This window comes from Parasediminibacterium schistidii, from assembly GCF_046546515.1.
In the GTDB taxonomy this organism is placed as follows: domain Bacteria; phylum Bacteroidota; class Bacteroidia; order Chitinophagales; family Chitinophagaceae; genus Parasediminibacterium.
In genome coordinates, this window is the sequence record NZ_JBKHKJ010000021.1 from 1 (window position 1) to 97111 (window position 97111).

General features: G+C 41.3%; 84 protein-coding genes. 29 read left to right on the forward strand and 55 right to left on the reverse strand.

Going from position 1 to position 97111, the window contains the following annotated elements:
• The first annotated feature begins 235 nt into the window (after nucleotides 1–235).
• Complete coding sequence (locus ACHFIY_RS12575; RefSeq protein WP_410846451.1) at nucleotides 236–967, forward strand: hypothetical protein; 732 nt, start codon at nucleotides 236–238, stop codon at nucleotides 965–967.
• A gap of 154 nt (nucleotides 968–1121) precedes the next feature.
• Here ACHFIY_RS12575 and ACHFIY_RS12580 read toward each other — a convergent pair whose 3' ends face one another.
• From ACHFIY_RS12580 to ACHFIY_RS12590, 3 genes are read right to left on the reverse strand one after another with little or no spacing between them, the layout of a single operon-like run.
• Nucleotides 1122–1490: a hypothetical protein gene (locus ACHFIY_RS12580; RefSeq protein ID WP_410846452.1), complete on the reverse strand. Its 369-nt coding sequence runs from the start codon at nucleotides 1488–1490 to the stop codon at nucleotides 1122–1124.
• A 49-nt stretch (nucleotides 1491–1539) separates the two neighbouring features.
• Nucleotides 1540–2040: an endonuclease V gene (locus ACHFIY_RS12585; protein WP_410846453.1), complete on the reverse strand. Its 501-nt coding sequence runs from the start codon at nucleotides 2038–2040 to the stop codon at nucleotides 1540–1542.
• A gap of 15 nt (nucleotides 2041–2055) precedes the next feature.
• Nucleotides 2056–2430, reverse strand: a complete 375-nt coding sequence (locus ACHFIY_RS12590) for a hypothetical protein (protein WP_410846454.1) — start codon at nucleotides 2428–2430, stop codon at nucleotides 2056–2058.
• A 189-nt stretch (nucleotides 2431–2619) separates the two neighbouring features.
• Here ACHFIY_RS12590 and ACHFIY_RS12595 point away from each other — a divergent pair, with 189 nt between their 5' ends.
• The gene (locus ACHFIY_RS12595) at nucleotides 2620–4311 is read left to right on the forward strand and encodes a S8 family peptidase (protein ID WP_410846455.1); all 1692 of its coding nucleotides are present in this window, start codon (nucleotides 2620–2622) and stop codon (nucleotides 4309–4311) included.
• Nucleotides 4311–4823 carry a DinB family protein gene (locus ACHFIY_RS12600; protein ID WP_410846456.1) on the forward strand — a complete coding sequence of 171 codons (513 nt, stop codon included), beginning with the start codon at nucleotides 4311–4313 and terminating at the stop codon, nucleotides 4821–4823. Before ACHFIY_RS12595 ends, ACHFIY_RS12600 begins: the two co-directional genes overlap by 1 nt.
• A gap of 57 nt (nucleotides 4824–4880) precedes the next feature.
• Here the strand turns inward: ACHFIY_RS12600 and ACHFIY_RS12605 are convergent, their stop codons facing one another.
• From ACHFIY_RS12605 to ACHFIY_RS12625, 5 genes are all read right to left on the reverse strand, one after another.
• Nucleotides 4881–5216 (reverse strand): HepT-like ribonuclease domain-containing protein, encoded by a 336-nt coding sequence (locus tag ACHFIY_RS12605; RefSeq protein WP_410846457.1) that lies wholly within the window; start codon nucleotides 5214–5216, stop codon nucleotides 4881–4883.
• Nucleotides 5209–5502, reverse strand: a complete 294-nt coding sequence (locus ACHFIY_RS12610; protein ID WP_410846458.1) for a nucleotidyltransferase family protein — start codon at nucleotides 5500–5502, stop codon at nucleotides 5209–5211. The genes ACHFIY_RS12605 and ACHFIY_RS12610 overlap by 8 nt, the downstream gene beginning before the upstream one ends.
• Before the next feature lie 104 nt (nucleotides 5503–5606).
• The gene (locus tag ACHFIY_RS12615) at nucleotides 5607–6443 is read right to left on the reverse strand and encodes a DUF4197 domain-containing protein (RefSeq protein WP_410846459.1); all 837 of its coding nucleotides are present in this window, start codon (nucleotides 6441–6443) and stop codon (nucleotides 5607–5609) included.
• 99 nt (nucleotides 6444–6542) lie between these two features.
• Complete coding sequence (locus ACHFIY_RS12620; RefSeq protein ID WP_410846460.1) at nucleotides 6543–8039, reverse strand: OmpA family protein; 1497 nt, start codon at nucleotides 8037–8039, stop codon at nucleotides 6543–6545.
• Between the two features lie 375 nt (nucleotides 8040–8414).
• The gene (locus ACHFIY_RS12625; protein WP_410846461.1) at nucleotides 8415–9227 is read right to left on the reverse strand and encodes a 2,3,4,5-tetrahydropyridine-2,6-dicarboxylate N-succinyltransferase; all 813 of its coding nucleotides are present in this window, start codon (nucleotides 9225–9227) and stop codon (nucleotides 8415–8417) included.
• Between the two features lie 150 nt (nucleotides 9228–9377).
• On the opposite strand from ACHFIY_RS12625, the gene ACHFIY_RS12630 reads away from it, so the two are divergent.
• A complete protein-coding gene (locus ACHFIY_RS12630) occupies nucleotides 9378–9950 on the forward strand; it encodes an L-threonylcarbamoyladenylate synthase (RefSeq protein ID WP_410846462.1) in 573 nt (190 codons plus the stop codon).
• 199 nt (nucleotides 9951–10149) lie between these two features.
• On the opposite strand, the gene ACHFIY_RS12635 is transcribed toward ACHFIY_RS12630, so the two are convergent.
• From ACHFIY_RS12635 to ACHFIY_RS12650, 4 genes are all read right to left on the reverse strand, one after another.
• Nucleotides 10150–11595, reverse strand: a complete 1446-nt coding sequence (locus ACHFIY_RS12635) for a hypothetical protein (RefSeq protein ID WP_410846463.1) — start codon at nucleotides 11593–11595, stop codon at nucleotides 10150–10152.
• Nucleotides 11596–11848: 253 nt separating this feature from the next.
• Complete coding sequence (locus ACHFIY_RS12640) at nucleotides 11849–12850, reverse strand: bifunctional heptose 7-phosphate kinase/heptose 1-phosphate adenyltransferase (RefSeq protein WP_410846464.1); 1002 nt, start codon at nucleotides 12848–12850, stop codon at nucleotides 11849–11851.
• A 2-nt stretch (nucleotides 12851–12852) separates the two neighbouring features.
• Entirely contained in the window at nucleotides 12853–14313 is a 1461-nt protein-coding gene (locus ACHFIY_RS12645) for an APC family permease (protein WP_410846465.1), read from the reverse strand.
• A 160-nt stretch (nucleotides 14314–14473) separates the two neighbouring features.
• Entirely contained in the window at nucleotides 14474–15061 is a 588-nt protein-coding gene (locus ACHFIY_RS12650) for an OmpH/Skp family outer membrane protein (protein ID WP_410846466.1), read from the reverse strand.
• Between the two features lie 191 nt (nucleotides 15062–15252).
• On the opposite strand from ACHFIY_RS12650, the gene ACHFIY_RS12655 reads away from it, so the two are divergent.
• Nucleotides 15253–15819 carry a DUF1543 domain-containing protein gene (locus ACHFIY_RS12655; RefSeq protein ID WP_410846467.1) on the forward strand — a complete coding sequence of 189 codons (567 nt, stop codon included), beginning with the start codon at nucleotides 15253–15255 and terminating at the stop codon, nucleotides 15817–15819.
• Between the two features lie 47 nt (nucleotides 15820–15866).
• Here the strand turns inward: ACHFIY_RS12655 and nth are convergent, their stop codons facing one another.
• The 7 genes from nth to ACHFIY_RS12690 form a co-directional block, all read right to left on the reverse strand.
• On the reverse strand, nucleotides 15867–16535 hold the full coding sequence (gene nth / locus ACHFIY_RS12660; protein WP_410846468.1) for an endonuclease III: 669 nt from the start codon (nucleotides 16533–16535) through the stop codon (nucleotides 15867–15869).
• Between the two features lie 154 nt (nucleotides 16536–16689).
• Nucleotides 16690–17313, reverse strand: coding sequence for a SprT-like domain-containing protein (locus tag ACHFIY_RS12665; RefSeq protein ID WP_410846469.1), 624 nt, complete (start codon nucleotides 17311–17313; stop codon nucleotides 16690–16692).
• Nucleotides 17313–17705 (reverse strand): hypothetical protein, encoded by a 393-nt coding sequence (locus tag ACHFIY_RS12670; RefSeq protein ID WP_410846470.1) that lies wholly within the window; start codon nucleotides 17703–17705, stop codon nucleotides 17313–17315. Before ACHFIY_RS12670 ends, ACHFIY_RS12665 begins: the two co-directional genes overlap by 1 nt.
• A 17-nt stretch (nucleotides 17706–17722) precedes the next feature.
• On the reverse strand, nucleotides 17723–17920 hold the full coding sequence (locus ACHFIY_RS12675) for a hypothetical protein (protein ID WP_410846471.1): 198 nt from the start codon (nucleotides 17918–17920) through the stop codon (nucleotides 17723–17725).
• A gap of 99 nt (nucleotides 17921–18019) precedes the next feature.
• Entirely contained in the window at nucleotides 18020–18415 is a 396-nt protein-coding gene (locus ACHFIY_RS12680) for a hypothetical protein (RefSeq protein ID WP_410846472.1), read from the reverse strand.
• 42 nt (nucleotides 18416–18457) lie between these two features.
• Entirely contained in the window at nucleotides 18458–21919 is a 3462-nt protein-coding gene (locus ACHFIY_RS12685) for a leucine--tRNA ligase (protein WP_410846473.1), read from the reverse strand.
• A gap of 146 nt (nucleotides 21920–22065) precedes the next feature.
• Nucleotides 22066–22680: a MiaE family protein gene (locus tag ACHFIY_RS12690; RefSeq protein ID WP_410846474.1), complete on the reverse strand. Its 615-nt coding sequence runs from the start codon at nucleotides 22678–22680 to the stop codon at nucleotides 22066–22068.
• Between the two features lie 64 nt (nucleotides 22681–22744).
• On the opposite strand from ACHFIY_RS12690, the gene ACHFIY_RS12695 reads away from it, so the two are divergent.
• Nucleotides 22745–23839, forward strand: a complete 1095-nt coding sequence (locus tag ACHFIY_RS12695; RefSeq protein WP_410846475.1) for an aminotransferase class I/II-fold pyridoxal phosphate-dependent enzyme — start codon at nucleotides 22745–22747, stop codon at nucleotides 23837–23839.
• A 48-nt stretch (nucleotides 23840–23887) separates the two neighbouring features.
• Here the strand turns inward: ACHFIY_RS12695 and ACHFIY_RS12700 are convergent, their stop codons facing one another.
• Both ACHFIY_RS12700 and ychF read right to left on the reverse strand, forming a co-directional pair.
• The gene (locus ACHFIY_RS12700) at nucleotides 23888–24331 is read right to left on the reverse strand and encodes a hypothetical protein (RefSeq protein WP_410846476.1); all 444 of its coding nucleotides are present in this window, start codon (nucleotides 24329–24331) and stop codon (nucleotides 23888–23890) included.
• Between the two features lie 582 nt (nucleotides 24332–24913).
• Nucleotides 24914–26017, reverse strand: coding sequence for a redox-regulated ATPase YchF (ychF, locus tag ACHFIY_RS12705; protein WP_410846477.1), 1104 nt, complete (start codon nucleotides 26015–26017; stop codon nucleotides 24914–24916).
• A gap of 351 nt (nucleotides 26018–26368) precedes the next feature.
• Here ychF and hxpB point away from each other — a divergent pair, with 351 nt between their 5' ends.
• From hxpB to rlmN, 6 genes are all read left to right on the forward strand, one after another.
• Nucleotides 26369–27031 (forward strand): hexitol phosphatase HxpB, encoded by a 663-nt coding sequence (gene hxpB, locus ACHFIY_RS12710; protein ID WP_410846478.1) that lies wholly within the window; start codon nucleotides 26369–26371, stop codon nucleotides 27029–27031.
• A 1064-nt stretch (nucleotides 27032–28095) separates the two neighbouring features.
• The gene (locus ACHFIY_RS12715; RefSeq protein WP_410846479.1) at nucleotides 28096–29031 is read left to right on the forward strand and encodes an ABC transporter ATP-binding protein; all 936 of its coding nucleotides are present in this window, start codon (nucleotides 28096–28098) and stop codon (nucleotides 29029–29031) included.
• Entirely contained in the window at nucleotides 29009–29884 is an 876-nt protein-coding gene (locus tag ACHFIY_RS12720; RefSeq protein WP_410846480.1) for an ABC transporter permease, read from the forward strand. Before ACHFIY_RS12715 ends, ACHFIY_RS12720 begins: the two co-directional genes overlap by 23 nt.
• Nucleotides 29885–29980: 96 nt before the next feature.
• Nucleotides 29981–30670 (forward strand): LolA family protein, encoded by a 690-nt coding sequence (locus tag ACHFIY_RS12725; RefSeq protein ID WP_410846481.1) that lies wholly within the window; start codon nucleotides 29981–29983, stop codon nucleotides 30668–30670.
• Between the two features lie 326 nt (nucleotides 30671–30996).
• Nucleotides 30997–31887 carry a hypothetical protein gene (locus ACHFIY_RS12730; RefSeq protein ID WP_410846482.1) on the forward strand — a complete coding sequence of 297 codons (891 nt, stop codon included), beginning with the start codon at nucleotides 30997–30999 and terminating at the stop codon, nucleotides 31885–31887.
• Between the two features lie 197 nt (nucleotides 31888–32084).
• The gene (gene rlmN, locus ACHFIY_RS12735; protein WP_410846483.1) at nucleotides 32085–33122 is read left to right on the forward strand and encodes a dual-specificity RNA methyltransferase RlmN; all 1038 of its coding nucleotides are present in this window, start codon (nucleotides 32085–32087) and stop codon (nucleotides 33120–33122) included.
• A 445-nt stretch (nucleotides 33123–33567) separates the two neighbouring features.
• Here the strand turns inward: rlmN and ACHFIY_RS12740 are convergent, their stop codons facing one another.
• The 8 genes from ACHFIY_RS12740 to ACHFIY_RS12775 form a co-directional block, all read right to left on the reverse strand.
• Nucleotides 33568–33960 (reverse strand): DUF8785 domain-containing protein, encoded by a 393-nt coding sequence (locus tag ACHFIY_RS12740; protein WP_410846484.1) that lies wholly within the window; start codon nucleotides 33958–33960, stop codon nucleotides 33568–33570.
• A 126-nt stretch (nucleotides 33961–34086) separates the two neighbouring features.
• Nucleotides 34087–34530 carry a carboxymuconolactone decarboxylase family protein gene (locus ACHFIY_RS12745; RefSeq protein ID WP_410846485.1) on the reverse strand — a complete coding sequence of 148 codons (444 nt, stop codon included), beginning with the start codon at nucleotides 34528–34530 and terminating at the stop codon, nucleotides 34087–34089.
• A gap of 53 nt (nucleotides 34531–34583) precedes the next feature.
• The gene (locus ACHFIY_RS12750; protein ID WP_410846486.1) at nucleotides 34584–35180 is read right to left on the reverse strand and encodes a Crp/Fnr family transcriptional regulator; all 597 of its coding nucleotides are present in this window, start codon (nucleotides 35178–35180) and stop codon (nucleotides 34584–34586) included.
• 145 nt (nucleotides 35181–35325) lie between these two features.
• On the reverse strand, nucleotides 35326–36696 hold the full coding sequence (locus ACHFIY_RS12755; protein ID WP_410846487.1) for a M20/M25/M40 family metallo-hydrolase: 1371 nt from the start codon (nucleotides 36694–36696) through the stop codon (nucleotides 35326–35328).
• 252 nt (nucleotides 36697–36948) lie between these two features.
• Nucleotides 36949–37266, reverse strand: a complete 318-nt coding sequence (locus ACHFIY_RS12760; RefSeq protein ID WP_410846488.1) for a hypothetical protein — start codon at nucleotides 37264–37266, stop codon at nucleotides 36949–36951.
• A gap of 411 nt (nucleotides 37267–37677) precedes the next feature.
• Nucleotides 37678–40467 carry an outer membrane beta-barrel protein gene (locus ACHFIY_RS12765; RefSeq protein ID WP_410846489.1) on the reverse strand — a complete coding sequence of 930 codons (2790 nt, stop codon included), beginning with the start codon at nucleotides 40465–40467 and terminating at the stop codon, nucleotides 37678–37680.
• A 312-nt stretch (nucleotides 40468–40779) separates the two neighbouring features.
• Nucleotides 40780–41661 carry a cysteine synthase CysM gene (gene cysM / locus ACHFIY_RS12770; protein ID WP_410846490.1) on the reverse strand — a complete coding sequence of 294 codons (882 nt, stop codon included), beginning with the start codon at nucleotides 41659–41661 and terminating at the stop codon, nucleotides 40780–40782.
• Nucleotides 41662–41996: 335 nt separating this feature from the next.
• Nucleotides 41997–42863, reverse strand: coding sequence for a cyanophycinase (locus ACHFIY_RS12775; protein WP_410846491.1), 867 nt, complete (start codon nucleotides 42861–42863; stop codon nucleotides 41997–41999).
• Between the two features lie 358 nt (nucleotides 42864–43221).
• Between ACHFIY_RS12775 and ACHFIY_RS12780 the strand changes: the two genes are divergently transcribed.
• From ACHFIY_RS12780 to ACHFIY_RS12790, 3 genes are all read left to right on the forward strand, one after another.
• Nucleotides 43222–45675 carry a TonB-dependent receptor domain-containing protein gene (locus ACHFIY_RS12780; RefSeq protein WP_410846492.1) on the forward strand — a complete coding sequence of 818 codons (2454 nt, stop codon included), beginning with the start codon at nucleotides 43222–43224 and terminating at the stop codon, nucleotides 45673–45675.
• A 213-nt stretch (nucleotides 45676–45888) separates the two neighbouring features.
• On the forward strand, nucleotides 45889–46110 hold the full coding sequence (locus ACHFIY_RS12785; protein ID WP_410846493.1) for a DUF433 domain-containing protein: 222 nt from the start codon (nucleotides 45889–45891) through the stop codon (nucleotides 46108–46110).
• Nucleotides 46111–46121: 11 nt separating this feature from the next.
• Complete coding sequence (locus ACHFIY_RS12790) at nucleotides 46122–46541, forward strand: aspartyl protease family protein (RefSeq protein ID WP_410846494.1); 420 nt, start codon at nucleotides 46122–46124, stop codon at nucleotides 46539–46541.
• Nucleotides 46542–46623: 82 nt separating this feature from the next.
• On the opposite strand, the gene dnaJ is transcribed toward ACHFIY_RS12790, so the two are convergent.
• The gene (gene dnaJ / locus ACHFIY_RS12795; protein ID WP_410846495.1) at nucleotides 46624–47769 is read right to left on the reverse strand and encodes a molecular chaperone DnaJ; all 1146 of its coding nucleotides are present in this window, start codon (nucleotides 47767–47769) and stop codon (nucleotides 46624–46626) included.
• Nucleotides 47770–48059: 290 nt separating this feature from the next.
• Nucleotides 48060–48623, reverse strand: a complete 564-nt coding sequence (locus tag ACHFIY_RS12800; RefSeq protein ID WP_410846496.1) for a nucleotide exchange factor GrpE — start codon at nucleotides 48621–48623, stop codon at nucleotides 48060–48062.
• A gap of 497 nt (nucleotides 48624–49120) precedes the next feature.
• Between ACHFIY_RS12800 and ftsY the strand changes: the two genes are divergently transcribed.
• Nucleotides 49121–50077, forward strand: coding sequence for a signal recognition particle-docking protein FtsY (gene ftsY, locus ACHFIY_RS12805; RefSeq protein WP_410846497.1), 957 nt, complete (start codon nucleotides 49121–49123; stop codon nucleotides 50075–50077).
• A gap of 85 nt (nucleotides 50078–50162) precedes the next feature.
• Here ftsY and ACHFIY_RS12810 read toward each other — a convergent pair whose 3' ends face one another.
• Complete coding sequence (locus ACHFIY_RS12810; RefSeq protein ID WP_410846498.1) at nucleotides 50163–50573, reverse strand: hypothetical protein; 411 nt, start codon at nucleotides 50571–50573, stop codon at nucleotides 50163–50165.
• Between the two features lie 34 nt (nucleotides 50574–50607).
• The gene (gene pyrE / locus ACHFIY_RS12815; RefSeq protein WP_410846499.1) at nucleotides 50608–51237 is read right to left on the reverse strand and encodes an orotate phosphoribosyltransferase; all 630 of its coding nucleotides are present in this window, start codon (nucleotides 51235–51237) and stop codon (nucleotides 50608–50610) included.
• 80 nt (nucleotides 51238–51317) lie between these two features.
• On the opposite strand from pyrE, the gene ACHFIY_RS12820 reads away from it, so the two are divergent.
• Nucleotides 51318–51761 (forward strand): NUDIX hydrolase, encoded by a 444-nt coding sequence (locus tag ACHFIY_RS12820; protein ID WP_410846500.1) that lies wholly within the window; start codon nucleotides 51318–51320, stop codon nucleotides 51759–51761.
• A gap of 183 nt (nucleotides 51762–51944) precedes the next feature.
• Here ACHFIY_RS12820 and ACHFIY_RS12825 read toward each other — a convergent pair whose 3' ends face one another.
• From ACHFIY_RS12825 to ACHFIY_RS12895, 15 genes are all read right to left on the reverse strand, one after another.
• Nucleotides 51945–52670, reverse strand: a complete 726-nt coding sequence (locus ACHFIY_RS12825) for a superoxide dismutase (protein WP_410846501.1) — start codon at nucleotides 52668–52670, stop codon at nucleotides 51945–51947.
• Entirely contained in the window at nucleotides 52667–53833 is a 1167-nt protein-coding gene (locus tag ACHFIY_RS12830; protein WP_410846502.1) for a chromate transporter, read from the reverse strand. The genes ACHFIY_RS12825 and ACHFIY_RS12830 overlap by 4 nt, the downstream gene beginning before the upstream one ends.
• Before the next feature lie 10 nt (nucleotides 53834–53843).
• On the reverse strand, nucleotides 53844–54335 hold the full coding sequence (locus ACHFIY_RS12835; RefSeq protein WP_410846503.1) for a hypothetical protein: 492 nt from the start codon (nucleotides 54333–54335) through the stop codon (nucleotides 53844–53846).
• A gap of 64 nt (nucleotides 54336–54399) precedes the next feature.
• Entirely contained in the window at nucleotides 54400–55263 is an 864-nt protein-coding gene (locus tag ACHFIY_RS12840; protein WP_410846504.1) for a chromate resistance protein ChrB domain-containing protein, read from the reverse strand.
• Nucleotides 55264–55355: 92 nt separating this feature from the next.
• Nucleotides 55356–56354, reverse strand: coding sequence for a DNA polymerase III subunit delta (holA, locus tag ACHFIY_RS12845; protein ID WP_410846505.1), 999 nt, complete (start codon nucleotides 56352–56354; stop codon nucleotides 55356–55358).
• 1141 nt (nucleotides 56355–57495) lie between these two features.
• Entirely contained in the window at nucleotides 57496–57756 is a 261-nt protein-coding gene (locus ACHFIY_RS12850; RefSeq protein ID WP_410846506.1) for a hypothetical protein, read from the reverse strand.
• A gap of 21 nt (nucleotides 57757–57777) precedes the next feature.
• Entirely contained in the window at nucleotides 57778–61065 is a 3288-nt protein-coding gene (locus tag ACHFIY_RS12855; RefSeq protein WP_410846507.1) for a T9SS type A sorting domain-containing protein, read from the reverse strand.
• 37 nt (nucleotides 61066–61102) lie between these two features.
• The gene (locus tag ACHFIY_RS12860) at nucleotides 61103–63112 is read right to left on the reverse strand and encodes a T9SS type A sorting domain-containing protein (protein WP_410846508.1); all 2010 of its coding nucleotides are present in this window, start codon (nucleotides 63110–63112) and stop codon (nucleotides 61103–61105) included.
• A 430-nt stretch (nucleotides 63113–63542) separates the two neighbouring features.
• The gene (locus tag ACHFIY_RS12865) at nucleotides 63543–64691 is read right to left on the reverse strand and encodes a cytochrome-c peroxidase (protein WP_410846509.1); all 1149 of its coding nucleotides are present in this window, start codon (nucleotides 64689–64691) and stop codon (nucleotides 63543–63545) included.
• A gap of 223 nt (nucleotides 64692–64914) precedes the next feature.
• Nucleotides 64915–65496: a hypothetical protein gene (locus ACHFIY_RS12870; protein WP_410846510.1), complete on the reverse strand. Its 582-nt coding sequence runs from the start codon at nucleotides 65494–65496 to the stop codon at nucleotides 64915–64917.
• Between the two features lie 17 nt (nucleotides 65497–65513).
• Nucleotides 65514–66917, reverse strand: a complete 1404-nt coding sequence (locus tag ACHFIY_RS12875; RefSeq protein ID WP_410846511.1) for a RagB/SusD family nutrient uptake outer membrane protein — start codon at nucleotides 66915–66917, stop codon at nucleotides 65514–65516.
• A 91-nt stretch (nucleotides 66918–67008) separates the two neighbouring features.
• Nucleotides 67009–70449 carry a SusC/RagA family TonB-linked outer membrane protein gene (locus ACHFIY_RS12880; protein WP_410846512.1) on the reverse strand — a complete coding sequence of 1147 codons (3441 nt, stop codon included), beginning with the start codon at nucleotides 70447–70449 and terminating at the stop codon, nucleotides 67009–67011.
• 336 nt (nucleotides 70450–70785) lie between these two features.
• Nucleotides 70786–71973, reverse strand: coding sequence for a FecR family protein (locus tag ACHFIY_RS12885; protein WP_410846513.1), 1188 nt, complete (start codon nucleotides 71971–71973; stop codon nucleotides 70786–70788).
• Between the two features lie 83 nt (nucleotides 71974–72056).
• Nucleotides 72057–72686 carry an RNA polymerase sigma factor gene (locus ACHFIY_RS12890; RefSeq protein ID WP_410846514.1) on the reverse strand — a complete coding sequence of 210 codons (630 nt, stop codon included), beginning with the start codon at nucleotides 72684–72686 and terminating at the stop codon, nucleotides 72057–72059.
• A 363-nt stretch (nucleotides 72687–73049) separates the two neighbouring features.
• A complete protein-coding gene (locus ACHFIY_RS12895; protein ID WP_410846515.1) occupies nucleotides 73050–74021 on the reverse strand; it encodes a hypothetical protein in 972 nt (323 codons plus the stop codon).
• Between the two features lie 42 nt (nucleotides 74022–74063).
• On the opposite strand from ACHFIY_RS12895, the gene ACHFIY_RS12900 reads away from it, so the two are divergent.
• Nucleotides 74064–74777 carry a ribonuclease H-like domain-containing protein gene (locus ACHFIY_RS12900; RefSeq protein WP_410846516.1) on the forward strand — a complete coding sequence of 238 codons (714 nt, stop codon included), beginning with the start codon at nucleotides 74064–74066 and terminating at the stop codon, nucleotides 74775–74777.
• A 118-nt stretch (nucleotides 74778–74895) separates the two neighbouring features.
• Here the strand turns inward: ACHFIY_RS12900 and ACHFIY_RS12905 are convergent, their stop codons facing one another.
• Complete coding sequence (locus ACHFIY_RS12905) at nucleotides 74896–75249, reverse strand: type II toxin-antitoxin system RelE/ParE family toxin (RefSeq protein WP_410846517.1); 354 nt, start codon at nucleotides 75247–75249, stop codon at nucleotides 74896–74898.
• Complete coding sequence (locus tag ACHFIY_RS12910) at nucleotides 75192–75443, reverse strand: hypothetical protein (RefSeq protein ID WP_410846518.1); 252 nt, start codon at nucleotides 75441–75443, stop codon at nucleotides 75192–75194. Before ACHFIY_RS12910 ends, ACHFIY_RS12905 begins: the two co-directional genes overlap by 58 nt.
• 169 nt (nucleotides 75444–75612) lie before the next feature.
• Here ACHFIY_RS12910 and ACHFIY_RS12915 point away from each other — a divergent pair, with 169 nt between their 5' ends.
• Both ACHFIY_RS12915 and ACHFIY_RS12920 read left to right on the forward strand, forming a co-directional pair.
• The gene (locus ACHFIY_RS12915) at nucleotides 75613–77436 is read left to right on the forward strand and encodes an ABC transporter ATP-binding protein (protein ID WP_410846519.1); all 1824 of its coding nucleotides are present in this window, start codon (nucleotides 75613–75615) and stop codon (nucleotides 77434–77436) included.
• A gap of 172 nt (nucleotides 77437–77608) precedes the next feature.
• On the forward strand, nucleotides 77609–78244 hold the full coding sequence (locus ACHFIY_RS12920; RefSeq protein ID WP_410846520.1) for an LON peptidase substrate-binding domain-containing protein: 636 nt from the start codon (nucleotides 77609–77611) through the stop codon (nucleotides 78242–78244).
• On the opposite strand, the gene ACHFIY_RS12925 is transcribed toward ACHFIY_RS12920, so the two are convergent.
• Complete coding sequence (locus ACHFIY_RS12925) at nucleotides 78241–78933, reverse strand: Uma2 family endonuclease (RefSeq protein ID WP_410846521.1); 693 nt, start codon at nucleotides 78931–78933, stop codon at nucleotides 78241–78243. The two genes, ACHFIY_RS12920 and ACHFIY_RS12925, sit on opposite strands and share 4 nt — an antisense overlap.
• 56 nt (nucleotides 78934–78989) lie before the next feature.
• Between ACHFIY_RS12925 and ACHFIY_RS12930 the strand changes: the two genes are divergently transcribed.
• The 3 genes from ACHFIY_RS12930 to murI all read left to right on the forward strand — a co-directional run bounded on the left by ACHFIY_RS12930 (nucleotide 78990) and on the right by murI (nucleotide 81369).
• A complete protein-coding gene (locus tag ACHFIY_RS12930; protein ID WP_410846522.1) occupies nucleotides 78990–79724 on the forward strand; it encodes a type III pantothenate kinase in 735 nt (244 codons plus the stop codon).
• Between the two features lie 123 nt (nucleotides 79725–79847).
• Nucleotides 79848–80405, forward strand: a complete 558-nt coding sequence (gene lptC, locus ACHFIY_RS12935) for an LPS export ABC transporter periplasmic protein LptC (RefSeq protein WP_410846523.1) — start codon at nucleotides 79848–79850, stop codon at nucleotides 80403–80405.
• A 148-nt stretch (nucleotides 80406–80553) separates the two neighbouring features.
• Complete coding sequence (murI, locus tag ACHFIY_RS12940) at nucleotides 80554–81369, forward strand: glutamate racemase (RefSeq protein WP_410846524.1); 816 nt, start codon at nucleotides 80554–80556, stop codon at nucleotides 81367–81369.
• Nucleotides 81370–81443: 74 nt separating this feature from the next.
• On the opposite strand, the gene ACHFIY_RS12945 is transcribed toward murI, so the two are convergent.
• Nucleotides 81444–84269 (reverse strand): outer membrane beta-barrel protein, encoded by a 2826-nt coding sequence (locus ACHFIY_RS12945; RefSeq protein WP_410846525.1) that lies wholly within the window; start codon nucleotides 84267–84269, stop codon nucleotides 81444–81446.
• Nucleotides 84270–85848: 1579 nt separating this feature from the next.
• Here ACHFIY_RS12945 and ACHFIY_RS12950 point away from each other — a divergent pair.
• The 3 genes from ACHFIY_RS12950 to ACHFIY_RS12960 all read left to right on the forward strand — a co-directional run bounded on the left by ACHFIY_RS12950 (nucleotide 85849) and on the right by ACHFIY_RS12960 (nucleotide 89350).
• Nucleotides 85849–86670 carry an inositol monophosphatase family protein gene (locus ACHFIY_RS12950; protein ID WP_410846526.1) on the forward strand — a complete coding sequence of 274 codons (822 nt, stop codon included), beginning with the start codon at nucleotides 85849–85851 and terminating at the stop codon, nucleotides 86668–86670.
• 137 nt (nucleotides 86671–86807) lie between these two features.
• A complete protein-coding gene (gene thiL / locus ACHFIY_RS12955) occupies nucleotides 86808–87845 on the forward strand; it encodes a thiamine-phosphate kinase (protein WP_410846527.1) in 1038 nt (345 codons plus the stop codon).
• Between the two features lie 185 nt (nucleotides 87846–88030).
• Complete coding sequence (locus ACHFIY_RS12960; RefSeq protein WP_410846528.1) at nucleotides 88031–89350, forward strand: PQQ-dependent sugar dehydrogenase; 1320 nt, start codon at nucleotides 88031–88033, stop codon at nucleotides 89348–89350.
• A 64-nt stretch (nucleotides 89351–89414) separates the two neighbouring features.
• Here the strand turns inward: ACHFIY_RS12960 and ACHFIY_RS12965 are convergent, their stop codons facing one another.
• Entirely contained in the window at nucleotides 89415–92420 is a 3006-nt protein-coding gene (locus tag ACHFIY_RS12965; protein ID WP_410846529.1) for a TonB-dependent receptor, read from the reverse strand.
• Between the two features lie 579 nt (nucleotides 92421–92999).
• Here ACHFIY_RS12965 and cysS point away from each other — a divergent pair.
• Genes cysS through ACHFIY_RS12980 form a run of 3 tightly spaced genes read left to right on the forward strand, consistent with a single transcriptional unit; the run spans nucleotide 93000 to nucleotide 95238 of the window.
• A complete protein-coding gene (gene cysS, locus ACHFIY_RS12970) occupies nucleotides 93000–94523 on the forward strand; it encodes a cysteine--tRNA ligase (RefSeq protein WP_410846533.1) in 1524 nt (507 codons plus the stop codon).
• A 20-nt stretch (nucleotides 94524–94543) separates the two neighbouring features.
• Nucleotides 94544–94972, forward strand: coding sequence for a DUF433 domain-containing protein (locus ACHFIY_RS12975; RefSeq protein ID WP_410846534.1), 429 nt, complete (start codon nucleotides 94544–94546; stop codon nucleotides 94970–94972).
• Between the two features lie 44 nt (nucleotides 94973–95016).
• The gene (locus ACHFIY_RS12980; protein ID WP_410846530.1) at nucleotides 95017–95238 is read left to right on the forward strand and encodes a DUF5615 family PIN-like protein; all 222 of its coding nucleotides are present in this window, start codon (nucleotides 95017–95019) and stop codon (nucleotides 95236–95238) included.
• Nucleotides 95239–95426: 188 nt separating this feature from the next.
• Here ACHFIY_RS12980 and ACHFIY_RS12985 read toward each other — a convergent pair whose 3' ends face one another.
• Entirely contained in the window at nucleotides 95427–96488 is a 1062-nt protein-coding gene (locus ACHFIY_RS12985) for a PA0069 family radical SAM protein (RefSeq protein WP_410846531.1), read from the reverse strand.
• A gap of 52 nt (nucleotides 96489–96540) precedes the next feature.
• Nucleotides 96541–97011: a 2'-5' RNA ligase family protein gene (locus ACHFIY_RS12990; protein ID WP_489685647.1), complete on the reverse strand. Its 471-nt coding sequence runs from the start codon at nucleotides 97009–97011 to the stop codon at nucleotides 96541–96543.
• Between the last annotated feature and the right edge of the window lie 100 nt (nucleotides 97012–97111).

Consider the following 97111-nt stretch of genomic DNA (forward strand, 5'->3'; position numbering starts at 1 on the left):
TGTAAGATTTCTAATTGATATAAAGTCTACTTTTTGGAGGCATTGCCACTAGTTGTTTGTAAACTTCTTTTTCTTAGTATTTCTTCGCGTTTTTGTGCCTTTGTGGCTAAAAAAGCATATTAAATGTGGTGAGTAGTAACAATGAGTTGACTGATTGTAATTAAAAACCCTGTTCTAATAAAGGTTCAATTACTTTTGACTGGCTCAAATACAATTGGGGCAAAATAATATAGGAATGAATCAAATAAAGTTTACCGCAGACGAAAGGAAATTGCTCGAGGAAGTTTTACAAAAACGCTTGGACACATACGCACTTGAACCAACACCGCAAAAAACCAACAGATCTAAAGTGCCAATACAAGGCAAAACCCGGTACAAGGAAGCAATTATCTCTGTGCTTGATAAAATTTTAAAAGATGACGCTATTACTTTGAACAGGGTTGAAAAAATAATATGCAGGAGCTGCATAAAGGAATACCATGATGGCTTGCATCCCCAGCTTTATTTGCCTACGGTAATTGCTTGGTTAACCATTACTGACCATCAAATACAACTGGTACGCCAGCTTGATATGTGCAGCGATATTTTGGTTAAGTGCAGCATACCAGACAAGAGCAAACCTTTTATTAAGTTCCACAATGGCTACCGATTAGGCAACCAACTGGCAAAAATTGAAAAAATAAAACAATGCGACAAAATCCTTTTGTCAAAAGCAGGGCTAAACGATATTTATAAAATAGCATTCGTTTATCAAGACAATGCGTATTTAACCTTAAACCTAAAAGAAAACCTGTCATTAGCAGAAAATGAGTTTGTGCAGTTGGATGGCCAATCCCTAGAAAAACTGGCTGCCAGCAAGTTTACCATGCTCACAACAAAAGACATAGCCAAAACAATGCTGGCACTATGCGAACCCTACCACTACCCCGAAAATGTTTTGGAAAGTGTGGGCATATTGCTGGATTAGTAGTTTTTTTTGGGGAGGGTATGCTTTATAAAAGTAATAATTCTATACATTGCCTTTTTCAACTAGCGTATATGTGTCTTATTTTGTTGCTAAAAGCAACAGCATAGGGCTACGAGGTTATAAGCCTCGTAAAACAAGGGACTTTTCGCCACAATTATGCCAGTAACTTGAAATTACTCCAACCAACTAGCAATATTTTTATGTCTTCATAAGGAAAGATATCAGTACTGGTAACATAGCCTGTACTATTTTTATTAAAAAATATCAAACCTGCAGGCACTAATTCTGTATCATAATTATCAATACTATACATAGTCGTATCCAAATTTTCAAAATCAAATTGCCTATTGATACATTTATCAATATCTGCTATAAAATCAATAACATCATCTGGATGTGAATTCCCCCATTTACTAATAAAGCCAGATAAATAATGTGTACCGTGAACTTCTTTTATCCCACTTGGCTTTTTTATAAAACTGATACAATATTTGTTCATGGTTTGTAATAACTCTTGATTCATAAAAAATGACTTATTTGAATCTCTAATTTCTATTTCCGTTTGTATAATCCTACACCTCCTTCGTTACCCTATCCAATTCCTTTAAAACAGTAGGTATCCTAAAACTGCCTTTCATATTGCGAACCAAATTGGCAGCTTCGCTTACATCCATCCCAATGGCAGATACAAACAAAGGGTTTTTGCTTTCTCCCCGTGTAATTGGCAACACAGTTCCCTTATTGCTGAAAAAAGATGTTTTGGCTACGCCGATTATCGGTATTGTTTTGCCCAAAGCCTCCCACAAATGGCCGCCTAGCCCATAGTTTTTATCATTGTCAATAAACACATACCCATCTATAATAATAGCTTCCAATTGACTCAACTCCACGTTCTCCATTATTTTCATGATGCAAGGAAGTTCCCTTTTGTAAAATTTCCCGGAAACATAGGGTTCAACATTTTCTATCCATTCCACAATAATCGAAGCAGGCTGTTCATCCTCCCAATTAAAAAGTACACCTACAGCTTTTGCAGTATCGTCTCTGTAATAAATATCTAAGGCTAGTAGCATGTTTAAAATTTATTGTTAGTCCAGCAAGTTGTATTTAGCCACTAATTCTGAATATGTAGTATCTGAAACAACACGGATATGCGATGTTACATTTCCATTAATATCATATTCTGTTGTATCCATTGAAAAGTGTATCCCTATCGTCAAACATTCACTTTTAAGTTCTCCTGTAGGGTAATATTCATTATCCCAACCAATATGTTCACCATTTTTATATTCATCCTCAAACTGTATATCTTTTGTATCTGGGAAATAATCAATAATCGCATATCCAGTAAATAATTGATCTTGGTAACCCATAATCAAATTACCACCTCCTCCGGAAGCATGGCTAATAATTTCTAAATCATTATAAGGCACCCTTATTTTATGCGGTTGTTTTAAACTCATGATCATTTATTTTCTGTCATTAGTATCAATATTCAGGTTCTAAGATACAGCAATCTCGCAATTTCACCCATATCTAAAAGGTTTATATATCAGGAAATTTACCACCGCATCAAAAAGTTTTTGTAAAAAAACCATCAAGCAAGTGTTTGCAAGCCGCTTTTACGCATTTTTGCATATATAACAAATAACATGAGAATATTAGTGTGGATAGTACTTGCCTTTGGCATTTCAGCTTCGTTTGCCCAAACTACACCCAATCAAGACAGCCTGAAAGGCTGGTACCTGAAAGACAAAGCAACAGAAGGCTTTGCAGGCATTAGCCTGAACAAAGCCTACCAGTTTTTGCAAGGCAGGAAAAGCACGCCCATCATAGTGGCGGTAATAGATTCTGGCATAGATACACTGCACGAAGACCTGAAACCCATTTTATGGACAAACCCCAAGGAAATACCGGGCAATGGCATAGACGATGATGGCAATGGCTATGTGGATGATGTGCATGGCTGGAATTTTTTGGGCGGCAAAGACGGAACTGAGGCAGAAAAAGCATCTTCTGAAAAGGCAAGGGTCTATCACGGCTTCAAAAACCTTTACCTCGGCAAAAATATTGACACCAACAAACTGAGCAAAGACGAGCTTTGGCAATACAAAATGTGGAAGCGGTCTGCCGCGCAAATAGAACCAAACCCCGAAACGGCTGATGAAATAAAAGGGCTAACTAGGTACATGCAAAAAATGGACGAATGCGATTCTATCATTACCAAGGAAACGGGCATGCGTGATTTTAGTGCCGATGAGCTAGAAAAACTATCCCTTACCAGCATCGAAGGCAAGCAAGCCAAGATGATACATTTGAATTTGCTGAAAATGCTAAGTTCGGGGGCTGATGCCAAAACCAGCCTTATTAAGCAGTTGCTAAATGAGCAGTTGAGCCATTTGCAGGACGAGGTGCAGGAAAAAACAACCGCACCAGTGGATGTACACGCCACGATAATTAAAGACAACTACAAGGACTTTAACGACAGGTATTATGGCAACACCAATATCATGGGCAAAGGCAGCATGCACGGCACGCATGTGAGCGGCATTATTGCGGCTGCCCGCAACAACGGCGTGGGCATGGACGGTATTGCAGACAATGTGAAAATAATGATGATCAGGGCAGTGCCAGATGGCGATGAGTATGATAAAGACATTGCCCTAGCCATCAGGTATGCGGTGGACAATGGCGCCAAGGTAATAAACATGAGTTTTGGCAAAAGCTACTCTCCCCAAAAGAAATGGGTGGACGAAGCCTTCCAATACGCAGCATCGAAAGACGTGCTGCTGGTACACGCAGCAGGCAACGATGGAAAAAACATAGACAGCACAGAAAACTACCCGAGTGCCGACTTTTTATCTGGCGGCCACGCCAGCAACGTAATAACCGTTGGTGCAAGCAGCGATGCTGCCCTTACGGGTAGCTATGTGGCAGGCTTTAGCAATTATGGCAAAAATGGCACGGATGTTTTTGCTCCGGGCGTTCAGATATACAGCAGCTTGCCAGGTGGCAATGCTTATGGCTTTTTAGATGGTACCAGCATGGCAACCCCAGTTGTGGCTGGCTTAGCAGCGTTGGTACGGTCCTACTTCCCAAAACTGTCTGCGGTGCAAACCAAAGAGGCTATTGAGCTATCGATTAGTAAACTAGACAGTACTGCAAGCGTTTATATGCCCGGCACACAAATGCTTGTAAACATGAGTGCCTTGTGCCATAGTGGAGGCTTGATCAATGCCTATGGTGCCGTAACAGAAGCAGACATATTGAGCAAAGGCCCAGGGAAAGACAAAAAGGTTAAATTGCCCAAAACCACTTTTAAAAATACTAAAGTAAAAGCATAATGGCAAGGCCAACAGGGGGTACATACCACCCAATATACCAGCAGCCCTATATTGATGCTGCCCAAGGGGAGACAATTGGCGAGTTAATAGCTAGTTATAGCCAAAGGCTTATTGCATTTATCAATGCCATACCCGAAGCAAAGGCAAATTACAGCTATGCTGAAAGCAAATGGACAGTGAAACAAGTATTGCAGCATATAATAGACACGGAGCGGATATTTACATACCGTGCATTGTGCATCAGCCGTGGCGAAACAACCAACCTGCCGGGTTTTGATGAAAACAGCTATGCAGCGAATGCCCCTGCCCAGCATAGGACATTGGCAAGTTTAAAAGAAGAATTTGCCTTGGTAAGAAAATCTACCGATATGCTGTTTGCTTCTTTTACAGAGAAGCAATTGCAGCGGGTAGGCACTACCAACAACTATATGGTTAGCGTGAATGCACTGTGCTTTATTGTTTTTGGGCATAACCTGCACCATGAAAAAGTGTTGAGGGAAAGGTATTTATAAAATATTAAATCAAAAAAGAAAGGGCATCTTGTAAGTTAATTTCTCCTTTATGTCTATTCAGAAGTTCAAGTTGTTTAATTTCTCTATTAAATCATCTAGAAATAAATTCCTAATTTGCCAAACAATAGCATAATCAATTCCAAAATAGTCATGAACAATTCTATTTCTAAATCCTCTTATTCGATGCCAATCAATTTCTGCATGTTTATCCTTAAAACTTTCAGGTAAACGATTGGCTGCCTCGCCTATTATTTCAAAATTTCTAATAACAGCATCTACGGTTTTACTATCATTGATAAAGTCTTCAAAAGAAAGGTTTTGGGTATAATCAAGGATTTTGTTGCTACTGTCAATAATATCTTCGACAAGTAACGATGCATTTCGGCTAGACATATATTATTTCCGATTCAAACTGGTTAAAATATTGGTGTTTCACCCCATTTTTAGATACCAAATCCACGTTTTTTTTTAGTTTCAGTTCAATAAAGTTAGCTAGGTCTATAAATTCAATTCCAATAGGTTGGCTAAAATCAACAATAATGTCGATATCGCTAGAGGAAGCATTAAAATCCTCACGGACAATAGACCCAAACAAACCAATTGAACTAATATGATATTTAGCTATCAATTCTGGTTTGATTTGTTCAAGAATTTGTTTTATTTTATTCAAGTTTGTCATGCTGCAAAAATAACGAAAGTTTTAGTTTCGTTAAAACAACTCATTTTTTAGTATAAAAAAAAGCCCCAGCAAAATGCCGAGGCTTAAATTTTCCAACCAACAATCTATTTTCCACCGAATACTTTCTTCAACAAATCTGTTGTCTGGGCAACAGGGTCTTTGCGGATTTTTTGTTCTTCTTGGCCTACCGATGTAAACATGCCTGCCAAAGCCCTATCAGTAACATAGGCAACTAGGTCTGTATTTATTTTCTTTACAAACGGTATTTTGTTGTAGTAGCTAGTTAGCGTAGTCCAATAGCTAGTAGCATCTACTTTATCCAACGAGGTTTGTATAACCGGGGAAAAAGCAGCTGTTAACTGGCTAGTGGTTTTTCCTTTTAGATATTCAGTGGCCGATGTGTCGCTGCCTTTCAATATGCCAACTGCATCTGTAATGGTTATGCCTTTAATGGCATTTACAAAAATAGGTGCTGCGCTTTTAGAAGCATCTTCCGCTGCCCGGTTCATGCTCAGGATGGCATCGTCAACTTGTTTGCCCATGCCATATTCACGGAGCGTATTCTCAAGTTTTTGTGCTTCAGGTGGCATTAATATTTTCAACGCTGCATTGCCAAAAAAACCGTTTACCGAGCTTAATTTTGATGCCGCATTTTGAACGCCTACTTGCAATGCTTCTTTCAAGCCGCTGCTAATGTCTAAAGTAGAAAGGGATTTTGAGCCACCAGTAATGCCTGAAAGCAACCCACTTAAACCGCCACCGCTGCTCTGGGTAGTAGTTGTAGTAGTAGTTGTAGTGCTGGAGGAAGCACCAACAACACTACTATCTTTAGCAGGTGTTGCCGTTTTCGGTACAACTTTTTTCTTTTTTTTCGCTTTTTGTGCATCAGCGTTACCTACGGTTATTACCATCAAAGCCGCCGCAATTAAAATTTTGTACATTTTATATTTTTTAATAGAAGCCGAAAAATAAGGATGCATCGGCAACTAGAAAAGTTAAAGGATGAAAAAGTAATTTACTATCTGGTGAACTGTAAAATTTTACTTCAAGAACAACTCAAGCTCTACCCTCCTGTTCAATGCCCTGCCCACAGCAGTAGAGTTGGTAGCTACCGGCCTCGTTTTGCCATAGCCTATGGCATCTAGCCTGCTGGCAGATATACCTTTTTCAGATAAGTACCTTTTTACGGCATCTACCCTCGCTTGCGACAATTCCATATTGTAGCTATCGCCACCTACATTGTCAGTATGCCCGCTTACCCTAAGGTCATAATCTGGGTATTGGTTAATAATGTCAACCACTTCGTTCAGCATTGGGTAAGACTCAGGCTTAATTATGGCCTTGGCCGTTTCAAAATAAATGCCCCGGGTAGCAAATTTCAAACGTTTTTTTACCTCTGCAGAAATTTCTGGGCAGCCCCTGTTCGATTTTGGCCCCGGTGTGTTCGGGCACCTATCAATCCTGTCTGGCACACCATCGCCGTCTGTATCTGTGTTGTCTTCTGTTGATGCTGGAGGGCAACCAGTTGCGTCTACCACGGAACCCCTTGGAGAATTAGGGCATTTGTCACGGGAGTCTGGAACGCCATCCCCATCAGAATCTGGGTCGTAATTATTGTTTCTGTTGCTATTGTTATCTGGGCAGCCATGATTACTTACCAAACCTGGTACATCTGGGCAGGCATCGTCTATATCAGCCACAAAATCGTGATCCCTATCTGGGCAGCCATCCAGTATTTTAGATCCAGCCACCCGAGGGCACCTGTCTAGGTAATCTGGCACGCCATCATTGTCCCAATCTTGTGGGCAACCACGAGAGTCAACTGCAACGCCCCTTGGCGTTCCCGGGCATTGATCTTTTCTGTCCCGTACACCATCGCCGTCGGAATCAGGCGATTTGTTAATGCCAAATACTAGGCCTGCACTATGCTGGACATAAATATCGTTTGCCCAAATATCGTTTCCGCCTTTTGTTATACCGTCCCACCCATCATACAAGGGCATATATACTTTGCTAGCTATCTCAAAACTTACTGTTTCATTGATACGGAAAGTAAGCCCAAGGCCTGCCAATAAATTAGCCTTTACTCCTTCTGCAATACCAGCCACAGAAGTACCGTTTATAAATTGGTGCGACTTTAAATAAGTGCCTCCAGCACCCAGCAGCAAAAAAGGGGCAACGCCTGCATCTTCCCTTAGCTGGTAGCCATTGTCAAATTTATATTTTAGCTGGAAATCGAGGGAGAGGAACTGTGCATCCACGCCCGCAGTCTTGGCATCGTTTTGATACTGTACCCAATCGTAAGAAAGGGTTTCCATGAAATTGAAAAAAGGGCTGCCATATTGCTGTAACGAAATAGCAATACCTGGCTTGTAAGACTTATAGCGAAAAAGCCCAAAATGATTGCCGTTAAGGTCTCCTGTATAATCGTTCACTGTACCAGAAAAGCCAATATAACTTGACTGTCCTGAAGATGCAACTACGCAAAGTGCAAAAACAAATGAAAGAACATATTTCATGATATTTGTATAACCCATAGAATAAAATTTTTGCACCTCCTGTTGCAAACATCCTTAGCAACAGGAGGTGCATGATTATAATTTATAGAAAGGGCAAGCAATAAAACATATTTCTAGCATTAAAAAAGCCATGCTTATTCTTGTTTATTGTTTTTCCCATCCATATAACGTATAAATGCTATCATTTATTCTATAAACCGAAAAAAAAATATAAAAAAAGTAGGAAATTTCGCAATATGCAGCTTTTTTTCATAAAAATAGCTAAAAAAAGTAAGCTAAGACACTTTAGCGGTACCCGACTTGTTACTCCCTCTTTCTCATGTTCACCTTACGATTCTTTACTAACGAATAACTTCCGCTTAATTTCCTTTTACTTGCGACCAACTCCCGCCCCTACACGCTCACATTAAAATCCCGCAACGCATCGTTCAAGCTGGTTTTTAAATCGGTGCTTGGCTTGCGGGTGCCGATAATTAAGGCACAGTTTACATAGTATTCGCCAGCAGGGAATTTTTTGGCATAAGTGCCAGGTATCACCACGCTACGGGCAGGCACACGGCCTTTGTATTCAATAGGCTCCGCCCCGCTTACATCAATGATTTTGGTAGATTGTGTTAATACTACGTTTGCCCCTAGCACCGCTTCTTTTTCTACAATAACGCCTTCTACCACAATGCTGCGGCTGCCCAAAAAGCAACCATCCTCTATAATTACTGGGCTTGCTTGCAAGGGCTCCAATACACCGCCAATGCCTACGCCACCGCTGAGATGCACATGCTTGCCTATCTGTGCGCAACTGCCTACCGTAGCCCAAGTATCTACCATTGTGCCTTCATCCACATAAGCACCTATGTTTACGTAGCTAGGCATCAATACCACATTCTTTGCCAAAAAAGCACCATAACGTGCAACGGCATGTGGCACGGCACGAACGCCTTGCGAAGCATAATCTTTTTTCAGCAGCATTTTATCGTAAAACTCGAAAGGAGGCAATGAGTAAGTTTGCATTTGTTGAATGCCAAAGTACAACAAGATGGCTTGCTTTACCCATTCGTTTACCACCCATCCTTCGGCTGTTGGCGAAGCAGTGCGCAATTGGCCCTTGTCTATCAATGCTATTACATCCCTGATGACATCTTTGTTCTCGCTGTGTTTCAGCAAGTCCCTGTCGTTCCAAATTTCTAGTATCCTTTCTTTCAAATCCATTTTTAAATCATTTTTGGCAAAAGTAAGCAGAAGAGAATTATGAGTTATAAATTATGAGTTATGAGTTAAAATCAAAAGACGTTTAAATTTATAATTCATATCTCATAATTCATAATTAACTAATCTATTTTTGCAGTTAGAAAGTAAAAAATGGAATTATTTTTAGATGATATAAGCCATTGCCTGAAAGTATTGGAAGAAGGCGGATTGATACTGTATCCAACAGATACCGTGTGGGGTATTGGCTGCGATGCCACCAACGAGGCAGCCGTGGCTAAAATTTACGCCCTGAAACAAAGAGTCGATACAAAAAAAATGATTGTGCTGGTAGCAAGTGAGCGGAACATACTGCACTATGTAACCAGCCCAGACTTGGAAGTGTTTAATTATTTGGCTAGTGCAACAAAGCCGACCACTGTTATATATGATGGCGTGATAGGCATGGCTGAAAATATTTTGGGCGAAGACCGCAGCGTGGCTATCCGTATTTGTGGGGAAACTTTTTGTAAGCACTTACTCAAGCGTTTCCAAAAACCGATAGTAAGCACATCGGCAAATATCAGCGGGCAAGCCACGCCTTCTTTTTTCCCAGAAATTGACAAAGCCATTATAGATGGGGTAGATTATGTAGTGAAATACAGGCAGGATGACAATACCCCTAGAACCCCATCGGCAGTAGTGAAATGGGAAAAAAACGGCAACCTCACCGTGATACGGGCTTAGGGCTAGAGGGTAGTGTTGTCTATTTGTTACGACTAATCAACTCATATTGCCACAAAGGCACGACTGCCAAAGAAGCACTAAGGGTTTAAGGGAAAGAAGAAAATGTAAGGCGTGCAATCTTTTTTTCTTAGTGATGCTCCGTGGTTTCGTGCATTTAGCAATCTGCTTCTCCAATAATGTTGATGCTTACACCCTGTATTTATTTGGCTTCCACCTCATTTGCCCTAAGCTGGTCAATCAATTTGAATGAATTTAACATGAGCTTAAATTGAACTTCAGGGAGAAGCCAATTATGCATATTGGCTTCGCAAACCATGGTATATTGAGAAATAGCTGCTGCTAAATTATTTTCTTCGATATTAACCAGTATTTTAGTGAGCCAAAATGTATGGTACTCCCATTTGCTAAATGTTTTTACCAATGGAAATGCAGCTAACAGGTTTTGAGCCTTTAAAACATAAGCTATGCTAGGGTCTGGGTTGCCTTGAAAATAGGTGCATAGGGCTAGGTACAGCTTTGCTATAGGATATTGCATAGCCATTTTTTTTATAGTGGGTTTCACTAGTTGCTCTAGCTTATCCATCTTCATAGCAACAGACTTTGAATATAAGTAAGTAATAACAATTGGGTTATCCATATAAAGGTTAGCCATGTTTAAGTGCAAATCATGCACCTGCCTCTCCAATTCATCCTTGTCTAGCAAATGCTTTTGTGCAAGAATAAATTTGTCCATTGTTGCTGCCGCAGCAGCAACACCTGCCTCAATTTGCCCGTTTACCCATGAAGGCACATCTAGGGACGAGTCGAACAAAGAAAATTCTTTTGACAATAATGCGCCAAATTCAGCGGGCATTTCTCCCCAAATCCCCCTCAGTATACGCAAAGCAGCCTCTAGCCTAAGGCTGGTTTGCTCCAGTAGGGAACGGGCTTTTATTTTTTCTTCATCTAAAAAATCTTCATATACAATAAACCTCACGGTGCTTTCATTAATATCCCCATCCTCAAATTCCTCTATCCTTTTTGTTTTGGCAAGATCTTCAGGATTAGCAAATTCCATTTCGTATTCGTCATCATCGTCATTGTAGTCATGCTCTTCTTCGTAGTTCTCCATGCCTATCGTGTACCTAAAATTGCCTTCACCCGCATTTTTTAATAGTTTGTCATAGGCATACTTGTATTTTAAGCTAGTGCCAGGGGCTATCATCAAATGTGGGTTGCCTTTTTCATCGCCTACTGGTATATCTAGCAGGGGTATGTTGTCGTTGTCGTTGTCTTCCTCTAGTATAAAACGGGTAATGGCAAAATCCGGGTGTGGGGGAATGTCAAAGTCAAGTGCAAAATCGTGGCCTGCATAGATAATATTGTGTGCTAGGTTATAGTCTATTTCCATAGTAAAGTTCTTGAAAGGCGTTCCTTTAAAGAATTCACTCTCGTCAACATTAAAAGAATAACTGGTGTCTTTTATGCCTAGGCACAGCAAGTCAACCAAGTACAAGCCCGCAGTTACGTTGCCGTTTATATGCCGCCTCGTTACAATTATGCTGGCGATGCGTGCCGATGCCCAGTCTCTATTGATGATACATTTGTAAATGGGCAGTTTCCTTGCTTTTGTTTCTATGTATTTTTTAGGCGATAATTCTTGCATGTTGCGTTTTTTTTTAGAATATGTGTTACTACTCAAGTAATTTTTCGCCACTAAGTCACGAAAACACAAAGAGACACAAAGGAAATAAAGAAGAAGAAAAGAAAAAAAGAACCTCCTTTATGTTATATAATACCCATTAACCTTCTTTTTCTTTGTGCTGCTTCGTGTATTGGTGCCTTTGTGGCATAAAAAGATAGCCAATACAATGGCTGTAAAATAAATTACTGGGGTTTGAAACTATCGCAAATAGTTACTAAGATATGTGCAATAATGCCTTGCATTCATTGAATAGCTTTTGCTTGTCAATGGCCACAGTGCCTACCTCCTCGCAAACAAGGCCGCCGGCTATATTGGCTATTTCTGCTGCCAAATGAATGTCTTTTGTGGTTGCATATACCAACGATGCCACAGCTATTACGGTATCGCCAGCCCCGCTTACATCGGCAATGGTGCGTATGTGCGTAGGAATGATGGCCGACTGGCTATTTAATTGATAGAATACCCCTTTTTCTGACAAGGTAATAAGGGAAACTTGGTGTTGCAATTGCTGGTTTAGTTGCCAATGGATATTGCTAAGCGTATCAGGGTTAATTTCTTCTATTAATAAATTAAGCCCTTCTTTTACTTCTTTCAGGTTGGGCTTAAAAATTTCAACACCTTTATAAGCGAAGAAATTTTTGCGCTTGGGATCTACAGATGCAATGATGCTATGTTGCTTGCACAAGGCAATCGCTTCTGTAATAACTCTTTCTGTTAATACGCCTTTGTTGTAATCTTCAAAAACTAAAACATCGGGCTTGTGGGTGGAAATGCAATTTACCAATTGCTGCAACAACAAATCCTCTTCTTCCAGAGAAATATCCTTGGTTATTTCCGTGTCTAGCCGCATCATTTGCTGGTTACTGCTAATGATGCGTGTTTTGTTGGTGGTTATCCTTTTGGCCGATGTGGTGAGGTATGTGGTATCAATGCCTTGCTGGCTGTACAAAGCAGTTAGTTGTTCCCCATCGTTGTCAGCGCCAATAATAGAAACAACAAAGGTAGCAGCACCAAGGGCAACAGTGTTCAAGGCAACATTTCCCGCCCCGCCAATACGCTGTTCCTTGCTGCTCACAGCAACAATAGGGACAGGCGCCTCCGGCGATATACGCTCCACCTTGCCAAACAAATATGTGTCCAGCATTACATCGCCAATAACGGCTACTTTAATGTTGCCGAAGGCACTAAACAATTGCTCAAAGTTCTCAAAATTCATTGCTACGCTTGCTGTTTGTTATTTGCGGCTGCAATATAATACAACGGTATGCCTATAAGCGTAATAATTAAGCCCGGCCATGTATATTCTGGTTTGTAGATGATTAATAAAATACAAAAACTAATGCCCATTACTATGTACAAAGCTGGCAAAAATGGATAGCCGAATGCTTTGTATGGCCTATCGGCATCGGGGCGTTTTTTTCTTAGGATAAAAATACCAGCGATAGTCAGCACATAAAATATCACGACTATAAACGATACCATGTCTAGCAAATCGCCATATTTACCGCTTAAGCAAAGCAGGGCAGCTACAATGCACTGTGCCCACAATGCCCATGCTGGCACGGCATTTTTATTGAGCGTGCCTGCTTTTTTAAAGAACAAGCCATCTTTGGCCATGGTATAATAAACCCTTGCACCAGCCAATATCAACCCATTGTTGCACCCAAAGGTAGAAATCATAATAAGTACCGCTATTAAAATAGTGCCAATGTTGCCAAAAATAGCATTAGCTGCTGCCACTGCTACCCTGTCTTTTTCCACATGCGCCAGCACGTCTAAAGGTAAAACAGCGATATAAACTAAGTTGGCAGCCACATAAATAAGGGTTACAATCAATGTACCTAAAAACAAGCTAAGCCCAATGTTTTTTTGTGGGTTTTTTATTTCCCCGGCTATAAAGGTTACGTTGTTCCAAGCATCGCTGCTGAAAACAGAGCCTACCATGGCTGATGCAATGCCACCCATTAGCGCGGCACCTGCTATGGGCGCTACGCTAAAACCAGATACAGGGTTGCAGCTATCTATCATGGTTGCCTTGGTTGCTGCCCAAGTATTTGCCCAGTTTGCGTGCCAAACAGCGGGATTAAAAGCAATGAAACCGGCAATAATCAACCCAAAAAGGGCGACAAGCTTGGTACTGGTAAATATGTTTTGTATCCATTTGCCGCCTTTTACCCCCCTAGTATTGGTGTAGGTGAGCAACACGATCAATATAATTGAAACCACTTGTGCCGCACTAATAGAGAATAAGGTAGTGCCGCCGCAACTGTTTACCCCGGTTGCTATTTTTATCAATTTATGGTCTTCGCTTAGGGTAGGTATTAAATAAGCGGCAAATTTGGAAAATGCTACTCCTACTGCTGCAATGGTACCTGTTTGTATCACCGAGAAAAAACTCCAGCCATACAAAAAGCCAACCAATGGGTTGTAACTCTCTTTTAGGTACACATACTGGCCACCAGCTTTTGGGAACATAGCACTTAGCTCGCCATAGCTTAATGCTGCGGTAAGTGTCATAAACCCTGTAATAAGCCAAACGGCTATTAGCCACCCTGCACTGCCCACATCCCTAGCAATACCAGCACTTACTATAAATATACCCGACCCAATCATGCTTCCAGCAACAATCATGGTGGCATCTGCCAGCCCAAGCGTAGGTTTAAAGTTGGTAGTACTCATACGTTTCTTTACAATTAGAAAAATAGCAGGTAGCCATAACGGCAAAAAGTAAATATAGGATTATTCTTTTATTGCCACTAATGCACGAATAGGCACTAATAAAATTATTAGTGCCTTTTCGTGCATTAGTGGCAATTTTCTTGAAATTCTTATCTTATTTTTATTTTGTTTTATACAAAGCGTTTAGCCCTTTTATTAAATCGTTGGTAATGTTGTAGGCAGAGTCTTTATAATAAATCAGGTCTGCATTGCTAGCAATGATAAAAGAATATGTTTTGTTTTTGTTGTAATCTTTCAAGTAGTCTTCAATCTTCTTTTTTACGTCTTGCAGTTTTTTAAAGCTTTCGTCCTGCATTTCTTGGCTCTTAGCTTGTTCTTCCTGCGTGTATTCCCTTTCGCGCTGGGCAATGTCTTGCTGCGCTTGTGCCATTTCTGTTTGGCTCATGCTTTGCCCCTTGGCTTGGTATTCTTTTACCTTGGCTATATAGGCATTTTTCTTAGTGGCCAGATCGCTGCGTTTTTGTTGCTCGGAATTGCCTAGGTCTTTGGCTACTTGCTTGTAATACTCAAAATTGCTTTGTAGCGAGTCCATTTCAAAGTAAGCTACTTTAAAACTACCTGGCTGTGCATTAGTGGGCAATGCGGCACTGCCATGCCCAGTACATTGTTTAGAAGAAAAATGCAAATAGAACAATATAGCCACAGCGACTGCCAAAAAAATATTTAACCCAAGTGTAAAATTTTTCATGTATTTCTTGATTTGGCGTTAAAAGTACAGGCAAAAAAGCAACTAGCGATAATTGGCAGGGCATAAAGCCGATTATTTTAGCAAAGAACTAAGAGAAATAAGGATAAGTGGCTGAAAGTAGCGTTGTAATAATTTAAAAAGAAGCATATACAACACAGCAATAACCTTATTTTGCAACAAACCACCAATATATGCAGGAATTAAAGCTTTTTATGGTATTACTGGGTTGCCGTTTAAAAAACAGGCATACAGAGCAGCACGATATGTTTTTTGGCGTTGCTACGTCTATACAGGCATTAGTACCTGATATTAACCACTTTTGGCCAGAGGCTAAGGGTAGGCTGCACATTGATGCGTGGCGGGAAGTAACGAATGTGGACGGGTACGGAATAAAGATTGTGTTGGACAATGAAATGCCCATGACAAATGAAGAAACACTAAAGCTGTTTTTCCTAAACCTAGGTGGGTACAAGCCACAAGAGTTTGAAGAATACCATTACAAGATGCTTGCCGTGGGGAAAAGTATAACTGAGCCTATACGGCAGGCCAAGCAAACAGCTTTTTACAAGCACTTTGATATAGCAGGCGCACCATCGCATATTGACGATAAATATGGCATAGACGTGGACGATGCTTACGAGGTAAAAGACATTTTGCCTGCGGAAACCAAAAGCAAATACAGCATCCTTATTGAGCCTGCTACCAAAAACCAACCTGATGAAATGCACCTAGGGTATTTTCCATTGGATAAACTGTGAAGAAAAGTTGCCACAAAGACACAAACTTACATTTGGATAGTACGAAATTATGCCCGAGTTAAGTTCTTCTTTTCTTTTTTCTCAAGTGCTTGGTAATATTTGCAAATTGTTTTTAAGCCACATTCCTTGCATTTTGGGTTGCGGGCAGTGCAGGTGTACCGACCAAACAAAATAAGCCAATGGTGCGCTTTGTGCACCATATTGGTAGGTATGTATTTTATGAGTTGTTTTTCGGCAGCCAATGGGGTAGTTGCATTGGTTGTTAGCCCTAGCCTTGCACTAACCCTGAACACATGCGTGTCAACAGCCATGTTGGGTTGCTGGTCTATCACGCTTGTAACTACATTGGCCGTTTTGCGGCCAACTCCTGGTAGTTGCACCAATTCATCAACAGTCATAGGCACTTCCCCGTTAAATTTGTCTATCAGCAAATTGGCCATCCCAATGAGGTGCTTTGTTTTGTTATTGGGGTAAGATATGCTTTTGATTAATGGAAAAAGTTCGTCGAAGCTAGTGGCCGCTAATTCTTTTGGGGTGGGGTATTTGCTGAAAATGGCAGGCGTGGTAAGATTTACCCTTACGTCTGTGCATTGGGCAGACAATATTACAGATACCAATAATTGATAGGGACTGTCATATATCAATTCTGTTTCTGCATTGGGTATTTCTTCTGCCAAATAGCCTAAAACAATTTGGTAGCGTTCTTTTTTTGTCATGGGGGCAAAGATAAGAAGTAGTAAGTGGTAAGTTATAAGCAGTAGGTAATAAGTAGTAAGCGAAAAAAAATCTTTTCTTTTTACAAACAAATTTGCCACTAATTGCTAATTGCACTAATATGCTGCTCCCAACTTACGACTTACCACTTATGACTCATTCCATTAATTTCACTTCTGCCAGCCCGCTGAAAGAATAATGCCTTCCTGTTTCCATTTCTATGCATTCGTAGCGTTTCCTACGCTTGCCTATTTTTTTGAAAAGCCTTCCGTTTTCTGTTATAAAATTTGCCCCGTTGGGTACTTTGTCAATTATTACAAAGCCAGGGCGTTGCTGTGTATTGTAATTGCGCAGTACCATCAGCAATGCCGTTTCGCCACTAGCGGTTGCAGCCGGGTTTTTGATAGATTGCTGCAATGCTTTCTCTACATCTGGTGGGAATATTTTTTTTGCCACAAAATCTTGGAGCAATAGGCTATAATGGTTTTTCCATTCAGTACCGTGGGGATCTACTTTGTTTTGGTATTGTTCAAAAGTAAATAAATGTGCCAACTCATGCAGGAAGGTAATCAGGAATTCGTATTTGTTCAGGTTGCCGTTGATGCTTATTTTATGGTTGCCCCACCCTGCTGCATGGCGGTAATCGCCCAGCACACTCCTTCTTTTCCGGGTAACGGTAAGGTGTATTTTGTAGTGGTGTACATAATGTACCACAGGTTCAAAAGCATTGTCGGGCAAATAAGCCGCCAATGCGTGCATGGGGTGTTCTGTTGCCGCCATCAATCTTTTTTATTCAATAATAAAGCTGCTCTTACGTCCAAGACTGTGTATATGACATATAATAACATGATGGTAAAAATAGCAAAAATACTTTTGTTGTTGCCAGCCATTAACAAATAAACAACCATGGCAATACCAAGTGCAAAAAGTTTTATGGCGGTGCCGCCTAGCACGCTCCTGCTAAATACATGTGGGTTGGGGTTTTTAATTGCTTGGATATGCATCCACGCAGTGAAGGCAGACAAGGTATAAAGCAGCCAGTTGCCAAGGATAACCACGCGGTGGCTGATGCCTAATTTGTCAAAAAAACCAGCTGCAAGCTGAAATACTAAAGTGATAAGTACAAAAACAAGAAGGGAAGGCAAAAGCAGTTTACCGTAAGGATGTTTCATATTTGATTTTAGGGGATTTACTTTGAAGTGTCTTTTACTATTTTAATAATAACTACTACTAAAAAAAGGAAGGGAAGCAGCCACACCAGCAAGGGGAAAGATTGTATATAATGCTTGTCAATCCATAAACCCACAAAAACCATCAAGCCAAGGCCAGCAAACAGTTGCGTAGCCAGCCCGGCATATTTCCACAAAAGGTTTTTGTTTTCTTGCAACTTTTAATTATTTTAAATTTTGAATTTTAGATATTAAATTAGGGTTAACTAGAAGTAAGTAAATAATTTAAAATTTAAAATACATCATTCAAAATAATCCTAGTCGTTGCTTACATCTGTCTTAGGTATTTTAATGACAATGGTATCCAAACTGCTAGGGCTGTTGCCGTTGAGTACTTTTTTTATGCCATCTAAATACTGGTCTTTATAATGAACGGCTTGCTCCAGCGAGTCGGTGCGTATTTTCAACAGTTTAAATGCTGTTTCACTATTGCGGCTGCCATAGCCGGGTATATAATATTTCATTGGGGTAAAAACAATTAGCGCCACGGTAAGGCTTACCAATATTAAAAAAGTGGCACTCATTACAATATAAACAGACAGCCTGTCTAGCTTGAATGTAACCAACTCCTGGTATGTATCGTCGTTCATTACCACCAGCCGATAGCGGTTTCGCAGGCGCTTGAATGTTTCTGATGTATTGAGTATTGACATAACGTAGCAAAAATAAACTTTATCTGCTCAACTGGAAAGTATTTATATCACCACATTAATCATCCTATTCTTTACAAACACTATTTTTTTTGGGTCTTTGCCTTCTAGCCATTTTTGCACCACTTCATTTTCCAGAACGATGGCTTTTACGCCTTCTTCTTCTACGTCTAAGCCTATGTTGATATTGGCACGTACCTTACCGTTGATGCTTACCGGGTAGTCCTTGGTGCTTTCGGTTACATATTTCGCTTCGAATTTGGGGAATGGGGCATCTATCACCAATGTTTCATTACCCAATGAATGCCACAATTCTTCTGCTATATGCGGGGCATAAGGGGTAAGCAGGATGAGTACTTGCTCCAGTATGGCTTTTTTGTGGCATTTGGTATCGGCCAAATCATTTACGCAGACCATAAAGGCACTCACGGCCGTGTTGAAGCTGAACCTTTCGGTATCGTCTTCTATCTTTTTGATGGTGCGGTGGAGTATTTTCAGTTCCTCGGGGGTAGGGGCATTTTCGTTCCAAACCTGCCCTTTCAGTTCATCATAAAACAAACGCCATAGCTTTTTCAGGAAGCGGTGTACGCCTTCTATGCCTTTGGTATCCCAAGGTTTGCTTTGTTCTATGGGGCCGAGGAACATTTCGTACATGCGGAAAGTGTCTGCACCAAATTTTACAACTAAGTCGTCTGGGTTGACGGTGTTGTATTTAGACTTAGACATTTTCTCCACCTCAATGTCACAAATAAATACAGATTTACCTGTATATTTTTCTTCGGCAGAAACAATGCACCCATCTTCCATAATAAAATAGTCTTTTGCAGGTCTATTTTTATTAATCCCGTTAATAAATACGTTGATATTTAATTCTACACCATCTACAATATTTACATCAACGCGAGAACGATTTATAGTAAATGATTGATTACTATCTAAGTTATGCTTAATTAGAAGTTCGGATACTTTTTCTTTTAATTGAGGGGTTAATGTATTCCATCCTAATGATAAATTAATACTGGGTATTAAGGTATCGGCAGGCCATACTATATTTTCAAAAGATATCCAATAAAAGAACCTACTACTTCCCGTAATCATCCCCTGATTCAATAACCTTCTAAAAGGTTCATCAAAACTAAGATGGCCTAGGTCGTGCAGGGCTTTTGTCCACATGCGGCTGTAGAGGAGGTGGCCAACTGCGTGTTCTGTGCCGCCGATGTATAGGTCTACCTGGTTCCAGTAGTCAGTGGCTTTTCGACTGGCAAATTCGGTGGTGTTCTCATTGTCCATGTAGCGGAGGAAGTACCAGCTACTGCCGGCATAGCCGGGCATGGTGTTGGTTTCGAGGGAGACCTCACCAGCAGAGACCTCACCCCAACCCCTCTCCGAAGGAGAGGGGCAAGCATCCGTAGCGGAGTATTGGGTAACCCAGTCTTTTATATTGGCAAGCGGCCCCTCGCCTTCTGGGCCAGGGGAATAGCTATCTACTTTTGGCAGTTCTAAAGGTAGTTCACTTTCGGGTAGTGGGTAAGCAATCCCATTTTTCCATACAATGGGGAATGGTTCGCCCCAGTAGCGTTGGCGGCTAAAGGCAGCATCCCGCATACGGTAGTTGATTTTGCGTTTGCCAATACCCATTTCTTCCAGCTTGGTTACGACAATGTCTATGGCATCCCGAAGTACGATGCCATTCAGGAAGCCGCTATTACTTAGGACGGCATCTTTGGTGGCATTGGGTTCTGTGCCGTTGAAAGCATTGCCAATGATATTGGTAATGGGGATGTTGAAATGGTTGGCAAACTTAAAGTCACGCTCATCGCCGCAAGGCACAGCCATGATGGCTCCTGTGCCGTAGCCAGCTAGTACGTATTCACTGATCCAGATAGGTATCTCTCTGCCGTCGAATGAATTGATGGCATACGCACCTGTGAAGCAGCCTGTAATCTTTTTCTCTGCCTGACGTTCCCGCTCGCTGCGGCTTTTAACGTAAGTGATGTAGGTATCTACTGCTTCCTGCTGTGCAGGGGAAGTGATTTGTGCTACCAGTTCATGCTCGGGGGCAATTACCATAAAATCAACCCCAAAGATGGTGTCTGGGCGGGTGGTGTAGACTTTTAGAGAGACCTCTGCTGGAGAGACCTCACCCCAACCCCTCTCCAAAGGAGAGGGGCAAGCATCCGTAGCGACGTTTGGAACTTCGTTTTTATTTTCAGGTAGGGCTTCGCCTAATTTTTCAATAACTGATGGTAATTGATTTAGTATTTCTTCGTTGGTAAAGCGAAGCATAGTATAGCCATGTTCTGCTAACCATCCAGCCCTTGCTTCATCAAATTTTTGTTGTTCTATTTCGTCATGATAACCGCCATCAATTTCTACAATCATTTTCTGCTCAAGGCAAACAAAATCAGGGATATAACCAGCAATGGGGTGTTGCCTCCTGAACTTAAAGCCATTTATTTTCCTGTTCCTTACCTCGTTCCACAATATAGCTTCTGCTTCTGTTGCATTTTTTCTATTTTCCTTAGAAAAAGAAGAGAGGAATTTCCATTGCTCTACTGTGTTGGTAAAATAACCAAGGGTAGATAATGCAGGTTCTTGCCCCTCTCCTTTGGAGAGGGGTTGGGGTGAGGTCTTTACAACAAAATCTATCTCCGCCCCTGTGCTTTTGCCAATCCAGTTGGTTTGCATTTCTTTCATGGCATCGCTCCATTCTAGTTTTTCGAGGTCTTTTAGCAGCCTGTCTGCATATTCTGTGATGCGGAGGTACCATTGGCGGAGTTTCTTTTTTACCACGGGGTGGCCGCCGCGCTCGCTAACGCCGTTTACAACTTCGTCATTGGCAAGCACAGTGCCGAGGGCTTCGCACCAGTTTACTTCGCCAATGCCACAATAGGCAAGGCGGCAATCCATCAGTATATCTTGCTGCTCCTTTTCGCTAAAGGCTTTCCATGTTTCGGCGGTGAAGGGGGCAATGTGTGCTTTTTGACCGTCTATTGACTTGGAGCCTTCGGCTTCAAAGGCTTTAATTAATTCCGTGATAGGCACTGCTTTTTGCAGGCTATGGTCGTAATAGCTATTAAACAGTTGCAGGAAAATCCATTGTGTCCACTTGTAATATTTAGGGTCGCTGGTCATTACCTCTCTGTCCCAGTCGTAGCAGAAGCCTATTTTGTCCAACTGCTTGCGGAAGTTGGCAATGTTTTGTTCAGTAGAAATAGCAGGGTGCACACCATGTTCTATGGCGTATTGTTCTGCGGGTAGTCCGAAGGCATCGTAGCCCATAGGGTGCAGCACATTAAAGCCTTTCAGGCGTTTGTAGCGGCTATAGATGTCGCTGGCAATATAGCCTAATGGGTGGCCCACATGTAGCCCCGCACCGCTTGGGTAAGGGAACATATCCAATACATAATATTTGGGTTTATCGCTGGTATTACTCACTTTATAAGCCTTGGAATCGTTCCACTGCCGCTGCCATTTTTCTTCTATTGCCCTGAAATTATATTCCATATTTTGTATTTTGTCTGAACCTTTGATTTGTGGGATTTTTTTGATTAAAATGATTCCCCACATTGTATAAAAAAAACTTTCTTGCCTGCCAAAATTATCCTATTTCTTCTCGGTATCCTTTTTTAAAACATACACAACCCAGCTCATCAATGTATCCTATCGCCCCTTACTACCAAGTTAGGAACTATTTCCGCCTCGTAAGCCAGCCATTCTTTCCAGCGGATGCGTACTTTTTCCTTGTCGAAATAGGTTTCTGCCAAGTCTATGAACAAGGTGTAATGCCCTGCCTCGCTTTCCATGAAACGACGATAGAAATTACGCATATATTCATCTTCCAAGCCCTCGCTTAGCCGCTTAAACCGCTCGCAACTACGGGCTTCTACCAAAGCCATGGTTAGCAACTGATCCAGCATACGTTCTTCCTCCCTGCCACCCTTCTTTTGAAAAGCAATTAGCTGGTTTACATATTCGTCCTTGCGTTGCTTGCCAAGGGCAAGGTTGCGCTTTTTCAGTTCATTCAATACCAGCCTGAAATGCCCCCATTCCTCAGTTACGATAGGCGCAAGTTCAAATACTAGCTTTTCAAAATCGGAATACCGCTGAATTAATGAAATACAGGTCAATGCAGCTTTTTGCTCGCAATAAGCATGGTCGGTAAGTATAGCACCTAGGTCCATGGCTGCCAAATCGACCCAGCGTGGGTCGGTAGGCAGTTGCAGGCCTAAAATATTTTTAGTAGCATTTGATAACATTTCATTCATGGTAACAAGTAAAAATTGGTGGCCAAAGCTAATGCCTAATCATCAATTCCTTTAGCTTTGGGTAATGTATAACGATGATTTCTTGCAAAACCGCCTATTGGAACGCAAACAACAGGATGCATTCCGGGTGTTGCAATTGCCCACTGGCGAGGTTGATTTTTGCAGCAACGATTATTTAGGGTTGGCGACGGTTGATCGTTCACCGTTAACTGTCAACGGTCAACGGTCAACTGGTAGTGCAGGTTCCCGCCTTTTAGCTGGCAATTACCAACTAGTGGAAGAAACAGAAACCTTGATAGCCGATTTTCACAATGCAGATTCGGCACTTATATTTAATTCCGGCTACGATGCCAACCTTGGCTTGCTAAGTTGCGTGCCGCAAAAGGGCGATACCATCATCTACGATTTCCTCAGCCATGCTTCTATAAGGGACGGCATACGCCTTTCGCAGGCACAGTCTTTCGCTTTCCTCCACAATGATATGAACGACTTAGAACGTAGGCTGAAACAAGCAACTGGTACTATTTTCGTGGTAACAGAATCTGTTTTTAGCATGGATGGCGACTACTGCCCTTTACAGGAAATAGTGGCTTTGTGCCAACGCTACCAAGCCCACCTGATTATTGACGAAGCACATGCAACCGGGGTGGTTGGCATCAAAGGCGAGGGGCTGGTGCAAAGCCTACAATTAGAAAACCAAGTTTTTGCCCGTGTACATACTTTTGGCAAAGCCTGTGGCTGCCATGGGGCTGTGGTGCTGGGTTCTATAGATTTAAGGAATTACCTGATTAATTTTGCCCGTAGTTTTATTTATTCCACAGCTTTACCGCCCCATGCGGTGGCTGTGATAAAGAAAAGCTATGAAACATTCCCTTTTATGGAGGCCGAAAGAGAGCATTTGAGTAAATTAATCAACCTGTTCCAATCTGCTACTATCCATTACCCAAAGTTGGTTTCAACAACACCTATACAAGTAGTTATAGTAGCTGGCAACAAAGAAGTAAAACAAGTAGCGCAACTATTGCAACAAAACAACCTGGATGTACGCCCTATCCTGTACCCTACCGTGCCAAAAGGGAAAGAAAGGCTACGCATAGTGCTGCATAGCTTTAATAGCAAAGAGGAAGTGCAGTTGTTGGTGGGGTTGCTGGGCGGGTAAAAAAGAAAGAGCACACTTGCGAGGGTAGGGCAACCGCAAGGGTTGCTCCTACGATGATTGGACTTCTTTGGCTTTTTTGGTAAGGAATTCCATGATGCGGTTACTGACAGGTTTTGCTAAAGGCATATCGACTTCCATGATGTAGTTTGTAAGTTCTTCAACCACCATGTAGTAGTAACCAATATGTATTTTCTTGTTCATTTTTTCGATGCTGCTGGCCATTTTGTGGATGTTGCCCATCTCGGCAGTTGTAAGCTGCCTATTTTCGGCTAGTGCAAGGTTTTGTATCTCGGTAATCATATTGTAGAAATTGCCAACGATTTGGTTTACTGAAGTTTGCTTTGCTGATCGGAGCAATGGCCAGTTGTCTTGTTTTGACCAACGGGAGATAGTGTTTGGTGAAATTTTAAATACATCAGCTACCTGTTCTTGGGTGAGGGAGGAATTGATAAAAAGTGTTGCTGCGCGGCCTCGTTCGAGTGCTTTTTTCATGTTTATTTTTTTGTTTGAAAATTTTAAGTCTTATACTTTATTGTAACTCATTGAAATAGAGCGTTATTTTGTCTTTACAGATGGGATTTTCATGAAGTTTTATGGTGATTTATTGTGGATGTAATAACTATTTATTGTGGATCAATGGTGATTTATTGTGTACCAATGTTGATTTATTGTGGATGAATGTTGATTGTTTACCCATCATCCGCTAAAGGGGTATAGGCGTGAGCCCAAGAGCGGAAATAGGGAAAATTGCACCTCTTTGGGTACATTAGCGTAAACACAATGGTTGCCATAATGTGGCTTGTATTCTTTTCTTTTTTAATTGTTATCATTTTGGTGTAAAGTTGGTTTTTATGAAAGGAAAATGCCAAAGAGAAATCCTATATGGGGGCATTTTGGGATACTCATGGGGGCATATTTCCCCCATATAGGATTTTGATTAGTGAAATTTATAATTACTCTTTTTTAGATGTAAGGGAGTAATAGGAAGCAAAAACTTGAAAAGTGCCAAAATCGAAATGAGGCATAAAATTTTCACTTTATACCTCATTTCGATTTTTATTAAAAATAAGCGTTCTACACATTAAACCTAAAGTGCATCACATCCCCATCCTTCACAATGTATTCCTTGCCTTCTATGCGTAGCTTGCCATTGTCGCGGCAAGCGGCTTCGCTTTCATATTTTACAAAGTCATCATAGGCAATCACTTCTGCCTTGATAAACCCTTTTTCAAAATCGGTATGTATCACGCTGGCAGCCTGTGGGGCTTTCCAGCCATGGTGAATAGTCCATGCCCTTACTTCCTGCACGCCAGCTGTAAAATAGGTATCCAATCCAAGTAGGTTGTAGGCAAAACGGATTAATCGGTTCAAGGCAGGCTGTGTCATTTTGTATTCCTCCATGAACATTTGCTTATCGTCCTCGTTTTCCAGTTCGGCAATTTGGGCTTCAATGCTATTGTTCATCACTATCACTTCTGCGTCTTCTTCTTTCACGGCTGCTTTTAGGGCTTCGGAATATTTGTTGCCCGTATGCATACTTGCTTCATCGACATTGGCAACATATAAAACAGGCTTATCGGTCAGTAAAAACAAATCGGCCACGGCTAATTTTTCGTCTTTGCTCAAGCCCAGTGTGCGGATGCTTTTGCCTTGAAACAAGCATTCTTTGCAGCGGGTTAATATATCAAATTCGGCTTTTGCCTTGGCATCATTGCCTACACGGGCCATTTTTTCTGATTTCTGCCATTTTTTTTCTACACTGTCCAAGTCTTTCAATTGAAGCTCTGTATCAATGATTTCCTTGTCGCTGATAGGGTTGATAGCACCTTCTTCCCTCAATACATTTTCATCTTCAAAACAACGAATAACGTGTATAATAGCATCCACCTCACGGATATTTCCAAGGAATTTATTGCCCAAACCTTCACCCTTGCTGGCACCTTTTACAAGGCCGGCAATATCCACAATTTCTAACTGTGTAGGGACAATGCGGTTGGGCTTTACCAGTTCAGCTAATTTGGCCAAGCGTTCGTCTGGCACATCTACTAACCCAACGTTTGGCTCTATGGTACAAAAGCGGTAGTTGCTAGCCTGTGCCTTGGCACTATTGCTCACCGCATTAAACAATGTTGATTTTCCTACATTTGGCAACCCTACTATCCCTGCTTGCAAACTCATTACTATTTGTTTTATGAGCTGCAAATGTAACGTTGCAGTGTTTATAAGCTAAAAAAATAGATTTAGGAGTAATAGCAAAGTTTTATTGTTGCTACTCAGGTGCAAGTTTGGTTAATTTGCCACGAAGGCACGAAGACACAAAGAGCAACAAAGTTTTAAAGGAAGATGAAGAAGAAAAGAAAAAATAGGAAAAAAGAAGAAAAATTATATCATCAATACCTTTTAACCTTCTTTTTCTTCGTGCATCTTCGTGTTTTTGTGCCTTTGTGGCAAAAACACAAAGCCAATGTGTGGCGATTAATAACAAAGTTTCTTCCTGTAATAAATGATAGATAAATTACCTTGCGCCCCATGGCAATAGAAAGCGTGATTTTTGATATAGACGGGTTGTTGATAGACAGCGAGCCTTTGTGGACAGAGGCAGCTGCAGAGGTTTTTAAAGAGTATAACTTTAGCATTACGGAGAAGCAATACCTTACTAGCACCGGGCTGCGCACAAAAGAGTTTGTAGATTGGTGGTTTAGCTATTTCAACATTGACGCACAGGAAGCCCCAATTGCCGAGCAAAAAATAATCAATACTGTTTTAAGAAAAATAGAACAAAGTGGCAATACCCTGCCTGGCGTGCATTATATTTTAAATCTTTTCCATGACAAAGGGTTGAAAATAGGCTTGGCGACTTCATCGCCCCAAGAACTAATTGACTTAGTACTGGCAAAAACGGGTATTGCACCCTACATATCGGCAACTGCTTCTGCCCGATTCCTACCTTATGGCAAACCGCACCCTCAGGTATATTTGGATTGTGCCGAAAAATTAGGCACAGCCCCTACTTCCTGCTTATGCTTTGAGGACTCTTTTAACGGCATGATTTCGGCAAAAGCCGCCCGCATGAAATGCGTAGTGGTGCCTCACCATGCTCAGCTAAAAGAAGAAAGGTGGGGGGCGGCTGATTTAAAATTATCGTCCCTTCAAAACTTTGGCGAGCTGCACTTTGGTTTATTGTCTGTGTAGTTGATGACTATCAGTAGCACAATGGGTGCATAAAGGTTCTTTTGCTAGGCTGATGGTTGCTAATCTATAAAAGGTTGGCAACTATACAATAAGTATTTGTTTAAATATTTAAAAAGGCCGCTCCAATTTTCTAAAAACAGTCTTTGTTAAGGTTTTTGGTTGCTTACTCCACTATTATTTTTTGTGTGCGTTAGCGTGGAGCGGCGTGATACCATAGAGATTTAAAAACGGGTTTTGAATTTTCAACTTCTTCTCTACTAGCAATACGTGTTGCATGTATTCAGTATATAGTAGGCTGCAACCAGCATCTAATGCTGCCGATACTATGATGGTATCAAAAATTTGCAGATTATACTTTTTAATTAAACTAAATGCCTTTTTGTAAGGTAACTCGGCTTGTATTTACCAAATGACAACTATCAAGTATTTCTCCAATTATTATTTCAACCCGGATTTTGCAGTTGAAATCTATTGCAAGCCCCAAATACTTCAAACACAAGCATTTGCTTGATTTTTTGGCCTTGCCATAGAACACTATGTTTTCGACCAAAAATTCAGCTCAAATACTTGTCTTTATTGCATTTGAACCTTTCATAACGAAGTCAACTGCAAAATCCGGGTTAAAATAGTTTCAGTTTTGCCAATTTTCGGTTTTTTTCCTATTTGCGATTTTTTGAAAAATCGTCCCCTCGCCTCTAAATCATTGATTATGAACAATAACGGCAAATTTTTAATGCTTATTTTGTGCTTATTTTCTGCGTATTTTTTGAGTGATTTATGCTTATTTTGTGCGTGATTTATGCGTAATTCACAGCCATAAATACGAGACCAAATTTTATGACTACAACTATCTTAATATTAGTAAAAAAAGAACTATATTTAGGATGCCAAGACACTAGTTTTGTGAGTAGTTTGTATCAAGTGTATTTCAAAACAAAGATAAGGTTTTTATAGATTGAGGGGTATCAGGACAAGGCGAAAAAGTTTTATGCTCCCCTTCCTGCCCTCCCCAAACTATTTCAACACATCTAACAACTAACTTCGCCGCCAATTGTAATATCTATATGCAGTCTGTAATAAAGGTCTCACAGCTTACCAAGCAATTCAAAAACCTCACTGCCGTTAGCGATTTGTCTTTTTCGGTAAACCAAGGCGATGTATATGGCTTCCTTGGGCAGAACGGAGCGGGCAAAAGCACCACCATCCGTATGCTGCTCACGCTGATAGCACCCACCAGCGGCGAGATAGAGCTATTTGGCATGAACATTAAAACCCACCGCTCCGAGATACTAAGGCAGGTAGGGGCAGTGGTAGAAAAGCCCGATGTTTACAAATACCTGTCAGCCTATGAGAATGTATCGCTATTTGCCAAGCTAAGCGGCATAAAAGCAACCGAGAAACTAGTCATGGATCAGTTAGAAATGGTGGGGCTTGCAAGCAGGGCTAAGGACACAGTAAAAACATTCTCCCAAGGCATGAAGCAACGGCTAGGCATTGCCATAGCTTTGGTACATAACCCCCAGTTAATAGTGCTAGACGAACCCACCAATGGCCTTGACCCACAAGGCATTGCTGATATACGCAACCTGATTTTGCATTTAAGCAAAGAAATGGGCAAGACAATTGTAGTGTCTTCGCACTTATTGAGTGAAATTGAACAAGTGGCTAGCCGCTTGCTCATCATTGACAAAGGCAAAAAACTGGTGGAAGGCAATGCTCATGAACTATTTGACCCAGCACAGACCATCGTGGAAATAGAAACGGTAAACAATGCCTTTGCCCTGGCACAATTGCAGCAAAGCAGTTGGCAAAGCTGCCTGCAACCACAAAGAGGCAGTAATCTGCTATTGAAATTGCATAAAGAAGACCTGCCAGCATTCCACAAAAGCCTTGTAGAAATGGGGGTGGGGGTAATTTCGTTCCAGCCGAGGCATAGTTTAGAAGATTATTTTTTACAAATCACTAGCAACAACCAGCATGTACCAGCTTTTACAAATTGAGTTATATAAAATATTCCGCCGGCCAAGGACATATATTGCCTTTGCCGCCATCTCGGCATTGATTGGCATTATCCAACTGGGGCTAAAGATGAATGGCGAAGAATACATAGGTTTTATGATGGCCAATGTAGGCCAGAGTTTTACTTTTGACGGCAAACTGCTGAATGGGTATTTGGTGTGCTATATTCTGCTGCAACTGCTATTGGTGCATGTGCCGTTGCTGATAGCCCTAGTAGCCGCCGACATGATTAGCGGCGAGGCCAATATGGGTACACTTCGATTGATGCTTACCAAACCCATTAGTCGCACGCAGTTTTTGCTGGCCAAGTTCACGGCATCGGCTATTTATACGTTCATGCTGTTGGTTTGGATAGCTTTGCTGGCTTTGTTTTTCAGTATGTTTTTGTTTGGAACTGACGATATGGTGATACAAAAAACCAATTATTTAGTGCAGTTGCCCGTGGGTGATGTTTTCTGGCGCTATGTAGGTGCGTTTGGGTTTGCATTACTATCTATGCTTACGGTAACTGCGTTGGGCTTTTTTCTATCGCTATTTGCTGAAAACTCCATTGGACCTATTGTAGCTACCATGAGCGTGATTATCTTTTTTACCATATTGAGCACCATGAGCATCCCATTGTTCCAAAAAATACAGCCATTCCTTTTTACCACCCATATGGTAAACTGGAAGGAGTTTTTTGACCCGCAGGTAAATTCGGAGAACACTGTGCTTGTTGGCACTGTGCAGCGGCCGGGGCGTATCATTACATCTACACTGATGCTTGCAGGGCATATTGTGGGGTTTGTGGTGGCAACAATAGTGATATTTAAAAAGAAAGATATTCTTACTTAATTATGAGTTATGAATTATAAATTATGCGTGTTTTGCAATAATTTTTTAATTCATAACCCATCATTGAAAATTCATAATTCTTAATCAATAGTTATAATGAAGGTTCTTGCAATTTTAATAGCTTTTCTAGGTGTTCATTCTTCAGTTTTCAGCCAGGACATGATGCCATTGGTAAACAAAGTAAAAGCCAAGCTGGATAAAGTGAATGACTATGTAGCCGAGGGCAACATGAAAACCGACGTGGCGTTTATAAAAGCACCTGTTGGCAAAGTGAAAGTGTATTTTAAAAAGCCAAACCGTTTTAAGCTAAAGCGAGACGGGGGCATATCTATCCTGCCAAAAGGTGGGGTAACGGTAAACATGAGTACGCTGATAGCTGGCAATGAATTTGTTGCCCTAGCCGTGGGCGATAATGTAGTGAATGGCACTAAGGTAAAAGTAGTGAAATTAGTACCTACCAGCGATAACAGCGATGTAGTTCTTTCTACTTTGTATATAGACGAAGCAAACTTGCTGATACTAAAAGCGGCCACCACAACCAAGGAAAATGGCTCTTTCGAAATAGAAATGACCTATGGCAAATACATGGCTTATGCGTTACCCGATAAGCTTAATTTTAGCTTCAATACCAAAGACTATAAAATGCCCAAGGGCATAGCTCTAGAATTTGACGATGAGGAAAAACAAACCGAGGCAGAAAAAATAAAACGCCGCAAAGGCAGGGTACAGATTAATTATACCAAATACACCATCAATGAAGGGGTAGCGGATAGTGTTTTTAAATAATTGTTGCCTAAACTTGGATTTCTAGGATTGAAAGATTATTGGATTTTATCTGGTTGAAATGGATGTGCATATAATTTTTTCTTCCTCCGACAAACCGCATAAGATTGGAAAAAATTATGCAGCTAAATGGATTATTAGATTTCCTGAAGTTTAAATTAATCCTAAAATACACTAATCCTAAAAATCCAAATTCAGACTATCCTTTTTACCTTAAAAACTCAACACTTCACCGAGGCTTTTTTGGTAAAATAATACCAACTTTGCATTTGTATTTGTTTACCCAAACTAAATACCATTTTTAACATCTTAACCAAAGAAAGGCTACCATGAAAAAAGGAAAACAACCACTCGAATTGTATGGACTATTATTTATTGCCATTGCATTGCTGCTGCCTTCCTGTAGGTTTCAAAGGGCTAGGCGCTATGTTAATGCCAGCCAAGCAGCCAACATTGTATACTTAACAAAAAAAGGCGATGCTAAAATTACTGGCTATTACTCCGGCGATGGTAGCAAGAAAAATGATGGGTGTAATATACAGGGTGCCTTTGCGCTTACTAACCATGTTGCCATAATGGGTTCATTTACGTTTAAAAGAGAAAGTAATTACTACCATTACGACACAGTGCTTTTTCATAGGAATGACTCGGCTTCAATTGTACAAACAAACTTATTCGACAGTTCCTTGCTTAAATACCATAGGAAAACATTTGAGGCAGGTATTGGGTATTTCACCCAACTAAACCGCCTCCGTGCAAGAGGAAAGATTATGTTCAATGCCTATGTAGGAGTGGCACTCGGCAATTCCACCTTAGACGATAGTGGGCTCGACTCCAACAGCAAGCCCTATAGCAGGTATTATAATTTTAACAACACCAAGTGGTTTGCGCAATTTGGCTTCAATTTTATGCCATCGCCCTATTTCTATGCATCGGTTGGTGGAAAATTGTCTTTGTTTCATTTTGGTACGCCTTCAACTTCTTACACGGCTGCAGAGATGAATTATTTTTATCTTGATAAAGTCAAAAAGCAAAACTTTTTTTTATGGGAGCCTTACGCAAATTTGCAGTTTGGTTTGCCGGGCTGCCCTTGGCTAAAAGTAGATGCCCAACTATCGCTCACGCCCAATTTTGGTAACGATTATCCAAAAGTACACACATTCAATGGCTCCATTGGCCTTACAATGGAAGTACCAAACGCTTTTCCTAAACATAAATAGGATATGTTGCCACAAAGGCTAAAAGCTGTACTAAGAAGAAAAGAAAGACAATCCTCTACCTTTTTCCATTAATTCTTCATTGCTATCCTTCTTTTCTTCTTTCCTTAAAAAACTTCGTGCTTCTTTGTGCCTTTGAGTCTTCGTGGCTATACTTCTTCGTGGCAACCTATCCCACTTTTTTCAATTACCTTTGCCGCATGTCAACGTTACGCAACATCCGCCACCTTCCGCTAAAAGAACTAGAAACCTATTTCGCTTCCATAGGCGAGCAAAAATTCCGTGTGAAACAAGTGCACGAATGGTTGTGGCAAAAACATGCCCATAGTTTTGACGACATGAGCAATATCAGCAAGGGCTTGCGGGCAAAGCTGGCATCAGAATTTACGCTTCCTGCCTTGTGCGTGGATGCTGCCCAATATAGCGAGGACGGCACTGTAAAAAGCCGCTTCAAAACCTTCGATGGACATTTTGTAGAAGGCGTATTGATACCTACCGAAGAAAGGAAAACAGCTTGTGTATCTTCCCAAATAGGTTGTAGTCTTAGCTGTAAGTTCTGTGCTACTGGATATATGGAACGCAAACGAAACCTCACTTTTGATGAGATTTACGACCAAGTTGTACTCATCAACCAGCAAAGCGAAGCCAAGTTCCAGCAAAAACTTTCCAATATCGTGTTCATGGGCATGGGTGAGCCCTTGCTGAATTACAACAATGTACTTGCCGCAATAGAAAGGATTACTGCCGAGGATGGCCTTTTTATGAGCCCTAAGCGTATCACTGTTTCTACTGCTGGCGTAGCCAAGCAAATAAAACATTTGGGTGATGATAAAGTACGCTTTAAACTGGCGGTTTCTTTACATGCCCCTACAGATAAAAAAAGGAACGAAATAATGCCTATCAACGAAAGCAATAATATTGCTGTGTTGATAGAAGCCCTTAATTACTTCTACAAGCAAACGGGCAACGAGATAACCTTTGAATATATCTTGTTCAAAGGCTTTAACGATAGCCCTAAAGATGCTGAGGACTTGATAAAAATATGCCGGCAAGTGCCTGCTGACCTTGTAAACATCATTGAATACAACACCATTGATGCCTTTAAATTCTACAAGCCAGATGAAAGGGTAGTAGATGAGTTTATGACTATACTGGACAAAAACCGGGTAAATGCCCGATTGCGCAAGAGCAGGGGTAAAGATATTGATGCGGCTTGTGGGCAATTGGCGAATAAGTAGTGGAGTTGTAGATAAAAACTTGTTTTCATTTTTTCCTTAGTTTTAAACTCAGATTTTGCAGTTGAAATCTATTGCAAGCCCCAACTACTTCAAACACAAGCATTTGCTTGATTTTTGGCCTTGCCATAGTTCACTATGTTTTAGACCAAAAATTCGGCTCAAATACTTGTCTTTATTGCATTTGAGCCTTTGATAACGAAGTCAAATGCAAAATCCGGGTTTAAGGTAGCTATTCAGAACCAAGGGGGCTTTTTCAGACAGTTTTCAGATGCTCCATGGGGTTTTAACCCCGTGCAAACAATGGGTTGAAACCCATAGGAAAGTGAACAAAGACGTGCAAGCCTATTCTGAACAGCCTACCTGACAGACCTGAATGGGGAAAGTTATTTCGGAAATGTTACTTACTGTTTTTAAGGCAAAAAAACAGCAATGCTTGCCCCTATTTCTATTTTGGGCTTACTCCCATTTGCCCGTTGGCCTCTTTTATATAATAAATACTATCTACTACATACACTGTGTTGCCACGCCATGGCAGCACGCCAAAATAGCGCTGGTAATGCAACTCCACATCTTTGCCCGCATTTTCTATTAATTGGTTGGCTATCTTTTCATTTGCCACGCTAAACTCAAATTCATTGCTTTGCACGTTGGCCTTGAAGCCGCTTTGTATCAATATGCCTTCGTAGGTTTTAAATACATACCCTTTTCGTTGGAAAGTATTCAACTGGCCCGCTTTTGCGCCTTCGGCAAAAACAAAGTAAAACCTTGCATAAAAAGCAATGGCTCCTGCCACTATAATTACAGCAAGTATTGTCCAAAGTATTTTTTTTCCTGTCATAATTTTTTCTTTGTTAATACAAAGTAATGCTTTTAAAATAACTTTCCCCTTTCCTACGAAGCGGCACGCCTTCCAGTTAGCCCAATAAAATGAACCTAAGTGGGGGAAGTTATTTTTACAACATCATTAATCAATAGCAGGCTGCATGTGGGTTGCAATTCCAATCCTGTTCCATGCATTGATTGTTATAATAGCCATAATAATTTCTGCCACCCTTGTTTCCCCGAATAAACGGATAGCATCGAGGTAAGTTTCATTTGAAACCCCACTTTTGCTAATCAGGGTTACTTCTTCGGTTAAGGCAAGGATGCTCCGTTCTTCCTCTTTAAAAAAGTTGGTTTCGCGCCAAGCACTAAGCAAATAAATACGCTGTTCAGTTTCGCCATATTTACGTGCATCCTTGGTATGCAGGTTAATACAATAAGCACAGCCATTTATTTGCGAAGCCCTTATTTTAATAAGCTCTTTCTGGATATTGGTCAATTGGGTGGTTTGCAGGTATTTGTCTAGGTTCACCAGTGCTTTAATTGCTTCAGGCGCTACTTGGGGGATGCTGATTCTCTTTTCCATAATTGTATTTTTTTATTGAACAGCAAACCTATGGCACTCATTTTAGGGAAATCTTAAACTGGTTTAGGAAATAGTGACTGGCTTTGTTTTTTGCGCATTTCACTCAGGTATTCAGGTGTAAAATTGAGGTAAGAAGCTAGCATATATTGAGGGATACGCTGTACAAACTCCGGGAAATGGGAAATAAAATGCTGGTAGCCTTCTTCCTTGGAAAAACCATACAAATATTTTATCCGGAGTTGGGATGCTGCTAGTGCTTTTTGCAGCACCACCCTGAAATAGCGTTCCAGTTGTGGCAATTCCCTTAATAGGTTTTCCTGTGCCAAGTAGTCCAAAGCCACAACTTCTGTATTTTCTACCGCCTGAATATAAAAAGGTGAAGGCTTTTGGTTGCCAAAGCTCATATAGTCTGCTACCCACCAGTTTTCTATGGCAAACTGGGTTATTTGCTCCACGCCTTTTTCATTTATAAAAAACAACCGTAAACACCCTTCCTGTACAAAAAAAGCTGATTTGCAAACCTGGCCTTCTTTTAGTAAAAACCCTTTCTTTTTTACTGTTATTGGTTTTAGGCAAGAGGCAATTGTATCCACATCGCTTTCGCTAATATCGGCAAACCGCTTCATGTGCTGTATAATTGGGTTGTGCATCTTGAATGTTTAATGCGCTAATTCAAATCCACTAATTTATAAAACAGCCAAGAGCCGTTAGAGATATTTCCTATTTCTTTTACTTCTTCTTATCCCAAAACGCTTTGTGCTTCTTTGTTTTTTCGTGCCTTCGTGGCAAAAAACACTACAAGCCGTAATTATCTACAAGGTATATCAATGCAGCCATGTTAACCGCTCCTAGCAATAATTCCCGCCTGTTTACATTTTCAAAAACATCGCTGCGGGCATGGTGCACATCAAAATAACGCTGGCTATCTGGGATAAGCTCGGCTACTGGGGTTTTAAAAGCGGCTTTTAAAGCCTCGGTATCTTCCCCACCGCCGCCAACGGTAAAGGAACTCCCGCCATAAGGTTCAAAAAGTGTTTTCCAAGCATTTAGCTTGCCCCATGCCTGTGCTGGCACGCCAAAGCTAAAACCCCTAGGTGTAAAGCCGCCCGCATCGCTTTCCAAGGCAAAAATGTGCTGCTCGTTTTTTTCCTTGGCTGCTTCGGCGTATTTTTCTGCCCCCTTGCTGCCATTTTCCTCATTGGCAAACAATACAAAACGGATGGTATGCTTGGGGTGATAACCAACAGCTTTAAGCACCCGCAGCACTTCCATGGTATGCACCACGCCTGCCCCATCGTCGTGTGCGCCCTCGTTCACATCCCAACTATCTAAATGCCCACCAACCGTTATTATTTCATTTGGCAAGTCCATGCCCGTAATCTCGGCAATTACGTTGTAAGCCGTAGTATCTGGCAGAAAATGGCCATGCGTAACCATTTTGATGGTTACAGTTGATGCAGCACATTGCTGCCATAACCTATCTGCATCTTGCAAGCCTATGGCCGCTGCTGGTATCTTGGGGAACGAGTCGTTGTATTCTTGCGCGCCCGTGTGTGGGTTATTGTCGGTAGACTCGCTCATGGAGCGTACAATCATGCCTACTGCACCATATTTGGCGGCACGGCTTGCGCCTGTCCATCGGTATTTCCCTGCATCAGCATAGGAAAGAAACGTGGCTATATTGGTAGGGTTGAAGGGGTAATTATAAAAAACAATTTTGCCCTTTACTTTGTCTTTTAGCTGCTCCAATTGGGCAAAGTCTTTCACGGCCAACACTTCTGCCGTTACGCCCTTAGATCCACTGCCTATTGTATTGCCCAAAGCCAGTGCATCCAGCGTAGTTGGTGAGGGTTTGCCATTGATGGCCGTTATGGCCACTTTGTCGTTTTGCCCACGCACCCAGTGCGGCACTTTGCATTCCTGCAGGTACACTTTGTCTGCCCCAATGCTGTCCATGGCTTTTTTGCCCCATGCAATTGCTTTTGCAAACTGTGGAGAACCGGCAAGCCTGCCGCCAACGCTTTTGGTCAATTGGCGCAGCCATTCGTAAGCCTTGCCATTGCGCATGGTTTCGTCGCTTATGTGCTTGATGAGAATGGAATCAGTATTGGTTTGTGCCATGGCCAGCATCGGCAAAAAGGCTATTAGAGGTAACATTTTTTTCATGGGATAAAGATAAAAGTAAAAAGCAATTGAATGTTTTTTTTGCCCCATAGGCAAGGATTTTAGCCACTAAGGCTAAAAGTAGCACGAAAGGAAGAAATGAAAGAACCAGTGTTTTTTTTTGTTGATAAGCAATAGCATAGGGCTACGAGGCTACAAGCCGAGAGAGGGGGTAATTACGGTGTTTCAAACATAAAAATAGGGGCGCAAAATTTTGCGTCCCTATTTTTGATACATTCTTTAAAAACTATTTGCTTAAAATATTAAAATCAACAATAAGATAATAATGATAATTGCCCCTACGGAAAGATAGATACCGCCGCTCATTACTTTCAAGCGGTGCTTAATCGTTTTTACTTCCACGCGCAAACCTTTCTTCTCAGACGAGTTAAGGTTCGTCCTGTCCATTGTGTATATTTCATTTAGCCTGTTGGTCAAGGTTTTTGCTTCCAATGAGTCATCATATGCGGATGACGTCGGAGGCATGTTGGTAATGTTTGCGGCTTTTGTTTGGAAAGGGTGCATTAAAAATGACACACACAATACCATTGCGAGTAGAATGTTTTTTTTCATGTTGTTTTTTTTTATTTTTTGCGTTTTGAAAAAATTATCAATCAATGATTTTTGATTGCAATAACAATTTCGTTAACATAATGCCAATATTAGTGCCAAGTAAAATTTGGTTACGTTGTACATCAAAACACCACAGCTTGAAGCAGTTCTTCGGGATAAAACAATAATAATGTATAAAATTTTACCCATATTTAGATGGTTGACAAGCTAATATACAGGTTAGGCCTAATTAGTTGGGAGCAATTTATAACGCATTAGTCAAGAACATTGAGAGAAATCTATAGGATTTTAGTTTGTATTTTTTTGTATTATTTAAATACCAGTATTGCCTGTCATCCAATAACTTTTTCAAATTCTTTTTTCTTTGTGCCACTTTGTATTTTGTGCCTTCGTGGCTATTCTTTTTTTCTTTTAGTTCCTAAACTTGCCACCGCCTTGTTTGCCCGGGTTGTTGCCGTTGCCATCACCCATTATGTTTTTAAAAGCTGCATCTAGTTGCTTCTGCTGGCCTGCAAACTTGCGCAGGTTGTAGGTAAAGGTTACCATGAAAAACCTTTGTAGTACATTGTTTTGCACGTCTTGTATATAATTGTTCGTAGTATTCCTGCTTACGCTTACGTTTTGGTTCAGCAGGTCAAATACGCTGAATTTTATTTCACCCTGTTTATTACTAAATAGTTGCTTGGCTAAGCTTGCATTCCATAGCGGTAAGCTGGCATTGTAGCCCTGTGCAAGACCACTATTAAAAGTGTAGTCAAACGTGCTGCCCAGTACCCAGCCACCATTGAAAGTATAAGTAGGCTCGACAGAAAAAGATTCCACATAATAGTTTTTGTTGTTTTCCGACTTGATGGAATAGCGGGCTAAATTATATGTATAGCCTGTGTTTAGGTTTAAATCCAGCTTTTCATCCAGGTTCATCGTCCAGTTGATGGCTTCGCCTACAGAAGAATTGTTTGTATAGTTGATGGCATTGTTTATCAGGCTCACGTCCCTGCTTAGCCCGCCATTGGTAATAAAATTCAAGTTGCTTTTGGGCTTGTTCACCTGAAAACCATAGTTGAAATTGCCACGGATATAAAATGTGCCATTTTGGTTTTGGCAAGTGGTGGTTTGGTAGCCATTCGCCAATTGGGTAGTGCTGTTTACTACTTTGTTGGTAGTGATGCCTGCATTTAAAAACCCGGAAATATTTCGGAAGGTAATTTGGTTTACGGAAGTATATAAAAACCGGAAATTATGAGAGAACTCTTGCCCTAAATTGGGGTTGCCCGTTACAATGTTTGCTTGGTTGCCATTATTAGGAACTGGCTGCAACTGTGCAATGCTTGGCTGGTTGCTACGGCCACTATAATTAATGCGTAGTACCTGTTTCCTGCTAAAATTGTAGGTATAGCTGGCAGTTGGGTATATATTGGTAAAATTCCTATTGAAATGGCTGTCTTTACTAGGGTTATCGCTTTTCAGGTTGGTGTACTGTACGCCGTTGCCAATACTAAAATTGGCTTTTTCGGTTTTAATGCGGTAGGCTATGCTGACCCTGTTTGAACTGCTGTAGTTCTCAAAATAATTGGTAAGGCTATCTACCAAAAAGTTGTAGCTTTTTGCAACACTATCATATGAATATGTTTTTCTGTCAGACGTGTTGGTGTTGCTGTTGTACCCATAGCTTAGTTCCACCACATGGTTTAACATAATTGGGAAGGTGTAGGAAAAATTGCCGTTGAAACTATGGCTATTGCCAATATTCCCATTTGTTTGGTTGGCCAGTTTTACGGAATCTAAAGGCACATAATAGTGCGTCAAAGCATAGTTTGTGCCGCTATTGTTGCTGTTATTCAGGCTTTCGGTTAGGCTGATAGAAAAAGTATTACCCGGCTTTTTAAATCGGTGCCTAAAAGTGCCATTGATGCTACCACTAACACTAGTGCCGTTGCTGCTGGTGCGCTGGTTAAGGTCGTTTTGGTTGATGGCATTTTCATTGTACACAACGCTTTTAGAAGTATTGGCTATAGTTTGGTTAGTGCCATTGCTGTTTTGAAACGAAATATCTGGCCGTACAATCAACGTATTCATCGTATCGAACTTTTGTTCCAGGTTCAGGTTGATACGGTGGTTCAGCGTTGTCCTATTGTTGCTGGTGGCAGAATTGGTAAAGTTAGAAGTGTCGTTATTAGGTATAAACTTTTCCGTAAAACTCCTCGAATCCCTATTGGTAGATAGGTTATTGAAAAAATAACTGCCCGAAAAATCTGCTTTTTTTGCCCATAAGTCTGTAAAGTTCAGCCCTAGTGCTTCGGTAGTGGTAATACCCGCCCTGCTGCGGCCACTGCCGCCGCCATCTTGCGCCGTGAAGCCTTGTACGTTAATGTCGTTTGCTTGTGCCAGTACCGTTATTTTTTGGTCATTCTTAAACCTGCTGAAATTGGCATTTTCCTCATACCGCCCTTGGTCGCCCGCCGCTGCTATTGCCCTGCCAAAATAACCTTTTTTCCTGTTCTTCTTGGTGGTGATGTTGATGGTTTTAATACGGGTACCATCGTCAAAGCCACTAAAAGCACTCTGGTCGCTCATGGCATCGTATACTTGTATTTTGTCTATAATATCAGGAGGTAGGTTTTTGGTGGCCATTTTAGGGTCGTTGCCAAAAAAGCGTTTGCCATCCACAAAAATGCGCTGCACTTGCTCTCCCTGGGCGTTGATATTGCCATCCTTGTCCACCAATACCCCTGGCAATTTTTTCAATAAATCTTCCACTACTGCATTGGGCTTTGTTTTAAAGCTGCCAGCATTGTATTCCACAGTGTCGTTTTTAATGGTAATGGGGTTGTTCTGAAATACGATTACTTCCGTGAGCATGTTGGATTGTACAGCTAGGTAAATTTTGCCCATGTCTAGTGTTGGTTTCTGTTTGCTAAGCGTAATCTTTTTGGTCAATGGCTGGTAGCCTTGGAAATTGATTTGCACCATGTAGCTGCCCAACGAAATATTGTTTATTTCAAATACGCCCCCTTCCTTGCTTAGCCCAAACACCTCCAAAGTAGAATCAGTAGCATCCAGAACAGTAATGGATGCGTCTTTCAAGGATTGTTTGCCAACGCTATCTATTAACTTTCCTGTGATAGAACCGGTAATGATAGTTTGGGCATGAATGGTATTGGCTAATAAAAGTATAGTAAGCAGAAGATACAATTTAGTCATAAAGCAGCCTAGAAAAGATTAATAATTAGCCATGGGCTATTCCCCCATTCAGCATCACCAAGACTTGTTTTTTGCCGTGAGGTTTAAAAATATACCACTGATTAAATGATTTGCATGATTTGTTACTACTCAAGAGCATGTTTGGTTAATCTGCCACGAAGGCACGAAGACACAAAGAAGCACAAAGTTTTAAACCAATAAAAAGAAAAGAAAAAAGAACAAACATTATGCAATTAATACATTTTACCCTTCTTTTTCTTAGTGCTACTTCGATTCTTAGAGTGATTGTGGCAATATAGCAAGCATTAATGCCTAATCAAACAAATCAGAAGATAAGTACCTATCTCCCCTGTCGCAGATGATGCACACAATTAGGCCGCTGGTTAATGTTTTGCTTAATTCCACGGCTGCATGAACAGCACCGCCACTGCTCATGCCACTAAAAATGCCTTCTTCCTTGGCAAGGCGTTTTGCCATTATGCGGGCGTCTGTTTCGCTTAATTCTATTGTTTGGTCAACCCTTGCCCGGTCGAATATTTTGGGCAGGTATGCTTCTGGCCATTTGCGTATGCCGGGTATGCGGGAGCCGTCAGATGGCTGGCAGCCTAATATCTGCACTTCTTCGTTTTGCTCTTTTAAATAGGCTGAAACCCCCATGATGGTACCTGTAGTACCCATGGAAGAAACAAAATGGGTGATTTTGCCCGCTGTGTCCCTCCATATTTCGGGCCCAGTTGTCTTGTAGTGCATTGCAGGGTTGTCTGGGTTGGCAAACTGGTTCAGCATTACATAGCCGCCTTGCCCCACTTTTGCATTGGCATAATCTATTGCCCCTTCCATCGATTGCTCTTTTGGTGTCAATACTACTTTGGCACCAAATGCCTGCATGGTTAGCACACGCTCACGTGTGGCGTCCTCTGGCATTACCAATTCTATTTCCACGCCAAACAAGCTGGCAATCATGGCTAAAGCAATACCAGTATTGCCGCTAGTGGCTTCAATTAGTTTAATGCCTTTTTTTATCTCGCCACGGTCTATTGCACCTTTTATCATACCCAATGCGGCACGATCTTTCACGCTGCCGCCGGGGTTATTGCCTTCTAGTTTGGCAAATATTTGCACGTTTTTATTTACCGTTACATGCTTTAGTTCTACCATTGGCGTGTTGCCAACCAAGTCTAAAATTCCCGACATAAAGTAGTTGCTTATCAATTTTATAATAGAACAGCCCAGTTGCAAAACTGTTTGATATTGCTGTATGAATAAGCGAAGATATTGGTTCGTATTTACTACTATGGTAAAATAGTGGGGTAGCTAAATATACAGTGTATTATTTTTAAGTTTTTGGTTATATGTTAAGTAGCTGGATATTTAGTAAAACAAGAAAAATAGCTATTTCCTTATAAACAAACTGCCTATTATCAGCAATACCAAGATTACCCAAAAAAAAAACATCCATTTAATAAGGTTTTTTTAATTGGGCTATTTCTAGTTCTGTTTTCCAATTAATCCTTAGTATATCAACTCCCTTAAACAGCCGCAAGCACTGTTTGCAAAAACTGCCGCTCCTCTACCAAAAAGCCATTGCCCCTTGTGCAAAAATGTACTTTCAGGTTCTCTAGGCTAATGGGGTTGCCCTCGGGTATGTCTGCTATATTGGTAAAATTAATATTATGCCCATCTACTATTATCACTAACCCGCTGCCTATGGCTTCCATGCGGTTGCCTTCTGTTACTATCATGCCCGTATCTTCCCCTAAGCCAATGCCAATACAAGATGGGTTGGCTGCCACTGCTTGGGCCAAGCGTGCAAACCGGCTACGCTTTTCAAAATGGCTATCGAAAATAACCGTTTTCATAAAGCTAAGCCCAGTGGTTAGTTTCACTTCACCTTTTAGGTGTGCCCTGCTTGCATCCCCATCATATATCATGGTGTTGCTCATAGCCATTGCGCCCGCACTAGTGCCAGCAATTACAAAAACTTCGTTTTGATAACGGTTGGAAATGGTTTTTAAAAAAGCTGTGCCGCCAAATACAGTAGTCAGGCGGTACTGGTTGCCGCCGCTAAACATCACCCCATCACATGCGGCAATTCTCTGCAGGTAGTCTTCCCTTCCTGCATCTTCCCTGTTCCGGATGTGCATTAAGCCCACATTGGTACAGCCAATTTTACCAAAAGCATCTAGATAGTTTTCACCCACCTCATACGGGATGGTAGATGCCGTAGTTACAATTTCTATGCGTGCATTGATGCCCCCTGTTTCTTCCACAATGCGGCGCAAGATACCTAGCTCTAAAAAGTTGAGGGTATAACGGGCAATTTCACCTTTTTCCAAATCGGTGCCTTTGTCTTCTGCACCGCCAATAGCTATTAATTTACCTTTAGGTGTACTCATGCCGTGTATTGCTGGTTCATTTAATATGAACAAAAATAAGCGAATGGAAGTTATGAATGCGGGAGGCATTGAATATTAGTAAAAACATAAAAAATCGTGGATAATGTGCCATAGGCACGACATACCGCTTCATAATCCTGTATACTTAGGCCTTGGAGCAATACAAAAATTTCTTTTCTTTCTTTTTTTCTTAGTGCTACTTAGAGCCTTCGTGTCTTTGTGGCAATATAAGTGCGAGTAGTGACAGCCTTGCCTATCAAAAAGCAATACCGCCTTTAACATATTATTTGCAGTGGCTTTTTAAGACTATTGTAACATTTGTATCTTTCACCCGTACTAATGACATTAAAACAATTACATGAAGAAACAATTTTACTTATTTACCCTATTATTTTCCCTATTTGCATTTAAAAGTTTTTCCCAAAACAAAAATAGCATCACTGGTTTTGTTCAAGACAATGGCGGCAAGCCGTTGGCGGCTGTAACTATTTCTTTATTAAAAGCAAAAGATAGCAGCCTTATAAAAGCAGGCATTTCTGATAAAGACGGCAGTTTTGAACTATCCACCAACAGGGAAGGCAGTTTTTTGCTAAGTTATACCATAGTTGGTTTTGAAAAGAAGTTTTCGCCTGTTTTTGAACTTGGCAACGGTAAAACAACCTATGCCGCCCCAAAAATTTCATTGGCAATAGCACAAGGCAAATTGCAAGAAGTAACCGTAAGTGCCGCTCGCAAGCCTTTGATAGAAGTTAAAGCCGACAAGATGGTGTTTAATGTAGAAAACAGCATCAACGCTACTGGCAGCGATGCAATGGAGTTGCTGCAAAAAAGCCCCGGCGTGCAGGTAGATAATAACGACAACATAAGCATGAAAGGCAAAACAGGCGTTAGAGTTTATGTAGATGGAAAAATGCTGCAATTAGATTCTAAAGACCTTGCCGCCTACCTCAAAAGCATTAACAGCAACGATATAGAAGCCATAGAAATGATTAGCAACCCAAGTGCCAAGTACGATGCAAGTGGCAACGCGGGCATTATCAATATCCGCCTGAAAAAGAATAAAAAATATGGCACGAATGGCACTGCCACCCTTGGCTTTGTACAGGGCGTAACACCTAAAGGCAATGGATCGCTAAACCTAAACTACCGCGACAAAAAAATAAACCTGTTTAGCAATGTAAGCGGCAACATAGGGGACCACCAAAACACTATGAACCTGTATAGAACGCAAAAAGACAGCATATACGACCAGCACAGCACCAACGTGAATGATGGCAAAAGCATTAATGCCAAAGCTGGGGCAGATTTTTTCATCAACAGCAAAAACACTTTTGGGGTAATGGCACGCATTGGGTATGACGATAATGTGTGGACTAGCAACAGCCATACTGATATATGTACACATGTAAACAGTCCAGACAGTTTTGTAAAAACATTAGCGGCAACAAACCGGCTACCCAGCAAACGGACGAATGTAAACACAAACATCAACTACCGCTTTGCCGACACAAGCGGCACAGAGGTAAATGCCGATGCAGACTATGGCTTTTTTAGCGGCAGGGGCAATAGCTACCAGCCCAATACTTATATAGACAGGAAAAACATATTCACCAGATATATTTATGCAAACAACACGCCTACAGACATTGACATATACACGGCTAAAGTAGATGTGGAAATGAATAGGTGGAAAGGCAAGCTGGGCTTTGGTGCTAAGTTTTCTTATGTGAAAACAAAAAATACTTTTGATTTTTTTAATGTCGATCCCCTGACAAATGCCCAATCAAAAGCGTTGGACCGTAGCAATAATTTTACGTATAAAGAGAATGTAAACGCAGGCTATATAAACTATCAACGCCAGATAAATGCAAAATTCAGCATACAAACTGGCTTAAGGATAGAAAATACCAACAGTGTAGGAGATTTAACAAGGGCTGATGGTACAGTACAAACTGATGGATATGTGCCTCGTAATTATACGAACCTTTTTCCAAGCGCCGCTATTACATGGAATGTAAACAAGAAAAATACCCTGAATCTAACGTATAGTAGAAGGATAGATAGGCCTACCTATCAGGATTTGAACCCTTTCGAAAATAAGCTGGACGAATTAACGTACGAAAAAGGCAATGCTAAACTAAAGCCTCAGTACACTGATAATATTGAGCTTACGCATACGTTTATGGGTTTCCTAAACACAACGACAGGATATAGCCACGTAAGTGATTATGCCACACAAATAACTGACACTGTTGGCAACGCTACCTATGTAGAGCAACAAAACCTTGCCACCCAGCAAATAATCAGCTTTAGCATAGGTAGCCCATTGCCCATAAAAAAATGGTGGAATGGCTATGTAAACTTTTGGTACAACTACCAGATTTTTGATGGGCATATAAACGACAAGCCTGTACACCAAGAAATACCGATGTACGGTGCTTACTTGCAAAACACGTTTAAGCTAGGGCATGATTACACCGCTGAGATGAGCGGATGGTTTAATGGGCCTAGCATTTGGGGGGCAACATGGAGAACGAAACCACAAGGGGGCATTGATGTAGGGATACAGAAACAATTGCTTGATAAAAAAGCCTCTATTAAGCTAAGTGCCACAGACATACTGCACACGGCACCGTGGAAAGCGAACAGCAACTTTGGTGGCATGGTAATAAACGGCGGCGGCGCATGGGAAAGCACCACGGTACGCCTAAACTTTACCTACCGCTTTGGCAGCAACCAAATAAAAGCATCAAGGGAGCGGAAAACTGGCTTGGAAAGCGAGAGCCAACGCATAAAAGGAGGGGGCAACTAGCCATAAAGAGCATTTCCTGAAAAGCCTGATATATGTTTAACCCCTGTGCCATTATTGGTTACGGGGGTATTTTTTTTGTTATATAGATGCCTTAACAGGATTGCATTCTTTTTTCAGAAGGATAACTAATAATGGAAAAAACAGCCACTAGATTGCTATCAATTTGACAGAAAAACAAGTAACTTTGAATACTACAATAAAGACAATACAAACATGGAAATGCAAGTGATAAATATTGATTTAGAAATATTAGGCGGAACACCCGTTTTTTTAGGTACAAGAGTTCCAATAAAAAATTGGTTTGATTATTTGGAGACTTGGGACTCTTTTGAAACTTTTCTTGAAGATTTTGAGGGTGTTAGCAAAAGCCAAGTGATTAGTATTCTTGAAATGTCGCAGCAATTAATATCAACTTCAACCATAACAAGCAACTAAAAATATATTTTATGGGATTAGTTTATGCAGATATAACCCTAATTAATGGCGAAGATAAAATATTAGCTAAACGGCATATTATTGGGGAAGAAGAAGTAAAACAAATGACCGTGAATATGCTTGCAGATTCTGGGGCATACATGATGGCTATTAATGAAAATATACAAGAGCAGTTGCAGCTTCCTGTAATAGAAAAACGGAAAGCCCAAATGGCAAATGGAAGTATAGAGGAGTATGACTTAGTTGGGCCTATTGAAGTGAGGTTTAAAAACAGGCGTTGTGTGGTTGATGCTATGGTTTTGCCTGGCGACAATGAGCCTTTGCTAGGTGCGATACCGATGGAAGACATGGATATATTAATCCATCCTTTGCGGCAGGAATTAATCGTAAACCCAGAACACCCATATTTTGCCCAAATGAAAATGAAATAATTTCAAAAACATACTTATTTCTTTAAAACCAAAGGCTGCAACTCTAAAAGAGCAGCCTTTGGTGTGCTAAAAAATATGTAAATTAATTAAACGCTTCTTTTACCCGTTCAAAAAAGCTTTTGTTGTTTTTGTCGGGCCGTGGTTTAAAATTATTGCTTTTGCTTAGTTTTTCCAACAGGCTTTTTTCCTCGCTGTTCAGGTCTTGTGGCGTCCACACGTTAACATATACCAATTGGTCGCCCCTTGAATAGCCTTGCACCTCTGGGAAGCCTTTTCCTTTCAGGCGGAATATTTTGCCGCTTTGCGTGCCTGCTGGTATTTTTATTTTCGCCCTGCCGTCAATAGTTGGTACTTCTATATTGGTACCAAAAGCTGCATCCGGGAAAGATATATACAAATCGTAGGCTATGTTCAGCCCATCCCTGTGCAATTCTGCATGTTGTTCTTCCTCTATTTGTATAATCAAGTCGCCATTTGCCCCCCCCCTTTCACCTGCATTGCCCTTGCCGCTCATGCTTAGCTGCATACCTTCCTGCACACCCGCAGGTATGTCTATGCTGATGGTTTCTTCGCCATATACCCTTCCTTCGCCCCTGCAAGCCCCACATTTTGCAGTTATGGTTTGCCCTTCTCCATTACAGGTAGGGCATGCTGTTACTGTTTGCATTTGGCCTAGAAAAGTGTTGCTTACCCTTGTTACCTGACCGCTACCGTGGCATGTATGGCAGGTTTGCACGCTATTTTTATCTTTGGCCCCACTGCCGCTACAAGTAGTGCATACAACATTTTTTTTAACTTTTACGTTCTTGCTTACCCCATTAGCTATCTCCTCGAAAGTGAGTTTCATTTTTATACGGAGGTTGCTACCACGCTGGCCTCTAGGCCTGCCGCCACCGCCCCTGCTTCTGCCGCCACCACCAAAAATACTATCTCCAAAAATATCTCCAAACTGGCTGAAAATATCATCCATATTGGTAGCACCACGGCCGCCTCCACCCATTCCTGGGCCAAAAGCTTGATGGCCAAAACGATCGTACTTTGCTTTTTTATCTGCATCGCTTAATACCTCGTATGCTTCTGCGGCTTCTTTAAATTTATCTTCTGCCGCTTTGTCGCCGGGGTTCCTGTCTGGGTGGAACTGCATGGCTACTTTGCGGTAGGCTTTCTTTATCTCGTCTGCCGATGCGCTTTTCGATACGCCTAATATTTCGTAATAATCTCTTTTCATAATGCCTAAAAGCCTTTATGGCCACAGGTATTTTAATTTTAAAAAATCATCGGCTATACAATAGCGATGGATGTTGTTGTTTTTTGCCACAAAGACACGAAAGCACAAAGCTGCACAAAGAAAAAAAGTGAGCTAATTGCAACAAAAGACTAATGTTTAAAAAAAACTTTATAAAGAACTTATATTCCAAAAAACAGGTGGCGAAACCATTTTAATTAAAGCTTTTCTTATTAAAGGCTTTAAACTTTGATTCATGCCAATCATTTAATTATCGTTTTAAACCTAGCCACTCATTTACCTACCACCACTTTTGCAAAACGTACAATCTTATCGTTCAGGTAGTAGCCTTTCATTACCTCGTCTAATACCTTGCCTTGCATGGCTTGGGTAGGTGCTGGTATTTCAGTAATGGCTTCGTGCTTTTCCACATCAAAATCGGTATTGATGCTTTCCATTGCTTTTACGCCCTTGGCTTGCAAGGTGCTGCGTATTTTATTGAACACCAATTGGATGCCTTCCTTCTGCAAGGCAATGTCTGTGCTTGTGGCCAATTGCTTTTCAGCGCGGTCGCAATCGTCCAATACATCAAGCAGGCTTACTACTATATCTTTTCCTGCTGTCTGCATCAACTCTAAACGTTCTTTAGCAGTCCTCCTGCGGAAGTTGTCAAATTCTGCCATTAAACGCAGGTATTTATCTTTTTGCTCTGTTAGTTCGGCTTGCGCTTTTTCTAATTCGCTGTCTTGAGCCAAAGAGTCGTTTAAATTTGTGGAATTGGCTGCACTTTCGTCAGCATTACTATCCATGCTTATGTCAATAATGTCGTTTTGCTCCAATATTTCTTTTTCTTGCATAATTTTTTCGCTTGTTCGTATGAAACTGCAATTTTTCTGCCAATACTAAAAATGAGAAATTTTGGCAGTTCCATCATAATATCTTAGCTAAATAATGGTTTCAAAATAACGTTCCCCAAAATAATTAATACCTTTTTCATGGCTAAAGCCTGATAGATAGGGTGTTCAGAATAGGGAATAGGCCTTAGTAAAGTTTTAAGCGAAGATTTAACCACAAAGCGCACAAAGTTTTTCGCAAAGAAACACAAAGAATTTTAGCTTTTAGGTAAAACGTTTCACTTTAAGGGCACAAATAACGGTGCAGTTTGACTACTAACTATTAAATTTACCCATGCGTAAGTAGCTGCAAACTTTACTAAAATACCCCCTTATTTCTGAACAGCCTACCTGATAGATACACACTTGTGTCCCCAGCCCATGCCTTACAACTTACTACTTATGACTTTTTGTAGTAGCTTTACCGCTATCTTTTTTTGATTCATAAAATCAATATTGCTATGAGTTTTTTTGGGAAATTGTTTGGTAAAAAAGAAAAAGAAACGCTTGACGAAGGACTCAATAAAACCAAGGAAGGTTTTATGGCCAAGATAACCAAGGCAATTGCTGGCAAAAGCACTGTGGACGAAGATGTTTTGGACAACCTAGAGGAGGCATTGGTAAGTGCCGACGTGGGCATAGAAACCACCATAGAAATCATTAAACGCATAGAAGAAAGGGTACAGCAGGATAAATACCTAGGAACATCGGAGCTAAACAGCATATTACAGCAAGAAATAGAAGCTGTGCTTGTAGATGCAAGCGATAGTTGTTACAAAAACTTTGAAATACCAGCAGACACAAAGCCTTATGTAATTTTGGTAGTAGGCGTAAATGGCGTAGGCAAAACCACCACCATTGGCAAATTAGCCCACAATTATAAAAAAGCTGGCTACAATGTATTGCTGGGTGCAGCGGATACTTTCAGGGCAGCAGCAGTGGATCAGCTTACAATATGGAGCGAGCGGGTGGGCGTACCTATTGTAAAAAAACCGATGGGCAGCGACCCGAGTGCTGTTGCCTTCGATACCATGCAAACCGCCGTTGCCAAAGGCAGCGACGTGGTGATAATAGACACCGCAGGTCGCCTGCACAACAAAGCCCACCTAATGGATGAGCTATCTAAAATAAAAAGAGTGATTAAAAAAGTAATACCCAATGCACCGCACGAGGTAATGCTGGTTTTAGATGGCTCCACAGGGCAAAATGCGTTGGAACAAGCAAAACAATTTACGGCTACTACAGATGTTAACAGCCTCACCATTACCAAACTAGACGGAACAGCAAAAGGCGGCGTAGTACTAGCAATAGCCCATCAATTTAAAATACCCGTGAAATTTATTGGCGTAGGAGAAAAAATAGACGACCTGATTGTTTTTGACAAGCACGAGTTTGTAGATAGTTTGTTTAAGATTTAAGTCGTAAATCATAAGTGGTAAGTCATAAGTCATTAATCATCAATACCTCTTTCAAATTTACACACACTTACTTACGACTTATTACTTACATCGGCTCCAGATGGCAGGGCTTATTTTTCTTTGGGCCGCCACCTTCGGCTACTGTTTTACAAGCCAGGGGCAGCTTTTTGTAAACTGTTGGTTCGGCTTTGGTAGTATCTGCATCAAAACCTGCATTATTCATTGCCAGGCGTATATCATCCACAGATACCCTGTCTGGCAAATATTGCACCCTTATTTCCCCTCCCAAAAGGTTAAATACCCATTTCAACATCCCATTTTCCATGTTTACGTGGTTTTCCTTTATCAAGTAGCTTTCCAGCCTTTCCTTGCATTCCCAGCAACGCAGGTTGTCGGACTTTATGGTTACCCATTTTGGACCAGCGGCCATTACCTGCGCTTGAAGCTTTGAAAAAGCTAAGGCGGTGAATAAAATGACAAAAAATGCTTTTTTCATATTTTTCAATTCAACATTTAAAATTCAAAACAACTTAGCTTCCCCATTCAGCAGGGCTTTTGCTCCATTCTAATAGCAATGCTTCTGTTTCTTTTGTGATTGTTCCTTTTTCTACTCCTAGGCCTATTAAGGTACTGTAATCGCTCAAAGCAATAAAAGAAACCTCTGCTTTTGCAAAAGCTTCTTTTGCCACTTCAAAGCCATAATTAAAAATAGAAACCAGTGCTACTACTTCCAGCCCAGCGGCTTTTAGCACTTCCACTACTTGTAGGCTGCTTTTGCCTGTAGAAACCAAGTCTTCTATTACTACTATCTTCTGCCCAGCCATGTAATGGCCTTCTATCTGGTTGCCCAGCCCATGCTCCTTTGGCTTTGGCCGCACATATATATACGGCAGTTTTAGTTGGTCTGCCGCCATTACGCCCCAAGCTATGCCGGCCGTGGCCACGCCTGCAATAGCATCTGCATCCGGGTATTCGGAAAATATAACGTTGCACAATTCGCTTTTGATAAAATCCCTTACGAAGGGAAAAGAAAGCACTTTTCGGTTATCGCAATAGATAGGGCTTTTCCATCCGCTAGCCCATGTAAAAGGTTTTTCGGGGCTGAGTTTTACAGCGTTTACCTGCAATAATTTTTCGGCTATGGCTTTTTTATTTGTCATTTTACGAAAGTAAAGCCTATTTTGTGATTATATATTGATATTTTAAAAAATTGGAATCATTTTTGTTTAATTTTAAGAATATGAGTAAACCTATAATAATTGCAGCTGGTGGCCTCGTTTGGAACGAGCAAAATGAGCTTTTGATGATTTACAGGATGGACAAGTGGGACTTGCCAAAAGGCAAGTTGGACGAAGGTGAAACAATTGAGGAATGTGCCTTGAGGGAAGTACATGAAGAAACTGGCTTGCAGCAAGTAGTGCTTGGCGAGTTTATTGGCATAACACAGCACGAATATTACGACAAATACTTACATACAGATGCCATAAAAGAAAGCCACTGGTATTCTATGAAAACAGTTGGCGACCAGTCTTTTATACCACAAACAGAAGAAGATATTACCGATATAAAATGGGTGAAGCCATCTGCAATCCATAAGTTTTTGCAAAATAGCTACCAGAATATCGAGATTATCATCAAGCAATACTTTAGCAGGACATCTGAGTTGGAATTGGCAGGACTTTAGTTTAATTGATAATTAATAATTTACAATTGATAATTAAGTTATAATCCTTAATTGCAAACCCCTTTGTGATGCAGGTGCAAGCGTGCCGCTTGTGCCTTGCAGGCAATCTTTTAACTAATTACACACCATAGGCGTGGAGCAGCCCTCAATTATTTGGTACAATGTACAAGATCAGCTTTGTACTTATTTGGTCAACTTCAAAGCTGTGTCTAGCCTTTGTGCTGCGTTGTCCCAATTGATAATATTGAACAAAGCATCCACAAAATCAGTCCTTTTGTTTTTATATTTTAAGTAATAGGCATGTTCCCAAACATCAATAACCAACAAAGGGATTGCCCCCCATTGTGTTAGCTTTTCGTGGTTCTCGCATTGTAAAACAACTAAGCTATCTGTGTACGGTTGATAGGCAACTATTCCCCAGCCGTTTCCATCCACGTTTTTAGAAGTTTCTGCTATCAATCCTTTCAGTTTGTCGTAACTGCCAAAATTCTTTTCAATCCTTCTTTGTAGTTCACCTGTTGGGGAAGTTTTTTTATTGGTAAGGTTTGTCCAAAAGATAGAATGTAAAACGTGTGAGGAAAAGTGATAAGACAGTTTCTTTGTCCAAAAGTCAACTGTTTCTAAGTTGTTCTCATCTAGTGCTTTTTTAATCATCCCCAAATCTTTGTTTGCTGCTTTTACGGCCCCTCCATGATGGAAAGCATAATGTAGGTGCATGGTTTCTGCATCCATATAAGGCTCTAAAAAGTATTCACTGTAAGGTAATGCTTGTTGAATGTAATTGCCATTGGCATCTACCAACTTATCGATGTCGTTATTGACTAAGTTTTGTGAGAACGCATTTGTAGTGGTAAGCATTGATGCTGCGCCTAACAACGTGCCTGATTTTAAAAAGCTTGCCCTGTTCATAAAATTAATTTAATGATGATGCCTAGCATTGCTGCAACTGCAATAATATGGGGTTCTTGTATTTTTTTGATGTAAAGTAAAGCAAGAATACTAGTAACGGCTATCAAAGCCGTTGGGATATCAATAATACTTCTTGTGGCAATAACAACAACTGCACCTACCAAAGCCCCAACTACTGCGGCAGTAATACCGCTAACAAAAGCTTTTATAGACTCATTCTTTGCTATTTTTTTAAAATAAGGTGCTTGGATTACGGTAAGCAAGTAACAAGGTAAAAAGGTAGCCATTGCAGCCACAGATGCACCAGGAAAACCTGCAACCAAATAACCAATAAACCCAACTGTGATAACAACAGGCCCTGGAGTAATCATAGCCACTGCCACAGCATCTACAAATTGTTGTTCTGAAAGCCAATGATTTTCTGTTACAACCCCTGCATGCAAAAAAGGCACAATAGCCAACCCACTTCCAAAAACAAATGTACCCGCCTTTGCAAAGAAGATGGCAATTTTTATTAGTTTCTCATTTTCATAATCCCAAAAGCCAATTTGCAAAAGCACAAAAGTATTTGCAGTAGTTTTTGACAACCATTTGGGCGGTGCTTTCACATACATATATATAAGCCCTGCGGCTATAAACAACAGTACCTGTTCTTGTTTTGTAAAGAACGTGAGGGCGGCGGCAATAATAAAAAACAACCAAAGCAACCAGTTTTGTTTAAAGGATTCTATATTGAACTTGCCAATAGATTTAATGGTAAGTTTATAAGAACTGTTGGCTATAATGCCTATAACTGCAGCACCTACGCCATAAAAAACTGCTTGCATCCATGCAATGCCGCCATACAATTTGTACGCCATGCCCAGCAAGACCACCATTATAAAAGACGGCACAACAAACGCAATACCCACCAAAGTAGCCCCTAGGATGCGATAATGAACAAAGCCAAGGTAAATGCACAATTGGGCAGCCAATGGCCCTGGGGCTAATTGTGCCAAAGCCAACCCTTGCTTAAAATCTTCATCTGCTATCCACTTCCTTGTTTCTACCAAATCTTTGTGCATATAGCCCACCAAAGCCACTGGGCCGCCAAAACCAATAGACCCAAGCCTCAGGAAATATAAAACGAGTTGCTGTAAAGAATAGGTTGGTTGGTTGGTCATAAAGTGTTTTTTAAAATACAATACCAAATTGCACTGCCAAAGTAAGGGATGTTGGCTGGTTATTGCCAAAACGAACAGGCATGGGGAGAGAAAGATAGTAACTGCAATTGTTGGCTTTAATAATTGTTTTGTTAATGATAGGTGTAAGGCCATACCTGCCTGAAGTTTCAAATGCAGCCCTGCCAATAAAAGTAAACCCATCACCAAGCGAAACAAGCACACCAGGATGAATCAATAGATTGCTCATTTTGCTGATGGTTTTGTCAGACTTTACATAGGGTATCATTTCTAATGAATAGCCAATCTTTTTTGTTTTCCAAACATTGATGCCCGTAGGAAATCCTACGAGATAATAGTCTTTGAAGTTATAAACGGGCTTATCGCTACTGATGGTAACAATAGGATGCACCACACCAAAGAAAGTGGTTGTTTTAGGGTAAGTGGTTTGTGAAAACAAGGATATACTTAACAAAACGAATCCTAAAAGTAATAAAATACGCATAAGGTCAATATATTTTAGTGATTAATTCCAAAACTATTGGTACCATGCACTAATAAATAGAACGTTATTTACGTTTTGTATCTGCGTTACTTTTTTTTATTTCTTTTCTAAAATCAGATGGATTTTTACCCGTGTGTTTCTTGAAGATGCGTGTAAAATGGCTTTGGTCTGAAAAGCCCGTTAGGTAAGCTATTTCAGTAAGCGAATAGTTAGGGTTTTTTATCAATTCAATTGCTTTGTCTATACGGAGCTTGCGGACGTAATCGCCAAAATTCAAGTCTTCAAAATACTTGGAGAACGCTCGCGATATATAAGCTGGGTTCAACTCAAGGCTTTCTGAAATCTTTTTTAGGTCAAATGTAAATTGTGTGTCTATCTGGTCTTGCAGGATTTCTTTTAATTCTTCTACCCAATTGGGTATTTTCTTATTGTCTTTTTCTTGTACTATTTTACTGTAAACATCGTGCAAAAGATTTTCAAAAGGGCTATTCAGTAAATGCTTTTGATTGCGCAAATGGGTAGCCCAACTATACAAGGCGTCGTAAATAACCATTCCTGTTTCTAGCAACTCGTAGTCATCTTTTATATTAAAAGATAGCCCTGCCGAAATTGCCCAAAGCCCCGATGCTTCTCTTGCAAGGCCGTGCTTGTCAGTATCTGCGCCTCGAACAATGTTTGCAATAACAAGTATGGCTGGGTCATCTATTTTATATTTTTTTACAATGTAATCAAAAGTGCATTGGCTGCCATAATGTGTAAATTCCACATAGGGGATATCAAAAGGCGTAGCCTCCAATTCTTTTGATTTCTCCATTACCTGATGGAATGGCACATATATAAACTCGGCTTCTTTGTCAATAAATTTCTTTATCAACCAAGGGCAAGCAAGCCTATCTATCTTGGGGCGTTCACGTGTTATCCATTTCATTTTTTCTTAAAATCTATTAAATCAAAGGCATTACTAGCGAGTAAAGAAAAACCAGACCACTCATAATTCATAACTTATAACTCATAATTAATTTATGCCATCATTTTCACTATCAATTCTTTCATTAAATCTGCATCTTCTGTGCCAGTATCGTTGATACCAATGCCACGAAGATTATATTCATGCAGCAATAGCAATATTGCTTCTACGCCCTGCTGTTTATAATTGCGGGCAGCTTCCTGGTAGCTTTTTACAAAAAAGGGCGATACGCCCAATAAAGAAGCTACCTCTTTTTCATCGTTGCTTTGGATACCAAATGCCATATATACTTTGCTAAAAAAATTGTACAAGGCGGGCAACACCATTTGTATGGGTGCCGATTTTGGGTTGGCAGCAAAATACTGGTTGATTCGGATGGCCTTTGGCAGGTTCTTTTTAGCCAATGCTTCCTGTAGTTCAAACACATTGAATTCTTTGCTTACGCCAATGTATTTTTCAATATCATCCTCGGTAATTGTTTTCCTGCTGCCAAGGTTCACGGCCAGTTTTTCAATCTCGTTCTGCATACGGCTTAGGTCGTTGCCAATATGATCCACCAACAGCAGCAATGCTTTTTGATCAATGCCTAGCCCGTGCATTTGTATCATTTGCCCTGCCCAACCAGGCAATTGACTGTCGTATAGTTTTTTAGTGGAAAGCAATTCTCCTTTTGCTTTTACCGTCTTGGCAAATTTTGTACGGGCATCTAGTTTTTTCTCTTTATAGCTTATTACAAATATAGTAGAACCCAAAGGGCTATTGATATAGCTTTCCAGTCGCTCTATGTCTTTCATGTGCTGTGCTTCTTTCAGCACCACTACCTGCCTTTCGGCAAACATGGGGTAACGCTTGCAAGAGTTTAGCACATCGGCCCAGTTGGCATCCTTGCCATAATAAACAGTGAGGTTAAACCCTGCTTCTGCCTCGCTCAATATCTTATGCTCGGCATAAGCTACTATTTCATCAATAAAATAAGGCTCCTCCCCTTCTAGCCAATAAACAGGCTTGAAATTTTTCTTCTTAAAATCCGCAATAATATGCTCTGCTGACATGGCTGCAAATGTAAGGCTAATTCTTTTTTTTGAGGCACTGATGAACGTCAAGGGTGCATTTCAAATCTTCGCTTTTTATTTATCAGGAACATAGATAAATGATGGTAATAGCCCCACAAACCCTTCAACCTCACCCCAGCCAGACCTCACCCCAACCCTCTCCAAAGGGAGTGGGGGAAAGAACAAGGAAAGAGGGGAAATTGAAGATCTAAACGAAGATTTGAACTGGTTTATTTTTTGTTTTTCGGTGGTTTAATTTTTTTTGCTATCTTCTTTTTTGCCTGTAACTCATTGATATTCAGTTATTTGTATTTTTTTTGCCTCATTTTTTATGATAATAAAAGTGAATTTTATGATAGTTTATTGATAATAGAATGATAGTTTTATGTTAGGAAACTAATAGTTTATTGATAAGAAACCTATAAGATTTTGATGGTGGATTATCATTTTCCCAAGACAACTAATATCCGATGCAGGAGGAAAGGCCAAGATGCCCCTAGTTGCTCCTTTAACCCGGATTTTGCAGTTGAAATCTATTGCAAGACTCAACTTCTTCAAACACAAGCATTTGCTTGATTTTTTGGCCTTGCCATAGTACACTATGTTTTCGACCAAAAATTCGGCTCAAATACTTGTATTTATTGCATTTGAGCCTTTCATAACGAAGTCAACTGCATAATCCGGGTTTAATGCAAAATTGGTATGAATAGATATATAGCCCAAAATAAAAATCCTATATGGGGGAAATATGCCCCCATAAGCGTCCCAAAATGCCCCCATAGTGGGGTAGCGTATATACACAAATATCATTGAAGGAGATGTTGCCCTCTAACATATAAACCTCACCCCCCCACCCCCCCTCCAAAGGCGAGGGGGAGCCAACCCTTGACAAAATGCAAGAGGTTTTATGATAAATTTACCTTGCAGCTATCTATTTTGGTTAAACTAAAAAGGCTAAAAAGATGTGTGTATACCCTAGCATAGTGGGGGAAAACCTGAATTGCTATAACAATTGTAAACCCACAAGCACCTCAAAAAAAGAATAAGCCAAATGCAAGGAAGGGGGCAGTCAATAAAAAAAAGGAGCAGCAGCTAATAAAAGCTACCACCCCTTTTTTTATTTTGATTAATACTTATACTGCTAACTAGCAAGCACCAGCTTCTTTTGTTTAATGGCTGCATAGCCAACCCCAGCAACCAGCAGCATCACGCTCATGTTCCTGTCAAGGGGTACAACTGGCCCGTCTGGTGTTCCTTCGCCACCGCCTCCGCCTGTAGTACCGGGGCCACCGGGTGTGTCAGCTGGTGTCTGTGCCTTTGCTGCAGTATGCAGTATTATAGCCAATGCAAAGCATAAGGTTATTTTTCCTACTTGTTTTACTATTTTTTTATATGCTTGCATATTGCTTGTTTTAAAATTATTTTACTGTACCGTTACACTTGCTTGATAAACAACTTTTTTATCATTAGACGAACCAATGGTTACATTGTACACACCATTTGCTAGCTTACTAATACTCAAAGCATGTGCCACACTGCCAGCATTGTGGTTTATTGTTTCATTATGCACTTTCTGCCCAAGGCTGTTGTAGATGCTTACGCTGTACTTGCCAGCACTTACACCTTCCAGTTTCACGTTTAGTGTTTTGCCAACTAGTGGGTTAGGGTAAAGCGTTGTACGTTGTACGTTATACGTTGTAAGTGTTGCAATATTGCTGTAATTGATTGAACCATCTGCACTTGTGGCCTTGATGCGGTAGTAGCTGGTGGCAGCAGGTGCATTGTCTATATAGCTATAACTTGCTGTTGCTGTGTTCTTCGCTGCTACAGTGCCAATGCTGGTGTATGTAGTGCCATCGGTTGATTTTTCTACCGTGTAGCTAGCTACTTTGTTTTCGCCCACTGTGTTCCAGCTTATTGTTGCCGCGCCATCTTTCAATATTGCTGAAGCTGTAATGCTGCTCACACTCAGAATGGTTGGTTTGAAAACTATAGTAAACCTGTCTTGATAAGATGCAGCAATGCTACTATCCGCAGCAAAAGCAATGGTATTGATACCCTTTGCAAGCGGGGTGTTTGTTTTAGTGTAGCTGTCGTACAGGTAAGCCAACAAGCCGCTTGGGGCTTCGTAAGCCGAGCCATCTAACTGCAATTGGTAACTATCTGTAGCCAGTTTTTGCAGGAACAAACTAATCACATCACTTTTGGTGGCTGGCTTGCGGGCATCAATCAATAATACAGCAGTGCCTTCCTTCAAAGTAAGTATGTCTGTGGTACTACCGCCAATAAAAGGGGCATCCTCGCTGCCAAAACTGTTGCTGAAGGCATCGCTGAACTCAACTGTGGCGATACCCATTTTTTTGTAGCTGCCTACCGCCTCTTTCCTCCACAAAGAAATCGGCAATGCCGTGGTGGTAGATGTACCAAACACCGCTGTTTTGGTGCTACTTGCAGCCTTGGCACTTTCGGTAAACTTTACAACCGGACTTGTTGCCGTTGTTACCACAAAAATTGCCTGCCCGGGCTGTATATAATGAACTGAGCTGTTGTCATAAGCCACATAGCTGCCTGTTGCCCCGATGGTAGGGTCGAGGTAATAGTAATAAGTAGAGATATTGCTGGAACTGGCTTGCAGCGTAGTCCATGAAACAGGGCAGATGTATGGGTTGGCCACAAAGCTATACCCATCACTGTATGTAGTGGTAGTAACACCGTTTATGGTTGTGGAGCCTGCAGTACCTGGGTTGGGATTCAATGAGATAGTACCATCGCCAAAGCTACTAAAGGTAGTGCCAGTGTTGTTGGTAACGCCACTGGTAGTGTATTTCACGTCGCCATAAATAATTTTTCCTGTGGCGCGCAGGGTGGTAGCATTGTACATCAACAAACCTAATGGGGTATTATCAATAGCTTGGCCATAGAGGCTAAACGACCTGTCGCCCCTAATCAGTAGCCTGTAGCCCTTGTATGGGTTGAGTATGCCAAGCGTGTTGGCTATAGCCCCCCAACTGCCACCAGTAAAGGTATAGGCTGTTTTTGCAGCGTTTTTGCTAACGTCGAAGCCAGTGGTAACATCCACGCTATTAGGCGTGCTGGTAGTGCCCGCAGTAGGCGTGCCGCCAGTTATGAAAATGCCATAGCCTGTTTTGGGGTTGGTGTTGCCAGTAGTGGCCCCTTCTTGCCAGTTGGACTTAATAGTACCGGTTGTACTGTAAACGCCTGGGGCTATGTCGCGGTAGCTACGGTAGCCCTTGGGTATAAACCTTTCTACAATTACATCGCCGCTAATGGCCCCACCCACTTGGTCAACTACCGCAGAGTTGGCAATAGAAGTAGATTTTAAGGTAAGGAAGCCGCCAGTAGAAAGCGTACCCGCACTAACTGACAACACGCCTGTAAGGCTTTGCATACCGCTTGAAATAGTAGCTCCACTGCTGTTGTTTAGGGTTAGGTTGGCAAGAGTGCCTGTGCCAGTGATGGCTTGGGCAGCACTACCATTAAGCGTAACTGTGCCTGCCCCGCTTATGGTACCATTGTTGGTAAACGCACCGGGTAATTTAAGCCCTTTGCCACTTGGGATTACTAACGTGCCAGTTGCCAGTACTTTAAAAGCCCTGTTTGCCGCAGTGCCAGTACCTCCAGTAGTGGCATCAAAATCGTTGTTCAAGGTAAGCGTGGAACCGCCATTTACATTGATGGTTGTGGTGTAGCCACTATTGCCAAATGAATTAACCGTGAAGGTGCCTGTATTGGTAAATGATTGTGCTGTACCTGCAAAATTAAACACCACCCCACCAGTGTTGGTGCCACTTGCGCTTCCAACCGCCAATGTGCCAGGGCTTGAAATAGTAATATTTTTTTTGATGTTGAAAGTGGAAACCGATGAGCCACTAGAAAGCCCGTTAATGGTTAATGTTCCATTCAATATGGTTAAATTATCTATATTACAAACACCACCTGCACTTTGGAATGGCACTGACGCAGTGGTATTGTATTCAAAATCAGCATAGGTTTTGTTGAGGCCAGTAGGGCCCGTGGACCCTGTATTGTATTGGAAAGAAAATTTACTACCTGTGTTGAATGTGCATATTGCATTCGTGCCAAAAGGGGTACTTCCGCCAAAAAATACAAAAACCGAACCCGAGGCAAACACCACGCTGCCATCGGTGCCAGATGCGCCAAAAGGGTTGGAGCTTGAAACTGAAGTGGTATTACAAAAACTTCCGCTATTAAAGGTAATGCCACCCACATCGGGGGAAGTTAATTTATGGGTTTGGCCAGTGCTTGCACCTGCGCTCAAGTTTACCGTTCCACTTATGGATCCTTTATAGCCAGTAACCACTGTGAGGGTGATGCCCACAGAATTAATCGTTGACTGTAAGGTGAGCGATTTGCCCGCTGCGACTGTAAATACAGTGGAGCCAGCCGTAAAAGTATTACTACCTACATTTAGTGTCCTTGCTAAAGCGGTTTTAAAGGTAACATTCTCTGCAATAGTCAATTTTCCAATAACGAGGCCTGTGGTAAAATCAAGCGTAACAGATGCGCCTGCCGTTCTAAATACCACTGAGTCAGCCGAAGTAGGCACGACACCACCTAGCCAGCTAGAGGTTGCAGTCCAATTGGCATCTGCTGCACCCTGCCAGATAACAGTTCCTGCATGTGCCGCCAGCGAGGCGGATAACAGCAGTAATAAAAAAATTTTCTTCATGTGATTACATTTAAAATTGTGGGATAAATAAAAGTGATTATTGTTTGATGACGAATGTGCTACTGAGTATTTTGCCATCCGCAGAGAACACTTTTAGTAAATAAGTGCCTGCTGAAAGGTTGTTTGTGGCAATTGCTTTTTGTGCAGCCATTCCTTCTACCACTACTTGCTGCTTGTAAGCTTTACCATCTACGCCAATGATACTAATGTTGTAAACTCCTTTGGGACAATTTGTAAACGACACGGTAAGGTGGTTGGCTACTGGGTTGGGGTAAGCTGTGACTGCAACTTTTAAGCTAGTTGCCACAAGGGCTTTTGCCACGCTGGAATATTGGGCATCGGTGCTGTTGCCAATAGATTGCACACGGTAGAAATTAGCCCCAATGTATAGGTTATTGTCAGTAAATGAATAAAAGCCGCTGCCAATAGCTTTTACCTTGCCAATGGCAATGAAGGATAACCCATCGCTACTTTTTTCTACTATATAGCTGTTTACATTTACTTCATTAGCTGTTTGCCATTTAACTGAAACCGTATTATTTACTGAAACAGCAGTAATGCCTACAAACGAAACAGGCAGCAATAAGCCCCCTGCTGGCAATAATTTGCTTGCATATATTTCTGATCCCCCGTTGCGGGTATCTTTCCAGGCAACAATTACATTGTTGGCCTCTACCAGCAAGGCGTTTGGCGTTTGCTGGTTACCTGTGGCATTGCAAACTACATTGCCATCTGCTGCCCAGCCAGTTGCTACTGTGCCAGTGCTTGTAAGCCTTTGCGCATATATATCTGTATTGGTGGAGGTTAGCCTGCTGTCATCCCAAATAATATATGCCCCGTTGCTGCTGTCTGCCAATACTTTTATGCCGGTTGTTACGGCACTTTGTGGCTGCAAGCCAGTTGCCTGGCAAACAGGCACGCCACCCACTACTGCGGTAGTCCATTGTGGCGTTCCATTATTATCAATGCTTTGGGCAAAAATATTACGGTCGCTTACGCCCTTCCGTTGGTCGCTCCATACAATTATATAGCCCCCTGTACCCCCTTTTACAATATATGGGTTGCTTTGGTTGCCTGTAAAGTTGCAAACCAGTACACCATCGGTTGCCCACTGGGCGGCTCCCGAAGAATTTAGCCGCTGGGCATATATATTACCATCTGCCACCGCAGCCCTTTGGTCGCTCCAAGTAACAATAATCCCCCCCGTGCCATCGGCAATTATTTGTGGGGTAAGCTGCTGGTTAACTGCCGAGCAAACAGGCGCACCCGCAGTTGCCCAAAGAATAGCCCCACTGTTGCTGATGCGCTGCGCATAAATGTCAGCATTGGTATTGCCCTGCCTAGGATCCTGCCACACCACAAAAGCACCTTTGCTGCCATCAGGCAGCAACACAGGCGATGTTTGCGATCCTGTTTGGCTTCCATGAAGGCTTATATCTGCAGGCCAAAGGGTAGCCCCGTTGGCAATGTTTATTTTTTGGGCGTACAAATCGCTCGTCCCAGCCCTGTTGTCTCCAAAAACAACTAGCATTTCTGTGCTGCTTAGTAGCAGCGGCGTAGCACCTAGTTTGTTAGATACTTTATTATCTGCTACCGAAAGCCTTACACCATCTTTTGCCCATAGTAGCTTGCCATTGGCATCTACCCGCTGCCCATATACTTCTATGTTGCTATTACCGGGTACAACATGCCTAAAATCTTGCCAAACCAATATGGCACCTCCAGCACTGTCTGCAACAATAACTAGGTTAGACTTAGAAGATATGCTATCGCCCGTAACGTCCGTTACCAACACTTCGCTGGTAAACTTTACTGTGCCATCTGTAAGGATGCGCTGCACATAAATGCTTTTGGAGGCCGAGTCCCTAAAATCTATCCATGCCAAGAACATCCCGCCATTGCCATCGCTTGCAGCTACATTGTTTATTTTGGCCGTAGTTGGCGAATTGCCGCAAATTAGGTTATTGGTAGCCGTGGAATTGGTCCATTGGGCACTGACCCCAATACCAGCCATTAACAACAATACCAAGAGTAATTTTCCTTTCATGCTTTTTTGTTTTATTGTTTGTGAAAAAAAATTTAATTAATTATCCATTCTCTGCAAATCTGCCCGTTATCCATCACCTATACTACCGCTAACCGAAAACAACTTTGCCCATTCGGGAAACATTCAGAAATGCCTGTTGTCGGGCACATAAAACTTTTCCACTTTTGCTTGTAAGATTTTTATAGTAATAATTTGTGCTAAATAACCGACCGATATGTCGTGCCTACGGCACTTTATCCATTCATTTTTTATGTTTCTACCAATATGCCATGCCTACGGTATTTTTTACGACATTTTTACGATGGGCTACACCCATCGCTAACATATAACGCCCTTTCAGGGCTATGTTTTGTTCGTTAAATATTACCCCTTTTAAAATAAAGCCTATCTTACCTACTTGCTATTTTATTGACGACTGACGACTGACCACTCACATCGGGAACTCCTCCGGTATCTTTACCCTTGGTGGCTGGTTGGTGATGCTTTGCAAAAAGGCCAACAACTGCTTTTGCTCAGTTTGGGTGAGGTTCAACTTATGGACAAGGGGCGATGTCTTGGGCAACAAGCTATCCCTAGGCGTACCGAGGTATTTCTTGGGGATAACAGTGGGGTTGCCCTGATTGTAGGTGCTTACAATATCTTTCAACTCTGTAAAGTTGCCATGATGAAACCAAGGGCCGGTTATGCCCACTTCTCTCAGAGAAGGGGTTTTAAATGCCCCAATATCTTTTTTGTTCTTGGTAACATTGTACCTGCCAAGATCCTCATTGACCGTGCCAAAAAGCGTTTGACCATCATTGTGGAACTGGTTGTCGCTGAAAAGGGGACCATTGTGGCAGTTGATACACTTTGCTTTTGTGCGGAACAGGTGCAGGCCTACCACTTCATCATCTGTCAAAGCCTCTTTGTTCCCTTTTACAAAAACATCAAACCTGCTTTTCCTGCTGATTATTGTCCTTTCAAAAGTGGCAATGGCTTTCAATATCCTGTCTAGGTTAACGGTGTCGTCCCCAAAAGCCTCCTTGAACATGGGTTTGTAACCAGCAAAACCTTTTATTCTCTCGGCCATTTCATCTTGATCCATGTTCATTTCCACATGGTCCGCCACGGGGAACCGCGCTTGATCCTCTAGGCTTTTTGCCCTGCCATCCCAAAACAATTTTTGATAAAACCCGATATTGAAAAGTGTCATCACATTGCGTTTGCCCAGCTTTCTATCGTGGCCAAAAGCTACCCTTTTGCCATCGCCCCAGCCCAGTTGGGGGTCGTGGCAGGAGGCACAAGCTATTTGGTTGGAAACAGACAACCGGGGATCGTAGAACAATAACTTGCCCAGTTTTACTTTTTCGGCGTTTGTGGGGTTATTGGCAGGATAAGGAACAGTACCCAGCCTGCCAATTTCTTGGAAGCCAACCACATTGCTGTCTATCTCTGCCTTTGGCCACTTGGTGCTGTCGCCATTGCCATAGATAGCACGAAGCGCTGCAACGTCATAATCGTCATTATTGCTTTTGAAAGATGAGACAGCTACTATACCCAGCACTGCCAGCGCCCCCATTACTAAGTTTATTTTCTTCATATAAAATTATTTGCCCCCGTCCTCCCCTAAAGGGGTGAAATACCCCTATCCCCTAAAGGCGGATTGGAAAGAGCGTTTTTTAAATTTCAATTTTTTACTTCGACGGGTTTTTCCCATTCTCCACTTTTTCTATCCCGATGGGCTACACCCATCGCTAACATATACCGCCCTTTCAGGGCTATTTTCTACTAACACCAACCATTGACTTACGCCTTACGACTAATCACGAAGTAAACCGGTACTTCCTTTTCACATCCTTTGCTCCGCCAATACTGGTTTCGTCGAAAGAAACTTCTATTTCAAAAATCCCAGTGTCGGTATTGTAAGTGCCAGATTGCGTGCTTGGGGATATATAAATAATAAACTTTGTCTTGTCCCTTCGGGTGATGGTTACACCTTGTGGCAGCACCACTACTGTACCCGTTCCAGTAGAGTCTGCACTTTTAGGGATAAATTGAAAGCATTTGGGGATAATGACATTGTAAGTGCCCGAATCTTGGCTGATGCCTTGCTTTGTGTAAATACTATTCATGCCCAACGCATTCGTGCCTTTTCCTGGCACATTGGGATTCATGAAACCAATTTTATCGGGTTCGGCTGTGGAGGTAAAAGAGAAGCTAATAAATTTCATCCACTTACCTGTTGAATCGATATACAATTCAGGATGTGGCGAGTAATATTGTTGGTCTTGAGCCCATGTTTTTCCTAACAAGTTTTTGGCATAAGTAGGCTGAACATCGTATTCTTTTTTGCAGCCGCAAAAAATTACTGTAACCAATAACAACATTAATATCTTATAATTCATATATAATTATTTATTATTTAAAAAATAACCCTTGGGTATGCATAACGCCAATTAGGGTAAGTAAAACTTGCACTGGCGCTGGTGCAGTCTATCCTAACCAAATTCCTTTTCATTCGGCTAATGTCGAAAAACAAGTGGCCTTCGTAGCACAGTTCCCGCCTGCGTTCAGTAAAAATTTCATCCAGCATGGCCTGCTTGGTGGTGGCAGTAAAAAAAGGTGCAGCAGGGTTTGCCCGCTTGCGTATTACATCCAGCAGGGTTGCTGCAGTTGATAGTCCATTTGCGGGGTCTATTTGCACGGCAGCTTCCGCAGCAATAAAATACAGTTCCGAAGCCCTTATTACTTTTATGTTATTAGAACTGTCGAAAGTGCCATAATATTTCTTGCAGAAAGAATAAGTCTTGCTATCAAACACAGTATCTTGATACAAATAATCATGTCCCCTTACATCGGCTGGGTCATATAGCGATAGTAAATCGTTGGTAGCTGCAAATTGCAGGTACAAAGACTTTGGGGCAAACACATTGAAATAATCCCCATAGGAGCCACCTGTGCCAGAGCCAAAAGCTAGTTCAAAAATGCTTTCGCTACTAATGTTCTTTTTGCTCCAAGATGCATTGTAGTTGCTATTAGTGATTAGTGGGTATTTTTTTGAATTAATTAATGCCATGCTAAGTGAGTAGGCTTTTGCATAATCACCTTTGTATAGGCAAACCCTTGCCAGCAAGGCATTTACTGCATCGGGATTCATCCAAGTGCGAGGGCTGCCCGTATTGTATATATCCGTGCTGTTGGCGTAGCGGGCAAGGGCACTGTCAAAATCGTTGATTATTTGTGCATACACTTGCTTCACGGTAGCTGTGTCGTTCAAGGGCGGCAGGCCAAATGTATTTTTGTTTTTGATTACTAAGCCTAAGTGGCTGGCATCGGGCGTATAAGCATAGTTTTGACAAAATACCCTCGATAAATCAAAATAGGCCAGTGCCCTGATGGCATAAGCATCTGCCAGCATCCTGTTTTTCTGGGCAGGAGTGGCATCGGTGGCATATTGTACATTTTCAAGTGCGTTGTTGGTGCTGTAAATAAGCGAATAAGCTTCACTATAAAAACCATCCATATCGCTTGTACCACCCTGGCCAATAAAGTTGTATACATTTGATAACACTGGTTTTTTGGTGTAAGCATATTTTATATTGCCCCCTGTCAATTCAGGGTAGGCATAAAAATCCCTCAGGTAATAGTCCGATGCCTTTAACTTATCGTAGCAGCCCACCATGGCAGTCCTTGCCCCTTCAAAATTGTTGAACACATCAGCCAGCGATGCAACATTGCCCGGCGGTGTTTGCAAAAATTTCCTGCATCCCCCACCCGCCATTGCAATGGCTATTAACAAAGTGATAATGTATAATTTATGTTTCATGATAATAATTGATAATTGATAGCGGATAATTGATAGCTGATAATTGATAATTCCTATTTTGTCAGTTATCAATTATTAATTGTCAATTAAATCACATTCCCATCTTCACCCCCCAAGTAAATGTTTGTGCTTCGGGGAAACTAAATTTGTATTCCCTTATTCCATTTCGGCCCGCAGGCGATTTTTCCTTGTACCAATAATATAAATTGGTGGCGTTGCCATACACCGTGCAGCTTACCCCTTTTAGCTTCCTTACCATGCTTTGCGGCAGGGAATAGGAAAGCGATAGGTTGCTAATTTTTATATACGTATCATCATATACATACCTAGAGGAGTTGCTCACAATCGGGTTACCTAAGCCATTGATACCAGAGGATAACCTAGGTATATTGGCTATGTCGCCCGGTTTCTGCCACCTGTCCAGCAAATTCACGCTTTGGTTTCTGTTTTGCAGGTTGCGCCCATTATTTTCGTTATTGTAATCTATCAACGCTTTTGCCCCGAATGAGTAAATCATGTTCAGGGTTAGTGACACCCCTTCGTAGCTAAAAGAATTGATAAAGCCACCCTGTGCTTTTGGCAACCTGTCACCAAGTGAATAGGCATTGGCCAATGTCCTGTCCAAGTCGGTTGACAATACAACTTTTCCTTCGCTCTTGTCATAAAACTGTTCATAACCCGTTGCTGGGTCTACCCCGGCAAACCGAAAGCCCCAGATTGCAGATGTGCTTACACCTGTCTTCAATACGGAAGCCGCACTATTTTGAGAAGCATAGCGGGTTACGTTGCTAAATACCCTTGTTACTACGTTTTTGTTGTAACCCACGTTCAGTGTACTTGTCCACTTGAATTTCCCCGTGAATATCTGGGCAATAAACCCTGCATCCCAGCCCCTGTTGCGCATGTCGGCCACATTGGCCAGCTCGCTGTTAAAGCCATTTTCAGGTGGTATGCTGATGGAGTTGATGGCATTTTTGAGGTTATTTTCATATATGTCTAACGAAAAGGTAAACCGCTTTAGGAACCCAATGTCTATCCCTGTGTTTTGCTTGTAGCCAGCCTCCCAAGTAAGGTCGGGGTTTGGCGCCGTGCTAATGTAGGAAGTAACCATATCGTTGTAGCCCTTCCCGTTAAAAGTGTAAATACCCCTGGCTTCATAGCTGCCTATGCGGCTATTGCCCGTTTTACCATAGCTCTCACGCACCCGCAGCATGTCTAGCCAATTGTATCGATTAAACCACTTTTCTTTGCTTAACAGCCAGCCTACGCCCACGCCAGAATTGATGGTTTGGTTAACATCGTTCCCAAAAATACTGGCTGCATCTAGCCTAGTGCTGAGGCTAACAAAATATTTGCCATCGTAGTTGTAAAGCAACTGGCTAAAATAAGAATAGGTATTGGCTTTGTTTTTAGACGAAGCTGGGATCCCAGATTTTGCCGTGCTTAGTTCTATCAGCCTAGTATAAGTAAAGCCAGATCCAGAACCGCCTAACAACTTGGTGTCCTCGCTCTTGGCTTCAAACCCAGCCGTTAAATCGAAATTGTGTATTTTTTTATAAGTGGGCGACCAGTTTACTTGGTCAGTATTAATCCAGCTAAAATTAGTGCGGTCAGTAATTTGTGCAGACCCATTTTTACTGGCACCCGTGGCATTGCCAGCACTTGAGAATTGGCTTTGCCTGTTTAGCAAGGCATCAACGCCCCAAAGGGTACTGAAATGCAAGTTTTTAAACGGGGAATACTCTAGGCGTGTGTTGCCATTTAGGGAGCCGCCCGTAGCATAGTCCTTGTTTTGGGCTATTACTGCTATTGGGTTTGCTACCCCTAGGTTAGCAAAGGAGAAAAAAGTGCCGTCAGCATTATAAACAGGCGCATTTGGCGTTATGGGTACTAGCCCGTATACGTTCACGCCATTTTTATGCGTGAGCGAGGGGGCAAGGGTAATCCCCAAGGAAAATTTTTTGCTTATGGCATGATCTAACCGGAAACGGACATAAATTTTTTCATAATCGTTCCCTTTTTGGATGGCTTGCTGTTTTTTATAAGAGCTAGAAACCCTGAACTGTGTAACATCGTTGCCGCCAGCCAAGTCTAGGTCTACAGCATCGTAAGTGCTATACCTATTGGCTAGTTCAAACCATGGCGTATTGATATCGCTGGCACCCGCCAACAGTTCTGCATCGGCAGGGGTTTTCCTATCGTTTATCAGTTCTTCCCTTAACAAATCGTGGTATTGCTTGCCATCTAGCCATTTTATTTTATTAATGCTTTGTGCCCATCCATTGCTATAATGCACGTTCAGTTTTGTTTTACCAGCCTTTCCTTTTTTTGTAGTGATAATTACCACGCCATTGCTAGCATTAGAACCATAAATGGAAGCAGCGGCTGCATCTTTTAATATAGAAATGCTTTCAATGTCATTGGGATTAATGCCAGCCAAAGGGTTCAGTAATTGCTCGTTGTTGATAAACATTAGCGGCTCGTCTGTACGTCTCTGCTCCATAATGGGTACGCCATCCACCACAAACAAAGGCTGCGAGGATGTGGTAAGTGTAGTCCTGTTAGCACCATACAAGTTCGTTAGGGAATTTTGCCCCCGTATATTGATGGTTACTGGCGTACCTAAATCGGTATTTGTTACTACCTGCACGCCTGCCGCCATGCCTTCCAGCATTTTGTCGAAACTTTCAATAGGCCTGTCTGTTTGCAACTGCTTTGATGAAACGGTTACAATGCTGCCCGTTACTTCTTCTTTGCGCTTGGGCTTGCTATAACTATTGGTAACCACCACATCTGTTAGGGCCTGTATATTTTTGGCTAGGGTAATGTCTATGTTTTTATGCCCGCTGATGCGATATTCGTATTTGTTGTACCCAACATAAGAAAACACTAAGAAGCCCTGCGACATTTCCTGCGGCGTAAGGCTAAGGGTGAACTCGCCTGCTGCATTGGTTATGGCTGCTTTTTTGCTATTGCCTTTTAGTATGATGTATGCCCCTTGCAAAGGGTCGCCATTTTCGCCAAACACATGGCCTTTTATTTCCACAGTAGGCGGGGCAAACAACTGGGCAGAAATATTTTCGAGGAAAGAAGGCTTTTTGCTTAGCACAATAGTTTTGTTTTCAATGGCATAAACAAAAGGCTGGCCTTTAACCAATATGTCCATTACCTGCTCTACCGATGCAGCTTTTATGTCTAGGCTCACGAGTTTTGCATCCTGCAACAGGGCATAATCGTAAAACAAAAGGTAGCCGCTCTGTGCCTTTATGCTGGACAATACTTTTTCTACCGGCAAGTTTTTACCAGAAAAAGTAATTTTTTGGGAGAATGCTTTTGCAGATACCTGTAGTGTAGAAACCAATAATAATAAGGTTACCATCTTCATAATCAAGGCACATTTTGTGGCGAGCCCTCCTATAGCAGGCATATAATTGCTTTTTCCGCTTGTTGGTGCAACCCTGAGGTTGCTTAGAAAAAACTTTGTACACCCTTTTATAAAGGATAAGATGCCATTGGAAACAATTAATTCCATAAATTTGAAACACTTGGGTTTAATGATAGATAAATGCCTTTACTCGGTTTTTGTTATTGTTTCCCATTCCGCCGGGGGCAGCTGCAATTTGCTCCCGGTTTTTTTGTGTTTTCAACACATTCTTTTTTTTACCACATAGACACATAGGCACATAGTAGGGAAAGAAAAAAGAGGGAACATAGAAGCCGCCTCTACCATATACCTTTTTACACATAAGCTATTTTCATCTTTCTATTATTCACCTATTCATCTAAGGTGGAGGACAAACCATGATACTATGTTGCCCTTCTTTCTTACCCAATCTCCTATGAGCCTATGTTTCTATGTGGTGAAAATTCATTCAAGCACTATCACTTTTTTACCCTCTATCTTAAAGTGTATGCCGCTCAATTCCAATATTTTTAGTGCCTGTGCTAGGCTAGAAGCCCTATTCATTTCGCCTACAAAAAGGCTGGTGGGCAGTTTTCCTTCGAAGCTTACCTCCACGTCGTACCAACGGGCTATTTGCCGCATGATGGTTTGCACGCCTGCTTTGTCAAAAAAGAAATACCCGTTTTTCCAGGCCAGTTCCTGATCCATATTGGCATCTGCTACAGTGAAATTATTTTGCTGCAAACTCGCCACTTTACTAGGCACTAGCAATTGGGTGGCACTGCCATTGGTAAGTTTTACCGACCCCTCGGCTAAAGTTGTTTTAATAGCCGCCTCATCATTGTAAGCCATCACGTTAAAGTGCGTGCCCAGCACCCGCACATCCATTTCTTTTACATGCACAATAAATGGCTTTTCCGCATTTTTGGCCACTTCAAAATAGGCTTCGCCCGTAAGGGTTACCTCACGGCTATTGCCGCTAAAGGCAATTGGGAACCGTAGGGAACTTTCTGCATTCAGCCACACTTTGCTGCCATCGGGCAGGGCAAGCTGGTACTGGCCGCCACGGGGCGTGGCCACTGAATTGTAAATAACCCCAAAATCGGTATTGCTAGCACTGCCATTATATGTTAGTTCATGCCCTTGCTTGTTGATGCTTACACCTGCTTGTTTTTTTATAGTGCCGTTGCCGGTTTCGTCCAAAGCAACCTTGCTGCCATCGCCCAAAGTCAAAATAGCTTTGTTGCTGCCGGGGGCTACGTCGTTTTTATACCTTTTTTCTATAGATGCTAACGGGGGTGCTGAAAAAAAAGTTGACTTAAATACATAAGCCCCACCAATAAACAATATAAAAATAGCGGCTACAGAAAGCCAGCGGCGCGTAGTGTAGTATTTCCCAATGTGTTGAGGGGCAGGGTTGGCGGCGGCTAAATCCGCTAAGTCTAGCCTTGCCTCTATTTTATGGGTTAGTTGTCGAAAATTGTCGTTTGGGTCAGGCTGATTGCGGAGGCTTTGGTAATAAATGTCCAATATTTCACTTACTTCCACATAAGTAGCAGATGCCATCCATGCCTCAAAAGCCTGCACGGTAGCTTCGCTACAATCATCCTTCACCAACAAGGGTATCAATGCCTTTACTTCCGCAACATCCATGATTATTGTCTTTGGAAATAATAGACAATTGCCGGGAAAGAAAAGACACCCCCTATCTTATATTTTTTTAAAAATTATATATATTATAGCTTCCATTTGGCATAAAACAATGCAACAATTAGCCACTCGGCATTATCATGCAGATATTGTTTAATATATTCCTTGGCAGTATATAATTGCTGTTTTACCCTCGATTTGGATATGGCTAGCTGCCCTGCAATTTCATCTAGCGAAAGCCCTCCCTGCGTGCTGAGTAAAAAAACCTCCCTGCGTTTCTCGGGCAAATTGTTGATGGCTTTCAGGGCAGTGGCGTGGTATTCGGCATATTGCAGGTGCTTTTCGGTGTTGGTATGCGCACTGTCCTGCGTATGCCCAAAATTTTGGTGCAGCCTTTTTTTAAAGTCTTGGTGCTTTATCAGGTTCAGCAATTTGTTTTTGGCTATTTTGTAAACATATTTCTCAAAAGAATTAACGGCCACCAATGTTTCCTTTTTTTCCCATATAATTAAAAAAACTTCTTGCAGTATCTCCTCCGTTGTTTCGTGCGACTGCCTGGTGAACCTATAAATATATTTGTATAGTATGGGGAGGTAGTGGCTATATAGTGTGGTATATGCCTCCCTGCTGCCCTGCGACACTTGCTGCAATAGCAGCCTTTCTTCCCTGTCGGGGAAGGGCAACGGATTATCAGAACCTGTACTATTTAGAGGCATATTAAAACATGGGGACTTGTAAAGTAGCAAGATTTTTTCAAATAAGAAGTTACAATTTTACCAAATAGGTAAAAAAACACATCGTTATAAGGAAAACCACTTTTTATCACTCGTTCATTTTTGCTATGTAGGGTTACCAAGTTGTTATCTAACAAGTTGCGGCTATATTAGTTTGGGGCTTAAAAAATATTAGCCTTGATTAAGATGCATTGCTAATATCTATTATATTTGACTATGCCCCTCCTTTGGGATTATTTATTGTAGTTAAGGAGCGTGTTTAAGCGTGCTTGTATTCCATAAAAAAAGCAGCCCTATACAGGCTGCTCTTTTTCCACAGGTTATATTTATATTTTCCTAATTCACTTAGCTAAACAAACCACCTTTCTTCAAGGTTTTAACGCCTTCGCCAATTTTAAAGCCGTTGTTATATATAATGATGGTGTAGTTGCCTGTTTGGTACTTGCCGTCTTCTTTCTGCCAGTCGAAACTTACAGGCGTGCGTTTGCCTTGCTCGTAGTTTACTTCTTTTTTGCTCGTATAGGGTATGGCACCGTCGCTGCGCGTAGTAAAAGTGGCGCCATCTGTTATAGGCTTGCCATCAGGACCAGTAACACAGATGTACAATTCTTTAGTGCCGCTTGGGGAAATCATATTCTCGTCCAAATCAAACGTAAAACGAAGGAAATCTGCTTTTTTTGCGGTAGAAGTTTGCTTTTCTTTGCCGCTATGTTTTTTGTCAATAGCTAGTATAGACAAGTTAGATGCGTGCAGCGTAGAGGCAATGTCTTCCACGTTCCTTTTAGCAGCTTCTGTTGCGCTCAGGTTTGCTTGCAGGTTTTGCTTTTGTGCAGTAAGGCTGTCTTTATCCGTTGATAATTGTGTATTTGTAGTGGTCAACTGCTGGTTTTCGCCTTTTAGCTTTTCATTTTCAGCAAACAAGCCATCTATTTTGCCATTCAGTTCTGCAATCATGGCTTTGGCATGTTTCAATTCTGCAGATGTTGCATTTTTGTCGTTTAGTATTTTGCTGATGTTTTCTTTCAGGTTCAGTATGTCTGCATTTTGCGAAGCCAAAGCACCCTGCATTTTAGTGTTTGCACTGGAAAAAGAATCTAATTTAGAGCTGGCATTGTTAAAAGCCATTTGAATGGAATCTTTCTCGCTGCTTACATACATAATCTGGGTGTCTTTTTGCCCAAGCATTTCCTTAGTTTTACTTTTATCGTAGATAATGTATCCCCAAGTACCCAATAGTAAAATAGTCAAGATAGCATAAACAATATTACGATTGTCTGTTGGCGGGGTTTGCGGCGTATCCGCTGGTGTGTAGCTCATATTAATTGTTTTTAAAGTTAATAAAAATTGAATATTAAAAAAATGTTGGATAATTTATTGTTGCTCGATATAGAAACCGTGCCTGGCGTAGAAAGCTATGAATCGTTATCGCCTGACTGGCAGGTACTCTGGTGGGATAAAATTTCTAAAACCGTGCCAGAAAATATTTCACCGACAGAAAGCTATCGGCAAAAAGCAGGTATTCTAGCAGAATTTGGCAAGATTATTTGCATTTCCACGGCCTATTTTTATGATGATGAGCAGAAAAAAACGTGCTTGAAAGTAAAAAGCATTTATGGGAATGATGAAAAGGAATTACTGACAACATTTACGAAATTGTGCAACAAAATGTACAACCGCAACCAATATTTTCAATTTGCAGGGCATAATATCCGTGAATTCGACATTCCCTATATATGCAGGCGGATGGTAATAAACAACTTGCCGCTGCCGGAATACCTTCAATTTCACGAGAAGAAACCTTGGGAAGTAAAAATGTTCGACACCCTTACTTGGTGGAAATTTGGCGACCATAAAAATTATATATCCCTGCATCTTTTAGCAAATATTTTACACATACCCACTTCTAAAACAGATATGGACGGCAGCATGGTTCAGCAGGTATATTACAAAGACAAGGATGTGCGCCGCATTGCCGACTATTGCGAAAGGGATGTGGTGGCTACTGCCAATATTATTCTAAGGTTTCAAAATTTGCCGATACTGGAAGAAGGGAAGGTGGTTATAGTGGCGTAGGGGTTGTTTTGAGTTTTAGGTTTTAAGTTTTGATTAGTGTTTGCTGCCTCAAGCTTTTGGGGTGTGCGCCTTCTTAAAGTGAACCCACAAAGGGAATATATATTTAGCTGTACAACAGTTATTTCCTAAACTTAAACTTTGGGTTTCTTTTAGCATGATAAATGGCCGTTATAAGTACAATATTTTGTTTAGCATTTATTGTAAACACAATTGTAAATGGAAAATCTGATACTGATGCTTCCCTAAATGGCTTTTTATAGTAACCAAAATATTGGGGATTTGCTCTTAATTGGTTTAAAATTGCTTCCACATTTGTTTTAAACCTTGCGCCTAAACCATTTTGCCTAAGCTCGTACCAAATATAAGATTCCTGATATTCATTCTCTGCATCATGGTGAAAAAGCAGATGATACATTATTTTCCCTTTTGACCTTTCAAAGCTTTTTCCGCCCTTTCTTGTACCTCTTCCCATGTAAACACTTTTGCTGTGCCATTTATAAAAGAAGCGTTTCTTTTATCCATTTCAGATACAAAAGTATCATCATCCCAACGATTAGGAGAGGCTACAATATCATCTCCTACAATTGTATATATTGCTTTTAGTTGCTTCCCCCCAGCAATCTCGATATATTGGTGCAACCTTTCTTTTATAACTGATTTTTTCATGGTATGCCTTTGAATAACAAATGTAAATATAAAATTGGCTTGAATAAATATACTTCAAATTTATAGAATTTAATGAAACGGTAATTATGATCATACACATCATTTATCCATCCCTATAACCTATACCTTTGCCCACTTTTTATATACTACTTCTTTATCAGGCAAATACATGAAAAATTATCTTGGGCTGTTGCGGTACCTGAAACCTTATAGGCGGAACATTATTTTATATTTTGGTTTTATTGTTTTTGCAGTGGTATTCAGCGTTGTGTCGCTGGCTATGCTGTTCCCTTTTATGGAAATTATTTTCAATGGCGACAAATTAATAACCGTAAAGCCAGCACTAGAGTTTTCTTCGGCTGCCGTTATCAATGTACTTCAATATTATCTCAGCCAGCTTATTATATTCCATAGCAAAATGTTTGCCCTTTCGGCGGTGTGCGTTTTTATTATCGTGTCTATATTCCTGAAAAATGCAGCGATATATATGAGCTATTATGTAATGAGCCCTATGCGCAACGGCATGATGATACAAATTAAAAACAATTTGTATGAAAAGATACTTACCCTGCCCATTGGCTATTTTACAGAGCAACGCAAGGGCGATTTGATGAGCCGCATGACCAACGACCTTGGCGAGCTGGAAAACGCAGTTACCAATACCCTTGACGGCTTGATAAAAGAACCCGTAACCATCCTTTTTTATTTAGGCACTTTAATATGGCTAAGCCCAAAATTGTCGCTGGTTTTGCTGGTGCTGTTGCCGTTATCTGGTTTTATTATTGGCCGAATAAGCAAGAGCCTGAAAAAACAAAGCAATGTTGCTGCACTAAAAAATGCCGAGAGCCTGAGCATATTGGAAGAAACATTATCGGGCATGAGGGTAATAAAAGCATTCACAGCAGAAAAAATAACGCGGCAAAAGTTCTTTGCTGTAAACGATGAACTTTTCACGGTAAAAAATAAAATGAACTTTAAACGCGACCTAGCAAGCCCGGTAAGCGAAGTGCTAGGCATTGTTGTGCTATGTATTATCCTTTGGTTTGGCGGCAGGCTGATATTGGAAAACAAAGATTTTGGCTTGAACGGTTCTGCGTTTATCATGTACATTGCCATTTTTAGCCAGATTATAAACCCGTCAAAAAGCCTGAGCACTGCTTTTTACAATATGCAGCGTGGCACTGCTGCACTGGCAAGGATTGAAGAGATATTGCAAACAACCAATACCATTGTAGAAAACCCGGAAGGCAAACAACTTCAACAATTTAACCACAACATAGAATTTAGGAACGTAACGTTTGCTTACCACGATGCCATAATTTTAAACAATATAAACCTAACGATAGAAAAAGGGAAAACCGTTGCCCTTGTAGGCAGCAGCGGTGCCGGGAAAAGCACATTGGCAGACTTAGTGCCACGCTTTCACGATGTAACTAGTGGCGAACTATTGATAGATGGTGTAAACATAAAAGACTACACGCTGGAAAGTGTGCGCAGCCAGATAAGCATTGTAACACAGGAGCCTATTTTGTTCAACGATACTATTGCCAACAATATCCTACTAGGCAAGCAAAATGCTTCTAAAGAAGCTATTATAGATGCGGCTACCGTGGCCAATGCCTATAACTTCATTACCCAAAAAGAAGATGGCTTTAATGCCAATATTGGCGACAGGGGCAGCAAGCTAAGCGGCGGTGAGCGGCAAAGGCTTACCATTGCTAGGGCAGTACTGAAAAACCCGCCGATATTAATTTTGGATGAAGCCACATCGTCCCTAGACACAGAAAGCGAACGCCTAGTGCAAGATGCCATCAACAACATGATGCAAAACCGCACCAGCATTGTAATAGCCCATCGCCTAAGCACCATCCGCCATGCTGATGAAATAATTGTGCTGCAAAAAGGCAATATAGTAGAGCGTGGCAACCATGAACAGTTGCTAGCACTAGCGGGTGTTTATAAAAGATTGATAGATATGCAGGAAGTGAAATAAAAGTCGTAAGTCAAAAGTCATCGCATTTTTTATCTAGCGAATAAAGAAAGAGGCAGAAAGTCCCAATGTAGTTAACGCATCTGGACCTTTTTGACTTATTACTTTTGACTTACCACTTACGACTTATCACTTACGACTTACCACTATTCTTCCCTAAATTTTTTTTTTAGCTATGACAAATTTTATCCCTGTTTTTCCATTGGGCATTGTGGTGTACCCTGCCGAGAAGCTAAACCTCCACATTTTTGAGCCACGCTACAAGCAATTGATAACCGATTGCTTTGCCGAGGCAAAGCCTTTTGGCATACCTACCGTATTGGAAAACGGGGTAAACGAAATGGGCACCTTGGTAGAAATTACAGAAGTAGTAGAAGTATATGATGATGGCAAAATGGACATAAAGACCAAGGGCTTGCAGGTATTTAAAATGCTTGAACTGATAAAAGAAATCCCAGAGAAGCTTTACAGTGGTGCTATTGTAACTTATCCTGAAAACAATATGCGGCAAAACAATGTGATGATGGCAGAGATAGTATTGCTGGTTAGGGAACTGCACAGGCTGTTAAACATAGAAAAAGACTTTAAGAAACAGGACAATGAATTGCTAAGCTACGATATAGCCCACCACATAGGCCTGCCAGTAAAAGAAGAATATGTACTGCATGGGCTGTTGCTGGAAGCACAGCGGTTGAAGTTTATAAAAAACCACTTGAAAAAAGTAATACCTGTAATAGCCAATACCGAGAGCCTAAAGAAAAAAATACAACTCAACGGGCATTTTAGGGAATTGGGTGGGTTTAATTTTTAACCGTTTAATATTGCCTGCAAAGCTGCTATATTTTCTTTTTTATTGAACAATGCCTTTGCATTGATGGCAAAGCCTTTAATGGCTTTGCTAGATATAATTCCATTTTTGCCTTTAAATTCCAATTGATATGTATCTTTTTCCAGCAGATACTGCTCTACAGTTTGGTGTTGCGGGTCAATAAGCCAATATTCTTCCACCCCATGCAGGGCATAATCGGTAAACTTAATGCCCCTGTCGTTCTGTTCCGTGGAAGGGGATATAATTTCTGCTATAAAATCTGGGGCAGGGAACAACATTTGATTGTCTTTAAACTGGGTGGCTTTGCCGCTTTTAAAGAAAACAATATCTGGCTCGTAGCTGTTCCTGGTTAAGGCTATCATTCGTTTTTCAGCATCGGCCTCGCCTAGTTCATGCAAGTCAACATATGCACTAATTAGCCTTGAAAGCATTATCATGCAGTTCCCGTGTATCCTTTTTACAGGCGAGTGCATAATTACTTCGCCATTAATAAACTCTGCTTTATCATCTTCGGTAATGATGTTGTAAAAATCGTTGCGCAGCTTATCCTCTTCCAATATCATTTGGTTTAGTTCCTGCACCAAAAATTTCAGGTTGGGTTTTTGTTTCCATTCTTTAGCAATGTATCCATGGCTACTTATTTTACTGCTAAAATAAAAATTATTTTCCACTATTTATCAAATAAAATGAATGTACATTTAAAAGGATAGGTACTTTAGCAGCCTGCATGAAAAGTAAAATTACCGTCTGCTTCGATTTTGGGAATACACGCCTTAAATGTGCCGTGTTTGACAATGACATACTTAAAAAAGTAGAAGTATTGAAAGATGATAGCCCGGCGACTATTGAGTATTTATTGCACCAATACAAGCCGGATGCTTCTATACTTTCCTCTGTTATTAAACACGAGCCAGCTATAGAGGACCTATTAGCAGCAAAAACAACTTTCCACAAGCTGAACCACGCCAGCAAGCTGCCCCTTACTACACCGGTAGCCAAGCCAGAAACCATTGGGGCCGACAGGCTGGCTATTTGTGCTGCAGCAGTTACTTTATTTCCCAATCAGCATTGTTTGTCTATTGGGCTGGGCACCTGTGTTACTTACAATTTCACCAACAAATACCATGAATTTCTAGGCGGCAGCATTTCCCCTGGCCTGCATATGCGTTTCAGGGCAATGCACGAGCAAACAGCCTTTCTGCCTTTGGTAAAAGCCCAGCACAATTTCCCGCTAGTGGGGTACGATACAAATACCAACCTGCAAAGCGGCGTGATACTAGGCATGAGCAAAGAGATTGATGGCATAGTAGAGGCTTACCAAGAAAAATACAACAACCTGCAAGTGTTGCTTACTGGTGGCGACATGCCCTTTTTTACTCCTCATTTAAGAAGCAAGCTACTGGCAGATCCCAATTTATTGTACCAAGGGTTGTATGCCATTAGCGAGTGCAACAATGCTTAACCAAATTAATATGAATATCTTTGTATAATTAGAAATAGCGTTCACTCGTTTTTGAAATTGTGTATTATCATGGTTCCACCAATTTTAAATCCCCTCAAAGGGCAAATATACCCTTTCAAAACCTTGCTTATTTTTTCCATGCTTGGCTTTTTGCTAGGCAGTTGCGAGAATAACATAGAAACACTGAAAGCCCTAAGCGTTCATAAAACTGGCATAGAGGAAGGGAAAAACATAGAAAGCCTAATGACAAATGGCGGCAAGGCAAATGCAAAGCTTACCGCCCCATTGATGCTCCGCTACCAGACAGACAGTGCAAAAGTAGAATTCCCCAAATCGCTACATGTCGACTTTTATGATAGTGCCACTACCGTTGAAAGCCAACTATTTGCAAAATTTGGGCGGTATTTGGAAAATGATAACCGTGTGTTTTTGAAAGATAGCGTTATTGTTTTCAACCGAAAAAAAGATACCCTTTGGTGCAATGAGCTGTACTGGGACCAAGCAAAAGGCATTTTTTATACGGATAAGCCAGTTATCATTAGCCAGCAAAGCCCAAGGCAAAAAATTTATGGGCAAGGACTGAATGCCGATCAAAATTTTAAATGGTTTACCCTGCATAAAATTGGCAGAATAAACACAGGCAAGCAAAGCTTTATTAATATTGCAGACAGCGTTTATTAATTATGAGTTATGAATTATGAGTTAGGGGTTGATAGGGGCAGGGTGTCTTGATAAATATGTAATTCGTATAATTTATCCTAATTGTGTTACATAATTCATAACTCATAATTCATAACAAATGATTTATAACTCATAACTCATAACTAAAATGGGCCCTATAGGTGTTTTTGACAGTGGTTATGGCGGGCTTACTGTGTTGAAAGAAATAGTAAGGGAACTGCCCCAGTACAGTTATTTGTACTTGGGCGACAATGCCCGTGCGCCTTACGGTTCCCGCAGTTTTGAAACGGTTTACCAATACACATTGCAATGCGTGGAATGGTTTTTTAGCCAAGGCTGCCCTTTGGTAATACTGGCGTGCAACACGGCTTCTGCCAAGGCATTGCGGAACATACAGCAAAAAGACTTGCCCAGAATTGCCCCCGAAAAAAGAGTGTTGGGCGTAATAAGGCCTACCGCCGAAGTAATAGGGCAATATACCCATACCAACAAGGTAGGCATAGTAGGCACGTCTGGCACAGTACAATCGCAGTCGTACCCACTAGAAATTGCAAAGTCCTACCCCAAGATACAAGTTTACCAAGAAGCCTGCCCCATGTGGGTACCGCTAATAGAAAACAACGAATACAACAACCCCGGTGCCGATTATTTTGTGCAGCACCATATTCAGCATTTGCTGGAACAAGATAAAGAGATAGATACCCTGCTGTTGGCTTGCACCCATTACCCACTATTAATGGAGAAGCTAAAGCAATTTACGCCCAAAGGCATTACAATAGTATCACAAGGGGAGATTGTGGCTAAAAGCCTGGCGGACTACCTGCACCGCCATCCAGAAATGGCGGCCAACTGCTTACAGGACCCTGGCATACGTTTTTACACCACAGATTCCACAAAGGACTTCGACAGCAAAGCGGCTATTTTTTGGGGAAGCAATGTGCAATCTATACATGCAGCATTTTGAGTTTTCGATATTTTTTGCCGCAAATGCACGAAAAAGCATTGAGCAACAATGTATTATCGTTTTGCCAACCCACTCTAATTCATCATCCGCCGCATCATATTGCCATTTGCACGCATCATATTTTTAAACTGCCCGGGTATGGCAGGTTGCTGACCAGCAAACTTTCGCAGGTTATAGGTAAACGTAACGCTGAAATAGCGTTGCAACACATTGGTCTGCACATCCTGCACGCTGTTGTTGGTTACGGTACGGGTAATGCTCACATTTTGGTTCAGCAAGTCGTACATGGAAAATTTAAGCTCACCATTTTGTTTTTTAAACAATAGCTTGCTAAAGCTGGCATTCCAGAGTGGCACGCTGGTGTTGTACCCCTCTGTGCGGCCAGTATAAAAGGTATAATCAAAAGTACTGCCTAGTACCCATCCCCCTTTAAAGGTATAAGTAGGCTCGGCAGACAGGCTTTGCGTAAAATAGTCCGAGTTGCTTTGCACCTGTATAGAATTTTTTACAATGTTGTAGGTAGAGGTGGCGGTCAGGTTCAAATCTAGTTTTTCTTTCAGGTTCATCGTCCACCCTATGGTTTCGCCAAGGGTGGTATTGTTGTTATAGTTAATTGCTTTATTGATGAGGCTCACGCTGCGGTTGTAACTCACATTGGTACTGAAATTCAGGTTGCTTTTTGGGTTGGGCAACTGGAAGCCATAGTTAAAATATCCAGTTGCGCTATAGTTGCCGTTTAGGTTGGCATAGGTAGTGCGCTGCGTACCCGCTTTAGCACCGGAGGTATATTGCGTGATGTCGCTCACAATGGCATGGCTCGTCGCACTAAGGTTCAGCACTACAAAAATATTGCGTACTTTAAATACATCGAAAGAAGTATAAAACACACGCAGGGAGTGTACAAAAGATTGAGATAGGTTAGGATTACCCGTTACCACATTGGTTTGGTCGCTATTGTCTGGCACGGGTTGCAATTGCGATACGCTCGGCTGGTTGGTACGCCCACTATAATTCACCCTTAGGTTGCTGGTACGGCTAAAATTATAGGTGAAGTTGGCCGTGGGGTATAAATTGGTAAAGTTTTTACGAAAGCCCGTGTCCTTGCTTTGATTGGTGCTATTGAGCGTAGCAAGCTGCACCCCACTGGTAATGCCCAAATTGTATTTTGCATTTTGGATACGGTAGCCAAGCGTTACCCGGTTGCTATAGTTTATATTTTTAAACGTGTTGGTAAGGCTGTCCACAGGCAAGGTATAGCCCGATACGGTGTTGGCATAAGTATATTTATCTGCATTATTAATCTTGTAACTATAATTATATCCAATCTCTAACAATTGGTTTTTGCCAATAGGCTCTGTGTAAGACAATGTAGTACTGATGTTTTTAGCATCTGTATTGCTATTGTTTTCTTGGTCGGCAATCCTTGTTGCCGAACCAAAAACAGTTGTGGAATAATTGCTGCCGTCACCTTTATTGCTGCTTCCGCTACCAGTAAGGTTTATGGAATAAGTGCGCCCCTTTGTTTTAAAACGGTGCCTTAGCGTGGCATCCAGCGTGCCATTGTACCCATTATTGTCGCTATTGGTTCTTTGGTCCACATTGCTTAGGTCAGTGGTTTTATTCAACGTAGTATTTGTATTGGTAGTGCTTTGGTTGCTTGTTTGCTGGTAGCTAACATTTGGGCGTATAATCAGGGAAGTGTTGCTATCTATCGGCATTTCTATGTTGTAATTAAACCGATGGTTTTGGCTTTTATTCAACGAGCCACTGGTTTGGTTTGCATCTTGCGTAGAATCTGGGTTGCTGTTAAACCGCTGCGTAAGGCTTTTAGACTGGTTGTTGATAGCCAGGTTATTGTAAAAATAACTGCCATACGCTTCTGTTTTCTTACCCCATACATCCCTGTAATTGATACCACCTGCCCATGTGGTAGTAATACCGTTGCTGCTGTTGCCAGCACCCAGCCCTTGCACCACGTTAGCAACAGCCCCGCCACCTCCTCCTCCATTGCCACGGCCACCGCCACCACGGCCTACTGCACCCAAAATATCCTGCACGGTAAATGCCTGGCGGTTTACGTTGTTCCCTTCGCCTAGTATGCTTATTTGCTGGTTATTGTTAAACACATTCAGGTTCAGGCTGCTTTCGTACCTGCCTTGGTCGCCTCCGCCTGCCATTGCCTTGCCAAAAATACCTTTCCTTTTGTCTTTTTTAGTAGTAATGTTTATTGTTTTGGTGCGTGTACCATCGTCAAAACCGCTAAATGCACTTTGGTCGCTTTGGGCATCGTATATCTGTATCTTATCTACAAAATCTGGGGGCAGGTTCTTGGTGGCCATCTTGGGGTCGTCCCCAAAAAAACGTTTGCCATCTACCAGCACACGCTGCACCTGCTCTCCTTGAGCTTTTATAGTGCCGTCTTTAGCCACCTCCACACCTGGCAATTTCTTTAGCAGGTCTTCCACAACGGCGTTGGGCTTGGTTTTAAAACTGCCTGCATTGTATTCAATCGTGTCTTTCTTTATGTTTATAGGGCTTGTTTGCACCACCACTTCGTTTAAATCTTGCGTTTTTATTTTCATGTAAATATCCCCAAGGTCTACCACGGGGTGGTCTTTACTAAACGTAGCTTTGCGGTTTATGGGTGTATAGCCTTCAAAACTTACCTGCACCAAAAAACTGCCAAATGATACGTTTTTTATCTCAAAACTGCCGTCAGCTACCGATAAGCCAAACACTTCCAGCGTAGAATCTTGCGCATCTAGCACTGTTATAGAAGCGTCTTTGAGTGATTGCTTGCCAACACTGTCTATCAACTTGCCCCTCAAAATGCCTTTTGTCTGGGCAAAAGCACTAGCAGCAAAAATGAGCATAAGGGCTAGAAGGTAATATTTATACATAAGCGAGGTATTAAAGGGGCTGCTAAAAAATCCAGTTTTTTCAATTAGTAAGCAAGCTAAAAGTATAGTTTACTGTACCGACAAAAAAATCGGTGAGCGGGAGTTTGGCAGGGTGCATAAAAGTATTCCGCTAAGCAACTGATGTTTAGCCTATAACAACCTACTATACAACCAAGGTTCATCTCAAATTGGCCTACAAAGCCCCGAAGGGGTGTCATATACAAGCGATGGGGTGCATCCAGTCGAACTGTGTGCATTTCAAATCTTTGCTTTTTATTGTCCTTAGTTTCTATTCAAAGGAGGCATGGCTAATTGATTTAGCTAGACCCCAAACCTAACCCCACCCTCGCCCAAGAAGGGAAAACGAAGGCCTAAGCGAAGATTTGAAATGTCTTTTTTTTCTTGATTTATTTTTTTTTCGAGCCTGTCTTTTTGTTTTTAACTCATTAATAATCAGCTATTTTTTGCTTTTTAAGCCTCGTTTTTTATGATAATTTAAGTGAATTTTATGATAACGTATTGATAATGGAATGATAGTTTTATGATAATGGAATAATAATTTATTGATAATAAACTGATAAGATTTTGATAGTGAATTATCATTTTCCTAAGCCTACTACCAACTGGTGCATGGGCTAAAGCTAGGGTGGCTAGTTCCTGTTTTAATGTAAAGTTGGCATGGATATGTATAAAGCCCAATATAAAAATCCTATATGGGGGAAATATGCCCCCATAGGCATCCAAAATTTCCCCCATATAGGAAAGTTGTTGAGCCGTAAAAAGCATGGCATTGACTTATATATTCCCTGCTTCTGTCAAATAAAAAACAACAAAAAACGAAATTTTGAAATGCACCCATCGAACTGGATGCATTTCAAAATTTTTCGCTTTGCTATTACAATGCTAATTCTTAGGAAGAAAACATCTGTTTGATTGCGCTGATGCCATCGGCATCAAATGTTTATAGAAGACAATTGATACACAACACACATGCGACCCCGAAAGGGTCGAAGGATAGCGGCCTTTTTGATTTCTATAAACGTAAAATCCCGACGGGATTAGCGTAGATTTATCAAAAATGCTGGAGCTATAGCGAAAAAATCCTATAAAACCAATTAGCCACGAATGCACGAATAGCACTAATTTTTTATATTAATTGGTTGTCTGTAGCTAAAGACCAGTTGCTTGTAGGGAGACTTTTATGCACCCATCGAACTTTTTTGCAAGGTGTACAATGAATAAAAACATTATTTTTGTACTAGAAATTAGCCTAACAAAACTATTTACAGCGTTAATGTACTTGTAGTAAAATAATAGTTATTTTTTTATAATATTAAAATAGTGCTTTTTCATAAATAGGGGCTTGTTTTTATAGGCAAAAAATAAGCATAAAATGCGCACAAATCACTCATAAAATAGGCACAAAATAAGCATAAAACACGCATAAAAATTTTCCTTTAGTGTTGATAATCAAAGATTTACAATAGCGGAAAGCATTTTTCAAAAATACAAAAGCAGGAAAAAAGACCCAAAAATTACAAAACCGAAACTATTTTAATAAAAATCGAAAAAACTTTTTATGCACCCAACCCTTCCTGCCATCGCTTATATTTGCACCATGATACACAAACAGACCCTGATAGAAGCAACCATGGCGGGTGCTGCTATAATGAAAGAATATTTCGACAAGCAATTTACCATCAGCAGCAAATCGGCCTTGAACGACCTTGTAACTGAGGTTGACCATAAAAGCGAGGAAGCTATTTTTGATATTATAAAAAAACGCTTCCCCGAGCATTATATTTTAAGCGAGGAATCGGGACCAATAGTGCAGGAAAGCAGTTACAAATGGATTATAGACCCTATTGATGGCACTATCAACTATGCCAATGGCATACCTATTTGCTGCGTGAGCATAGGGCTAGAAAGGAACGGAAAAATGGAAATGGGTGCTGTTTATAACCCCTTTCTAAATGAATTTTTCTTTGCTCAGCGTGGCTTTGGGGCTACGCTGAACGAAAAGAAAATACATGTAAGCGACAAAGACGAGCTTACCAAAAGCTGCTTGGTTACTGGGTTTCCTTACACCTACCTCGATGCCCCTAACGGTCCTTTGCAGGTTTTTGAAAAATTAATCCGCAAAGGGATACCGGTAAGAAGGCTGGGCAGTGCCGCTATCGATTTGTGCTGGGTGGCAGCAGGCCGTTTCGATGGGTTTTATGAACACAAGCTACAAGCTTGGGACAGTGCTGCAGGCTACTTGATTGTAGAAGAAGCGGGTGGAAAAGTTACCAGCCTAAACGGCGATTACTACGACCATTACCAGCCTGGCATTATTGCCACCAACGGCAGAATACACACAGCGTTGCAATATGCTATAAATGGGGGGGAAGTGGCTTAGTGAGTTGTCAGTTGTCAGTGGTCAGTTAAGGAAGTTGTATGTAGGGTGTATTGCATACGTCCAGTATAATTTTTCTTCTTTTTTTTCCTTAGTGCCACTTTGAGCCTTTGTGTCTTAGTGGCGAAATCTTATTTAACATGCCGGATAGCAACAGGACAGAAATAGCCGCTTTGGGCGAGTTTGGTTTGATAGAACACCTGACAAAAAATTTTGAAATACACAATGCCTCCACTGTGCTTAGCGTTGGCGACGATGCAGCCGTGATAGACCATTTTGGCAAGCAGACCGTTATTACCACCGATTTGCTGATAGAGGGCATCCATTTCGATTTGATGTACACCCCTTTAAAACACCTTGGCTATAAAAGCGTTGTTGTAAACCTAAGCGACATTTATGCCATGAACGCCACTCCTACTCAAATAACTGTAAGCATTGGCATCAGTAACCGTGTTAGTTTAGAAGCATTGGACGAGTTTTACGAAGGGATTTATGCGGCTTGCGAAAAATATGGGGTGGATTTGATTGGTGGCGATACCTCCTCTTCTCAAAAAGGTTTTATCATATCTGTTACGGCCATAGGCGAAGTAACGCCAGATAAATTTGTAAAAAGAAGCACTGCCCAAAAAGGCGACTTGATTTGTGTTAGTGGCGATGTAGGCGGCTCTTTCCTTGGCCTTACCTTGATGGAAAGGGAGAAGCAGATTTATTTGGAAAATCCAAAAATTCAACCCGACCTAGAGGGGGAGGACTACATAGTAGGCCGCTTGCTAAAGCCAGAAGCCAGGAAAGACATTATTGCCTTTTTTGCTGAAAATGATATTGTGCCAACATCTATGATGGACGTAAGCGATGGCGTAAGCAGCGAGGTATTACACCTTTGCAGGCAAAGCAGCCTTGGCTGCGTGCTGTACGAAGACAAGTTGCCCATTCATGAAGCAGCTCGCAAAGCAGCCTTTAAATTCGGGCTAGACCCAACCGTATGTGCCTTGAACGGCGGAGAAGACTATGAGTTGATTTTCACCCTGAAACAAGCTGATTACGACAAAATAACCCTGAACGAAGAAATTGCCGTGATTGGCTACATGGAAGATTTGGAAAAGGGTTGCAAGTTTATTACCAAAGGGGGCAACACGCACAACATTACTGCACAAGGATGGAACGCATTTGTAAAATAATAGTTTGTTTCTCCACTATGGCTCGAATTTTTTGGTGTAATGCTTAGGTTTGATATTCCCCCAATGAAGCAGGGGTTTCCCATACTAGCAACCTCATCCTTTAGCAGTAAACTGTCAACGCTTATACTTATTAGTATAATCCACTCATGGCATCAAATTAGTACACCTATCATAAAATGATAGACATGCAAAAAAATACACTTATCCTGTTTGTAATTACCAGCATCTTCTTGGTTTGCAATAGCTGCAAGCATTCTTCTAAAACAACCAATAACCCTACTCCTTACCGCACAACTGATAATTTGCCGCACCCTTACGATACAAAATCTATAAAAAACTTTAGTAAAGTAATTGGATGGAAGGATGGAGCAGTACCTACTGCCCCTACCGGGCTTACCGTCACCAAATTTGCAGATGGGCTTTCACATCCTCGATGGATATATGTAGGCAATAATGGCGATGTCTTTATTGCAGAATCCAACACCATTTTAAAAGGTGTTTTAAAAATTGGGGCAAAAGTTTCCCGGAAAATAAAAACACAGCATATTGGCGAAAGCGAAAACAGGATAACTATGTTCCGTGATGAAAATAAAGATGGCATTCCTGAAAAACGCTATGTATTTGCCGAAAACCTAAACCAGCCATTTGGGATGCTCATCCTAAACAATCATTTTTATGTGGGCAATACAGACGCATTACTACAATTTGATTACAAAACAGGCGATACTGCCTTAGTGGGTACTGGCAAAACCATAGTATCACTACCCGCCGGCAAGCACAACCGCCATTGGGCAAGGAATATTATTGCCAATAAAACAGGCGACAAAATATACATAGGCGTTGGCTCTGGTACCAATGTAGCCGAGGAAGGATTGGACAATGAAATAAGGCGGGCAGATATATTGGAAGTAAACCCAGATGGTACAGGCGAGAAAATTTATGCTTCTGGCCTAAGAAACCCTTGCGGTATGGCTTGGGCACCAGGCACCAATACATTATGGACAGCCGTAAATGAAAGGGATGAATTAGGTGATGAACTGGTGCCCGATTATTTAACCAGCGTAAAGGAAGGCGGCTTTTATGGATGGCCTTATTCTTATTTTGGCCAGCATGAAGATCCTAGGATGACGGCACAGCCTAGACCAGATCTTGTAAGCCAGGCAATAATTCCCGATGTTTCTTTAGGTGCACACACAGCTTCGCTAGGGTTGGCATTTTATACTAAAAAAGCATTCCCTGCAAAATACCATAATGGAGCATTTATTGCACAACATGGTTCCTGGAACAGGAAAGAATTATCAGGATACAAAGTGGTTTTCGTACCGTTTACCAATGGCAAACCATCCGGCTTGCCTGAAGATTTTTTAACAGGCTTTAAAATAGTGGGTTCAACAGATAGCGAAGTAAGAGGGCGACCTGTAGATGTTGCTTTACTAGCAGATGGGTCTATGTTAGTAACAGATGATGTAAGCAATACTATATGGCGGGTAACTGCTAATAAATAGATATATAAAATGGCCAGCAAAAAGAATTTTGCTGGCCATTTTTGGGTTTTACAGGAATGCTTATCTATTTTGTAAGCAAGCCATCCACTGTGATGGTGCCATATAAGAACGCACCAATAGTTGGGCCGCCTGCATACTGAATGTATTTGATGTTCAACAAATCAGATGCGCCTAGCTTGATGGTTGACTTAAGCGATGGCAGCTTGAAGCTCACTTGCCCATCGAATGTGCTGAAAGCACTTATATCACCTGTTACCAATGGGCTTTCCCACAGGAAGGCATCTTGCCATTTCCACACTACATTAAAACCAATGTTCTTGAATATTTCCCTGTTGCCAAAAGAAACATTGCCAGCCCAATGCGGCGTGTTGAATCCAGTTACAAATATGTCGTTGCTGCTGCCAGTGGCTATATTGTTGTAGTTGATATTGCCACCAATGATATACTTCCCAGACACATTGTAAGTTACACCCAAAGAAGCCCCATAGTTGTTGTAATCGTTCTTGGCATTGGTATAAACCCTGTACCTGTCTTGCCCTTGGCTAGCTGCGTTTCCAGTTGCAGGAGTTGCGGCTTTAGCGTCTCTATTTCTATTCAGCATAGACAATACGGCCGAATCAGTACCAACTGTTTGCCCCTTAGGTACAAACACCTGCACCTGACCCAAGAAACCATTATACACATTGGTATAAGCATCAAAGTCAATTACCAGTTTGTTGTCTAGCAATACACTCTTGTACCCAATTTCAAAAGAGGTAATTTTTTCTGGACGAGCAGTTGGCAGGTTTGCAACTTGCAACAAATTTTTGTATCTTAATGCTGCTGTGTCTGACCCTTTTGTATAGGTGTTTACAGCATCATTGAAATTAGCCACAGAAGATTGGTAGTAACTGTTATTTAAATAGTTTAAGCCATCGTTAATAAATGGCAAACTGCCTACGCGCTTTACACGGCCATTATTTACATAAGACAATGCTTCAAACAAAGAAGGGAAACGATAACCTTGCTGGAAAGTAAAACGGAAATTGTGCTGTTGGTTCACTGTGTAAACTGCCGCAACCCTTGGGGTGATTTTCGGGTCGAAATAAGGATTGTAATCATAACGTACAGAACCAAATACTTTCAATTTTTCTTTAAAGAATGTTTTGGTAACCTGTGTGAAACCACCGAATTTCTTGTAATATACATTGTTGCCATAACTGCCATTAATTTCTTTGTTACGGTCAGCTATTGAGCGGTCAAAGTCAACAAAGTTGTTGCCATCAGGTGTTATTGAATAAACCCTTGCATCACCACCAACCAACAAGTCGAATATCTTCACTTTTTTGCTTAAATCCCATTGAGCTTCTGCATGGTACAGATGGCTTTTTTGTATCAATGCCGCACCACCTGTTACAGGAGCATCAGGAATTAAACTAGATTTAATATCCCAATTGTTAATATGGCGTATAGTATCTATAAGGTTTGTGAATCGTTGTGAACCAGGTTCTGCCCTGCCTGCATCAGCTGCTATTCTTGCAAGCCTGTTTGCTTCTGCTAGATTTGCAGAAGTAAGTGGCCCATTTTTACTAACAAAACTTGTAAGTGCGTTAGTATATTTTGTAGCCCATTGCGAATTGGAACCTCCCGTATACAAATCTAGGTTGTCTGCCAAAGGTTTCACATTATATGAATCTCCAGTACTTTCTATTGATTCATAAGCTCGCACCACAAAGTCTGCTCCTTTCAACTCTATTTTATGGTTCTGTACCAGTACATTGTTCAATTGTACTTTGTTACCTCTTTGAAAAACCCCATCCATTTTACCTACACGGTAGTTATAAGATAATTCCAAACGGTCAGATAACCTGTAGTACAAGCCCGCATCAAACTTTATGTTTTTTACAGCTGGCTGTATTAAGTCTTTTTCCCAATAGCCCGTCCGTGCAACTGTAACTGGGCTTGACTTGCCATTAATGGTCTCCGTTATAGCTACTGTATTGCTGCCAGCAAGCGCATCGTCGCCATATTTGTTCCAGCCATCAAAAGCAGGGTTGTCAGCATCTGAGTTAAAAGCAGCAAAACCAGGATTAACAGAACTTGGGTTAGCCGTTTTTAAATTGTTGGTGTTTTGGTTTTTCCTTGTGTCTGCTAGCCAGTCTGTGCCATGCAGATAGCTGCCGTTTACCTTAAAGGCAAATTTGTTATTAATTGCTTGCGCATAGCGTATGGCTGTTTCTGTAAGCAAGCTGCCATCCCTGCCTGTGCCCCCCAAATGGTTCAAGCCAAATTTTTGGTAAACACACAAGCCCTGGTGCGTAAAAGGGCTTTTAGTAATCAGGTTAGCCATGCCGTTTATGGCGTTCATGCCATATAGTGCAGATGCTGCGCCGGGTGTAATTTCCACGCTTGCAATGTCTAGCTCCGTTGGCCCGATGGCGTTGCCCAAAGGAACACCAAGGGTTGCAGCTTGCATATCTACCCCATCTACCAACTGCATGAAGCGGAAGTTGTTCGGGATGTTGAAACCACGGGTATTAGGTACTTTAAAGGTAAGGCTAGAGGTAATCATCTGTACGCCTTTTACGTTTTCCAACGCATCGTAAAAACTGGGGGCTGGGCTTTCCCTAATAGCCCTGATGTCTAGTTTCTGGATAGCCACCGGCGATTTTAAAATGCTTTCTGCAACACGGGATGCAGTTACTACTACTTCCTTGCCCAGGAAACTCTGGGTAGAAAGGGCAATGTTTAATTTAGAGTCCACACTTGTTACCACAAATTCCTGTGGCTGGTAGCCTATTGATGAAAATTGAAGTGTAAAGGGGAATTTCAACTTTGTGCGAAGGGTAAACTTTCCTTTACTATTAGTAATGGTACCCGCTATTGCACCTTTTACTTGGATGCTTACACCTTCTAATGCTTCTTTTTTCTCTTGGCCTACTACTTGTCCAGATATTTCAATAACGCTGTTTTCTTGTGAAAAAGAGGTAAAATATAGCCCCATAGAAAATACAAATAATAAAAAACCTTTTGCGAAATGCCGCTTTGCTTCCTGTAATTGTTCCATAAATCCTTGTACTGTTTTACTCATGATGGTTGGTTGAGCTATTAATGAAAAAAATAAATAGTCTATTTTATTTGTAGAATAACAATGTAAGCGTTTGCTATTCAGGTATTTGTGCGAAAGAATTATGCCTCCAATGGGCAACAACAATAGTGGTAGGTATTGTATTGGCAGTTGAATGTATTATCCAAGAAAGTGATTTCTTCTCGAGCTATCAGCAAATAAGGTGAAGCACGAAGCCGAATAGGCTTTAAAGCAGTAAAATATGCCGTTTTTTGTTTCATTGGCGGCAAATATATATAACCCTACTCAAATAATAGACTTTTACTAAAAATTGTTTTTAAAATATTTTTGAAAGGTATTTGCCACGAAGACAGAAAGGGGCAATAAGGATTTAAGAAAAAGAAAGAAAAGAAGAAACTGTTTTGTGCTCTCTTATTCCCGTACAAGTTTTTTTCTTTCTGCTGCTATGGTGTTTGTAGCGTAGTAGTAAAAACATAAAGCCAATGTGGAGAGGAATTACTAATTTTCAAATGAGATTATCCATTATGAGTTATAAGTTTGCAAATTCTCTCATAACTCATCATTCATAACTCATAATTACAAATAGTGTCTTTAAAAGTATATAATTCGCTTTCTAGGAAAAAAGAAGTTTTTAATAGTATTACAGAAGGCCATGTGGGCATGTATGTGTGCGGACCCACTGTAAGTGGTGAGAGCCATTTAGGCCATGCAAGGCCGTACATTACATTTGATGTAATCCATCGCTACCTAAAACACTTGGGCTACAAAGTACGCTATGTGCGCAACATAACCGATGCAGGGCATTTTGAGGAAGAAGGACGTGAGGCAGAAGACAAAATAGCTAAAAAAGCATTGCTGGAACGATTGGAGCCGATGGAGCTGGTTCAGAAATACACCAATCTTTTTCACTGGGCCATGAATGAGTTTAACACCATTGCACCTAGCATAGAGCCTACTGCCACAGGGCATATCATAGAGCAAATTGTAATGATTGAAAAAATCATCAAGGATGGATATGCGTATGAGGTAAATGGTTCTGTTTATTTTGACGTGGAGAAATACAATATAGATTTCTCGAAAGTTGGGATGCCTTATGGCATGTTGAGCGGCCGAAACCTAGAAGACCAGCTAGATACTACCCGCGACCTGGACAACCAAGAGGAAAAACGCAACAGGGCTGATTTTGCCTTGTGGAAAAATGCGCCGCCAGAACATATTATGCGTTGGCCAAGCCCTTGGGGAGAAGGCTTCCCGGGATGGCATGTAGAGTGCAGTGCCATGAGTAACAAATATTTGGGCGACCAGTTTGACATACATGGCGGCGGCATGGACTTGCAGTTCCCGCACCACGAATGCGAGATTGCCCAAAGTGCCGTATTTAACCATAAAACAATGGCTAAGTATTGGATACACAACAATATGATAACCATCAATGGCCGGAAGATGGGCAAAAGCTACAACAATGTGATTAAGCTTAGTGAAATGTTTACGGGAGGGCATCCATTGCTGGAGCAGGCTTACCACCCTATGACCATCCGTTTCTTCATACTGCAAAGCCACTACCGCAGCACACTCGATTTTGGGAACGAAGCTCTAAAAGCAGCCGAAAAGGCCTTCAAGCGGCTGTGGGAAGCCTATTTGGTTTTGCAAAAACTAGAGGCTTTGCCATTAACCGTTGACAGTAAACAGTTAAGTGAGGATGGGGAAGATTTGAATTCTAAAGTAAACTTGTTGATTGCAGACTTTGACGAGTTTATGAACGATGATTTCAATACAGCAAAAGTATTGGCCAATATGTTTGAGCTGGTGCCCATCATCAATGGCATTAAAGACAAGCATATTCCTATAAACGCTTTAGAGCCTGCCACGTTGAAGCTGCTGCAAACACAAATGAAAGTGTATATAGAAGATGTGTTTGGCTTGAAGCATGACCAAGAAGTGGGCAACAAGCTAGACGGAGTGCTGCACCTAATGATGGCCTTGCGCAAAGAAGCCAAAGCCAATAAAGACTTTGTAACCAGCGACAAAATACGCAATGAACTATCTGCCCTGGGCGTGCATTTGAAAGACGAAAAGGATGGGGGGATGAGCTATAGCGTGGAATAATAGGTTTATATTTGAAAGGAGTGATTAAATTTTATGTTACTACTCAGGTGCAAGTTTGTTTAATCTGCCACGAAGGCACGAAGGCACGAAGACACAAAGTTTTAAGAGAGGAAGTAGAAAAGAAAAAAGAAGAAAAATTATATTATCAATGTCTTTTAAACTTCTTTTTTCTTCGTGTTTTTATGCCTTCGTGGCTAAAAAGCATATTCGATGTGGTGAGTAGTAACAATTTTATTATTTCAAGTAATTATGCAAATAATATGAACTGGCAAGAATATAGTGTTTCAGATAATCAAGTTTTGCTAGGTAAGCCTGCTATAAAAGGTACAAGGATATCTGTTGAGCTTATTTTAGAACTGCTATCACTTGGATGGACAGAACAGCAAATTTTTGAGTCATACCCAACAATTACCAAGGATTCCCTGAAAGTTGTGCTTGGATATTTATAAGATTACATTAAACAAGAACTTTATTTTTCAATTCCAGCATAATTATGTTTTTGGAAAACGAAAATTTTCCACGGCCTAGTACTATTTTGTTGAGGGAGCATGGCTATATCATAAAAAGCATACAAGAAGATTTTCCTGGTATATCAGATGATGAAGTCATAAAAATAGCTATCGAATTAAACTTGATTTTACTCACTTTGACCGTGATTATGGTGAGCTTATATTCAAGTATTCAAATAAAAAACCTCCTGCTGTTGTGTTTTTAGAGAAAAGGGTAGTTCTCCATTATTTGCTGGGTTTTCTATTTTGAAATTGCTTGCAGATGATAATTTTAAAATAAAGGATGCGTTTACTGTATAGATGAAAAGAACATACGTCAAAGTTTTTATAGGTAATCTAATAAAATCCTATAAGGTTTTTGAAATCTTATAGGACTTATCCAAAATTTGCAACCCTAAAACAATTTTCCCTGCCCACCTGGTCTTTGAAACCTGCTACTGTCCAGCTCCAAGCGCTCGTCGTTCAGTCCATAAATTTTATTGTATTTTTTGTATTGCTGGCGTACCAAATCGGCTATTGGGCCTTCGCCATGCATACGGATGCCGTAGCGGCTGTAGTTTACTTTGCCGCCATGACCCGTCTCTATCAAATGCCATACTTTGTCTGCCCTGTCGGGGAAGTTTTTATACAGCCAGTCGTGGAATATCAGCTTGATTGCCCCATTCAGCCGGATGAATGTGTAAGCACTAAAAATAGCCCCGTTTTCGCTGGCAGCTTTCATGATGCGCTGCATCTCATGCTCGTTTAGGCCGGGTATCATGGGGCCAAGCATTACGCCCATACGCACGCCTGCCTGGCTTAGTTCGCTAATTACCCTTAAACGCTGCTTGGCAGTTGTGGTGCGAGGTTCCATCACACGACGCAAGTCTTCCTCAAAAGAGGTAATGCTAACCAGCACGCTTACTAGTCTTTTGTCCGCCATTTTTTGCAGCAAGTCTTTGTCCCGCAAAATGCCAGCATTCTTGGTAATAATGCCTACTGGCTGGTTAAACTCGTTGCACACTTCCAGCAACTGCCTGGTAATCCTAAACTTCTTCTCGGCAGGCTGGTAGCAATCCGTATTACCACTAAGCGAGATGGGCACAGATTCCCATTTAGGGTGCATTAGGAACTTGCGTAGCAAATCAGGTGCATTCGTTTTCACAATTATTTTTGTTTCAAAGTCAATGCCTGCGCTCCAGCCCCAATATTCAAAACTGTTGCGGGCATAGCAGTAAATACACCCATGCTCGCAGCCTTGGTAGGGGTTCATGCTGTACATCATGCCAACATCGGGGCTTTCTACTTTGTTTACTATGCCTTTAGCATGGTCTTCAATGTAGATGGTTTTCGGGTTAGGCTCCGTCCAATCGTCTATAGATTCTATTTGGTCTTTTATGCGTTCGTTCTTCAAAAAACGGTTTCGGGGGTTGAACTGTGCGCCACGACCATTGATATAATTATTTTCTTCGTCCATGATTTTATTTTTAGCTAAACCTACTCTTTGCCTCTCCCCTCTTTTTCTCTTCTTAAAACATACTCGCCTGCACCAGCTTGGTTATTTGGTTTAGTAAGGGGAAATTAGCCACCATTTTATACCCCTTTCGTCCTTCGGCACGTTTTAGCAGCATTAACTCGTTTACCATGAACGAGGCATTAAAAGGTGTGTTGCTATATTCCAGCCAGCCTTTTTCGTATTGCCATGGCAATAATTTGTTGGCCAGTACCATATTGGCTTCTGCAATAAAATGAGGCTTATGGGTGGCATCCATTTTTAATATGGCTTGCGTTTCCTTCAATGCTTTAGACAGTTCTGCTATTTGGTTGGTGGTTTGTGTTTGTATAAAAATAGTATGTGATGGGTGGCTGCCAAAGCCATCAAGCATTATTCTGAAAGGTGAATTGCACTTGGCAATATTGCTTAGCCGATGAGTAATCCTTTGTTCTACCAATTCGTACTGGGTAAATTGCAAAAGGGCTATCTGCGGTTTTGAGTACAATGCTTGTGGGCATTGGTACGCTTCCGAGAATGTTTTCTTAAGTAATCAGACACAATTATCTTGCTATTATTTCGTTTATAATAGTATGGGCATACAAGTA

Excerpts from the sequence above, each read along its gene's own strand:
- ACHFIY_RS12575 (WP_410846451.1), top strand. The coding sequence starts at position 236 with ATGAATCAAATAAAGTTTACCGCAGACGAAAGGAAATTGCTCGAGGAA.
- ACHFIY_RS12580 (WP_410846452.1), bottom strand. The coding sequence starts at position 1,490 with ATGAATCAAGAGTTATTACAAACCATGAACAAATATTGTATCAGTTTT.
- ACHFIY_RS12585 (WP_410846453.1), bottom strand. The coding sequence starts at position 2,040 with ATGCTACTAGCCTTAGATATTTATTACAGAGACGATACTGCAAAAGCT.
- ACHFIY_RS12590 (WP_410846454.1), bottom strand. The coding sequence starts at position 2,430 with ATGAGTTTAAAACAACCGCATAAAATAAGGGTGCCTTATAATGATTTA.
- ACHFIY_RS12595 (WP_410846455.1), top strand. The coding sequence starts at position 2,620 with ATGAGAATATTAGTGTGGATAGTACTTGCCTTTGGCATTTCAGCTTCG.
- ACHFIY_RS12600 (WP_410846456.1), top strand. The coding sequence starts at position 4,311 with ATGGCAAGGCCAACAGGGGGTACATACCACCCAATATACCAGCAGCCC.
- ACHFIY_RS12605 (WP_410846457.1), bottom strand. The coding sequence starts at position 5,216 with ATGTCTAGCCGAAATGCATCGTTACTTGTCGAAGATATTATTGACAGT.
- ACHFIY_RS12610 (WP_410846458.1), bottom strand. The coding sequence starts at position 5,502 with ATGACAAACTTGAATAAAATAAAACAAATTCTTGAACAAATCAAACCA.
- ACHFIY_RS12615 (WP_410846459.1), bottom strand. The coding sequence starts at position 6,443 with ATGTACAAAATTTTAATTGCGGCGGCTTTGATGGTAATAACCGTAGGT.
- ACHFIY_RS12620 (WP_410846460.1), bottom strand. The coding sequence starts at position 8,039 with ATGGGTTATACAAATATCATGAAATATGTTCTTTCATTTGTTTTTGCA.
- ACHFIY_RS12625 (WP_410846461.1), bottom strand. The coding sequence starts at position 9,227 with ATGGATTTGAAAGAAAGGATACTAGAAATTTGGAACGACAGGGACTTG.
- ACHFIY_RS12630 (WP_410846462.1), top strand. The coding sequence starts at position 9,378 with ATGGAATTATTTTTAGATGATATAAGCCATTGCCTGAAAGTATTGGAA.
- ACHFIY_RS12635 (WP_410846463.1), bottom strand. The coding sequence starts at position 11,595 with ATGCAAGAATTATCGCCTAAAAAATACATAGAAACAAAAGCAAGGAAA.
- ACHFIY_RS12640 (WP_410846464.1), bottom strand. The coding sequence starts at position 12,850 with ATGAATTTTGAGAACTTTGAGCAATTGTTTAGTGCCTTCGGCAACATT.
- ACHFIY_RS12645 (WP_410846465.1), bottom strand. The coding sequence starts at position 14,313 with ATGAGTACTACCAACTTTAAACCTACGCTTGGGCTGGCAGATGCCACC.
- ACHFIY_RS12650 (WP_410846466.1), bottom strand. The coding sequence starts at position 15,061 with ATGAAAAATTTTACACTTGGGTTAAATATTTTTTTGGCAGTCGCTGTG.
- ACHFIY_RS12655 (WP_410846467.1), top strand. The coding sequence starts at position 15,253 with ATGCAGGAATTAAAGCTTTTTATGGTATTACTGGGTTGCCGTTTAAAA.
- nth (WP_410846468.1), bottom strand. The coding sequence starts at position 16,535 with ATGACAAAAAAAGAACGCTACCAAATTGTTTTAGGCTATTTGGCAGAA.
- ACHFIY_RS12665 (WP_410846469.1), bottom strand. The coding sequence starts at position 17,313 with ATGGCGGCAACAGAACACCCCATGCACGCATTGGCGGCTTATTTGCCC.
- ACHFIY_RS12670 (WP_410846470.1), bottom strand. The coding sequence starts at position 17,705 with ATGAAACATCCTTACGGTAAACTGCTTTTGCCTTCCCTTCTTGTTTTT.
- ACHFIY_RS12680 (WP_410846472.1), bottom strand. The coding sequence starts at position 18,415 with ATGTCAATACTCAATACATCAGAAACATTCAAGCGCCTGCGAAACCGC.
- ACHFIY_RS12685 (WP_410846473.1), bottom strand. The coding sequence starts at position 21,919 with ATGGAATATAATTTCAGGGCAATAGAAGAAAAATGGCAGCGGCAGTGG.
- ACHFIY_RS12690 (WP_410846474.1), bottom strand. The coding sequence starts at position 22,680 with ATGAATGAAATGTTATCAAATGCTACTAAAAATATTTTAGGCCTGCAA.
- ACHFIY_RS12695 (WP_410846475.1), top strand. The coding sequence starts at position 22,745 with ATGTATAACGATGATTTCTTGCAAAACCGCCTATTGGAACGCAAACAA.
- ACHFIY_RS12700 (WP_410846476.1), bottom strand. The coding sequence starts at position 24,331 with ATGAAAAAAGCACTCGAACGAGGCCGCGCAGCAACACTTTTTATCAAT.
- ychF (WP_410846477.1), bottom strand. The coding sequence starts at position 26,017 with ATGAGTTTGCAAGCAGGGATAGTAGGGTTGCCAAATGTAGGAAAATCA.
- hxpB (WP_410846478.1), top strand. The coding sequence starts at position 26,369 with ATGGCAATAGAAAGCGTGATTTTTGATATAGACGGGTTGTTGATAGAC.
- ACHFIY_RS12715 (WP_410846479.1), top strand. The coding sequence starts at position 28,096 with ATGCAGTCTGTAATAAAGGTCTCACAGCTTACCAAGCAATTCAAAAAC.
- ACHFIY_RS12720 (WP_410846480.1), top strand. The coding sequence starts at position 29,009 with ATGTACCAGCTTTTACAAATTGAGTTATATAAAATATTCCGCCGGCCA.
- ACHFIY_RS12725 (WP_410846481.1), top strand. The coding sequence starts at position 29,981 with ATGAAGGTTCTTGCAATTTTAATAGCTTTTCTAGGTGTTCATTCTTCA.
- ACHFIY_RS12730 (WP_410846482.1), top strand. The coding sequence starts at position 30,997 with ATGAAAAAAGGAAAACAACCACTCGAATTGTATGGACTATTATTTATT.
- rlmN (WP_410846483.1), top strand. The coding sequence starts at position 32,085 with ATGTCAACGTTACGCAACATCCGCCACCTTCCGCTAAAAGAACTAGAA.
- ACHFIY_RS12740 (WP_410846484.1), bottom strand. The coding sequence starts at position 33,960 with ATGACAGGAAAAAAAATACTTTGGACAATACTTGCTGTAATTATAGTG.
- ACHFIY_RS12745 (WP_410846485.1), bottom strand. The coding sequence starts at position 34,530 with ATGGAAAAGAGAATCAGCATCCCCCAAGTAGCGCCTGAAGCAATTAAA.
- ACHFIY_RS12750 (WP_410846486.1), bottom strand. The coding sequence starts at position 35,180 with ATGCACAACCCAATTATACAGCACATGAAGCGGTTTGCCGATATTAGC.
- ACHFIY_RS12755 (WP_410846487.1), bottom strand. The coding sequence starts at position 36,696 with ATGAAAAAAATGTTACCTCTAATAGCCTTTTTGCCGATGCTGGCCATG.
- ACHFIY_RS12760 (WP_410846488.1), bottom strand. The coding sequence starts at position 37,266 with ATGAAAAAAAACATTCTACTCGCAATGGTATTGTGTGTGTCATTTTTA.
- ACHFIY_RS12765 (WP_410846489.1), bottom strand. The coding sequence starts at position 40,467 with ATGACTAAATTGTATCTTCTGCTTACTATACTTTTATTAGCCAATACC.
- cysM (WP_410846490.1), bottom strand. The coding sequence starts at position 41,661 with ATGTCGGGAATTTTAGACTTGGTTGGCAACACGCCAATGGTAGAACTA.
- ACHFIY_RS12775 (WP_410846491.1), bottom strand. The coding sequence starts at position 42,863 with ATGAGTACACCTAAAGGTAAATTAATAGCTATTGGCGGTGCAGAAGAC.
- ACHFIY_RS12780 (WP_410846492.1), top strand. The coding sequence starts at position 43,222 with ATGAAGAAACAATTTTACTTATTTACCCTATTATTTTCCCTATTTGCA.
- ACHFIY_RS12785 (WP_410846493.1), top strand. The coding sequence starts at position 45,889 with ATGGAAATGCAAGTGATAAATATTGATTTAGAAATATTAGGCGGAACA.
- ACHFIY_RS12790 (WP_410846494.1), top strand. The coding sequence starts at position 46,122 with ATGGGATTAGTTTATGCAGATATAACCCTAATTAATGGCGAAGATAAA.
- dnaJ (WP_410846495.1), bottom strand. The coding sequence starts at position 47,769 with ATGAAAAGAGATTATTACGAAATATTAGGCGTATCGAAAAGCGCATCG.
- ACHFIY_RS12800 (WP_410846496.1), bottom strand. The coding sequence starts at position 48,623 with ATGCAAGAAAAAGAAATATTGGAGCAAAACGACATTATTGACATAAGC.
- ftsY (WP_410846497.1), top strand. The coding sequence starts at position 49,121 with ATGAGTTTTTTTGGGAAATTGTTTGGTAAAAAAGAAAAAGAAACGCTT.
- ACHFIY_RS12810 (WP_410846498.1), bottom strand. The coding sequence starts at position 50,573 with ATGAAAAAAGCATTTTTTGTCATTTTATTCACCGCCTTAGCTTTTTCA.
- pyrE (WP_410846499.1), bottom strand. The coding sequence starts at position 51,237 with ATGACAAATAAAAAAGCCATAGCCGAAAAATTATTGCAGGTAAACGCT.
- ACHFIY_RS12820 (WP_410846500.1), top strand. The coding sequence starts at position 51,318 with ATGAGTAAACCTATAATAATTGCAGCTGGTGGCCTCGTTTGGAACGAG.
- ACHFIY_RS12825 (WP_410846501.1), bottom strand. The coding sequence starts at position 52,670 with ATGAACAGGGCAAGCTTTTTAAAATCAGGCACGTTGTTAGGCGCAGCA.
- ACHFIY_RS12830 (WP_410846502.1), bottom strand. The coding sequence starts at position 53,833 with ATGACCAACCAACCAACCTATTCTTTACAGCAACTCGTTTTATATTTC.
- ACHFIY_RS12835 (WP_410846503.1), bottom strand. The coding sequence starts at position 54,335 with ATGCGTATTTTATTACTTTTAGGATTCGTTTTGTTAAGTATATCCTTG.
- ACHFIY_RS12840 (WP_410846504.1), bottom strand. The coding sequence starts at position 55,263 with ATGAAATGGATAACACGTGAACGCCCCAAGATAGATAGGCTTGCTTGC.
- holA (WP_410846505.1), bottom strand. The coding sequence starts at position 56,354 with ATGTCAGCAGAGCATATTATTGCGGATTTTAAGAAGAAAAATTTCAAG.
- ACHFIY_RS12850 (WP_410846506.1), bottom strand. The coding sequence starts at position 57,756 with ATGCAAGCATATAAAAAAATAGTAAAACAAGTAGGAAAAATAACCTTA.
- ACHFIY_RS12855 (WP_410846507.1), bottom strand. The coding sequence starts at position 61,065 with ATGAAGAAAATTTTTTTATTACTGCTGTTATCCGCCTCGCTGGCGGCA.
- ACHFIY_RS12860 (WP_410846508.1), bottom strand. The coding sequence starts at position 63,112 with ATGAAAGGAAAATTACTCTTGGTATTGTTGTTAATGGCTGGTATTGGG.
- ACHFIY_RS12865 (WP_410846509.1), bottom strand. The coding sequence starts at position 64,691 with ATGAAGAAAATAAACTTAGTAATGGGGGCGCTGGCAGTGCTGGGTATA.
- ACHFIY_RS12870 (WP_410846510.1), bottom strand. The coding sequence starts at position 65,496 with ATGAATTATAAGATATTAATGTTGTTATTGGTTACAGTAATTTTTTGC.
- ACHFIY_RS12875 (WP_410846511.1), bottom strand. The coding sequence starts at position 66,917 with ATGAAACATAAATTATACATTATCACTTTGTTAATAGCCATTGCAATG.
- ACHFIY_RS12880 (WP_410846512.1), bottom strand. The coding sequence starts at position 70,449 with ATGGAATTAATTGTTTCCAATGGCATCTTATCCTTTATAAAAGGGTGT.
- ACHFIY_RS12885 (WP_410846513.1), bottom strand. The coding sequence starts at position 71,973 with ATGGATGTTGCGGAAGTAAAGGCATTGATACCCTTGTTGGTGAAGGAT.
- ACHFIY_RS12890 (WP_410846514.1), bottom strand. The coding sequence starts at position 72,686 with ATGCCTCTAAATAGTACAGGTTCTGATAATCCGTTGCCCTTCCCCGAC.
- ACHFIY_RS12895 (WP_410846515.1), bottom strand. The coding sequence starts at position 74,021 with ATGAGCTACACACCAGCGGATACGCCGCAAACCCCGCCAACAGACAAT.
- ACHFIY_RS12900 (WP_410846516.1), top strand. The coding sequence starts at position 74,064 with ATGTTGGATAATTTATTGTTGCTCGATATAGAAACCGTGCCTGGCGTA.
- ACHFIY_RS12905 (WP_410846517.1), bottom strand. The coding sequence starts at position 75,249 with ATGGGAAGAGGTACAAGAAAGGGCGGAAAAAGCTTTGAAAGGTCAAAA.
- ACHFIY_RS12910 (WP_410846518.1), bottom strand. The coding sequence starts at position 75,443 with ATGAAAAAATCAGTTATAAAAGAAAGGTTGCACCAATATATCGAGATT.
- ACHFIY_RS12915 (WP_410846519.1), top strand. The coding sequence starts at position 75,613 with ATGAAAAATTATCTTGGGCTGTTGCGGTACCTGAAACCTTATAGGCGG.
- ACHFIY_RS12920 (WP_410846520.1), top strand. The coding sequence starts at position 77,609 with ATGACAAATTTTATCCCTGTTTTTCCATTGGGCATTGTGGTGTACCCT.
- ACHFIY_RS12930 (WP_410846522.1), top strand. The coding sequence starts at position 78,990 with ATGAAAAGTAAAATTACCGTCTGCTTCGATTTTGGGAATACACGCCTT.
- murI (WP_410846524.1), top strand. The coding sequence starts at position 80,554 with ATGGGCCCTATAGGTGTTTTTGACAGTGGTTATGGCGGGCTTACTGTG.
- ACHFIY_RS12945 (WP_410846525.1), bottom strand. The coding sequence starts at position 84,269 with ATGTATAAATATTACCTTCTAGCCCTTATGCTCATTTTTGCTGCTAGT.
- ACHFIY_RS12950 (WP_410846526.1), top strand. The coding sequence starts at position 85,849 with ATGCACCCAACCCTTCCTGCCATCGCTTATATTTGCACCATGATACAC.
- thiL (WP_410846527.1), top strand. The coding sequence starts at position 86,808 with ATGCCGGATAGCAACAGGACAGAAATAGCCGCTTTGGGCGAGTTTGGT.
- ACHFIY_RS12960 (WP_410846528.1), top strand. The coding sequence starts at position 88,031 with ATGCAAAAAAATACACTTATCCTGTTTGTAATTACCAGCATCTTCTTG.
- ACHFIY_RS12965 (WP_410846529.1), bottom strand. The coding sequence starts at position 92,420 with ATGAGTAAAACAGTACAAGGATTTATGGAACAATTACAGGAAGCAAAG.
- ACHFIY_RS12980 (WP_410846530.1), top strand. The coding sequence starts at position 95,017 with ATGTTTTTGGAAAACGAAAATTTTCCACGGCCTAGTACTATTTTGTTG.
- ACHFIY_RS12985 (WP_410846531.1), bottom strand. The coding sequence starts at position 96,488 with ATGGACGAAGAAAATAATTATATCAATGGTCGTGGCGCACAGTTCAAC.